The following is a 114450-nucleotide window of genomic DNA, read 5'->3' on the forward strand; positions in this document are numbered from 1 at the left end:
GCAAGCACATCGTGCTGCCGGAGGGTGACGAGGACCGCATCCTGCGGGCTGCGGACCGGTTGGTGCGCCGCGGCGTCGCCGACCTCACGCTGCTCGGCGACCCCGATGCCGTCGGGCGTCGTGCCGCCGAGCTCGGCCTCGACCTGTCCGGCGTCGCCGTGATCGACCCGACCACCTCGGAATGGCTCGACGAGTTCGCCGCGATCTATGCCGACCTGCGCAGGAGCAAGGGCGTGAACCTCGAACTCGCACAGGAGAGAATGCGTGACGTCTCCTACTTCGGGACGATGATGGTGCACACCGGGCGCGCCGACGGCATGGTCTCCGGCGCCACGCACACCACCGCGCACACCATCCGGCCGGCCTTCGAGATCATCAAGACCGAACCCGGTGTCTCGACCGTGTCGAGCGTGTTCTTCATGTGCCTCGCCGACAAAGTGCTCACCTACGGCGACTGCGCGATCGTGCCCGATCCGACCGCCGAGCAGCTCGCCGACATCGCGATCTCCTCGGCGCAGACCGCGCAGGCATTCGGCATCGAACCCCGGGTCGCCATGCTGTCGTACTCGACCGGTACCTCCGGGTCGGGTGCCGACGTCGACAAGGTCAAGACCGCAACCGAACTCGTGCGGCAACGCGCTCCGGAACTGCTCGTCGAGGGACCCATCCAGTACGACGCGGCGGTCGAACCGTCGGTCGCGGCCACCAAGATGCCCGACTCGCCGGTCGCCGGCCGTGCGACGGTGCTGATCTTCCCCGATCTCAATACCGGCAACAACACCTACAAGGCGGTGCAGCGCAGCGCCGGCGCGGTCGCCATCGGTCCGGTCCTGCAGGGCCTCAACAAGCCGATCAACGATCTCAGCCGCGGCGCGCTGGTCTCCGACATCGTCAACACCGTAGCGATCACCGCGATCCAGGCCCAGCAGGACGGCGGAGGGGCGACCGGTGGCGGACAGACAGGGGCACAGGCATGAACCACGACACAGCGGGCGCCGTCCTGGTCTTCAACGCCGGGTCCTCGTCGCTCAAGTACCAGCTGGTGAAACCGGATACCGGTGAGGTCATCGCCGACGGGATCGCCGAGCGGATCGGCGACCACGACTCGTCGATCACGCATGAGCAGGACAACGAGACGATCACCGAGACACTGCCCCTGCCGGACCACAAGGCCGCGGTCGAGCGCGCCGAGAAGTTCTTCGCCGACAACGGCATCGACCTCGCCCGGGCGGGTCTGGCCGCCGTCGGACATCGCGTGGTGCACGGTGGACGTGCGCTGTACGAACCGAAACTCGTCGATTCGTGGGTCCGGTCGGAGATCGAGCGCGTCTCACCGCTGGCGCCGCTGCACAACCCGGCGAACCTGGTGGGTATCGAGGCCGCGCAGGCCCTGCTGCCGGACGTGCCGTCGGTCGCGGTCTTCGACACCGCTTTCTTCCACGACCTGCCCGCGGCGGCCGCGACGTACGCCATCGACCGCAGGTTCGCGACCGAACACGCCATCCGCCGCTACGGATTCCACGGCACCAGCCACGAGTACGTCTCCGGCCAGGTCGCGGAGTTCCTCGGTCGCGACCTCGCCGACCTCCACCAGATCGTGTTGCATCTCGGCAACGGGGCGTCGGCGTCGGCGATCGCCGGCGGTCGCCCCATCGACACGTCCATGGGCATGACCCCGCTCGAGGGCCTGGTCATGGGAACCCGCAGCGGCGATGTCGATCCAGGCCTGGTTCTACACCTCAACCGCGTCGAAGGCCTGAGCTTCGACGAGATCGACGACCTGTTGAACCACAACTCCGGAATGCGAGGCCTGTGCGGGGAGAACGACTTCCGGTCCATCAGCACCCTGGTCGACGAGGGTGACGAGAACGCCCGGCGCGCATACGAGGTGTACATCCATCGCCTCAAGCACTACATCGGCGCGTACACGTTCGAGCTGGGGAAGCTCGACGTCATCACCTTCACCGCAGGGGTGGGCGAGCACTCGGCCCGGGTGCGGGCCGACGCCCTCGCCGGCCTGGAGAACTTCGGGATCGTCGTGGACGCCGAGCGCAACGCCTCGGAAAGCACCGCGGCCCGGCGTATCTCCGCCGACGCCAGCGTCGTCGACGTGCTGGTGGTGCCGACCAACGAGGAGCTGGCGATCGCGCGGCAGGCCGCGGAGTTGGTCGCCGCTCGCTGGCCCACCAAAATCCCAGGGGCGCAACAGAATCGCGAGTACTGACGCGCAGTTCCGGGCTCAACCTGCGATTTTGCGGGGTCTCGGGGGCTGGGTCAGAACAGCGTGTTCGGCCGTACGTAGTTCGCGAGGTCGACGAGCATGAACCGGTGTTCGCGGTTGGTGCGCGTCTGACGCGCCAGCCGCCGCAGGGACTTCTCGGTGCCGACGCGGATCCCGTACTCGGTGAACGGGAAGCCGAGGATCGTCGACGGCTCCTTGTCGGAGGACTCCTCCTCGGGATGGTCGACGATCCAGCCCAGCGCCGTGCCGAGCACGATCAAGAGCATGCGCGGCTTGCGTGGCTCGGAGTCGGGGATCTGCTCGAGACGGCGCGCGGCCTCGACGATCTGCTCGCGGCTGACCTCCGACGTCGGTCGTCCGTGGACGAGGGCCATGATCGCGGTGAGCCGTGCGGTGTTGAAATGCCTGCTGGTGGGCGGCACCTCGTCGAGCGGGCGCACCGCGCCCTCGTAGTCGCCGGCCGCCACCGCCAGACGCGCCAATCCGAACGCCGCGGTCACGATGCTGTGATCGGTCAGCCACAGGTCGTGGTAGTGGTGCTGGGCGACGTCGTAGAGCCGGGCGATCTTCTCCTCGGAGTCCTTCGACTCCTTCTCGTCGGCCAGCCACCGGCCGATCAGCTCGGCGGTGCCGGCGACCGCGAGCTTCGGCGCGACCTCCCCCGGCATCGCCTGCAGGACCTCGTCGAACCGTTCGTAGGCGAGTTCGGGCTCGTCGTTCATCAGCGCGCAGATGCCCATGTACCAGTCGACGCGCCACGAAGGGCCGTGGTGCACACGGACTTCCCGCAGCAACTCCAGCGCGGTGTCGACGTCGTCGAGTTGCAGATGTGCGCGCGCCTCCGCCAGGTCGATCTCCAGCGACGGGTGAGCGTCATCGCTCGGACGTCCGCCGAACAGCGATGCGAAGCCCTCGGCCCGCGCGGTGTTGATCGTGTCGAGAGTCTGCCTCGGGTCGGACAGCGCCGCCGAGGTCAGCAGGCTCGCGGCCGGGTCGAGCGGGTTCACCAGCGGCAGCGGCAGTGCTCTCGCGATGTCGACAGGGTCGTAGAACGCCGCCTGGTCGGGGTCGAAGAAGCCGTCGACGGGCGCGAGCATCAGGTCGGTCCCGAACGTCGACCGCTGCGGCGTGAACACCGTCGACAGCGCGGGACGCGGGACGCCGGTGTGCACCGCGACCGTCTCGCGCAGCACGTTGAGCACCTGGGTGCTCATCTCCTCCGCCGAGGCGAACCGGTCCGCGGGATCGGGCGCCGTCGCGCGCTGCAGCAGCAGGTAGAACGACGGGTTGTCCCGGAACACCGGGGTGTCCTCCGGCGAGGGCAGTCCGTCGACGTAGCGTCCGTTCCGCATCTCCATCGGCACGGTCAGGACAGCGAGAGTCCTTCCGATGCTGTAGATGTCGGTGGCGACCTGTGGTCCGGTCTTGACTATCTCCGGCGCCTGGAAACCCGGGGTGCCGTACAGGTGGCCGTAGCCGTTGATCGGCGACACCGCACCGAGGTCGATGAGCTTGACCTCGTCGCTGCCGACCATGATGTTCTCCGGCTTGACGTCGTTGTAGACGAGGCCGACCGAGTGCAGGTACCCCACGGCCTGGAGCACCTCGAGCATGTAGGCGAGCGCCTGTTCCACCGACAGCAGCGACCTCTCGGGATCACCGGAGGTGATCTGCTTGAGCGTCTGGCCGCCGATGTACTCCATCACGATGTAGCCGAAGCGTTCACCGTTGTCGTCGACGTGCTCGACGAAGTTGTAGATCTTGACGATGCCGGGATGGTTGACCGACGCCAGAAACTGCCGCTCGGCCACCGCGACCCGCTGGGCCTCCGAATCCGAGGAGTTCAGCAGGCCCTTCAGCACCACGGGTCGGTCGCTGACGTTCCGGTCGATGGCCAGATAGATCCACCCGAGTCCGCCGTGAGCGATCGCGCCGGCGATCTCGTACTGGTCGGCGACGAGCGTGCCCGGGGCCAGGCCGGGGACGAACGAGTAATGGGCGCCGCAGTTCTGGCAGTCGCCCGACGGCGGGCCCTGCCCCTCGCCCTCCGACCGGCCGACGGGTTTGCCGCAGCGCCAACAGAATCGCTTGCTCTCGGCGATGACCGGATCATCGATGACCGCGTCCTCGGGCTCGATGTCCTTGATCTTGGGCATCTCGACCAGGCCGCCACCAAGGCGTCGCTCGTGCACCGGGGGACGGCGCCGCGGGACGAGACGGCGTCCGAGCGGCCCGGAGTCGGCGTGCGGCATAGGCGGTCCCGCGCGGACGACGCGATCGGTCCGGTCGTCGGCGTCCGCGCGCGGACCGTGTTCCCGGGGGCCGATGCCGACGGTGAAATCCGGTGCGGCTCGCTGCGTTCCCACCGCGGGGTCGGTGGTGCGCGGCTCGGTGGTCCGCGCGTCCCCGTCCCCGTCGGCGTCGGCGTCCTCGTCGTCGCCCATCAAGGCGGACAGGTCGGCCTTCTGGGTGCCCACCTCGACGGTCTGGTCGGCGTCGCCGTCGTCGGGACGGCCGGCCGACGACCCGTCCTCCCGTGACCCGGCGTCCCCGGGATCGTCGTCCGACCGACCGGCGTCCCGGGTGCCCGGCGGGTGCCGGTCGGTGTCGGTGTCGTCGCCCATGAGATCCGCGAGCGAGACACGCTGTGTGCCGACCTCCTCGGGAGTCGAGAGGTCGTCGTGTCCCGGCCCGTGTGGGTCGGGACTAGAGTGGTCGGCCGGTTCGTGTGCGTGAGCCATCGGCATCAATCCCGATACGACGGCTGCGGGGCGCCGAACCCGTCGTCGAGGATGGCCAGCCAACGGTCGCGGATCTGCTGCCAGCGGCCGGAGGCGCGGATCTCCTCCAGGACGCCGTTGACGAAGCGGACCATGTCGTCCTGGCCCTTCGGGATCCCGACGCCGTAGAACTCCTCGCCGAGGCTCGGGCCCACGACACGCACCCACGGGTCCTGCGCCGCGAGACCTGCGAGTATGGCGTCGTCGCTGGTCACCGCGTCGACCTGGCCCTGCTGCATGAGGACGAGGCAGTCCGCCCACGTGGTCGTGCTGACCATCCGCACCCGCGGCTGGATGGACTGGATACGCCCGATCGAGGTGGTGCCGCGGGCCGCGCACACCCGCTTGTCGGCGAGCTGGGCGGGCCCGGCGATGTTCGAGTTGCGGAACGCCATGATGCGTTGCGACGCCACGTAATACGGCGCGGAGAAGGAGATGTCGCGCAACCGGTCGCAGGTGATGGACATGGTCTTGATGACCACGTCCACGGTGCGGTCGCGCAGGGCGTCGATCCGCTGTGCGGAACTGAGCACCTGGAACTCCACGCGCTGCGGGTCACCGAAGATCGCCGCGGCGATCTCGTGGGCGATGTCGACGTCGAAGCCCTGGATGTCGCCGGAGATCGGGTCGCGGAAGCTGAACAGGTTGGACCCGATGTCGAGCCCGACGATCAGCCGGCCGCGTTCGAATATGCCGGCCATCGTGGAACCCGGCGGCATGCGGGCGGGCTCGGGCATCTGCGCGGGCGGGCGCAGGGTCTGCGTCGCATTGCACGCCTCCGAACTCGGCGGCGGCTCGACCGGGACGTCGGTCTGCACGCCGGGCAGCACCAGCGGCCCCGCGGTCGCGGTGGGGGGCGGAGACTCCTCGGCGGGGAAGCGGACGCACCCGGTCGCCACGACGGCCACGAACGCCAGCACCGCAGCGGCGAGCCAGGGTCTGCGCGACCGGCCGGATCGGGTGGGGTCGGCGGGGGTCGGACGTGAGGCGGTCATCGGTACTCCCGGATGCGGGGGACGAGCCCGACCACGACGGAGATCGCGGCCAGGAGGGAGAGCAGCAGGATGCCGGTTCCGGTGAACCCGAGCACGCGCTGCGCGGTGTTGATGTCGTCGCGGAACGCCGTGCGCGAGGTGGTGATCGCATCGACGAGGGCGGTGTCGACTGCTGCGTACGCCTGAGCGGAGCTGTTGCGGCCCTCGCCGACGGTCAGCTGACGCGCGCGGTCGAAGTCGCCGGTCTGGATGTACCGGCGCACCGCGGCGTCGGTGCGTTTCCAGTCGACCAGCGCCCGGCTCACCGCGTCGAGTTGTTCGGTGGTCACCGAATCCGGGCTCTCCGCGGCGGTGCTGCGGACGTCGGCGATGATGTCGTCGATCTTCGACGTGGTGGCCGAGAACGTCCGCTCGAGTCCGCCCTGGTCTCCGCGTCGGATCAGTGACAGTGTCTCCGCCGACCGGGCCTGTTGGGTGAGGATGCGGGCGGCGGTCAGCTCCCGGAGCGGGTCGGCGCCGTGGTTGCGGGCGTCGCTGGTCGCGGCGACCGACATCAGGCCCGACGCCAACAGCCACACCGTGCCCAGCGACAGCGCGGCGATCGCGCCGAGGATGCCGATGTTGAAACGCCGCCGCGTCTTGCGCGCGAGATAGCGCGATGTCAGCACCAGCGCGGTGAGCAGCAACAGCAGCGGGATGTACACCGTCCACGGCGGCCGGGTCAGCGACTTCTGCGGATCGGCGATCGCCATCGACCGCCGCTCGTAGAGCCGCTGCGCCGCGGGCAGGATCTTGTCCTGCATCAACGCCGACGCCTGGCCGAGGTAAGCGGAGCCGACCGGGTTGCCCAGGCGGTTGTTGGTGCGCGCGGTCTCGACCAGGCCGCTGTAGACCGGGATCGAGGTAGACAGGGTGTCGAGGTCGGCCGACAGCGCCTGTTCGGCGGCGTCCTCCTCGGTCGCCGAACCGGGCTCGCTCGACGTGCCGGTCGCGAGGATCAACGACGACGCCGCGGTCGCGAGCGCATCAGAGTAGCGCTGCCGCAGTTCCGGGCTCTCGAGGCCACCGGAGATGAACGCCGCGTTGGCGGACGCGTCGGCGATCGACAGGGAGGAGTAGAGGACCTGCGCCGCCTCGGCCAGCGGCTCGGTTCGGTCGATGAGTCGCTGCAGGGTGTGGGTGCGGTCGTCGAGGACGGTCGACGCGTACCAGCCGGTGGAGACGCACCCGGCCACGAGGAGCAGGCAGATCAGGATCAACTTGCCCGGCGTGGTGAGCGCGTAGTTGCGGATGGTCTGGAACGGCGACTGCGCGCGTTCGCGGGCGGCGGCGACGAGTTCGCGACGATCGGCGAGGACCTGCCGGATGGGCGGCGACGACTGGGCGGGCCGGATGGTCCGACCGCCACGCGTCAACACCGTCCGCACGGAGGACGCGTCGCCGGTCACCTGCCTGATCCCTTCTCAGAGTGCTGTGGATCGTCTCCGGTGGTCGATGGGTCACCGGAGGTGTCGGTTCCGGCTTCCCGCGACCTCGTCGTGGAGCCCTCGACATGGACCCGTCTCGGTGCTCCAGGCTGTCGGTGTCATCGCTCACCGGGTCGTGCGTGTTTCAGCCTATGCCATCTCGGAGCGTTCCTCCGGTCATCGCCCGGCAGGTCGGCGGACCGATCGACGGCCCCATTTCGTCATGATGGTTCGCGATCACGCTGGCAGGCCGGACGAGTCTCACTTACGGTGGAATGAGTCCGGCCCGATGGCAGGGGCGGGCCGCTAGGAGGCGTGGTGCGCGGAGACGGCGACGGCTGGGTGATCGATCCCGATGGTTCACGGTATTGGGGTGTTCACGGTGCGGCGGGACTGCTGCTGCGCGCCCCGCTGCCCGAGGGGGCCACGGGCGTCCTGTTGCAGCACCGCGCAGCATGGTCACACCAGGGCGGCACCTGGGCACTGCCCGGCGGAGCCCGGGACTCGCACGAGGGCCCGGTCGACACGGCGATCCGCGAGGCCGAGGAGGAGGCCGGCATCAACCGCGACGAACTGCGCGTCATCGCGGCCGTCGTCACCCACGAGGCCCCCAGCGGCTGGACCTACACGACCGTCATCGCCGAGACCGACGAGCCGATCGCGACGGTCGCCAATTTCGAGTCGACGGAACTGCGGTGGGTGGACGAGCGTCACGTCCACCAGCTGCCGCTGCACCCCGCGTTCGGCTCTGCCTGGCCGATGCTGCGGGAGCGCATCGCCGCCCTGGACCCGCAGGGCTGACACAGGCCCGCAGGGCTGACACAGAACCGCAGGCGCACGCCCCACGCGTGTGGCCGGGTTCAGCCCATCAACCGGTTCGCGCCCGCGATCAGTGCCGCGATGTTCGCCTCGTCGCCGGTGGCTCCCTGTCCGTACGCCCAGGCCTGACGCCCTTCGTTCTCGCAGAGCAGGAAGGTCGCGACCGCGCCGTCGTCGAGTCGGCGCTGGTGCAGCCGGTTGATCTGGACGGGTGCACCCAGATCGCAGAGGATCGAGGTCATCGCGCCCATCGGGCCGGCCGCGGTCGCGCTGCACGACATGATCCGGTCGGCGACGGCGATGGTCGCGCGGCACTCGACCAGGTCGCCGCGCGCCGGCGTGACCGACCACGAGCCCAGGCGGATGGCGCCGCTCGCGGCGTACTCGTCGGTGAATCGTTGCCAGCTCATGCCGCGGGCCTCCTCGCGCATTCCGCTCGGGAGCGGGCGGGCGAACCTGGTCATGAACGGGTCGCCGCATGCCGCGCGATCGTCATGCGCGGGACCCCTCGTGAGCTCGCCACGAGGTGAGAATGCCGGTGGAAGTCGAAGGAGATGCATCATGGAGGTCGATTTCGTTCGAAGAACGGATGACCGACGAGAAGAGCGCAAACCGAACCCGCAGCGGGGGGTCGGTCTGGATCAGACCCCGCTGCGGCGGGTTACGAGGAGAGCGCTCTTGATGCACATGGTCCGCCCAGGGTAGACCCACCGGCGGTCGGCCCGCAAACGGTTTTTCTCCGGTTCTTCGCGCGACCGCGGGGAATGCGGGGAGGGCATCGAACGGGACGCCCGAAGCCTCGGGCGTCCGAACGGCCTACAGCAGACCGAGGAGTTCCCGCGCGGCCCCCGCCGGATCGTCGGCGGCGGTGATCGCGCGGACCACGACGATGCGCTGCGCACCCCGCGCGGTCACCTCGGGCACGCGCGCCGCATCGATGCCGCCGATCGCGAACCACGGCTTCGACGGCGCCGCGGCGGCCGTGCTGTCGACGAGGTCGAGTCCGGCGGCCGCGCGCCCGGGTTTGGTGGGCGTGGTCCAACAGGGGCCGGTGCAGAAGTAGTCGACATGCGGGTCGGCGGAGGCAGCGGCGGCCTCGCCCGGGGCGTGGGTCGACGCCCCGATGATCACGTCGGGTCCGACGATCCGGCGGGCCTGTTCCGGCGGCAGGTCTCCTTGGCCGACGTGCAGGACATCGGCCCCGGACAGCGCTGCGATGTCGGCGCGATCGTTCACCGCGAGCAGCGCACCGTGCGCGTCGACGACCCGGCGGAGCTCGGCCAGCAGTGCCAGTTCCTCACGTGCCTCGAGCACACCGAATTGCTTCTCGCCGGGCGATCCCTTGTCCCGGAGTTGCACGATGCCGACACCCCCGGACAGCGCCGCGTCGACGAACTCGAACAGGTCGCCGCGTTCCCGCCGGGCGTCGGTGCACAGGTAGAGCCGGGCCGACCCGAGGCGACGGAGCCGGTCGGTACGGAGCGCTGACGGAGACTGCGACGAAGGGGAACCCACGGCGACCAGGCTAGCGGCGGGCCGTGACCGCGGGCGTATGGTGGTCGGCGAGAACACACGGGAGTCCGGGCGGCCGGGCTGAGAGTGCGGACCGATTCTCCGCTGACCGTCGAACCTGATCCGGGTCATTCCGGCGAAGGAAGGTGAATCCTGGCGTGAGCCACCAGAATCAACACGGCGTGAGCCACCAGAATCAACACGGCGTGAGCCATCAGGATCAGCACGCGAACCGGGTCGATGATCCAGACCGCGGGACGCGTGCACTCACCGTCGTCGGCGGCGGGGTCATCGGCCTGACCTGTGCGCTCGCCGCCGCAGACGCCGGCTGGCGGGTGCGGGTCCTCGATGCCGGGCACGCCGAACGCGCGTCCTGGGTCGCCGGCGGCATGCTCGGGTCGCTCGGGGAGGGGCAGCCCGGTGAGGAGGCCGCACTCGAGCTGTCGGTCGAGTCGGTCCGCCGCTGGCCTGCCCTCGTGAAACGACTCGACGAACCGGCCGTCGTCACCGCCACCGATTCGCTGTTCGTCGCGACCGGTGCAGCGGACGCCGAATACCTGCGCCACCTGGCCGATTTCGTGTGGGCGCACCAGCCGCGCACCGATTCGACGTTGAGCGCGGTGACCGGTCGTGAGATCCGCGCCCTCGAGCCAGCGCTCAGTTCGCGCCTCGTCGGCGGGTATCGCGCGGTCGGGGAGTGGTCGGTCGACAACCGGCTGCTGCTGTTCGCGCTGCGACGCACCGCCGAGGCCGCCGGCGTGCAGGTCGTCGATGCTCGGGTGGAGTCGCTCGCCGACCTCCGCGCGGACCTCGGGCCGGCCGCGCAACTGCTGGTGGCCGCCGGATTGGGCAGTCTCGCACTGGTTTCGGCGACACTGATGCGCGAGCTCCGGCTGCACGCCGCCAAGGGTGAGATCCTGCGTCTGCGCCGCACCCGGCTGTCGGTGCCGCCGCCGACGCACGTCGTCCGCGCCCGTGTCCATGGGCGCGCCGTCTACCTGGTGCCCCGCGCCGACGGGATCGTCGTCGGCGCAACGCAATACGAGACCGGCGACTTCTCCGACCGCACACCGCAGGCCGGCGGGGTCGCCGATCTGCTGGCGGACGCGATCGAGGTCATGCCCGGTCTGCGCACCTACGAACTCGTCGAGGCGGCCGCGGGTCTGCGTCCCTGCACCGCCGACGGCCTGCCGGTCATCGCGCGCGTCGACGCGAACACCGTGGTCGCGACCGGACACGGCCGCAACGGCATCGTCCTCGCCCCGATCACCGCCGAGCGGGTCGTCGACATCCTGGAAGGAGAGCACCAGTGACCATCACCGTCAACGGAGAACCCCTCGACGTCACCGGCGACGTGTCGGTGGCCGACGTCGTGACCCGACTCGGCCTTCCCGACCGCGGCATCGCGGTCGCCGTCGACGGCGCGGTGGTCCCGCGCGGGAGTTGGAACACCGAGACCGTGGCCGCGGGTGCCGTCGTCGAGATCGTCACGGCGGTGCAGGGTGGCTGAGCAGAATCCCGACATCCACGGCGCCGACCCGCTGCGGATCGGCGGTCGTGAGTTCACCTCGCGGCTGATCACCGGCACCGGCGGGGCGACGAACCTCGCGACCCTCGAACGCGCGCTCGTCGCGTCGGGAACCGAACTCACCACGGTCGCGGTCCGGCGCGTCGACGCCGCCTCCGGTACCGGGGTCTTCGATCTGCTGGTCCGCCTGGGTATCTCCGTGCTGCCCAACACCGCCGGATGTCACACCACCGCGGAGGCGGTGCTCACCGCCCAGCTCGCGCGGGAGGCATTCGAGACCGACTGGGTCAAGCTCGAGGTCGTGGCCGACGAGCGCACCCTCATGCCCGACGCCATCGAGCTCGTCGATGCCGCCGCGGCGCTGGTGGCCGACGGGTTCACCGTGTTGGCCTACACCAACGACGACCCGGTGCTCGCCGCCCGGCTGGCCGATCTCGGCGTCGCCGCGGTGATGCCGCTCGGCGCACCGATCGGCACCGGACTGGGGATCCTCAACCCGCACAACATCGAGATGATCGTCGACCACTGCTCGACCGCCTACGACGACCCGCTGCCCGTCATCCTGGACGCCGGTATCGGCACCGCGAGCGACGCGGCCCTGGCGATGGAACTCGGTTGTGACGGAGTGCTGCTCGCCACCGCGGTGACTCGCGCGGACGACCCGGAGCGGATGGCGGCGGCGATGCGTCACGCCGTGGTCGCCGGGCGTCTGGCCGCGACCGCGGGCAGGATTCCCAAGCGGTTCTGGGCGCAGGCGTCGTCACCGGGAGCAGACCGGCATCCGGCGGGCTGAGGCCACCTCGGCAACCGAGGCACTCGTCGCCTGCTCGGCGTGCCTCGGCGGCGGTCGGTTCGACGGTTCCGGATCACCGCTGGAGGCACTCGATCACCTCGTCGTCGTCGACCTGGCCGAAGTCCTCGTAGGACAGTCCGACCGCCTCGAACGGTTCGGGCATCGTCAGGACGATGACCTCGTCGACGCCGCGGTCGAGCAACGGCCCGACCGCATCCGACGGCGCGGTCGGCACCGCCACGATGACCTTCGAGGCGCCGGCCTCGCTCACCGAGTCCACCGCGACCGCCATCGTCGATCCGGTGGCGAGCCCGTCGTCGACGAGGATCACAGGTCGCCCGGCGACGTCGATCCGCGGCCGTCCGCCGCGGTACATGTCCTCCCGCTCGTGCAGGATTCGCCGTTCGCGTGCGACGACCGCGTCGAACTGTGCCCGCGACACCCCGAGCCGGTTGGGGACGTCGTCGTTGACCACCAGGTGATCGGCGGTGATGGCGCCCATGGCGAACTCCTCGTGCCCGGGCGCGCCGATCTTGCGTACCACCAGTGCATCCAGGTCTCCGCCGATCGCGTCGGCGACCTCCCCGGCCACCGGCACGCCGCCGCGTGCCAGCCCGATGACCACCGGCCTGGTGGGCGCGAGATCGGGGCGTTCCCGCAACACCACGCCGACGCGGCCACCGAGGCGGCGTCCCGCGGTCCGCCGGTCGGGGAACACGCGCGACGACATCCGGAGGCCTCAGAGATGAACGGCGGGGCCGACCTTGAGCGAGAAACTCGGCAGGTCGGCCAGGGACACGGTGGCCTCGTAGGTGCGGTCGTACCCGGTCGAGGAGATGCGCCAGCCGTCGGCGGTGCGCCGGTAGGTGTCCTCGTAGAAAGCGGCGCCGATGAGCATGAACGAGAACTCGGTCACGATCACCCGGTCCTGCAGATACCAACGCCCGCGGGCAGTGTCGCCGGCGATCTCGATCTCGGGGTGGGCGACGCGGTGTTCGGTGATCACCGCGGGGCCGACGTTGGCACGCATGTACCCGACCAGTTCCGTCCGGTCGGCGAAGGTCAGGCTCTCCCCGTAGTTCCCGGTCACGTCCTCGGTGAGCGTCGACTCGAACGTCGCCCAGTCCTTGGTGTCGAGAGCCCGGAGGTAGCGGTACTTCAGGGTCTCGATCTCGCGCAGATCTGCGGAGAGGTCGGTGGGAGTGGCTTCCATCGACTGGCTCATCTGTTCCTCGTTCCCGGGAGTACTCCCGCTTCGATGACGGTCTTCACGATCGGTCGGGTTCGCTCGAGGAGTTCCTCCGATCCCGCCCACACCGATTCGCCCGCGGCGTCGGTGGTGGCCTCGATGTCGTCGTACACGGCGGCCCCGCGGGCGGTCAGGCGATGACCGACCGGTCCGTCGTCGACTCGTTCGGCGAGGCCCGCCTCCACCAGTCGGTCGACGCTGTCCTCCCAATCCTGGTCGGAGTGGCCGCGGGTCAGCAGTACGACCCGCTTGCCCATCACCCGGCGGCGCACGGTCGGGTCGGGCAACTGGGCCTCGTGGAAGACCGCCGCGTCGAACCCGTTGAGCCCGTTGAGGACCAGCGCAGCGATGTGGTTGTCGCCGCGCCACTCGCGCAGCACCGCGATCGCCTGCCACAGCCGCAGGCGCGGCGTGTCGGGAGCCGGGACCGACGCCCAGGCGGCCGCGAGGGGACGTCCGGAAAGTGGTAGGCGTGAGGCGAGTTCGGTGTAGCGCGAGGCCAGGTCGTCGAGCAGGGCGTCGTCGAAGGCGTCACCGAGGATCTCGCGGAGCGAGTCGTCGAGCATCGCGTTGCGGCGCTCGTGTACCTTCTCCAGGCCGACGTTGCAGGCAGTCGCCCACGACTTGGCGATCAGTTCCGGCTTGAAGTTGTAGAAGGTCGCGGTGACCACCGAGGGCGAGCAGGGGCCCAGCGGGGCCCCGCGAGCGCCGACGTAGAAGGCGTGCCCGTCGAGACCGGTGTCCTCCTGGGCGCGGCCGAGTCCCGGGTTGAAGTAGGCGAGGACGTGGAACGGTTCGAGCGTCTCGTAGGCGAGGCGGGAGACGGATTCCGTACGGGTTGACTCCGAGGTGGGGGATGTCATCACCCCACCTTCGCCAGAGGTGTGACGTGTGTCAACCACTTGCCGGCGCGCGACTCGGATGTGCCGTTCGCCGCGGGGCCGACGACCGTCAGTTGCGGCGGGTGTCGCGGCTGCCGACCGAGCGGTCCCCGGATTCGGTGCCGCGCTGCGGATCCGGGGACCCGTCGCGGGTTCCGGTGTCGATGTCGGTGCGCGGACGGCCGTGGTGGAACCGGTCGGGGCCGAGCTTGGTGTCGATCTCGCCGGAGGAGCAGCGGGTCTCGAGCTCCTCGAGGCCCTCGGGCTCGGGCGCCTCCTCGGGCTCCTCACGGCCGCGCTTCCAGCCGCCCTTCATCGGCGGGGCCTCACCGAGGTGATCGGGATCGACCGAGCCGTACCAGGCGACGAGGACCGCGCCGACGACGGCGCCGACGAAGCCGAGGGTGGCCAGCCAGCCGAGCCCCGGCTTGGCGGTGTCGCCGAGGAACATGACGCCGACGAGGCTCGGTCCGGCGGTCTCACCGACGACCAGGACCGCGGTGACGCCGTTGACGGCGCCGAGTTGCAGCGCCACGGTGTGCACGTAGAAGCCGACGGCGCCGGCGACCGCGATGGTCCAGGCGGCCGGGTCGGTGAGCAGCTCGACGAGGTTGAACGGCTGCAGGCCGTCGAGGATGCGCACGGCGATCGCGATGATGCCGAAGAGGAGTCCGGCGCACGCGCCGCCGACGATCGCACCCGCCGCCGAGCCGAGGTTGTAGACACCGAAGAGCGCGAATGCGCACAGCGCGACGGTCGCCAGGAACAGCCCCCAGTGGAAGCCGATCTCCTCGCCGCCACCCGTCTGATGCGACGAGGACATCCCCAGGAAGCACAGCGACAGCACGACGAGCCAGATGGCGACCCATTCACGGGTGTGCAGCGCGATGTTGAGGATGATCCCGCCGAGCAGTGCGGTCACCACGAGATTCGCCGAGACGATGGTCTGCGAGAGGAACAGCGGCAGGAACCGGGCGGCGAGGGCGCCGCCGGCGAAGCCGAACACGACCATCGTGGTGCCGAGGATGAACGCGGGGTCGACGAAGGTGGACATCGTCGAGGAGACCGTCGGGGCACCGGCGTCGTTCTTGAAGTCCTTGCCCTCCTCGGCCGCGGCCGCGGCGACCCGGCGTGCACCGAGCGCACGAAGCACCGTCGACATCCCGTAGGCGACGGCGGCAAGGCATGCGGCGATCACACCGACGACGAACAGTTGCATGCCTCCTCCAACTCCGGGCCGTCGTCCCGCCCGCGAGTGACCCCCGGGGACGGAGAACCGGCCCGACGACCAGTCAACCTCCTGCGTCACGACACCGATCAGGGCGTTCTGCCCGATCGTGCGCAAACTAACAGGACGAACCGACATTTCGATAGCGAATATTCCCGCAGTGTCCGGATTCATTCAACACCGGGTCCGTGTCGAGACCGACGATCCGGTGTGGATCGCCCGCACTACACTGCATCGGGTGGACAGCGCCGGCAGAGCCCATGTACTCATCACATTCGCCCGATCGTTCCTTTCCCTGAACCTCGCGCGACTGCTGGCGGCGGGCGGCCACCGGGTCACCGTGGTCGACTCGATACCGGTCGTGATCAGCCGTTTCTCCAACGCCGTCGACGAATTCCACCGTGTTCCGCCGCCCAAGTTCGAGCCGCTCGAGTACTGCCAGGCCGTCGCGAAGATCGTCGCCGAGAACGACGTCGACATGGTGATCCCGGTGCATGAGGAAACGGACATCATCGCGATGCTCGCGGAGCTGTTCCCCCCGAAATGCCGGTTGTTCCTCTCCGATTTCGACCTCGAGAACCGCTTGCATCACAAATACGAGTTCCAGCGACTGCTGGTCGAACTCGGAATCCCGACCCGCAAGTTCGCGCGGGTGACCGGCCCCGAGGACGCCGCGACACTCGACTTCGACAAGCCGTTCGCGCTCAAGCGCAGCTACTCGCGCGGTTCGCAGAAGGTGCACAAGGTCCAGCCCGGCGATCCGCTGACCTGGCTCGAGCACGACGAACTCAACCCCTGGGTGGCCCAGGAGTGGGCGTCGGGCGACAAGTACTGCACCTACTCGGTGTGTCATGAGGGCCGCGTCCACGCGCACGCCACCTACCCGGTCGACTACGCCATCGACGGCAGCTCGTGCCTCAACTTCAAGTCCGTCGACCATCCGCGCATCCAGGCGTGGGTCGCCGACATCGTGAAGCGCGTCAACTTCACCGGACAGATCGGCTTCGACTTCATCGAGGACGGTCCGGACAGGGATCTGTTCTGCATCGAGTGCAATCCGCGGGCGACCAGCGGAATCATGATGTTCTCGCCCGAGGACCGCGTCGACCGCGCATTCCTCGGCACCAACGACCCCGACGTAGAGATCATCACCCCCGCGCCGGACGTGGACCGGATGATCGGCATCGGCATGCTTCTCTACGGCTGGCGCGCACCCTCGCGGCGGGGCCGCTCCATGCGGCAGTTCGCCCGCGACTTCCGTCGGTCGCAGGATGTCATCACCCGCTCCGGCGACCAGACGCCGGCCGTGATGCTGCCGTTCGCCTACGCGGGCATCCTCCGCAGCTGTGCGAAGTACAGGGTCGGTCTCGCCGAGGGCTTCATGCACGATCACGAGTGGGACGGCCTGCGCATCAGTCTCTGAAACCCCTGACGTCAGTCTCTGACACCCCCGACGTCTTGCGAGATCCCCTGGTTCGCCGCGATCGGGTTCTCGACACGGACAGTGGTTCGTCTTCCGGATCGACACGGAACGGCGCCTGCGCCGGGTAGACTCGGCCCTCGTCAGCTGTGGCGACGAGGGGTCGCCGACAGAGCCGGGGGTGGAAACCGTTGCTCCAGGAGAAAGCTGAGACATGAAGAAGATCAACCGTCGTCTGACCATCGGTGCCGTCACGCTCTTCGCGGCGGCCGGACTCGGGTTCGCCGGTGCCTCCGCAGCACAGGCGGCGCCGCTGTTCGTGCAGCCGCACCCGGCGGTCGGCTCCGCGTCGATCTGCATCGACCTGCCGGTCGGTTCGGCCGACGTCGACATCTGCTTCTAGGGGTTCCGCTCCGGTTCCCCTGGCGGCACACGAGCCAAATCCGTGCCGGTGACGTGCGCACTCCTCGCGCAGGTCACCGGCACGCACGTACGATTTCCCGATGACGTCGACGACTACCCGGGTCGAAGAGGGAACCTCGCCGTCACGCGCCCGCGCGGTCATCATCGCGCTCATCCTCGTGGCGGGTGTCGCCAACATCAACCTCGCGGTCGCCAACGTCGCGCTGCCCGACATCGGCAAGGACCTCGACGCCAGTTCGACGCAGCTCAATCTCGTCGCCGTCGGCTATTCGCTGGGGCTCGCGGCGTCCGTCCTGTACTTCGGCGCACTCGGTGACCGGCACGGCCGCAAGCGCCTGCTCGTCACCGGCATGTGCCTGTCGATCCCGGCCTCCGTGTTCGCCGGGTTCGCGCCGAACGTCGAGGTCCTGTTCGGTGCACGTCTCGTCGGCGGCGTCGCGGCCGGTCTCGCCTATCCCACGACGCTCGCGATCATCACCGCGTTGTGGACCGGCGCCAAGCGCACCAGGGCGATCGCGGCGTGGTCGGCGTTCGGCGGGGCGATATCCGCGCTCGGTCCGCTGCTCGCGGGCGCGTTGCTCGAGGTGGCCGAATGGCATGCGGTGTTCCTCGCGACGCTGCCGCTGGCGGTCCTCGCGCTCGCGGCGGCATGGTGGCTGGTACCCACCGACGACGGAGACGCCGCGGCGGTGGTCGACAACGTCGGGGGGATCGTGTCGATCGTCATGGTCGGTTCACTCGTGCTCGCCATCAACTTCGCTCCGGACTCCGACCAGCGATTGCAGGTCTATGTCCTCGCGGCGGTCGCGATCGTCGCCGGGGCGGGATTCGTGGTGCGGCAGTTGCGGGTTCGCGTGCCGCTGTTCGACCTGCGGATCGCCGCGCGACGCACGTTCTGGGTGGCCGCGCTCGGCGGCATCATCGTCTTCGGCACCCTCATGGGCGCGATGTACATCGGCCAGCAGTACATGCAGAACGTGCTCGGCTACTCGACGCTCGTCGCCGGCGCCACGATCCTGCCGTCCGCCGCCGCGATGGTCGTCGTCGCCCCGCATTCGGCCCGCCTGGTGCACAGCATGGGGTCGCGGTTCACGCTGCTGCTCGGCTACGCCTTCATCGTGGCCGGGTTGCTGGGCGCCATGTTCACCTGGGACGACCACGCGAGCTTCTGGGTCGTGGTGATGGTGTACGTCCTCGTCGGCATCGGGGTCGGGCTGGCCGGTACGCCCGCGTCGCAGTCGCTGACGGGGTCGGTGCCGGTGCAGCGCGCGGGCATGGCGTCGAGTATGTCGGATCTGCAGCGTGACCTCGGCGGCGCGATCCTGCAGTCGACGCTGGGTGCGATCCTGACCGCCGGCTACGCCAAGAACCTGCACGAGGCCATCGAGAACTCGCCGCAGGCCGGACAGGTCACGCAGCAGACCGAGAACGCACTGACCAAGTCGTTCTCGAGTGCCGAGGTCCTCGCCGAGCGATACCCGCAGTACGCCGAGGAGATCATCGCCGCCGCCCGCGACGCGTTCGTGCACGGCGACCGGGCCGCCTATGGTGCCGCGGCGGGAATCGTGCTGCTCGGCGCGCTGATCGTGTTCGTCTTCTATCCCAAGCACGACGCCGAGAAGCAGGCCATGGCCGAGTACGCGAGGCAGCGCACGCTCTCGTCGGCAGGGTGATGGTGGCTCTCGTCACACCCGGGCGCCCGGTCTTGACCACGCGCGATGCCACCTGATTTCTTCTCCTATGTGGATCGGCATATGTAGGTCGACATAGGGCGAGGAGAACGAGCATGCGGATGACCGCGAAGAAGCTGCGGTTCGGGATGAACCTCTGGCCTCCGTTCCTCGGCGCGGGAGTGCGCGTGAAGCACATCGCCGACGACTGGTCGTCGGCGACGGTCACCCATCGCGTCACCAAGCTGAACCGGAACGCCTTCGGCACCGCGTTCGGCGGGACACTCTCGTCGATGACCGACCCGTTCTTCGCCTTGCTGCTCATGCACCAGCTGGGCAAGGGCTACGTCGTGTGGGACGCCGCGGGCGAGATCGACTACCTCAGCCCGGGACGCGGACTGCTCACCGCGACGATGCGGGTGGATCCCGCCGATGTCGAGCAGGTCCGCGCCGAGACCGCCGCCGGAGACAAGAGCCTCACCTGGTTCGAGACCGAGATCGTCGACGAGCGGGGCGTGGTCGTCGCGCGGGTGCGTCGCCAGGTGTACGCACGCAAGGTGCGCGAGCGTTCCGCGGTCGCGGCCTGATCCACACCGGACCGATCCTGCGCACGCCCGGGCGGGAGCCGTCGTCAGGACTCGCGAGCGGGAACGTCGAAGGCCGCCAGCAACATCCGCGCCGCCATCGCGATCAGCGAGTCACGATCGGCGTCCGCCGGGCGCAGCAGGGCGATGCGCAGGCACAGGCTCGCGGTCGCGCCCATGGTGAGGAACACCAGGTCGTCGATGGCCCGGTCGTCGAGGTCGGGGCGCAACCGAGACGGCAGGATGCGGGCGAGGGGCAGCAGCGGCCGCTCGACCTCGCCCCATGCCTCCCCGAAGCCGACGTTCTGCAGTTCGAGAGCGGCACGCAGCACCGCCGCGTGGGATTCGAAAGCCGTGACAAGGGTGTCGACCACCGTGATCATCGCGTCGAGCGGCTCTTGATCCATGGCACGACCGATGCCGCCGGCGAGCGTCGCGGTGATGTCATGGACCGCGGCCAGGCGCAACTCCTCGACGATCGCGTCCATGTCGGCGAAGTACCGGTAGACGGTCCCGATGCTCACGTGCGCGGTCCGGGCGAGCTCGGCGGTGGTGGGCCGCCGCTCGGGATGACGCTCCAGCAGCGTGAGGGTGGACGTGAGCAGGCGTTGTCGCATCTCCCGGCTGCGTTCCTGGCGCGGCGACTTCCGTGCTTGTCGAGAAGGTCTTTTCGCCGGGGTCGAGGGGCTCACGAAAAGTGAATGGTAAGTGAGTCCGCCTCGTGTTCTCCTGGTTTCATGAAACGGATCCCCACCGATCTGGTGAACGCCGACCTCGCCGTGTCGCGGTACGGCGAGGCGGGCCGTGTGTGGCTCGACCAGATGTGGCTCGCCGATCCGTTGGCCGACTCGGTCGCCGCCGACACCCACCCGGGCGGTTCGGTGATCTCCCTGCTGCAGACCGCGCTCGCGCACGGGATCGACGCGCTCGACGAACCGACCGCGTCGATGCGCGCCCTGTTCGCCTTCCTCGACGACGAACCCGACTGGGTCGACCACGACCGCATGGCCCGCGCCGCGGATGCGCTGATCGTCAACACCGCGCCGCTCGGGATCGTCCTGGGTGCGGCGTCGCTGGTGCGCGGTGCGGGCAACACCATCGCGGCCAAGCCGCTCGCCGTCACCGGACGCTACGTCTCCCAGCCGGCGGTCCGGTCGGTCGAGGTCGGAGAATGGCTGAGCCAGGTGATCACTCCTGGCGGGATGCGCCGTCACGGTGCGGGATTCGCCTACACCGTCCGCGTGCGGATGATCCATGCGCACGTCCGGCAGATGTTGTGGCGGCGCGGTGACTGGGACGAAAATGCTTGGGGCGTACCGATTCCGCAACCCTACATGGCGTTCACGATGGCAGAGTTCGGGCATATCGCCATCGACGCGATGCACACGCTCGGTGTGCGGTTCACCGACCGGGAACTCGAGGACATCTACCACCTGTGGCGCTATGTCGGCCACGTGATCGGCATGAGCCCCGAACTCAATCCGACGTGCGAGGCCGACCACGTGCGCATCGAGGAGCTGTACCGGCTGACCTCGCCCGGGCCGGAGCAGGACGACCGCGACTTCGTCGTCGCGCTCACCGACGACTATCTCGTGCCCGAGTTGGCGAATGTCCTTCCGGGACCGCAGAGCTGGCGGCGACGGATGGCCACCACCACGATGCATGGCCTGCAGCGGGTGTTCATCGGCGATCATGATGCCGACGCACTGGGTATCCCCGACGTGAAGATGAAGCACGTGCTATCGCGGATCGGGCCGGTCCTGTCACTGGTGAGTCGTGCGCAGCGGCTCGGCGGCGGGCGCCGTGCGCGGGCACGGATCGAGAAGGCCTATCGCGTGCGTGACGAGGAGATGGCGCGGATGCGGAAGTTGTACCGTACCAGCGCAGACCTGGTCGACACGGCCCCCGACGCCGGGAGATCCGGTCAGCCGGCGTCGATGTCGTGATGCCCACCGCTCGGGATCATCCCCCGAACCGGCCCGCGGCGGCGACGTCCTCGGCGAGGCAGTAGCCGATCGCCTCGGGCTCGGTGAAGGTCCATCTGGTCTGGTCCGCAGCGCAGGTGATCGATGCATCGCCGCGCCCGACGGTCTCGGCGACCACGGTGTTCTCCGCGGCCGTGGTTCCGCACTCGACTTCCTTGTAGTCGGCGAGCCTGCCGCCGTTCACCGGGATCTGGTAGCAGGTTCCGGCGGTGAGATTCGGCGTGAGACAGAGTTTCTGGTCGCCATTGGCGAAGGTGAGGCTCGAGGTGTGGTCGGCGGTGCACTCCGCCGACGCGTCGACCTTGGCCGCCGCGTAGAAGGTCAGGCCGTCGACACCCTCACACTTCTCCTTGGTTGCCTCGACCCTGCCCTCGCCGGCCTCCTCGCCGATCTGCAGGCACTCGCCCACGTCGATGTCGCCGGCCTCCTGCACGGTCTGGGTGCCGAGCGAGAGGCCGCATGCCGCGAGGGCTCCGAAGCCCATGCAGGCCACGATGACGCCGGCGCGGCGGCCGATCTGCCACAGCGGACGTCGGGGCCCGGGACCGGGCCCGATCTCGGTCTGGATGTCGATGCGCGGGCGGTTGCCGGGTGCGTCGTGTTCGGGCCGGATGCTCTGCGGGCTGGACATCTGGTCTGTTCCTCTCGGTGGGCGGACCGGCTCCGGGGTTGTGGGGCGCTCGGGCCGAAGGGGCGGTGACGAGAGAAAGGATCGTGACGGGCGCTTGCGGGGCGCTTGGGGTCGGCTTGCCCGGCGAGGCGCCGTGTACGTGCAAGTGGGACGGAGCGACTTGATTCGCCGACGAATGCCGAGGTCAGCGGCGTTCAAGTGAGGCGTCGAGCGCTTGGAGTTGCTCGGGCCGGACGTCGCGGAGCACGGCGAGGGTGGCGGTGATCGCGATGTCGCAGGCCTCGTCGATACCGGCGCCGTCGACGATCAGTGCGCGGTGGGCGACGTGCAGGCTCATGCCGAGCAGCAGCGACGCCAAGGTGTCGGCCCCGGCGGCGATCCGGGCGCCCTGCTCGGCGTAGTTCTCGCGCAGGCGCGCCGCGATCCGGGGTTCGAGTGCGGCGTACAGCCGGCGGTTGCCGTCGCCATTCTCGGTTTGGCCCATCAGCACCCTGAGGCCGGCGGGGTGGCGTCGCGCATAGTCGAACAGGCCCTGCACCGAATGGCGGGCACGAGCCCCGTAGGCCATGTCGTCGCTCTCGTCGTAGATGCGGAACATGAACGATGTGAACGTGTCGAGCTCCCGCGAGATCACCTGGGAGACGAGCGCGTCGCGAGACCCGAAATGCGCGTACAGGGTGACGCGTGTGGTGCCGCCATGCTCGGCGATGGCGGTCATCGTCGCGCGCTCGGCGCCGACCTCGGCGATCACCTCACACGCCGCATCGAGCAGCTCGTCGTCGGAGGGTCGGTTGCGGGTGCTGCGGCCCGCTCGGGACCTCGGGGCCCGGTCGTCCGTGCCCGCTCCTGACGTGCCCGCTCCTGACGTGCCCGCTCCTGACGTGCCCGCCTCGTTCGCGCTCTCGTCGTCCGGTGTGGCCATCGACGGCTCCGTCGCAGGTCCGTTGGTACCGGCCGGGATTCAGGACACCGGGTCGTCGATGGTCCGGCCGAAGTACGCCGCCTCGACCCGGTCGCGGTTGCTGCGCAGCTCGGCGGCACTCGCCGACAACGCGACACGGCCGTGATGCAGCACGACCGCCGAATCGGCGATGCCGAGCGCGAGGTCGATATGCTGCTCCACCAGGACGACGGCCATCTGGTGCTCGTCGGCGATCGACCGCAGGCGGGGCAGCAGGTCCTGCACGGCGACCGGCGACAACCCGAGACTCATCTCGTCGATGAGCAGCACCTTGGGGCCGGCGAGCAATGCCTTGGCGAGGGCGAGCATCTGCTGCTCGCCGCCGGAGAGGTTGCCGCACTGCCGCGACCGCATCGTCTTGAGCCTCGGAAAGTACGAGTAGACCGTGTCGAGGTCGGTACCGTTCCGGCGCTTGGCGAGCCGGAGGTTGTCCGCCACCGAGAGCTTGTGGAACAGGCCGCGCGAGTCGGGGACGAGCGTGATCCCCCGTCGGGCATTGCGTTCGACGCGGCGATCAACCGGCTCACCGAGCGCGGTGACCGTTCCCGACATGAGCGGCAGGGCGCCGACCGTGGCGAGCAGGGTGGTCGTCTTTCCCGCGCCGTTGGGGCCGAGCAGGGCGAGGATCTCTCCCGGACGCACTCGGACGGACAGGCCGCGCACAGCGGGTACACCGCCGTAGCCGACGGTGATGTCGTCGAGTACGAGTACCGCTTCGTCCTTGTCGCTCATCGGTTCTCCTCGGGCTCGGTGGTGGTCCCGGGCTCGTGGTCCCCCGACTCTTCGACCTCGGGACCGGCGATGGGATCGGTCGGCGGGTCCAGCGCGCCGGATGCCTCGAGTTCGGCGACGGCGCCCGGGTCCACCTCGGGCGACCCGAGGTAGGCGGCGATGACGGCCGGGTCGTCGGAGATCTCGGCCGGTGTGCCACTGGCGATGACCTTGCCGAAGTCGAGTACGTACAGACGGTCGCAGACATCGAGGACCAGCGACATGTCGTGGTCGATGAGCAGGATGCCGATCCCGGTGGACGCGATGCGCCGCAACTCGACGCCGAAGTCGCGGCTCTCGTGCGTGTCGAGACCGGCGGCCGGTTCGTCGAGCAGGACGAGTTGTGTGCCGCCGACGAGGGCACGGGCGACACCGACCAGTTTCTGTTGTCCCAGTGTGAGTTCGCGGGGGAACTGGTCGGCGGCATCGCGCAGGCCGACGAGGTCGAGAGCCTTGTCGATCGCGTCTGCCGGTGGCCGCGAACCGGTGAGGACATCGGCGAGCATGGCGCGCAGACCGACGGGTTGCACTGCGACGGCGAGGTTCTGGGCGACGGTGAGGTCGGCGAAGAGCTCACCGGCCTGCCAGGTCCGGGCCAGTCCGGCTCGGCGCCGGCGGTGGGGAGGCGTCTTCTCGAGGTGCTCTCCGCGGAGGGTCACGGTGCCGCTCGCGCGCGTGAACCCGGTGACCGCGTCGACGAAGGTGGTCTTGCCCGCGCCGTTGGGGCCGATGAGACCGACGATCTCGCCCGTCGCGACCGTGAGATCGATGTCGGTGTTGGCGCTGACGCCGCCGTACCGCACCGACAGCCCACGCGTCTCGAGGAGCGGTGCACGGTCGAGCACGGAACCCGCGGTGCGGGAATCGGCCTGGGCTGCCCGAGGGTGTACCGGGGATGGGGACATGTCAGACATGAGCACCTGCCTGGGCGTTCTGGGCGGCACCGGGCGCCTCGGGCCCGGGTTCCGGTCGGTGCATGCCGGCCCTGAGCCTCTCGAAGAGTTCGGAGAACGCGCCCGCCACGCCGACCGGGTTGAGGATGGCCATCAGCAGCAGGCTGCCCGCGGCGATGAGTTCGTAATACTCGCCGAGCGACAGCGTCTGGTTGAGGAACACGTAGCCGATGCCGAGCGGGCCGATGACGCCCGCGATCACCGCGCCCGCGAAGGACGTGATGCCGCCGACATAGGTCATGGCGAGGAGTGTCAGGCCGATCATCACCGTGAACGACCCCGCGGACAACTGGCCGCGGCTGTAGCCGATGAGGCAGCCGCCGATGCCGGCGAGGAATGCCGACAGCGCGAAGCCGAGCAGTTTGGTTGCGGCGACGTTGATCCCGACCGAGGCCGCGGCGCGCTCGTTGGATCGCACCGCGAGGAAGGCGCGTCCGGTGGAACCGCCCATGAAGCGCAGCACCACGAGGGTGGCGATCGCGACGACGACGAGCACCATCAGGGCGAAGCGGAGGGTGACCAGATCGGTGCCGTCCCGCACGCCGAGCGAGATGCCGAAGATCGACGGGTCCTCGATCAGGTTGCCCTCGAACTTCGTGATCGCGGGATTGTTGAACACGAAGTTCTGGATGGCCAACGCCGCGGCCAGGGTGACCACTGCGAGCTGGGCGCCGCGAATGCGGAGGGCGGGGACACCGACCAGGATGCCGAGTCCGGTCGCGATGAGCGCGGAGAACAGCATGTCGAACGGAAACGGCACGCTCCAGTTCGTCGTCAGCTTCGACAACGCGAACCCGGCCGCGCCGGCAAAGGCCATGGACGCCAACGAGATCTGACCCAGGTACCCGGTGAGGAGCACGAGGGACAGCGCGATCAGCGAGAGGATCACAGAGGTGACCACGCCGTAGCGCCACGTCCCCTCGGTGAGGACGATGGCGACGACCACCGCCGCGATGATCGCCGCGGCCGGCAGGATCCGGATTCGCGGGATCCGGACGGCCGGCATGCGCACCTCGCCCAGCGAGCCGCGCGATGGGATGCGCCCGCCGAGCAGGAACAGCGCGACCACCACGATCACGAACGGCAGCGCGTCGCCGAGACCGGCCTGCGCCCACTCCGGCCACCAGCTCTTGGTGGCCAGCCACTGGATGACCGACTGGAACACGCCGAGCACCAGTCCTGCGGCACAGGCGATCCCGAACGAGGTGAGCCGGCCGACCAGTGCGACCGCGAGCGCGGGGATCACGTAGAAGGTGTAACTGGTGACGGTCAGGCCTACGGTGAACGACGCCAGGACGACGATCAGTCCCGTCGCCGCGCCCGTGATGATCCACACGATCGCCGCCAGACGATCGGGGGAGTATCCGGTCAGCCGTGCGGCGAGCTCGTCCTCGGACCCGGCGCGCGTCGCGACACCGAGGGTGGTGAGCCGGAAGTAGGCCCACATCAGCGCCGCGATCGCGATGGCGACGCCGGCGAGGATGAGGTCCGAGACGTTGACGACGGCTCCGCCGACCTCGACGGTGTCCTCCGGCAGGATCGTCAGGGCGAAGAGATTCTCGGTGTCGAACCGCAGCTGGACGAGGGCCTGTAGGAACAGCATGAGACCGATCGATGCCACCACCTGTGCGAGGACGGGCGCGTGGCGCAACGGCCGGAAGACCAGGAAGTGGGCGAGCAGCGCCCAGATGATCGCGCTCACCACGCCGAGGACGATCGCGAGTTCCATCGAGGTGGGGTTGTCGTCACTGCCGAGGCTCAGCGAGCCGATGGGCAGGACGAGGGTGCCGTCCGTGCGCAGGGTCGCGACGAGGTAGACCGAATAGAGACCGATGGCGCCCTGTGCGAAGTTGATGATGCCGGTGGCGGCGTAGATGCCGACCAGGGAGGACGCGAGCACCGAGTAGATGGCGCCCAGGGACAACCCGAGGAAGGCGAAATTGAGGAATTGGGCCATGTGGCGGACTCATTCGTTCGGGCGGACGGGAGACGGCGTTCGTCGCGGCGGACCGGGTGCGGTGGGGTGGACCCTGCGCGGGACCCACCCCACCGCGAGCCTGTGATCGGGCAGAGGCGGATCAGTAGGCGCCCGGGATGCGCTGGAGCGCAGCCGGGTTCGGGGTGATGAAGCCGCCGGTGGCGGGCTCGGTCTTCTTGTCGCCGACCACGTTGAACAGCAGCATCTCGGTGGTGCAGTTCGGGGTCGTCGGCTTGCCGCAGTCGAGCTTCGGGCCGATGAAGGACTGATAGTCCCTGACCGCCTTCAGCGCACCGAGGATGCTCGGCCCGGTGTACTCGGTCAGGTTCGCGTCGGTGAGGATCCTGGTGAAGTCCGCCAGGATCGAGAAGGTGCCGTAGGCGTAGAAGCCCTTGGTGCCGTCCTGCTCGTCGATGAACTTCTGCGCGGTCTCCAGATTGCCCTTCACCTCGGCCGGGGTGGAGTCGAGGGCCGGGGTCTGCCAGAACGGCGAATACGTCTGGGCGCCGACCGCCTGCTCACCGAGGGTGTCGATGAACTCGGTGCAGGCGGCCAGGAATACGGTGCCCTCGTAGTTCACCGAGCGCAGCGACTGGGCCAGCTTGGTGCAGGTGTTGTCGTTGGGTGAGGTCATCAGGCCGGCCGCGGACGGATTGCCCTCTGCGAGCTGGCTGGCCAGCTGCGTGAAGTTCGGGCCGGCCGGCGGGTAGTAGACGCCCTTGACGTCGATGCCGAGCCCTGCGCCGAGAGGCTTCATGAGGCCGTCGAAGACCTGATGTGCCTGCGGTAGATCGGCGTTCGCGAGCGTCAGCGAGTCCTTACCGTCGGCCTTCAGCTGCTGCATGAAGCCGACGAGGAAGGCCGCCGGGGGCGGGCCGAAGTACACGCGGTTCTCCGCCGAGGCGCCGGTGATGGTGCTGTACGGGATCTCGCCGACCAGCGGGATCTTGGCCGCGCCCAGGATCGGTACGGCCGCGGCGGATTCGGAGTTGAAGGCATCGATCGCGGCGACGACGCCGGCCTCGACGAACTGGTTGGCGCACGACACCGTCGACTCCGGTGCGGTCTGGTCGATGCCGCAGTCGATGATCTCGATCGGCCGGCCGTTGATGCCGCCGATCTGATTGTTGATGTAGTCGAGCGCGGCCTGCTTGCCGGTCGTGACACCTGGCTGGATGCCCGGTCCCTTCGACGGGTTGAACAGACCGATCTTGATCGGCTCGCCGGTGGCCTTGGTGCCGCCGGCATCCGCGGCGGAGCCGTCCGATCCGCCGTCGTCGCTGCTGCACGAGACGACCGAGAAGACACACGCAGCGGCGACGGCGGCCGCCGCCAGCCGTCGGGCTCTTCGAGTGTTGGACCAACGCATGTTTCGACTGCCTTTCCCGATGTGGTCCGGGGCGCTGGTGCCGGTGCCCCGGAGCAGGGCACGACGACATGGCCCCGGCGGGGCCTGAAAGTGATTGAGTTCGTTAACCCAGTCGTCTGTCTGGGTGCGAGAGTCGGCACCGTCCGCCCTGGTCACGGCGGTGAGCCCACCTCGGATGTGATGTGGACCACCCGCAAACTAACGTCGTCCTTACGGCGGTGTCAAGCTGTTCCGGCAAATTGGACACGAGGACGGGCCCGCGTGGCAGGGTGTGCGGGTGCCCGGCCAGTGGGACAAACGATTCACTGGCGCAACGAGATTCGAGACGCGAAAGAACCTGTCGGTTCAGCGCACGACGACGCGGCCGTCGTCGCTCACGCCGACCTTCGCGTTGTACGCCCGTACGAGATCGAGGCGCTGCCACGATTTGCGCCCCGGACGCTGGTCGTCGAGCGGGTGCCCCGCGGGCAGCGCGGTCGCGACCAGTACCTGGCGGCGCTGCTCGTCGGTCAGCGACGGGAAGGCCGGTGCGATCAGGTCGACGGCCAGCTGTGGCACCACCATCTCATGGTCCGGGTTGCCGATGCGGGGGAGGCCGTAGGTCAGCCGTTCGGCGTAGACGCGCTCGGCCGTCGCGTCGTCGAGATACGGGGTGTCGTTGGCGATGCACACGGAAAGCTCTGCACCGCAGCGCCATTCGAGTTCACGCCGGATCTCGCTCGCGGACTGGCGCAGGAGGCGGCGGAACCCGGGGTCGTTCCACCGGTCGGCGGCCGCGGCCTGGCCGACCATCGCGCCGCCGATGACGTCGAGCGGATAGTGCACGCCGAGGACGACGCGGTGGTAGCCGCCCTCGGCGGCACGGGCCAGGAACTGCGGCGCGAGATCCGGGAACATCGACGCGAACAGCGTTCCGCGCCAGAAGAAGAGTGCGGCGTGGCCCGACGGGTACGAGGGGTTGCTGCCCAGCGCGTCGTACTCGCTCGCCCCGGCGCGCATGTACTTGCGGATCCTCGTCGGCGCGACGATGAACGGGCGCGGGTTGTCGAACATGTACTTCTCGACGAGGGTCGCGCTCGCGACCCCGCCGGCACGCGCGAGGTAGTCGCTGAAGAGTGCGGTGGTCTTGGGGAGCCTGCCCGCGGCGAGCGCGTCGCGGAAGTGGCGTCCCAGCTCGTCTCCGAAGGCGTCCGACATCGTCCAGAGCGGGTCGTCGTGCGCGTCGGCGAGGGCACGGCGCTGCAGTGCCGGGTCGTCGGCGGCGCCGTTGTTGACGGCGATGACCTTCGCGAGGTTGGCCCGCATGATCTCGGGGTGATCCCGGCGCACCTCGGTGAACGAGTCCACGACGCGCATGTAGCTGCCGCCCGGATACGACGAGACATCCGACGGATAGAGCCGCGCGAGGTCGGTGATCGGGAACGGGGCGGGCGTCGGCTCGGCCGGTGCGGCCTGCGCGGGTGCGACCAGGGTGAGGGTTGCGGTGACCGCTGCCGCGGCGGCGACGGCCGGTGCCACCAGCCGGGACAGGATGCGGGGCCGGGAGCAACGGGGGCGAGAGCAACGGGGGTGGGCCGGGCGGGGCTGGTCGTCGACGCGGTCCGAGATCACCCCTCGATCCTAGGTGGTGCGCTGCGCGACGATCGCGAGGTGCGCCGGCGCCCGCCGACCGGGGATGAGGTGGGCGGGCGCCGACGCGGTCAGCCGACCGGGGCGTGGACGGGGATGTCGGGATGCTCCGGTCGGCCGTCGGTGAGCCAGGCGTCGAGTTCGGCGATCGCAGCGGCCTGCGGTTCGTCGATCGCGCCGGCACGCAGTCGGGCCGAGTAGCTCTTCATCAGCCGCAGGGCGCCGTGCTCGCTCGCGGCGAGCCCGTCGCACAGGCGCTGCGCCTCGTCGTCGAGGACGGCCTCGGGCACGACGCGGCTGACCAGGCCGATCCGCAACGCCTCGTCCGCCGGCAGCAGGCGTCCGGTGTAGATGAGGTCGGCCGTCGCGCGGTGGCCGACCAGGCCGGGCAGGTACTCGGCGACGACGAGCGGTGCGAGACCGTGGCGGATCTCGTCGAAGCCGAGCGTGGCGGTGTCGGCGGCGATGCTCAGGTCCGACTGCACCGCGACGCCGCTGCCGAATCCGAGCGCACGGCCGCGGATGACGCTCACGCTGATGCCGGGGAAGCCGCGGAGCAGTTCGTTGGCCTCCAGGATCAGCCCGAGCGACCGTGCCCGCGTGACGCCCGGGACCCTCTCCTTCTGGTCCCGGCCGACGCAGAAGTCCTCGCCCTCGGCGCGGATGACGAGAAGCAGCGATTTCTGCTGATGGGCTGCTCGCAGGCCTGCGATGAACTGTTGCATCGCCGCGAAGGTCAGCGCGTTGGCGCGATCCGGAGCGGCGAAGGTGACGGTCGTCACGGGGCCCTCGTGCCCGACGCGGACCAGTGCGGAGGTGGTGGTCATCGGGCGGCCACCGTCTCCTGCGGCGCGGCGACCACCGGATCGGGGACGCGGAGACCGCGCTGCTCGAGGATGGGGATGACCGCCTCGGCGAAGAACTCGAGTTCCGGCCCGTAGTCGTAGAATCCGAGCTGCACGCCGTCGATTCCGGCCTCGTGGAGTCCCTCGAGCTGATCCGCCACATCGGTGGGGTTGCCGATGATCTGGATGTGCCCGCCCAGGACGCGGTCGGACGCCACGTGCTTGGGCCAGCCCTGTGCATCGCCGGCACGATGCCGCGCGTCGTAGTTGACGATCGACTCCTTGTCGGCGTGGGCGGTGATGGCGTCGCGGTAGGCGTAGGCCTCCTCGCGGGTCTCCTTGCAGACGACCATCGGGAAGATGATCGTCTTGTGCTGTCGCCCGGTCCGCTCGTACGCCTCGTCGATCTCCTTGGTGATCGTCGGGATCGACTGCATCGCATCCTGGTACGGGGCGCCCGAGCGGCTCGAGGTGAACACGATGTCGGAGTGGTCGGCCGCGTAGGCGAACCCGGCCGCAGAGGCGCTGGCCGACACCATGATCGGCCGTCCGTGCGTCGGGCGCGGAGACACGTACGCCTCCTCGAGGTCGTACCACCTGCCGTGGTAGGTCAGATTCTCCTCGCCGGCCCACAGGTCCTCCATGATGGCGGCGAATTCGTCCGCGCGGGCGTACCGTTCGTCATGCTCGGGGCGGTCCATACCGAACATCCGCGGCTCGCGGGCGTCGTATCCGGTCACGATGTTGAGGCCGAACCGTCCCTGCGCCACGTGATCGGCGGTCGCCGCGAACCGCGCCAGGTAGAGCGGATGCAGCGATCCGTACAGCACGTGGACGGTCGAGATCGTGACCAGCCGCGACATCAGCGGGGCGAGTGCGACGGAGGTGATGAACGGGTCCAGGAAGTTCTCCCGGTAGTGGGTCTCACCGCCGAAGCCGCCCTTGCGGATCCACTGCTGCAGGCTGAACGCGAAGTCCAGCCCGTGGGCCTCGGCCCGCAGGGCGAGTTCGCGGTTGTACTCGAAGTCCCAGCGCGTGTCGCGCGGGTACGTCGACTGGGAGAATGCTCCGGTCTGCGTGGGCAGGAACAACCCCAGCATGAGCGGCTGCCGGGCGATCCGGGACAACGGGCTCGACGGGTCCTCCAGCGGTGACGGCGGGCGATGCAGCGCCGCACGATCCGACGTGATCTCAGCGGAGGTCATCGGGTCCTTCCTTCCGTGAGTTCGGTGATGGCGACCGGTGCGGGCAGGGCGGTGCCGCGGGTCTCCGGCCCGAGGAACCAGGCGACGAGGACGCCGAGACCGTATCCCGCGCAACCGATCACGATGGCGGCATCGGGGATGGAACCGAAGGCGGTGATCAGCGAGGCGCTGACGAAGGCGCAGATGGCCGCAGGGAAGCGCGCCAGGTTGAAGACCAGGGTCATGCCGGTGGCGCGTACGTTCGTCGGAAACAGCTCGCTGGGGTACAGCGCCAGCCAGGTCATCTGGCCGAGGGTGAAGAAACCGTTCAGCGCGGCCCAGAAGACCAGGGAGCCCTTGCTGTCCGGGATCAGGAACATGCACGGGGTCAGGGCGACGGACGCGACGAAGAAGGCGAAGATCACCGGCTTGCGTCCGACGATGTCGGCGAGCCAGCCGTTGACGAGGTAACCGACCACGCCGGCGGCGTTGTAGCTGAACACGACCAGGGTGACGGCGCTGGGCACGTCGTCGGCGGTACCGACCAGGACGGTGCGGGCGTAGGCCGGGATCCAGGTGGAGACCGCCCACCACCCGATCATGGACGCGAGCGCACCGATGGTGAGCATGAGGACGCGGCGGCGGTAGACCGGGTGCGAGAAGACCTGGCTGATGGACGGCTTCAGCAGCTCGGCGGCCTTCGCGTCACGCAGACCCTCCGACACCGCCGCCGTCAGCGCACGACGCTGCGCGTCGACCTTCTCCCACAACGGCGAATCGCTGGCGAGACGGCGGATGTAGAGCACCAGGAGCGCGGGGACGACGCCGATCGCATACATCCAGCGCCAGTCACCCGGGTTGCCGTTGTTGACCACCTGCCAGACACCGGTGGCGACGAGGAAGCCGATGCCGAAGCCGCTCTGCAGGAACGCGAGCCGCAGGCCGCGCCGGTTGGGCGGTGCGGTCTCGGCGACCAGCGAACTGCCACCGCCCCATTCGGCGCCCATGCCGAGGCCGGTGAGGAAGCGCAGTACCAGCAGGAAGGCGTAGTTGGGTGACAGCGCGGTGAGCCCGGCACAGACCGCGTACCAGAGGATGGAGACGATCATGACGCGACGACGGCCGAACCGGTCGGCGAGCACGCCGGACGCGAGACCGCCGATCGCCCAGGACAGCAGGGTGATGGCGAGGATGGCGCCGACGTAGTACGGCGAGGCGTCCTTGCCGACGAGGTCGGTGACGACGAACGACGCCACGAGCACCGTCGCGAACGTCTCGTAGCCGTCGAACATCCAGCCCAGGTACGCACCGGCGAAGGCGTGGCGTCTGCCGTTGCGCTGTTCGGTGGTCTCGATGACCGGGGGAGTGAGTGTCTGGGTCATGCGGATTGGCCTTTCGCGGTGGCCCCGGTGGTGGCCGGAACCGGGAGAAGTGAGGGGAGGTCGAAGGATTCGAGTTGTCCGGCGAGGAGTTCGGTGTCGGCGTCCGGCATCGGTCCGAACGGCGCGGCGGGACCACCCAGGTCGTAGCCGAGGATCGCCATGGCGGCCTTCATCGTGGTGGTCAGTCCGTAGCGGGTCCAGCGGCTCGGGAACAGTCGGAAGTGGCGTTGCCACCGGGCGGCCCGGTCGTGGTCGCCGTCGCGCAGAGCGGCGACGACCTGCGCGCCGATGAGGGTTCCGGGCGGCGGCATCATCGCGCCCGAACCACCCAACTGAAGCGTGGTGAGCAACGGCTGCATCGTCGTGTAATAGCGGGCGTGACCGGCCGAGTCGATCTCGGCGCACAACCGGCCGATCTTGGTGAGGTCTCGCGAGCTCTCCTTGAAGCCGACCACGCCGTCGATACCGGCGAGCTCGACCATGGTGGCCGCGTCGGTGTCGGTGCCCTGAGAAGGGTTGTGGTAGGCGATGACCGGCAGCGGGGACGATGCCGCGATCTTCTCGAAGTAGGCGACCAGGTCGCTCACCCGCGCGGGATTGCCGCCGGGATGGCGGGGCATCAGGACCTGGATGAAGTCCGCGCCCGCGGTCGCGGCCGAGTCGGCGAGCCGCAGGACCTCGGCGACGTCGGGTGACGACGCACCGGCGAGCACCGGCACGCGGCCGCCGACGGTGTCGATCGCCGTGCGGAGGGTCTCGACGCGGTCGGAGTCACCGAGGACCTGGTATTCGGAGACCTCGGCGCCCAACAGTGACACCGCATCGCAGTGGTCGACCATGAAGTCGAGCTGCGGCTCGAGTCGCGCGAGATCCACACGGTTGTCGTCGGTGAACGGGGTCAACGCGGCGCCGATGACGCCGGCCGGGGGAGTCCCGTGCGCCATCAGTGTGCCCCTGCCGCGGCGGGCAGCTCGACGGGCTCGCTGATCGCGGCACGGTTGACGGCGTGGGCGGCCACGTCGTCGTCCTGGGCCGAGTTGCCGCCGCTGATGCCGATGCCACCGATCACGACGCCGTCCACGATGATCGGGATGCCGCCGGGGATCACGTTGAAGTGGCCGTCGTTGGTCTGGTTGATACCCCAGGCGGGAGCGCCCGGGGTGGAGACCTTGGCGTAGAACGAGGTGTGGTTGCGCGCGCCGGCCGCGGTGAAGGCCTTGTCGATGGCGATGGAGACGCTCGTGATCTTGGCGGTGTCCATGCGCTCGAAGGCGACGAGGTGGCCGCTCTCGTCGACCACCGCGATACACATCGGCACACCGATCTCCAGCGACCGTTCGGTCGCGGCGGAGATCAGGGCTCTCGCCTCGGCGAGGTCGATCCGGGAAATCTGCAGCATGGGTTCTCCTTTTGGGGGTGTAGCGAGAAGTCGTCGGAAGCTGTGATGTCGGTGCTGTTGAGTCGGTGCTGTGTTCGGCAGGGGACGTCAGGCGGTGCGTTGCAGGGCGGCGGCGAGTCCCAGGTCCTCGCGGAAGGTGCCGCCGCGGTACTCGGTGCGGAAGACCCCGCGGTCCTGCAGGCGGGGGACCACCTCGTCGACGAAGTCCTCGAGGCCCTCGGGAAGGACGTCGATCATGAGGTTGAACCCGTCGACGGCCCCGGCCCGGTACCAGTCCTCGATGAGCTCGGCGACGTCGTCGGGTGTGCCGATGACCTGAACGTGTCCGCCGCCGTTGCGGTAAAGGATCTCCCGCACGGTGAGGTCCTCCTCGACGGCGAGGCGGATCACCGCGTCGCGGAAACCGTGCGACGCGTTGAACGAGGGATCGGCACGGATGAGGTCCACGGGCAGCGGCCGGTCGAGCTCGAGTGCGTCCACCGGAACCCCCACGCGCAACGCGAGCTTGCGGAGCTCGGCGTCGGCGCTGAGGTCGTCGAGCATGAGTTTGCGTTCGCGGGCCTCGTCGCGCGTGGCGCCGAGAACGGGGACGAGTCCGGGCAGGACCTTGACGGAGTCCGGGTCGCGGCCGAAACCAGCGGCGCGATTGCGTATGTCGGCACGGAACTCTATCGCCGCCGACCGGGTGTTCTGCACGGTGAAGACGGCGTCCGCGGTGCGGGCGGCGAGCCGGCGGCCCGCCTCGGAGGCGCCGGCCTGGAACACCACCGGACGTCCCTGGCGCGTACGCGGCAGGGTGAGTGGTCCGCGGACCGAGAAGTGTTCTCCCACATGGTCGATGGGTCGCACCTTGTCGCGGTCGACAAAGACGCCGGTCGCCTTGTCTCCGACGAGCGCATCGTCGTCCCAGCTGTTCCAGAGGGCGGTGATGACGTCCATCGCCTCTTCCGCCCGGGCATATCGATTGTCGTGCCGGGGGAGATCGTCGGCGCCGAAATTCGCGGCGACGTCGGGCACGAAGGTCGTCACGACGTTGAAACCTGCGCGTCCGCCGCTGAGATGGTCGAGTGCGGAGAACCGGCGGGCGAGATTGAACGGCTCGTTGAACGTCGTCGAGCTCGTCGCGACGAGTCCGAGCCGGTCGGTCACCGACGCCAGCGCGGAGAGGACGACGATCGGGTCGAGGGCCCCGAGGTTGGGGCGTTCGAGGTTCTCCTCCGACAGGGCGAGCGTGTCTGCGAGGAACAACCCGTGCAGGACGCCTCGCTCCGCCGTCTTCGCGATCCGCTCGTAGAACTCGAGGTCGAGGTAGTCGAAGGCGTCGCCCACGCGGTAGCGCCACGCGCCGAGGTGCATCCCGACGCCCATCGCGGTGGTGATGAGGATCAGGGAGTCGCGCGATGTGCGATCCTCACGCGGTGTGGTCACGGGTCCGTCTCCTCTGACTGTCCTCGATCGGGTGGGGGTTCAGCGGAAAACCGCTGGTGGAGCTTGTTGTCAACATGTGTCTACACATGTCGACAGACGTATTCATACGGCGGTAGCATCGGGCCCGACAAGACTTCTGCGCAGCGTGAACATTTGTCGGGGCGCGGTTTCGTGATACGGATGTCGATCGGGTAGAAGCAGTGATCGGCGTGGTCGTACGCACCGCACCGGCGGTGCCGCGTTCGCCGGCGTGAGACCACGCCACGACGTCGCCAGAGGAGGGCATGTGCCGCGAGAAGGCCTCGAGCCGGCAGAGATCGAACCGGCGAACGACTCGACCGGCGGTCGTGGCGCGCTGTATCAGGTGATCCGGCAGGAGATCCTGTCCGGGAACCCGCCGCCCGGCGGCGCGCTCCAGGAGGTCGCGCTGAGCAACCGGCACGGGGTGTCCCGGGCCCCGGTGCGGGATGCGCTGCTCCGACTCGAGGCGGAGGGGCTCGTCGAACGCGGACCGCGGGGCGCGGTCGTCCGGGTGCGGACCCCGGAGGAGATCTTCAACATCTATCAGGTGCGCATCGCGCTCGAGGCCGAGGCGGTGGAGTCGGCGATCCGCCACGCCACCGAACTCGACTTCGCCCGATTGACGCTCGTGCACGAGAACGCCGTGGCCGAAAGCGATCCGCAACGTGCACGCGAACTTCACCGGCGGTGGCACCGGGTGCTCGCCGCCGCGTCGCGCAACGACACCATCTGTGAGGTCCTCGACCGCTTGACCTCTCAGCTCGCGACGTACGAAACCCGTTCGCTGGCAGAGGCGGACAACCTCTCACACAGCCACGACGAGCATCTGCACATCATCGAGGCGATGCGTGAGCGGGCCGTGGACCGGGCACGGGAGCTCATCACCGGCCACCTGCAGCGGACCAGGGACGTGCGCGTGCGCGCGTTGCTCCGCGAGGAGGACACCGCCGAGGGCGGCCTCGCGTCTGCCGAATAACCCTCAGCAGGAGGGGCTTCCGGGGAAGGCCGGGACGCCCAGCCGGCACCCGACCGCGGTGACCGCCCGGACCCGGGCCTCCGGGTTACGGCGCTCGAGCGCGGGCAGCAGGCCGTTGGCGACGACGGCGGCCTTCGCGGCGGGGGTGGTGGCTTCCGGGTTCAGCACGCCGCGGACGCGGGCGAACTCGACCAGCTCGTCGTAGACCATCGACAACGCGGCCTCGGTGGTCCGGTCGTGCGGATCGAGGCTGTGGAAGTCGACGCCGGTCTCGTACTCATGGCGAACGGCGTGCGGGCCCTGGTCGCAATCGGGTTGCAGCAGATCGATGTCGAAGCTGCGGCGCCCCTGGGCGGGTGGGGCGATCGTGCCCTCGTCGGTGCACTCGTGGTGCGAGATCCGGTCCCCGAGCGCGTGGACGTAGATGCCGATCCGCGCGTTGGCCGACTGCGGACCGACGTGGGCGTCGAAGCGCTCGGAGGTCACCCCGTCGGTGATGACCTGGCGGCCGGTGACGTTCTGGAAGGGGATGGGGATCGGGTCGACGAGGCTGTACTCGCCGTTGATCGGGACTGGGTTCGGTCCGCCGTAACACGTTGTGCCGGTGGCATAGTCGCCGCGGGCGGTGCGGTCGGTGAAGCCGCCGGTGCACAGCGGCGCGTTGCTTCCGGGGCCTTCCATGGCCCAGCGTCGGATGTGGGTGAGCATCACCTCGTGCCGCGGATCGTCGACGTCGGGGCGCAGGCCGTTCGGCAGTGGCGAGCGGGGTCCGCGCATCGTAGGCAGGAAGTGGAAGAGGAAACCGCCGGTCTCGAAGTGGGTGCGGACGAGACCGCTGATGTCCTTGGTGGTCAACGCCGCCGCGTTCGGGACCGGGTTGCCGCGCATGTCGCGGGGTCGGAAGGTGCCGAGATCGGTGGCCTCGCTGTACGCCGCGATCCAGTAGGCGTCCTGCAGTGAGAACCCGATCTTGCGCGCCATGATGTAGGTCGAATCGGTGTGCACGAGGCTGCGCCCGCCGAGCGGCTGGCGCAGCGTGTAGCCGTAGCGGAAGAACGCCCGCGCGCCGCAGATCGGGTCGTGGGCGTCGCTCGGCGGACAGGCGAACGGCAGTGGTGCGCAACTGTGCGGCGGTGCGCCGGGGGTATAGCAGACGTCCTCGGCGAACGCCCGCGCCTTCGGCGGCGATGCCACGAGCAGGCCGGTGGCGGTCAGGGCCGTGGTCAGGACGAGGGTCAGCAGAGCGATGGAGAGGGTTCGGGCGGTTGGCCGGACACCGATCGGGCGGATGCGCATTCTGGGACCTCCTGCACGCGGATCAGCCGATGGTAGGCGTCGGGAGGGTGTCGCGATGGCGGAATCGCCGACCCGCGTCTCAGGTTTGTCTCAGGAAAGTCCGGCGGTCGTTCAGTCGAGCGGGAGACCGCGCTCGAGCAGGTCGATGGCGCGCAGGGTCGTCTCGATCGAGGGTTCGGCGTCGACGCTCTGCGCCTCGGCGGCGAGATGGAAGGTCACCCCGGCGACCGCGTCGAGAAAGACCTTGAGCGCGAAGTCGTCCGCGTCTCGTCCGAGATAGTCGGCGATGAGCGCGGTGATGCCCGCCATCATCCGCTCGGACTCCGCCTGAAAGGTTTTCTGCAGCAACGGCTCGGACCGAATCAACTGCATTCGCAGCGGGTTTCCGGTCCAGGGATCGTCGGCGGAGAGGCGGTGGAGTTCGACGAACAACTGCCGGATGAGGTCGAAGTGACTCAGCCCCGGCGGCATCGAGGCCATGATCTCCCGGGCCTCGTCCTCGAATTGCTCACCGCCGATGACCACCTGTTCCTTGGTGGGGAAGTAGCGAAAGAACGTGGTGTGGGAGACGCCGGCGGCCTCGGCGATCTGTTCCACGGTCGTCTTCGTGTACCCCTGTTCGGCGAACAGTCGTACGGCCGCCTCGCGGATCGCCTTGCGGGTGCGTTGCTTGTGCTGCTCACGCAGGCCGATGCGACGCCCCGGGCGTGTGCCCGGGGCGTCGGAACCGATACGTGCCGTCGCCACTGCTCAGCTCGCCGGGACCGGCGTCTTCTCATCGGCGCCGGGGTCGCCGGCATCGGGCTCGGGGAGACCGCGGTGGCGGACCGACTCGCCCTCGATGTCGAAGTTGATCACCAGCTTGTCGAGCCAGCGCGGGAGGCCCCAGGCGCGGTCGCCGAGCAGCGCGATGACGGCCGGCACGACGAGCATGCGGATCACGAAGGCGTCGAACAGTACTGCCGTGGCGAGCGCGAAGCCCATCATCTTGGCGGTCGTCTCCGGAGACAGCATGAACGCGGCGAAGACGCTGATCATGATGATCGCCGCGGAACTGACCACGCGGGCGCCGTGGCGGTATCCGGCCACGATGGCGTCCTTGGCGGTCATGCCGTGGATGTACTCCTCGCGCATGCGGGTCACCAGGAATACCTGGTAGTCCATGGCCAGGCCGAAGACCACGCCGATCAGGAAGATCGGCAGGAAGGAGATGATCGGCTGCGTGTTGCTGATCAGGTTCAGCCAGCCCTCCTGGAAGATCGCGACGGTGATGCCGAAGGTCGCGAGCACCGAGAAGATGAAGCCGAGCGTGCCGATCAGCGGCACCCACAGCGATCGAAAGACGCCGATCATGATCAGGAAGGCGAGGCCGACCACCACGATCAGGTAGGGGATCAGCGCGTCGTCGAGCTTCTGCGAGAGGTCCGACATGATCGCGGTCTGGCCGCCGACATGCAGCTCGGCGCCCTGCCTCTCGACGGTGGGCGTGTAGGCCCGGATGTTCTCCATCAGTCGGTGGGTCGCCTCCGACGACGGGGCCGACTCGGGTGTCACGGTGATCAGCGCGGTGTCGCCCTGCCGACCGCCGGCGTTGCCCATCCAGGTCAGCGCCTGGGGGTTGGCCACGTCCTTGAGGGACGCGATGTGCTTGACCGCCTCGTTCGCGATGGGTGCGATCTCGGCGTCGTCGTCGTGCAGGACGACCAGCAGCGGGCCGTTGATGCCCTCGCCGAAGCCCTTGGCCAGCAACGCCTGCGCGGCGGCCTCGTCCTCGGTGGACAGCGACAGGCCCAGTTCCATCTTGGTCGTGGGGATGGCCGCGACGGCGAGCATGACCAGACCGACCAGGATGAACGGCAGCGGACGCCTGACGACCGTGCGGCCCAGTCGGGTGCCGAGCGTGTCCCCGCCGTCCGACTGCTCGGCGTGCCTGATCCACGGGATGCGCGGGCGGAACGCGAAGCGGCCGAACGCGCCGAGCAGGGCGGGGATCAGCGTGAGCGCGGCGAGGACCGCGATGAGGACGGCGACGGCGGCGCCCGCGCCCATCTGGGTGATGATCGGGATGCCGATGACCACCAGCGCGACGACCGCGATGATCACGGTCAGGCCGGCGAAGACGACTGCGGAACCCGCGGTGCCCACGGCCCGGCCGGCGGCATCGGCCGCCTCACCGCCCCGGGCCAGCTCCGCGCGGTAGCGGGAGACGATGAACAGCGCATAGTCGATCGAGACGGCGATGCCGAGCATCGTGACGATGGCGGTGGCCGACTGGTTGATCGACAGCACCTCTGCCGACAGCGTGAGCAGCATGATGGTGATGGCCACGCCCACGATGGCGGTGACCAGCGGGATGAACGCGGCGATCAGTGCACCGAAGGCGACGATCATGACCACGAACGCGATGGCGAAACCGATCATCTCGGCGGCGCCGCCCTCGTCCATCACCTGCATCAGCGAGCCGGTGGCCTCGATCTGCAGGCCGTTTCTGCGGTTCTCGTCGATGATCTTGACGAGCTGATCCTTGTTCTCGGTGGTCAGGTCCATGACGTTGATGTCCTGACGAACCTGGATCAGGCCGACCCGCCCCTCGTCGCCGAGCACCGACTTCGCGAGCGCGGGGTCGACGGCCGCCGCGACCAGCGGATTGACCACGGTCTCCGGTTCGATGACGTCGGGCAGGGTGCGCAGGTCCTCGGCGAGCTTGTCGATCTGCTCGGTGTGGTCGGCCAGGCCGTCGTCGGCGGCCACGAGGACGCTCGTGGAGGCGCGCTTCTGCTGCTCCATCACCTGTGGGAAGTATTTCTCGACCTGTTCGGTCGCGGTACCCGAGTCGGTGCCGGGCAGGCTGAAGTCCTGGGCGAACTTCGGCTGCAGGGCTCCGACCAGCGAGATGACCGCGATCATGGCGGCCAGCCAGGCCGCGATCACGACCCATTTGTGACGGAAGGAGAACCTTCCGAGGTTGAACAGAAGTGACGCCATGGCGTGGTGAACCCTTTCGGTGTCTCGGACCCGCGCCGGTGGAGCCTGCCGGCACGTGGGGCAACGACTGCACTTGGCGCCCTGCGCCAATGTGTTAGTCACTAACAGTAGGCACCGGGTTCCACTTTTCCCAGCCTCGGCATCGGCACCGTGTCCGGGATCACTTCAGGGGTTTGGGTGCGGCGGCTCCCACCAGGGCGACGATGTGCAGGCCCCCCGGGTCGGTCTGGACCGGGAGCTCCTTCCAGTTGTTGGTCACCCAGACGTTGCCGGAGGTGTCCACGATGAGGCCGGTGGTGCGGGCCAGGCCGTCGAAATGGTAACCGGTCACGTCGGGCGAGATCGCATCCCCGGTGCGCTTGCCGGGAGGGCAGGTGGCGGCGTTCGCGCCGCAGAACTTGGAGACGCGCTTGCCCGCGAAGTTGCCGACCCAGACGTTGCCGTCGCCGTCTGTGGTGATGCCCCACGGGATGGTGATGCCGCCGCCGCGCAACGGCCCGACGAGTCGCTTGCCGGTCGGATCGAGGGCGGCCACCGAGCCGTACGATCCGGTGCCCGTCGGCCGGTCCGGGCACGGCATCGTGATGACGCCCGAGTTGGCGATCCACACGTTGCCGCGGTCGTCGGTGGCAAGGCCGAGCGGGTTGTCGACGTGCGGCCGGTGATCGGTGCGCGTAGCGGGCGACCGGTGAGGTCGAGCATCGCGATGGAACTGGATTCGACTCCGCTGACGAAGAGTGCGCGACCGTTGTCGACGAGGTGGAACGGCTGCTTCACCCCGACCTTGATGTTGCGCGCCCGGCCCGGATCGCCGTCGGGGTAGACGGTCAGTGAGTCCGATGCGCAGTTGGCCGCCCAGATCGAACCGGTGCGGTCGGTGGTCATCCCTTGCGGCCAGTCCAACGCACCCTGGGTGAATCCCTGTGCGGGCGACCGGGGTTCACCCTGCGGCCCGAACCTCGACAGCGAGTTGTGCGGTGGCTGCCGGTTCGCGGGACAACCGGGCTCGGGGGCGGCGAAGCCGAAGTTGGCGACCCAGATCTTGCCGTCGTGGTCGCGGGTGATGCCGTAGCCGGCGCCGGACAATCCGCCGCCGGTGAGTGGCCGTCCGCCACGGAGTCTGCCGTCGGGTGCGAACCGGAACAGGTACTTGCTGCCACAGACCGGGACTCGGGGATCGGCGCCGTACTCGTAGTTCGAGTTGACCCAGATGTCGCCGTCGGCGCCGATCACGAAATTGCCCGGCCCGTCGAGAAGCCCGCCGCCGCCGTCGAATCGGAGGGCGAGGGTCCAGGCGATCGGTGGCAGCGGGAGGCCGCCCGGGCGGACGGGACGGCGCAGGGCGACGCCGAAGAGGCCCGCCGGATCGTGTTCGGGGGACTTGGCCGTGTTCGCCATCGACTCGATCAGGTTCGACGGACGTCCGCTCAGCGGGGTGGTGGTGGCCGCACGGAGCGCGGCGCACCCGTCGGATCCGGTGGTGCAGGCGGCGAGTGCGTCGGTGAGGGAGATGAACGCGGCGAGCGTGGAGGTCTGCGAACCGTTCGGCGGTGAGGTGAGTGTGGCGCCGAGACGGCCGCTGATGGGATCGGCCAGGTTTCCCGCCATCATCGACGCGTCGCGGACGCCCGGGGCCCGGCCCCGGATGGCCGTGCCGTCGAGGAACTGTGCCATCGCGTAACCGGTTGCGACGGTGGTCTTCTCGTTGACTGTGAGGTGTCGGGGAACGATCGGGGTCACCGCGGCGAGGGTGACGAACGAGTTCTGTTGCCCGGCCGGGGATGCCGTCACGTAGAACGCCTCGTCGGGGCCCGGTTGTGCGGTGGGGTGCAGGCGGAAGCGACCGGACCGATCGGTGCGGACCCCTCCGGCCCTGCGAGCCCCGGTTGCGTCGGTGCCGGTGATCCAGGCCTGCACATCCCAGGCGCGGGGCGCCCCCGCGGTGGTGACGGCGCCGACGATGCCGTCCTGCGGCGCGGCGTCGGACTCGGGGGTGACGGCGACGCACAGTGCGATGACCGCGCTTGCGATTCCCAACAGGGTGACCGGAATCCGACGAAGTCGCAAGAGAACTCCTTGAGGCGTGCCCGGCGCGACGGCGTATGGATGCACGTCGGCAAGTTTGGAGGGAGCGTAGCCGCTCGGCGGAGCTCGTGCGCGTGATCGAGGCATCAGGTTGTGCCGCACAATCATTCGTGTTGGTAACGAATCTCGGCACACTGTGCCACGTGGGGCTGCTGTGGCGTTTTGTCGTTTTTGTTACCGACCTCGGCCGAGAAGTCTGTGCGAGATCGAGCGGGCGTCGCGGGATCGTGCTTCCCTATGTCGTGGGGCGGCCAGTGCACGGTCGTTGGGTGTCGCCGGTGCGGTGTGCGCGCCGGCTCGACGTCGCCGAACGTGTCCTCGCCGGGGGTCGACATGTGAACTCCAGGGAGGTGTCGCCATGTTCGCTGCGATCGCGCGGACCGTGTTGGGCAAGCCGTGGTACGTGCTGGCCGCGTGGATTGTCGCGATGGGTGTGATCATCGTGGCGACACCGGATCTCGACGACCACTCCACCGGCAATCAGGCGGCGTTCCTGCCCGACGACTTCGAGTCGGTGACCGCGCAGTCGATCGGCAGCGATGCCTTCCCGCAGAGCAGCGGGGCGTCAGGGAGCCTGGTGGTCTCCCGGGTCGACGGCGGGCCGCTGACGACGGCGGATCAGCAGCAGGCGCAGCAACTCGCCGAACGGCTCGGCGACGGCTCGGTCGCCGGAGTCGCGTCGGCGACCATGGGACCGCAGTCGTTGTCGAAGGACGGCAGACTCGCGGTGATCGCCGTCGCGTTCACCGGGCAGCCCGGAGACGAGGACGTCGACACGGCGGTGGGGCAGGTGCGCAACACGGCCGATTACCAGCTGCGCGGCGGCGACCTGACGTCCGGCCTCACCGGCAATGCGGCGATTCTCGTCGACACGGCCTCGGCCTACGACTCCGCGGAGAACATCATCACGATCGCGACGGTCCTGGTGATCATCGTGCTGCTCGGGATCGCCTTCCGCAGCCTGCTCATCGCGGTGCTGCCCCTGTTGCTGATCGGCATCGTCTACACCGCGGCGCGCGGTCTGACCGCCGCGGCCGCCGCACTGTTCGACTTCCAGGTGAGTTCGTCGCTCGACGCGATCCTCGTCGTCGTGTTGTTCGGCGTGGGCACCGATTACATCGTGTTCCTGCTGTTCCGCTATCGCGAGGAGATGCGCGCGGGTCGAAAGGGCCACGAGGCGATCGAGCGATCGGTGTCGATCGTCGGGGAGGTCGTGGCGTCGTCGGCGCTGACCGTGGTCGGGGCGTTCGCGGTGCTGTCTGTCGCGAAACTCGGCTCCCTGTGGACGATGGCGCCCGGGCTGGTGATCTCGGTCCTGCTCATGCTGGTCACGGCGCTGACCGCGGTCCCGGCGCTCTTCGCGATCCTCGGCCGACAGCTGTTCTGGCCGTGGGGTCTTCGAGAGCCGGGACCGGACCGGGTGTCCGAAGGCGTGGCGCACACGGTGTCGACGAGACCGCTGGTGATCGTGGTCGTGATCATCGCGATCCTGGCGGTGTTCACCGCATTCGCGCCGGGTTACAAGCCGACCTACGACACGCTCGGCGAACTGCCGTCGGACACGCCGTCGCAGCAGGCGTACGATCTGATGGCCGAATCGTTCCCGCAGGGTGCACTCAGTCCGACGCAGGTGTACTTCGTGGCCGGCGCACCGATGAACCAGCAGCAGATGCAGACCGCGCACGACGAGCTCGCCGCCGTGCCCGACGTCGCGTCGGTGTCCGCGCCCACCGTCACACCCGACGGGACCAGGGCGCTCTTCACCGTGATCCTCGACGAGAACCCCTATGGCTCAGCGGCTCTGGATCTCATCGACGGACCCCTGCGCGACGCGGTGCATTCGGCGCTGCCCGGCGTCGACGGGTACGTGGGAGGGCAGACGGCGTCGTTGGCGGAGGTGCGGGATCAGCTGCGCTCCGACACGCGGCACGTGTTCCCGGCCGCGCTCGCCGTCGTGCTGGTGATTCTCGGGGTGCTGTTGCTCGCGATCCTCGCGCCGTTGTCGCTGCTCGCGTGCGTGGCGTTGACCTTCAGCGCCACGATGGGGCTGGTGGTGCTGATCTTCCAGGACGCGCTGTCGTTGCCGGGTGTCGACGCGTCGACGCCGATCGTGCTGTACCTGTTCGTCGTCGCGATCGGCACCGACTACAACATCCTGATCGCATCCCGGTTGCGGGAGGAGTTCAAACACGGACGATCCCCGCGCGACGCCGCGTTCCGGGCCGTGCGGCACGACGTCGCGACGGTGGCGGTGGCCGGCACGATCCTGGCGCTCACCTTCGCTTCGCTGATGCTGACCGGCCTGGACAACCTGGTCGAGCTCGGCGCCGGCGTCGCGGTGGGTGTATTGCTGGCGTCGCTCGCCGTGGCCCCGTTGGTGGTGCCGTCGCTGTCGATCTTCTCCGGCCGCTGGTTCTGGTGGCCGACGCGGGCAGGGACGCCGGCCGACGCCGCGGACGACGATCTCGTGGACCGGTCCGGGGGACAGTCGGATTCGGCGTCGACGCGCGAGTGATCCCTGGTGTTCGGTGCGCACTGCGGGATCCGGGGTCCTTGCACGCGGTGATGGGTTGTGCGACGGTCGAGGGACGAGCCACGACCAGCGACCGAAAGATGCTCATGCACTTCATCGTCCGCACGTCCGTGACAGTCCTCGCAACGCTGGCGCTCGCCCTCGGCGGCATTGCGGCCGCCGGGGCCGAGCCGGGTTCCAGACCGGCGGCCTTGCCGTCGCTGGGCTTCGACATCCCGGCGCTCAACGGACTGGAGATCCCGCCCGACGTCGCGGGCGGGACGTTCTCGCCGGTGCGGGTCGTCGCGAGGCCGGCGATCCGGACGCTGCAGTATCCGCCGCCGCCCGGGGCGGTCGAGTTCGTCGTCCCGGCGCCTGCCGCATACAAGTATCAGTACGAGTCCCGGTTCCTGGAGGTCGCGTGGCGCAACGTCGTCACGGGCAAGTCGGGTGTGGTGCGCCTCCGGCACTGGCGGAAGACGACCAACTCCGACGGGTACCCGTCGACGCTGCCGACGTCGGCGGTGGCCGAGACCGGTTCGGGTGCGGTCGCGGCGACGGTGCGGATCATGCGGGACAACCTCGACCGGCCGCCCATGGCGATCGACGCGATCCCGGGACTGAACGTGCTCACCGTCCCGTGACCGCCGGGACGCCGAGATGACCGCGGTCAGTCGTCGGAGTTCTCGGCCTCTTCGCGCTCGCGCCGCTTGTCCTCACGCAGTGACTTGATGCGACGCTGCTCGCGGCGCACCTCGACCTGCTTGGCCTGTTCGGCGGACAGCCACTCCGGCATCTCGGCCAGCAGCTCGTTGATCTGCGTGGTCGTCAACGCCTCGGTGATCCCGTTGCGGACCAGCGCGGAGTTGGAGACACCAAGCTTGGCGGCGACCAGGTTCTTGGGATGCGGGCCCTCGGCGCGCAGTGTGCGCAGCCACTCCGGTGGATCGGCCTGGAGGGCGGCGAGCTCCTCGCGGGTGATGGTGCCCTCCCGGAACTCGGCAGGGGTCGCCGGCAGGTACACGTCCAGCTTCTTGGCGGCGGTGGCCGGCTTCATCGACTGCGAGCTCATTCCCCCAGGGTATCGGGCGGTAGCCTTTGGGCGTGATCACACCCGACGCCCCGACGTTCCGCCTGGCGTACGTCCCCGGCGTGACCCCGGGCAAATGGGTCCGTATCTGGGAGGAGCGGTTACCCGACGTACCGCTCGAGTTGGTCGCACTCGACGTCGCCGAATGCGCCGACGCGGTCGGGCAGGGCCGGGTGCAGATGGCGATCACGCGCCTCCCCGACGCGCTGGGTCACGGCGATGCCGGGCCGCATCACACTATCGAGCTGTACGAGGAGACCACCGTCGTCGTGGTTCCGAGGGACCACGTGCTGACCGCGGGCGATGAGCTGACCCTCGACGACCTCGCCGACGAGCAGTTCCTGTGGCCGCTCGACGAGCCGCTCGCGGTCACCGAACGCCCCGGGACCCCGATCGAACACCGTCCCGAAACCGTCGGCGACGCAATCGAACTCGTCGCCGCTGGGATCGGTCTCCTGGTGGTGCCGATGTCGCTCGCGCGGCTGCATCACCGCAAGGACCTCGTGTACCGGCCGGTGACCGACGCGCCGACGGGCCGGGTCGGGTTGCTGTGGCCGCAGCCGACGAGTGAACTCGCCGACGAGTTCATCGGGATAGTGCGGGGCCGAAAGGCGACCTCGTCACGGGGGCGGGCCGAACCGGCGCCCAAGCGTTCGGCGAAGGAGAAGGCCGCCGCGAAGCGGGCCGCGCGCGAGGCGGCCGGGAAGATCCCGGGCAAGGGCGCGCGCAGGAGGACGGGGGGCCGTCCCAAGCGCCGGTGATCGACGTTTGGTCGATGGACGTGCTACGCCGCCACGGGGCTCGCTGCCTGGTCCGGGTGGTTCGGGTGGTCCGGCGGATGGGGCTGCCCTGCGGCCGAGGCCACACCGGTTGTCTAGCGGCTGTGGCCGTCCGAGCGACCCGGGCGGTCGCGGAGGGCACGCGACAGCGATCGCGTCATCTCGCTCGCGACCACCGCGTGGCCGGCTTTCGTCAGGTGGATGCGGTCTGCGCTGAGCCAATTGTCCCGTAGGCGGGCGGGGTGGGCCCAGAACTCGGTGAGGATCGCGCCGTGGTGGGCGGCGACCCGTCGGACGATGTCGGCATAGGCTGCGAACGTGGGACGGAACCGCACCAGACGGTCGGTGAAGGCGTCGGCGAGGGTGAACATCGACAGTTGGGCCCCACTCGCGGCGAGGACGGCGCACAGCGTGTCGAGATCGTGCTCGACGTCGTCGAGGTCTGCGCCGGAGAGCAGGTCGTTCGCGCCCGCGGAGAGGTGGATCAGATCGGGTTCGAAGTCCAGGACCGTCGAAAGTTGTTCGCGCCGAACCTGATCGATCGTCGCGCCGAATGCGCCGGTGTTGAGGTAGGCGAGGTCGGGTCGTACCTCGCTCATCGTCGCGGCGAGCCGGTCGGCCCAGGGGACATCCTCGTATCCGGGCCAGGGGTCGCCGGTGCCGGCGGCGACCGAGTCGCCCATGACGACGAACCGTCGCCACGGTAGGCCGGTCAGGTGGGCGCGAGCCTCGTCGGAGGTCAGCAGCATCGGGTCGTCGGCCTCGGTCAGGGGTGCGGTGGCGCGGGTCTGTTCGATGGTCATCGTCGGCTCCTCGATAGAAGTACGTACGGTCGTGCGTATTGTTCAACGTACGACCGTTCGTTCGACTTCGCAAGGCCTTGGTGTCATCATGGAGACGTGGTTGACCCAACGCAGACCTCGGATCAGCGCCTGATCAAGGGGGCGAAGGCCCGCGCGACGATCGCGCGGCACGCCGTCGACGTGGCCTCGGTGGAGGGGCTGACGAACCTGAGTCTCGGCAAGCTCGCCGCCGATCTGGGGGTGAGCAAGAGCGGCGTCGCCACGCTGTTCGGGAGCAAGGAGAACCTGCAACTGGCGGCGGTGCAGACCGCGCGCGAGGTGTTCGTCGAGCATGTGGTGAAGCCGACGTCGGGGGAACCGGCAGGCATCCGGCGCCTACGCGCGCTGGTCGACCGGTGGTTGGACTACATCGCCGAACCGGTGATGCCGGGTGGGTGTTTCCGTGTGGCGACGACGGTCGAGTTCGACAGCCGGGAGGGTGCGGTGCGCGACGCCATCGCCGCGGATCGACGGGACTGGCTCACGTTGCTGGAGAAGGAGATCCGACGCGCCCAGGATGAGGGCCATCTGGGCGGCCACGACCCGCATGCACTGGCGTTCCAACTCGACGCGCTGGTCGCGGCCGCGAACACGGGTGCGCGGATCGGTGACGAGACGGCGGTGCCGACCGCGCGGGCGATCGTGGACGGGTTACTGGGGGATGGCGCGTGACATCCGTTGGCTGTCGTGCCCGGAAGCCGGACCGACAGCAAACGGACCGGGGCCGGGACGGATGAGCCGGTGACTCAGACCGCCCGCCACTCCGCCGTGCGTTCCGGCGAGGCGTCGGCGAGTGCGGCGATCGTGTCGGCGACGCCGAAGTCCTTGCCGTACACCGGTGTTCCCGGCTGCTGACGCCACGACTCGACGAGCGGACCGGCATCGACGGGGTCGAAACCGAGTTCGTCGACGATCGCGAACACGATCTTCTTGTGCTCGGGATCGTCACCGGCGACCGGCAGTGCGATGCGTCCCTCGGCGCCGGCCGGGAGACCCTTCTTCAGCAAGTGCTTCCAGTAGATCCCGTTGAACACCTTGAAGACCGGCGCGCCGATCTCCTCCGACACCCAGACGCTCTCGGGCATCCCGCTCTCGATCGCCTCGATGAGTCCGTCGCGTTGCTGCGGGTAGTAGTTGTTCGTCTCGATCACGGGCGCACCCGCCTTGCGGGCGTCGAGGATGCCCGGCGCCAGGTCGGGCACGTTCTTCTGCGGGATGGAGACGATGACGAGGTCGGCGTCCTCGGCCGCCTCGGCCGCCCAGACGGGGGTCGCCCCGGTTTCTGCCGCGAGGTCGGCGAGTGTCTCGGGGGCGCGGGAATTGGCGACCCGCACCTCGTGTCCCAGCTCGGTGAGACGACGGGTCAGTGCGCCGCCGATGAATCCTGCTCCGATGATCCCGATCTTCACTGTTGCACCCTCTGTTCGGCGATGGATTGACCTCCGGCGCAACGACGCGGTGGGACGGTCCATTCCGTGTGGAGAGGTGGGTGTGACGCGAGAGACCCGATCAGGCCGAGGCCCTCAGGCGTCGGCGCAGGGCGTCGACCAGCCGCCGCCACCAGGGCGGACGTCCGAATTCCTCGAGAAGTCCGGTCGCGATCTCCGGCGTCAGCAACTCGTCCGGGATGAGCAGCACGTCGGTCGAGGTCCGCGAGGTCACCCGAAGGGAGGTACCGAGCCGTCCGACCCGACGGATCGAGGCACGATCGAGCGTGCGGTCGTACGTGCCGAGTCGCAACCGGATTCGATCGGGCCCGTACTCGGCGCTCACCGGGGTGCCGGGCGGCGCGGTCCGCCGGAGCCACCAGCGGCCGAAGAACGGCGTGAAGAACAACAGGGACATCGCCACGATCGCCGCTCCGGGGAGCGCGGCCATCGCATACGCCTCGACGGTGAGCAGTGCGACGAGGGGAACGAGACACGCGAGGTAGAACAATCCGATCGTGAAGGGCCTGAGCATGGAGCGTCGCAGCCGGTCGGCCAGCCCTTCGTCGGCGATGTACTCGACGCGGATGGCGTCGTCGACGTGATCGACCCTCCGGGACATCCGGGGCGGGGGCCCGGCGGATTCGGCGGACACCGTCGTGCCGAGGGAGCGGCAGGAGAACGGACGGCGCCCCTCGCATCTCTTCAGCAGGTCGTCGCGGATCTCGGGCGGCATCAACTCGTCGGGGATGATCAGCCGCGTCCCGAAGCCGGCGATGGTGAATGTCGCAATCCTATCGCGATACCGGACCCATCGGATGCCGTCGACCGGGACCGTCGAGACGTTGCCGGCCCAGCCCGTCGAGATCTCGTCGGGCCGGAACTCGGCTGTCATCGACGTGCCCTCGGGGACCTTCTGGGCCCACTCGCGCGCGGCGGCCCGGTAGAGGAATCCCCAGGTGAACAGGCCCGCAAGCGCGAGACCGCCCAAGGCGCCTAGGGCGAGCGTGAGGAGCACCTTCGAGAGGGGTTCCCCGATCGCGTCGAACACGAGTGAGGCGGTCGGGACGATGACGATGGCCGGGATGAGCACCAGCCACACCAGTGGCTGATCGAGGTAATACGTCCGGCCCATCCGGTTCGTGATGTCCCGTGTGGCGACCGCAGTTGTCCGAGTCCCCGGTCTGCCCGCGCCAGAGCCGGTGGGCGGGGGCGACTCGCTCATTCCGGCCTCACCGGGCGCAGGTTCCGCGCCGGCGCTCCCGATCTCGTCGCATCGTTCCCCCTGGTTCTTCGCATCGGCTCGACGTCGCAGGCGTCGAGCCGAGGATACGACGGGTCGCCCCACTCGCTCGTCACCATCACCGTCGACGACGGGGGAGGTCACCGATTCCGGTCGGACCGAGCCTGCGCGCAGCGATCAGGTTCCGATGCCGCGAGACCCGGCCGAGGTCGTCGCCGAACTGCACGAATTGTCGGACGCTGCCGGTAAGGCGGGGCCGTACCTGCTGGTCGGGCATTCGATGGGCGGCCCGTTGCAGGCGCTCTGCGCCGCCACCTACCCGGACGAGACGGCCGGGCTCGTCCTCGTCGACGCGCCCATGCGGAGCTCCGTGACAGCGTGACCCCGGACCAGTGGGAAATCATCGCCCACCCGAAGCTCGCGCCGGGCACCTATCCGGAGGAGTACATCGCCGAAAGCTACTCGATGGACACGCTTCTCGACGAGGTGGACCGCTGCCGTCGGTGCCGGTCGCCGTCCTCGTCCGCGGCCGGGAGGCGCCGATGCTCGACCCGCCGCCGGAGTACGCGGACGACTACCGGGCGCTGGCCGACGCCTGGCCTAGGGCCAAGGCGGCCTTTGCCGCGAGCCTGCCCGACGCGGAGCTGACCACGGTGCCGGGGACCACCCACCGCATCCAGAACCAGCGCCCCGATGCGGTGGTCGACGCGGTCGACAAGGTGCGCGGTCGTGTGAAGGGGTGAAGTGCGCGTGCAGCATCGGCGGCGACGGCCGACCGGCATCGATGGTGTGCGTCAGAAACCCTGTCTCAGAGCGGGTTTCGAGTGGAGCCGATGACGGGAATCGAACCCGCGTTCTCAGCTTGGGAAGCTGATGTTCTACCATTGAACTACATCGGCGTGCGAGGTCTTCACCTCGCGAGCGAAAGCCTAGCAAACCCTTCCCCGTCCTTCACGGAGGGTGTCGCGATTCCGCCTCTTTCGGTTGCGCACCAGGTAAAACGCCGGTAGAATCGAACGTACATTCGAGTTGGCCATGATGATGGGGGACAGATCATGGCTTTCGTCGAGCCGTCTGCAACACCTACACCACTTCTTCTCGACCAGTACGAGCGTCTCCATGCGCTCCTGGACGAGATCACCCGCACGCGGTCCGGAGAATGCTCCGAGACGCAGCTGCTCGAGGCCGCGATCCAGCACGAGCGTGCCGAACGGCGCATGCTTGCGATCTTCACCGACACCATGGTGGAGATCGAGGAACGTTCGGCGTATCGGCACGCCGGTTGTCAGAACGTCACCAAGTTCCTCATCCATCAGCTCGGCCGGCACGGCGAGGCGAATCGGCTCGCGAACCGGGTGTGGGCGCTCGGCAGGTTCCACGACCTCCAAGGCGAGCTGAACGGGGCCCGTTACCCGGAGACCGCCAAAGGTGTTGCGGAAGGTGCGATATCGGGTCGACACGTCGACGTGATCATCGAGACGATGCAGAAGATCCCGTCCTCTGCCGACACCGTCGACAAGGAGGCCGCCGAGGCGACCCTCGCGCACTACGCGTGCGACTACGATCCGTCGTCGTTGCGCCGGTTGGGTGCGCAGATCCTCGCGCATCTCGATCCCGACGGGACGCTGACCGATGACCGCGACCGTGCTCGCATGCGCGGTATGCGGCTCGGACCCCAGGACAGCCGGCTGATGTCCAGGCTGACCGCCACCCTCGACCCCAAGACCCGGGCCATGCTCGACGTCGTGCTGGCCGTGTGGGCGGCGAAGGGCATGAACAATCCCGACGACCCGGAATCGCCCGCCGGTGACCCCGCGGCCGCGGACCCGGAGGTGCTCGCGGCCGCCGCCGATCGCGACGACCGCTCCCAGGCCAAGCGCAACCACGACGCCTTCACCGCGCTGCTCCGGTACGCACTGGACGGCGGCGCACTCGGCAGGTCGCATCACGGCCTGCCGCCACACCTGATCATCACCATCAGCGAATCCGCGCTGCGTGAACAGGCCGGGGCGCCGGCCCGGACCGCGACGGGCACCCTCGTCCCGATCAAGGACGCGGTCGAGATGGCCGCCGAGGCGCAGGAGTACCTCGAGGTCTTCCGCGACCACACGAGCGAGGTCCTCTACCTCGGGCGCGCCAAGCGGTTCGCGTCGCGTGCCCAGCGGATCGCCGCGGTGGGTCGTGACGGCGGATGCACCGGCCCCGCCTGCACCCGGTCGGCCTTCGAGTCGGAGATGCACCATGTCGTCGAGTGGAAAGCCGACAACGGACCCACCGACATCGACCTGCTCACGATGGCGTGCGGGCCCCACAACCGGTCGGTCGGACACGGCGACGACCAGTGGTCCACGACGATCGAGGCCGAGGGCATCGACGCAGGTCGCGCGGTGTGGCACCCGCCGCGATCGCATCCCGATCGGGCGCCGCGGATCAACCACGCGCACCGCACGGACGCCATCCTCGACCGGATGCGGGCCGAGGCCCGTCGACGGCTGCGGCGCCGGCTCGGACGTCCCGACACCACCGAACGCGACGACACCGGCGCAGATCCGCCCTGATCATTCGATAACCTCGACACGTGCTGCTCTCCGACCGCGACATCCGCTCCGAGATCGCTGGCGGGCGCCTCGCGATTGACCCGTTCGATCCCGGCCTCGTCCAGCCCTCGAGCGTCGACGTCCGGCTCGACAGCCTGTTCCGGGTGTTCAACAACACCCGGTACACCCACATCGACCCGGCGCAGCGTCAGGACGAACTGACCACCCTCGTCGAACCCGCCGAGGGCGAGCCGTTCGTGCTGCACCCGGGTGAGTTCGTGCTGGGTTCCACCCTCGAGGTGTGCACCCTGCCCGACGATCTCGCCGGCCGCCTGGAAGGCAAGTCGTCGCTGGGGCGCCTCGGGCTGCTCACGCACTCCACCGCGGGCTTCATCGACCCCGGTTTCTCCGGGCACATCACCCTCGAGCTGTCGAACGTGGCCAACCTGCCGATCACCCTGTGGCCCGGCATGAAGATCGGGCAGCTGTGCCTGTTCCGCCTGACCAGCCCGGCCGAGAACCCCTACGGCAGCGAGAAGGTCGGGTCCAAGTACCAGGGCCAGCGCGGCCCGACGCCGTCGAAGGCGTACCTGAACTTCATCCGGGACTGAGACCTCATCCGGGACCGGGACCTCATCCGGGACCGACGGAGCCCTCGATACGCGGTGCCGCTCGCTGCGTTCGGTCGACGCCACCCGACCACGCGGTGAGTTCGGCCGCCAGTGCGTCGAGTGGGGTGGGACGGGGGCGACCGGGCATCCCTTCGAGGCCGCGCCGGGGGCCGCAGCCGCCTCGGCGGCCTCGGCAATGCGGGCCTCGCGGGTGGGGCGGGAACGCCGAGCGTTCACCGACTCGATCGCCGGTCGCAACCCACGGTGGGTTCACCCGACAACTCCATGGGTAACCGTGGCGACCATGAAGCTCACGGTCATCGGCTGCGGCTACCTCGGCGCGACACATGCGGCCTGCATGGCCGAACTCGGACACGACGTGCTGGGTGTGGACGTAGACGCCGCCAAGGTCGAGCGGTTGCAATCCGGTGAGGTGCCCTTCTTCGAGCCCGGGCTCTCCGACATCCTCCGCCGCAACCTCGAGGCCGGGCGACTCCGCTTCACCACCGACCACCACGCCGCCGCCGAGCACGCCACCATCCACTTCATCGGCGTCGGCACACCGCAGGAGCCACGCGGGCACGGTGCCGACCTGTCCCACGTGCACTCCGCCATCGACGCCCTGGTCCCGGACCTCCGCGGCCGGCACCTCCTCATCGGCAAGTCCACCGTTCCGGTCGGGACGTGCGCGGCACTGGCGCAGCGCATCTCGTCGCTGAGTGCTCCGGGCGCCGACGTCGAACTGTCGTGGAGTCCGGAGTTCCTGCGCGAGGGCTTCGCCGTCGAGGACACACTCCGACCCGATCGGCTCGTCGTCGGAACGGATGTTCGGTCGGCCACCGCAGGCCGGGGGCCCGATGCTGCGACGGCAGGCACGGTCCTGCGCGAGATCTATCGCGAGATCCTCGACACCGGGGTTCCGTTCATCGAAACCGACTGGGCCACGGCAGAACTCGTCAAAGTGTCGGCCAACGCGTTCCTCGCGACCAAGATCTCGTTCATCAACGCGATGAGCGAATTGTGTGAGATCGCCGGCGCCGACGTCGGGACGCTCGCCGACGCCATCGGCCACGATCCCCGTATCGGTCGGCGATTCCTCGACGCGGGCTTGGGATTCGGCGGAGGCTGCCTGCCCAAGGACATCCGGGCTCTGGCGGCACGGGGCGAGGACATGGGCGCGGCGCGCGCGGTTGGTTTCCTCCGCGAGGTCGACGCCATCAACATGCGACGGCGCGCCGCGGCCGTGGACCTCGTGACCGAGGCGCTCGGCGGTGAGGTGCTCGGACGCAACGTCGCGGTCCTCGGCACGGCGTTCAAACCCGAGAGCGACGACGTCCGTGACTCCCCGGCTCTTGCCGTCGCAGGTCGTCTCGCTCTCGACGGCGCGCTGGTCACCGTCTTCGACCCACAGGCGATGGAGAACTCGCGTCGACTCCAGCCGTCGCTCGGGTACGCCGCCACCGCCCGAGAGGCGTGTGATCGTGCGGATGTGGTCGTGGTCGCCACCGAATGGGCCGAGTTCGTGCACATGTCGCCCGACGAGCTCACGCCCGTCGTCCGGCAGCGGCGGATCGTGGACGCGAGGCGTTGTCTCGACCCGCAGATGTGGCGGGCGGCCGGCTGGGACCATCGCGCGCTCGGCGGCGCCGTGACCAGCCCGAAAGGCGTCCCGCTCGAATCGTTCACGCAGGTTGACGGATTCGTGAAGCGGGCGACCATAGGTGCGGACATGCTAGGTTGATTCCCGATTGACGGGGGCACCTTCTCGCCGTGGGGGCGTGCTGGGCGAGGTGCACGACAAGTGCAGGAACCATCTGATGACCGATACGGTGGCCGATTCGGCCTCGGGGGCCGCCTCTGTTGCGGCGGAGGTCGTGCTCGACGCGGCTGTTGTCGACGACGTGCGGACCAAAATGCGGCACCGCGCGCTGGCCGACGACGGGCAGGTCGTGCTGCTCGGACTCGGTCCCGATTCGCGGGTGTCGGTCGGGCGTCTCGAACTGTCGCGTGGGGTGGTCGCGGACATCTACGCCGATCCGGCGCTCGCGCTCGATGCGCTCGACCGGGTCGTCGCCGACCACTTGATTCGCATCGGCCGCGTCGCAGCGCCCGAGACCCCGGAGTGGCAGGCCGAACTCCTCGACCTCATCGCCCGCGGGCGTGCACGTCTGCAGGACGCCGAGGGCACGTTTCTGATGGGCAGCCGCCACATCCGTCTCATCCGCGTGACCCGACGCGACGTCATGGAGGCGGGGTCGGCACTCATCGCACGCGCCGAGGAGCTCGCCCGTGCCGCGGTCGCCGGAACCGCGGCGCCCGCGGTCGTCATAACTCACTCGGTCGGTGTCTGGCCAGGGCTCCGCGACCACATCGCACGCACAGTCCGGGTACCGGTCATCGACGTGGAATGGGATGGCCGAGGGCGTCCCGGCGGGGCGGCGCCGGTTGTGGCCGCGGAGAACACCTCGGGCGCAAACACCCCGACGGAGGTCGCCCCTACGGTGGCCGCCCCGGATGCGGGCGCCGATGCGGAGAACGCGGGCCGGGTCGAGGTGGCGGACCGCGCCGAATCCGTGGCCGACGCGGCGCACGCGCCGGCCGAACCGGCGGTACGTGCGGTTGCCGCGCCCACCGATGCCGTGCGGACCGACGATGTTGCGGCCGAACCGGACTCGCACGCACCGAGTCCTGCGGTACCCGATTCTCCCGGCGCAGCGGTCGATGCCGGGCGATCTCCGGTCGACGGTTCGCGTACCGGGGAGTCGGCTCAGGGCGCCCCGGCAGACGCGGCGCTGGGTGGCACCGCACCGGAGCCGGCCCCGGGGGAGTCGGACGTGGAGGCGACCGGTGCCGTGCAGGTCGGTGTCGTAACGGCCGGTGCGGGGTCGGGTGACAGCGTGCCGACCGATGCCGTGCCGACCGATGCCGTGCCGACCGGTGCCGTGCCGACCGATGCTGTGCAGACCGGTGCCGCCGGTTCGGGTGCTGCGCCGACTGCTGGGGGGTCGGCGGATGCTGCGCCGGGTGTGGTCGAGGCGGATGTGGTGACGCCGGTGGAACCGGACGCAGCCGACGGGGAACCGGCCGATCGGGATAGGGCCGAGTCGGTGCCGACCGACGCCCGCCCGACCGTTCCCGCACCGTCGCCCGCCGACACCCCCGACTCTTCCGACTCTCCTGTCTCCTCCGAGACCTCTGCCGCCCACGCCGCCCACGCCGTCGCCGCTGAACCGGCGCAGGCCGAACCGGTACCGGCCGACTCCCGGCCGACCGCCCCTGAGTCGATGATCCCTGAGTCGATGATCCCTGGGTCGATGACCTGCGATCCGCTGGTTCCGGAGCCGATCGCTCGGGCGCGCACGCCGAACCCCGACCTCACCGACACCGTCGAGTTCGCGACCCCACTGGTCGGGCCCGGTCTCGGCAGCGTTCCCGTCGGTTCGGCGGACTTCCCGGCCGTCGACGTCGTCGAGCGATCCGTGCAGCCAGAACCCGTGCAGCCAGAACCCGTGCAGCCAGAACCAGCCCAGCCGGAACCAGCCCGGCCGGAACCAGTCCAGTCGGAACTCGTGCAGTCGGATCCGGCCCGGTCAGAGCTCGCGCACCCAGAAACCGCGCACCCAGAAACCGCGCACCCAGAAACCGCGCACCCAGAGCCCGCGCACCCAGAAACCGCGCACCCAGAAACCGCGCACCCAGAAACCGCTGCGGCACAGCCCGTCACCGCATTCGGCGCGCTCACCGCGTACACCTCCGAGGTCGGAACCGACAGGGCGCTCCGACCCGGGCCTCCCGTGGTGGCGGCGACTGCCTCGTTCGACGAGCGGTCCGAACCGCCACCGGCACAGGACTTTCCGCTCGTCGACAGCCGGGTCGCCGAGCGTCCGGGCGAACGGGTGTCGGTGTCGCCGGTGGACTTCGGTCCCGGTGTCCACGAGGAGATTCCCGAGGGAACGCGGGACCCGGCGTCACGACCGGCAGCTCGCGAGGGTCGCAAGCTCAAGCGTGCGCTCGTCGCCCTGGCGCTGGCGTGCGCACTCGCGGTCATCGGTGTCGCCGTGGTGCTGGCGGTGTCCGACGACGCAACGGAGCCCGTCGCCTCGCCGGCACCGCGGACGACCGCGACATCCACCGGCCCCGAGTATGCGGATCCGGCCATCTACGCCGAGGCCCGGCAACCCGCCCGGCGATACACGCCGCCGCCTCCGCCGCCCGAGACCGCCGACGCGCCGGCGCCCGCACCTCGACCGCGGCCACGCCAGCAACGCCCGCAGCGCGGTGTCACCATCCCGAATCCGATCCCGGGTCTCCCGCCGATCGTCCTGCCCTGACCTCAAGGTGCACAACGACTTTCGCGGGTCTGGCGGTCACGGCCGCAGCGCCCGTGCCACGAAGTCCAGCACGTTTTCGTAGTTCTGCTCCGGATCGACCGCAGGGTGCAGCGCCCCGGTGAGTTCCAGGCTCACCGCCCCGTGCACCGCGGCCCACGTCTGCATGGCGAGTGCGACCGGATCGCCCTCGAGGACCACTCCGGCGACCTGGCCGTAACGGATGACGTCGACGAGCACGTCGAACGCGTGCGCCGCGACCTCGATGTCGGGCTTGCATTGTGCGGAGAACATCAATCCGTAGATCACCGGGCTGCCGAGAGCGAACCGGCGGTATCCGCGACCGGAGTTCCGCAGGCGTGTGGCCGCGTCGGCGTCGGTGTTCGCGACGGCGCGCGCGAGCTCGGCATATCCGTCGGTGACCAGTGCGTCCAGTAGCCCGTCCCGGCCGTCGAAGTGGTTGTAGACCCCCATCGGCGCGACCTTCGCCTCCGCGGCGACCGCCCGCACGGTCAGCCCGGCCTCGCCGTCGCGCTCGAGGATGGTGCGTCCGGCGCGGAGGAGGGCGGAACGGACTTCGGCGGCGGACGTGCGGGTGCGCGGTTTCGCAGGGGACATATTGACAACGTACTAGAACAGTGTTCTTCTTGGGTAGAACGTTGTTCTATAACTGTGGCACGGCGTTCTAAACATCCGAAGAATCTCCACTTCACAGACAGGAGGATGCCGATGCGTACTGCAAACACAGCGGCACGCTGGTGGGCGCTCGGCGCGCTCAGCTTCGCCGAACTTCTCGTGATGATCGACAACACGATCGTCAACGTCGCGCTCCCGACGCTCGCCCGTGATCTCGATGCCGGGATCTCTGGCCTGCAGTGGATCGTCGACGCGTACACGCTGGTCTTCGCGGGCCTGCTGCTGACCGGCGGCTATCTCGGAGACCGGTTCGGGCACCGGCGCATGCTCATCACCGGTGTCGTGGGGTTCATGGCCGTGTCGGCGCTGGCCGCGTCGGCGCAGAACCTCGAGCAACTGATCGCCGCACGCGGTGGTCTGGGTCTGTTCGCCGCGCTCGTCTTCCCGGCGACGCTGGCGATCATCACCTCGATCTTCACCGACGCCAAGGAACGTTCGGCAGCGGTCGGGATCTGGGCGGCGACCTCGGGTGTCGCGGTCGCCATCGGACCCGTGCTGGGCGGCTGGCTCCTCGAGCACTTCTCGTGGACATCGGTGTTCTGGGTGAACATCCCGTTCGGGCTGGCGACGCTCGCCGCGATCCTGGCGGTGGTTCCCGGAACGCGGCCACTCGCGGTGCCGCGCTTCGACATCGCGGGCGTGGCTTTGTCGGTGGCCGGGCTCGGCCTGCTCACCTACACCCTGATCGAGGCCCCGCATGTCGGTTGGGGGGAGGCGCGCACGGTCGTCGGAATCCTCGCGGCGCTGGCGATCATGACGGTCTTCGTGATCACCCAGTTGCGGATCGCCCATCCGATCCTCGACGTCCGACTGTTCGCGAACCGGCGGTTCGCGACGGCCGCCGGGATGATCAGCATCGCGTTCTTCGCGCTGTTCGGTTTCATCTTCCTGATCACCCAGTTCTTCCAGGCGGTCAAGGGCTACGGGCCGCTGGCGGCGGGCGTGCGGACGTTGCCGTTCGCGATCGTCATGGCGGCGCTGTCCCCGGTCGCGATGATCTTGTCCCATCGATTCGGGCCGCGGTATGTCGCGGTCGTCGGTGCGTTCCTGATGTCGGGAGGGTTCGCGCTGGTCGAACTCTCCGCGCGGGACTCGGGATACTGGCAGCTGATCATCTGGGCGATGTCGCTGATGGCCGCCGGGCTGGCGTTCATCTCCGGTCCGTGCACGCAGCTCATCATGGATGCCCTGCGTCCGGAGCAGGCGGGCGCGGGCAGCGCGGTCAACGACACCACCCGTGAGATCGGCGGCACCCTCGGCGTCGCGGTGCTCGGTTCGATCCTCACCTCGACCTATGTCGCGGGCATCGCAGACCGACTGTCCGGCAGCGGGATGCCCCGTGAGGCGGTCGAGATCGCCGAGCAGTCGGTGATGGCCGGTGTCGAGGTGGCCCGAGTTCTGCCCGGCGCACTCGGGGACGCTGTGCGGGTCGCGGTCCAGGAGGTCTTCATGGAGGGACTGCACGACGCGGTGTGGGCGGCCGTGGCGATCACCGCGGCGGCCGGCGTGTCGGCGCTGTTCCTGCTCCGGGGGGCCGGTGCCGGACGCCACGCGGATCAGGTCGATTCGGGTTCGGGCGCATCCGAGAAGGACGGTGCAACCGTCGTCGACGAGATGGTCGTCCTCGCTCCCGCCGCCTCGGAGATCGGCCTCAGAGATCGAGGGTGAGGTTCCCGCCCGCACTCCGTGACACGCAGGTCAGCATGATGCCGGCCTCGCGTTCGGGCTCGGTGAGGATGTTGTCCCGGTGATCGATGTCGCCGGACAACGTCCTGACCTTGCACGTTCCGCAGAACCCCTGCCGACAGGAGTAGGGCACCGACGGCCGGATCCGACGGATCGCGGCCAACGCCGACTCGTCGGCGGCCACCTCCACCCGCTCGCCTGTCGAGGCCAGGGTGACGGTGAACGGCGATCCGTCCTCCACCGGCGGCGGACTGAACCGCTCGTAGTGCAGCTCGATGTCGTTGCGGTCGGCCAGATGCCGACGCAGGCTCTCCAGCATCGGCACCGGGCCGCAGCAGTACACGGCGAGGTCGGCGTCGCGGTCCGGGACCGGCCCGACCAGTTCGGTCATCGTCGGCAGTCCGTGCACGTCGTCGGTGCGGATGGTGATCCGATCACCGAACCGCGCCACCTCGTCGAGGAACGGGATCGACTCCGTGCTGCGGCCGGTGTAGATCATCGACCAGTCGAGGCCCAAACGCTCGGCCACGGTCACCATCGGCAGGATCGGGGTGATGCCGATCCCCGCCGCGACAAACCGGATTCGGCGCGCCGGAGACCCGTGTCCCGGGACTGCGAGCGGAAAGGCGTTGCGCGGCCCCTTGATCGAGAGTATGTCCCCGACCCGCAGGGCGTCGTGGACCTCGATCGACCCGCCACCGCCATCGGGGATACGCCGCACCGCGATCCGATACCGGTCGCGGTCGGCGGGATCACCGCACAGCGAGTACTCCCGCATCCGGCCCGACGGCAGGAGGAGGTCGATGTGCGCACCGGCGCGCCACGGCGGCAGCGTGTCCCCCTCGGCGGCGGCCAGGGTCAGCGCGATGACGTTCTCGTCCTGGGCGACGACCTCGCGGCCGACGATCCGCACCCTTGTGATGCCGTCGTCGACCGGTGTCGGCCGCAACGGTGCCAGCGGACGCCACGCCGGGAACCACGCCCGCATGACCGCGGTGCCCACCGTCAGGAGTGGATCGCGCTTCCACCGCCCGTACAGATGGGGCGGGGGAGCGGTGAGGGGTGTCGAATGGGGATGTGCGCGTTGGTTCATCGCGATCCTCATGCGGCGTTGCGGGCCGCAGGCGACTTCGCCAGGTAGGCGACGGCCTGCGCGGTGTTGCCGATCTCCTCCGGCCGGAAGCCGGGACGGAAGTAGCTGAAGGTGGAGAGGACGACGGTGCTGATCCGCGGTAGGAGCTTCGCCCTCACCCCGCGGTGGTACTGCCACTTCTTCTGGAAGTAGTTGTAGGACACCGACGTGTCCTGTTTCATGATGAAGCGGTAGCCGCGCTGCACCAGGAACAGCAGGATCGGCAGCACCAGCAGCATCGCGCGTCCGCGGCGCAGATAGCTGTCGCCGAAGTAGGCGGCGACGTCGTGCGCCACCGCACGGTGCTCGACCTCTTCGGCACCGTGCCACATGAACAGGTCGGCCATCATCGGATGGGCGCCGGCCTCGAGCCACCTGTTGTTCAACGCGAAGTCACCCAGGACGGCGGTGTAGTGCTCGAGCGCGGCGATGAGCCACAACCGTTCGATGAGGTGCTTGCGTCGCGCCGCCGGGCTGCCCTTCGTCGCCGGTCCGAGGACCTTGCGGAAGATCCATTCCATCTGCAGCTGGTACGGGCGCGGGTCGATGCCGTGATGGTCGAGGAACTCCCACAGCACGTGATCGTGCGCCTCGGCGTGCATGGCCTCCTGTCCGATGAAACCGCGCATCCGGGCGGCGAGTTCTGCGTCGGCGACCAGCGGGAGGGCTTCGTTGTAGGTCTGGACGAACCAGCGTTCTCCCTCGGGGAGGAGCAGATTCAGCACGCTGATGAAGTTCGACGCCACCGGGTGCCCCGGAATCCAGTGCAGCGGGACGCCGGTCCAGTCGAAGGCCACGTTGCGTGCGTGCAGCTCGACCGGACCCGGGTCGGACTCGTCGAGGACCGCGGGGATCGTTGTGTCGATGTGGGATTCGGCGATATTCATCCGGCCACCTTCCGTCGGGCGCCGATGCGTGACAGCCACGGCGCGAACCGATAGACGCGATAACCGACCTTGGCCTCGGGGGTCACCGGGACGACGGCCTTGTTGTGCTCGATGGCCGAGACGATCTCGGCGGCGACCCGGTCGGGGCCGAAGCCACGGCGCTTGTAGAAGTTGTCCAACCGATCCCGTTGGCTCCGTTCGGTTTCCGGGTCGAGTCCAGCGATCGGCGTCGACGACACGATGTTCGTGTCCACGATGCCCGGACAGATCGCGGTGACGCCGATGCGGTGCTCGGCGAGTTCGGCCCGCAGCGACTCTGAGAACAGCAGTACGCCCGCCTTCGACGCGGAGTACAGGCCGAGGCTGCGCGACGGCGTGAACGCCGCGGCCGAGGAGATGTTGACGATGTGTCCGCCGACACCGCGTTCGACCATCTGTCGTCCGAATTCGCGGCTTCCGGTGACGACGCCGCGCAGGTTGACGTCGAAGAGCCGGTCGACCTGCTCGTCGGTGGCGTCGAGCGCGGCACCGGCGACAGCGATCCCCGCGTTGTTGACCACGATGTCGGGGACGCCGTGCCGCTCGCGCACGGTGGCGGCGAATGCGACGAACGCCTCGGTGTCGGCCACGTCGAGCTCGTAGGCGTGCGCGGATGCCCCGGCCGACTTGCAGGCCTGCGCGGTCTGTTCGGCGGTCTCCGGTCTGAGGTCGGCGAGCACCAGCTCGCATCCGCGTTCGGCCAGGGCCAGCGCGGTCTCCCGGCCGATCCCGCTGCCGGCACCGGTGATCACGACCAGCTTGCCGGCGAGGCGACGCGGCGCGGCGAACACCCGGGCCCGCTCGACCGACGCCGGTGTCTCGGCGGTCTCGGACTGCGCCGCAAGGAAGTCCGAGACGACCTCGGTCAGGTACGCCGGATGCGTGTACGGCAACCAGTGGCCGGTCGGGGTGTCGCGGCGCCACAGCTTGGACGCGTAGGTCGGGGTGTTCTCGTAGATCGCGGGCCGCAGTGCGATGTCACGCTCGTTGACCACCTGCAGCACCGGGACGGTCGTGATCCGGGGGTTCGGGTGGCTCAGTTTCTGCCGGATGTTGGCCCGGTACAGGGCGAGTCCGGAGATCATGTCGCGCCGCAGCGTGTCGGCGACGACGACGTTCTCCGGCGGCGTGCCCTCGACCGTCCGCAGGAACCGCTTCCACGCCGCGGGGGCGCCCATCGCGGTCAGCAGGATGTTCGGCAGCACCGGAAGCTGGAAGAGTCCGGTGTACGACGACGAGAGTGATTGTGTCGCAATGGTTCGCAGATCATGCGGCGTCGGTCGGGCGACACCGTCGTGGAGCATTCGGCCCAGATGGTCGAGGTTGGGCCCGGACACCGAGACGAACGATGCGATCCGCGTGTGCGCCCGCGGGCGGCTCACCGCCTCCCACGCCTGCACCGATCCCCAGTCGTGGCCGACCACGTGCACCGGGGCGTCGGGGCTGACCGCCTCGGCGACGGCGAACAGGTCGTCGGCGAGTTCGCTCAGCCGATAGGGCTTCACCCCGCGCGGGCGGTCGCTCTCCCCGAACCCGCGACAGTCGTACGCGACGACGTGGTACTCCTCCGCCAGCCGTGGGGCGACGTGGGTCCACAGGTGATGGGTGTCGGGCCAGCCGTGCACGAGCAGGACCGTCGGATTCGACGAGTCGCCGAGTTCGAAGGTCGCCAGCCGCACGCCGTCACTGGTCACCGATCCCCGACGCCAGTCCGGACGAACCTGTTGTGCCTGTTCAGCCATCAGTGTCACCTCGTTGTATCCCCCGATGGAGATACACGTTACCAACGGTTACACGAAAGTCCAGACCCTGCGGGGAGGCGATTTCCGGGCCGGATGCGCGAAGGACCCGTCTCCGATGGAGCCCGGGTCCTTCGCGGTGGTGTGGCAGGCCTTCGTGGAATCCGCGCGCAACGGCTGTTTCGGCGGCCGCGCGGCAATTGCGGCCGGTGCGCGGGACCTACTGTCGGTACGACGACAGGAAATTGCCGATCCGCTCGATTGCATCGGAGAGGTCGCGCGACCATGGCAGCGTGACGATGCGGAAGTGATTGGTGTCGTCGAGGTTGAAGCCCGAACCCTGCACCACGAGGATCTTCTCCTGCAGCAACAGGTCCTGGACGAACAGTTCGTCGTTGTGGATCTCGTGGACCTCGGGGTCGAGGCGCGGGAACGCGTAGAGTGCGCCCATCGGCTTCACGCAACTGACGCCGGGGATCTCGTTGAGCTTCTCCCAGGTGACGTTGCGCTGTTCGTAGAGCCGCCCGCCCGGCGACACCAACGCCTCGATCGATTGGTAGCCGCCGAGGGCCACCTGGATCGCGTGCTGGCCCGGCACGTTCGCGCACAGACGGGTGGAGGCGAGGATGTTCATACCCTCGAGGAATCCCTTGGCGTGGTCCTTCGGGCCGGTGAACACCACCCAGCCGGCGCGGTAACCGCACACGCGGTACGCCTTGGACAGGCCGTTGAACGTCAGCACCAGCAGATCGGGTGCCAGCGACGCGATGTTGATGTGCTTCGCGTCGTCGTAGAGGATCTTGTCGTAGATCTCGTCGGCAAGGATCAGCAGCGAATGCCGCCGCGCCAACTCGACGATCTGCTCGAGGACCTCGCGTGAGTAGACCGCACCCGTCGGGTTGTTCGGGTTGATGACCACTATCGCCTTGGTGCGATCGGTGATCTTCGACTCGATGTCGGCGATGTCGGGGTTCCAGTCATTGGCCTCGTCGCAGCGGTAGTGGACGGGGGTTCCGCCGGCGAGTGAGGTCATCGCCGTCCACAGCGGATAGTCCGGAGCCGGAATCAGCACCTCGTCGCCGTCGTTCAGCAGTGCCTGCATCGTCATCGTGATGAGCTCGGAGACGCCGTTGCCCAGGATGACGTCGTCGACGTCGAAGTACGGGAAGTCGGGGATGAGCTCGTAGCGCGTCACCACCGCGCGCCGCGCCGACAGCACACCCGCGGACTCCGAGTATCCCTGTGAGTAGGGGAGCGCGTGGATCATGTCGCGCATGATCACGTCGGGGGCCTCGAAGCCGAAGAGGGCGGGATTGCCGATGTTCAGCTTGAGGATCCGGTGGCCCTCCGCCTCGAGCCGCTGCGCGTGCTCGTGCACCGGACCGCGGATCTCGTAACAGACGTTCTGCAGCTTGAGCGACTGGTCCAGCGGCTTGAGATTGAGGTTTATATGCGAAACATGGGGCCTACTCACGAGTCGATTGTCGCAGCCCGGCGCAAATGCGTTTTCGGCGGTGCTGGTGCAGCGACGCTGGTCACACCCGATTCGGACACGAAAACGGGCCCCGACCGTGTGGTCGGGGCCCGTTTTCGTGTCACGGTAGGCGACTACTTGTGGCCGGGCCGCTTCTTGCCCGCGGCGATGCCGAAGCCCTTGGCCCTCGACGCACCGGTCTCGGTGATGGTGCGCGAGTCACCCGAGCCGTTGTTCGACGGCGCGGCCGGGGCCGGGGCCTCGGTGGCGGGAGCCTCCGCGGCCGGGGCCTCGGGTTCCGGAGTCTCTGCCTGGGCGGGGGCCTCTGCCTGGGCGGCCTCGGCCGGTGCCGCCGGAGCAGCGGTCTCGGCGGCCGGCCTCGGAGCGGCCTTGCCGATGCCGCCCGGGCGCTTCTTGCCCGCGGCCATGCCGAAGCCCTTCGCCTTGGCCGGCTTCGCCTCGGTCACCGCGGTGGCCGAACCGGCGTCCGATGGGGTCTCCGCGGGAGCCGGAGCCTCTGCCCGGGCGGGGGCCTCTGCCTGGGCGGCCTCGGCCGGTGCCGCCGGAGCAGCGGTCTCGGCGGCCGGCCTCGGAGTGGCCTTGCCGATGCCGCCCGGGCGCTTCTTGCCCGCGGCCATGCCGAAGCCCTTCGCCTTGGCCGGCTTCGCCTCGGTGGCGGCGGACGCGGCGGTGGCAGCCGACGCGGTGTCGGCTGTCGGCGCGGCCTCCGGAGCCGAAGTGGCCTCGGCGACCTTGGACTCGGCCGGTGCGGTCACCCCGGCGTCGGCGGCGGCCGCGTTCGGCGTCGACTTGGCGCCCGGGCGCTTCTTGCCCGCGGCCATGCCGAAGCCCTTCGCCTTGGCCGGCTTCGCCTCGGTGGCCGGTGCGGAGGTCGCCGCCTCGGCCTGGACGGCCTGCGACGACTCGGCCTCGGCCGGGGCCGGCGCGGCGGTCTTGGCCGCGGCACCCGGCTTCTTGCCGCCCTTCATGCCGAAGCCCTTCGCGGCGGGCTTCTTCTCGACGGTCTCGGCGGGGGCCGATCCCTCGGCCGGTGCTGCGGTCTTGGCCGCGGCGCCCGGCTTCTTGCCGCCCTTCATGCCCAGGCCGACCTTCGGCTTCGGAGCCGCCTCGGTCGTCGTGGCGGCCGCCGCAGCGGGGGCCTTGACGGGCTCGGGCTCGGGTTCCGGCTCCGGCTCGGGAGCGGCCGGACGCGGGCCGAGGTAGCGGCCACCGAGCTTGACCTCGGCGTTCGAGCCGCGCTTGACCGACTCGAGCAGCAGCTGGGCGACGTCGACGACCTCGACCTTGCCCTCGGACTCGGTGCCGGAGGTCCGTGCGGTGACGCCGTCGGTGAGCATGACGCGGCAGAACGGGCAGCCGGTGGCGACCTTCTTGACCTGCTCGCCGCTCGTATCCCCGCGCCCATTGGGCCCGCTCGCTGCGCTCCCGGCGCCCAGGGTGCCGAGCGCCTCGTCGACCCGGTCGATGTTGATGCGCTTGCCGATCTGCTCTTCCATCCACATGCGTGCACCACCGGCACCACAGCACATGGACCGTTCGCCGTGACGCGGCATCTCGGTGAGGGTCGAGCCCGACGCGCCCATCAGCTCACGCGGGGCGTCGTAGACCTTGTTGTGACGGCCCAGGTAGCACGGGTCGTGGTAGGTCACGCTCTCGCCGCCGATCGGGGCGACCGGGACCAGGCGCTTCTCGCGGACGAGACGGTTCAGCAGCTGGGTGTGGTGGACGACCTCGTACTTGGCGCCCAGCTGCGGGTACTCGTTGCCGAGAGCGTTGAAGCAGTGCGCACAGGTGACGACGATCTTCTTGCGCTGTTCGGGCGCGGTGGAGAAGACCTCGCCCAGCATCTCGATGTTCTGCTGTGCCAGCATCTGGAACAGGAACTCGTTGCCCGCGCGGCGAGCCGAGTCGCCGGTGCAGGTCTCGCCCTCGCCGAGGACCAGGAAATTCACCGCGGCCATGTCGAGGAGCTCGGCGACGGCCTTGGTGGTCTTCTTCGCGCGGTCCTCGTAGGCGCCGGCACAACCGACCCAGAACAGGTACTCGAAGCCCTCGAACGACTCGACGTCCTTGCCGAACACCGGGATGTCGATGTCCATCTCGTCGATCCAGGCGGTACGCGCGGAGGCGTTCTGGCCCCACGGGTTGCCCTTGTTCTCGAGGTTCTTGAACATACCGGCCAGCTCGGTCGGGAAGTCCGACTCGATCAGGACCTGGTAGCGACGCATGTCGAGGATGTGGTCGACGTGCTCGATGTCGACGGGGCACTGCTCGACGCAGGCACCACAGGTGGTGCAGCTCCACAGGGTCTCGGTGTCGATGACCGCACCGAGATCCTCGGGATCGAACTCGCCCTCGGTGGCCGAGACGCCCTCGCCGCCCCCGATCCTGCCCTTCGACTCACCGACGAGCTTGCGGGCGGCCTCGGCACGGGCGGCCGCGGGGATCGCGTTGAGCTTGTCTTCCAGGACGTTGCCGTCGGCGTCGACCAGGCCGACCTCGTCGCCGCCCATGTCCTTGCGGCCACCCGCCAGCAGGTAGGGGGCCTTGGCGTTGCCGTGGTCGCGCAGCGACATGATGAGCAGCTTCGGGCTCAGCGGCTTGCCGGTGTTCCACGCCGGGCACTGCGACTGGCAGCGGCCACACTCGGTACACGTGGTGAAGTCCAGCCAGGCCTTCCAGGAGAAGTCCTCGATCTTGCCCGCGCCGAAGGCGTCGACGTCGGGATCGGCGGTCTCCATGTCGAGGACCTTGCCGTTGGACATCATCGGCTTGGCCGCGCCGAGGGCGACGCCGCCGTCGGGCTCACGCTTGAAGTAGATGTTGAAGAACGCCGAGAAGCGGTGCCATGCCACGCCCCAGTCGGTGTTGAGGCCGACCACGGCCAGCCACACCATGCCGCTCATCAGCTTGATCACCGCGAAGATCGACACCAGGGTCGGGGACGCGGGCAGGATCTTGGCGACCTGCTCGGTGAAGAAGTCCGATGCGGTGTTCGAGTGCCCATATGTCGCGATCTTCGACGACTTCACGAGGATCATGCCCAGGCCCTCGAGGAGGACGACGGCCTCGACGAAGTAGGCCGCGCCGAAGCGCGAACCCGAGAAGCGCGACAGGCGCTCGGGGACGCGCGGGTGGTTCAGCTGGCGGATCGCGATCAGCGCCAGGATGCCGACCACGGTGCCGATGCCCAGTAGCTCGTCCCACAGATGCCACGCGAACGTGTCACCGAACAGCGGCCAGTGGAACTCCGGGTCGATCGACTGTCCGTAGGCCTCGAACCACAGTAGGGCGCCGCCCATGAAGCCGATCATGACGAGCCAGTGGGCCCAGCCGACCGAGCGGAACTTCACCATGCGGGTGTGGGCGATGAACTCCTTGATCATCGTCCACAGGCGCGGGAAGAACGGCCAGATCCGGGAGCTGGGGACCTTCTGGCCCAGGCGGATGGTGCGGAACATCTTCACCACGCCGCGGAGGAAGAGGTACCAGCAGAAGAGGCTGATCACCGCAGCGGTGGTGCCGATGGCAATCGTCGTGGCTGTCACGGGCGCGTACCGGCCTTTCGTCTAGGTCGTCCGCCTCTGCGGGGGCACACAGGGTGCGCAGGGCTGTCCCGCAGGGCGGTGTACTACAGGTAACCGTAATTCCTCACGTTCATGCAGCGCTCGCAAGGTTGGCCTAATACCTGCTGGTCTGTTCCACCCAGGATGATACTCACGAGTAACTTACTGTCGAGTCAGGGTGTGGGGGATCGCATTCCGGTCCCGCTGGTGGGTATCCGTCACCGGGTGTGGGCGACCTTCTCGAGCTCTTCGAGAGCGGTGTCGAGGTGCGTGAGCAGGCGCTGGAGGCGCGGGAGCTGGGCGCGGGCGCCGATCAGCCCGAAGTTCACGTGGTCGGCGGTGCTGGTGACGGTGATGTTCAGCGCCAGCCCCTCCATCGCGATCGACACCGGGTAGACGCCGTCGAGCCGGGCGCCGTTCCAGTACAGCTGCTCCGACGGCCCGGGCACGTTGCTGATGATGATGTTGAACTGCGGCGGGACGTACTGCACGACGCCCGGGATCGTCGCGAACGCGAGCGGCGCGAAATTCGCGGCGCCGAGCGCGAGGGCCTGCAGCGGCCGCAGCCCGCGGACGACGTGCTTGGAGCTGCGCGCCGACGCGACGATCCGCCGGGGCCGCCGCTCCGGATCGGACTCGTCCGTCGCGAGATCGACGAGGATGGCAGTGACGGCGTTGCCCTCGGTGTCGTCGTCGGTGTGCATCGAGACCGGGACGGCCGCGATGAGCGGGCTGTCGGGCAGGGCGTCCTGGTCGATCAGGTACGACCTCAGCGCGCCCGAGCACATGGCCACGACGACGTCGTTGAGCGTGATCTCCAGGGCCTGCGACACCGCGCGGAGCCGGGCGATCTCCCACTGCTGTGCCGCGAAGCGCCGGGCGCTGCCGATCGCGACGTCGAGGATCGTGCGCGGTGCGCGGGGGACCGGCGGGACGAAATCGGGTTTCCGCAGCGCGGCGACGGCGACCTTCGCGGCCGCGGGCGCCAGGCCGGCGACCTGGAGTCCCGCGTCGGCGAGCGACGAGACCCTCGACCGCAGCGACGGCGCGGGCTTCGGCTGCCGCTTCGCCACGAGCGCCGGGTCCCAGGGCGCGGAGCCGGACCGGTCGTCGGGATCGGGCGAGAGCATCCGCTGCAACAGCCGCAGCGCGGAGACGCCGTCGACGATCGAATGGTGGATCTTGCTGTAGATCGCGACCCGGCCGTCCTCGAGGCCCTCGATCACGTGGATCTCCCACATCGGCCGGAACCGGTCGAGCAGGGTGCCGTGGTTGAGCGAGACGTAGCGCAGCAGCTCGCGGACCCGGCCCGGACGCGGTAGCACGGTGCGCCGGACGTGATAGTCGAAGTCGATCTCGTCGTCGTGGGTCCAGGCGAAGTTGCCCAGCATCGTCACCGGCGGCGCGGGCCGCTTGCGGAAGAGCGGATGGACCTCGGCGCACGAGGTGAACGCCTCGATCACCTCCTCGGCCAGGTCCGCCGACGTCTGCCCCGCGCGCGGGACGAACAATTGCAGTCCCCCGACGTGCATCGGCTGTTCGCGCGTCTCCGCCAACAGGAAGATCGACGAGGTCACCGGCATGTACTGCATGCACACCCACTTTCACGGGTTCGTGTTCACTCACGCGTCGGGGCTGAGCGCGGCGGTGTCTCCAGTATCGCCGTGCCCGGGTGGAAGCGGCGTGGATTGGTCTCATTCCTGCGGTGAGACGGCCCGTGCCCGCCTAAGGCGGCCCGGACCGGCGGTCGCGTTGGGCGAAACGCGAAGGGCCACCTAGGTTGTACGGGTGAGGTCCGCTGCCCGTCTCGTCGCGCCGGTCGCGCTGATCGTCATCGAACTGTGGATCACGATCGCCGCGACGTGGCTGTGCGTCGCGTCGTCGGGCCGCATCGTCGACGACGAGCAGATGCCCGACGGCTCGACGCTGATGGTGCTCGGGTCCCTGGTGTACGCGGACGGGACCGCAGGTGACTACGTGCGCGGGCGACTCGACACCGCAGTGGAGCTGTATCGCACCGGCAAGATCGGCCGGATCATCAACTCCGGCAACGGTTCCGACGAGGCCGGGGATGAACCGGCGGTGATGCGCGCCTACCTCGAGGCGAAGGGGGTGCCGTCGGGGGTGATCGTCGACGACCCCGAGGGTCTCGACACCGCGGCCAGCTGCCGCCGGGCGCGCGAGGTGTTCGACGTCGGGTCGCTGGTCATCGTGACGCAGGACTTCCACCTGCCCCGGGCCATCGCGCTGTGCCGGGACGCGGGGATCGATGCGCGCGGCGTCGTCGCCGGCTGTGACTGCCCGTCATGGACGTTGGTGCGCAACCACATTCGCGAGGCGGTGTTCGCGGGACCGCGGGCGGTCCTGAGCGCGGTCGGTTGAGCGCGGTCGCTGGAATGGCGGCCGCACACGGCTCGTCAAAGGATCCCGCCGCTCACCGGCAGATCGGCGCCGTCGGCGGGGGAGGTCACCACCAGCCGGTGATCTTCCGCAGGTCCGTCTCGATCGCGGGGATGAGGCTGCGCACGAATGTCGCCGACAGGTGATGGTAGTCGTGCCACACCAGGATGTTGCCGACCACGGCCGGGCAATACTCGTCGTCGCAGAAGGCGTCGGAATAGTCGAGGAACGACATGTTCGGGAACTGGTCCGCCATCGCCTGCGCGGGGTCGGTGGGTGCGAGGGCCTGGGCCCGCGAGACGCCGCACACCTCCGGCTTGCGGCCGCTGGCGAGGCACTCCGGCGGCTTCAGCTTGCCGGTCGACCACGGGTTGTCGCGGATGGCGATGACCTTCTGGCCGCGGTCGCGGAACTGCGAGAAGATCTCGACGTAGTCCTTGGGGACGCGGTCGCCCTTCTGGGCGCCCTCGGGTGGACGCGTCGAAGTCGTGAACACGTAGTCCGGCTTGTCCTCGGCGAGTCGCTCCATGACCCGGCGAGACCAGTCGTTGCACTGGTAGTACTTCTGTCCGAACCAGGTGAAGACGTGCTCGGTGGTGAGTGCGCAGCCCACCTTGAGGTAGGTGGTCACCCGGAAGTGGTTGCGCTTGCCGATGTCGTCGAGTGCGGTGATCCACTGCTCGGCATGCGAGCCGCCGACCAGCGCGATGGTTCGCGTGGCGTTGACGTCGCCGTAGTATCCGACCTTGATCGACGGGTCCTTCCACCCGCTGATGATCGAGTCGTACGACGTGATCGGCCAGTCCATGTCGACGACCTGGGGGCTCGGCTGCGCCGGGACCTTCGGGACCGGGGCGCCGTCTAGGAAGGCGCGGGCGCCGGGGTAGAGCCGTGGGTCGAGGTTCGCGGTGTCGAGCGTCGCGTTGGCCTCGTCGCGCTGCCAGATCACCGCGGCGCTCCCCGCGGCGATGGTGGTGACCAGCAGGACCGCGACCAGCGTGATCCTCCAGGCGCGGGAGTTCTGGAAACCGGACTTCTCCGCAGCCCCGGCCTTCGACATCCGGGTCCTCGACGCGCCGCTCGTGGAGGTCTCCGCCGCCCCGGACGCCCCGGACGCCCCGGACGCCCCGGACGCCTCAGACGTCGGCGGCGAGTCCGCGTTCCCGGCCTCGACGGCTCCGGCCGCGGCCTTCTTCCGCTTCACCGACCCGGCACGCAACGGCGCCTCGACGTACTTGGTCGTCAGCCACGCGATGAGCACGGACACGGCGAGGATGCCGGTGCCCTCGAGCCACGAGACCTCGTCCTGGTACCGCCAGGCCAGGTAGAAGATCAGCAGCGGCCAGTGCCACAGGTACAGCGCGTATGCGATGGAGCCGAGCCACACTAGCTGCGGATAGGCCAGACCGCGCGACACGGCCGCCTGGCCCGCGCCGGTGGACGCGGTCGCCGGGGAGCCGGACCAGATGAGCAACAGCGTCGCGCCGACCGGGACGAGCGCCCACGCGGCCGGGTACTCCTGGACGCCTGCGATCCACCAGCCGCAGGTCACGATGAGGCCGAGGGCGACGAGGCCCATCAGGTTGCGCAGCCGTGCCGACAGCGCGATCCTCGGCATCCAAACGGCCAGCAGACCGCCGGCCAGCGGCTCCCACAGGCGCGCAACGGTGTCGTAGTAGGTGAACGGTTGGTTGATCTCGTGCCGGTAGTTGGCCCATGCGAAGGAGACCAGCGCGACGGCCAGCAGCGAGAACCCGACGATCCCGCGCACGACCTTCGGCCGGGCGAGCACGGTGAACACCCGTGACAGCGCCCGCAGGATGCCGCCGAGTGCCAGGGCGCAGAGCAGTGTCAGCAGGAAGAACTGGCCCTGCATCGACATCGACCACAGGTGCTGCATCGGGCTGTTCGCGGAGTCGGCGGCCGCATAGTCCTGCGACTCGAACGCGAGATACCAGTTCTGGTAGTACAGCGCGCTGGCCTGCAGCTCGGCGCCCAGCGGACCCCAGCGCGTCGTCGGCATGACGAGCGCGACCATCAGCGCGACGAAGGCCAGCACCAACAGCAGCGCCGGCAGGAGACGGCGGACCAGGCGCCAGAAACGCGGCCACGGGTTGAGCGCCTTGCCCCACGGCACCGACGCCGGCTGGGTCGCCAGCACGTGCTTGAGCAGCGAGGCGACGAAGAAATAGCCCGAGAGGGTCAGGAATACGTCGACGCCGCCGGAGACCCGGCCGAACCAGACGTGGAAGATCGCTACCAGGGCGATCGCGATGCCGCGCAGACCATCGAGGTCGAGCCGATAGCCCGAGGTGTTACCCGTCGCGGCGTCCTCGTTGGGCGTCGCGACGACCGGGGGCACATCGGGATGGGTCGTACGCACAGACGGCGATGGTACTTGTCCCGGGTCGCCCGACGCCCTCGCCGCGGAGGGTGTCGGCACATGCACATGAACCCCTCGGCTCCGCGGATTCGCGCGCCCACCTCGGAAAAGGCCGTACGCTCGAGGAACGGCCGTCGCGCCCGGGTGTGAGGAGTTGCATCATGCTGATCTGGTCGATGGGTGTCTCGGCCGACGGTTACATAGCCGACCGGGACGGCGCATTCGACTGGTCCGTGCCGAGCGACGAGCTGTTCGCGCTGCACACCGAACGCATCGGAGAGCTCGGCGTCGAGATCCTCGGACGACGGCTCTACGAGACGATGCTGGTCTGGGAGACCGACCCCGCGATGCGCAACGACGCGGCGAGCATCGCCTTCGCCGATCTCTGGACGGCGCTGCCGAAGGTCGTGTTCAGCCGCACCCTGCACTCCGTGCAGGGCAACGCCCGCCTGGCGACCCGGCCGCTCGCCGAGGAGATCTACGACGTCCTCGCGTCGACGGACGCCGACGTCGAGATCGGAGGCGCCGACCTCGCCGGCCAGGCCCTCGCACTCGGGCTCGTCGACGAACTGCGCATCTTCCGCCATCCGGTCGTCGTGGGCGGCGGCACCCCGTTCTTCCCGCCGGTCACCCGGACGATCGATCTCGATCTCGTCGAGACCCGGGTGTTCGACGACCCGGTGCTCTACGAGCGGTACCGGGTGCGTCGTTCCTGAGCGGTCACACCGCCCTCATCGGGCTCGCCGTGTCCGTGCCCACCCGCTCGCGCAGTGGCCCCTTCGTTCGATCGGGCCACCAATACGTTCTCGGTGCGTCTAACCCTTCAGCCGCACCGATCGCCCCGGCACCCTGTCTCCCAGCCGCCAGACGCATCACCGATGCCCACGATCACCAGGGGAGACATACATGACGACACGACGATCCGTTGCGATCATCGGAGCCGGCCTGGCCGGGACCACCGCGGGACTCGGCCTCGTCGACGCCGGTTTCGACGTCACCATCTACAGCGATCGCGATCGCGATTCGCTGCGCAACAAGGTTCCGCCGACGGGCGTCGGCGTCCTCTTCGGCAAGTCCCAGGAGTGGGATGCCGAGATCATCGAGGACCTCTACACGGTCGGCAAGACCACCGGCATGAGCGCCCGGCTCTACTCGGGTTCGGGTGAGGACCGCACCCGCGTGCTCGAGTACGACCCCGAGTACGGCTACGTCGCCGCGGCCGTCGACCTGCGCCTGCGCGCCGACGACCGTCTGGGCCGCTTCCTCGACCGCGGCGGCCGCTTCGAGGTCACCACCGTCGACCTCGACCGTCTCGACGAGATCGCGGGCGCCGCGGACCTGACGCTCGTCGCGACCGGCAAGGGCGGCCTGTCGTCGCTGTTCCCGGTCGACGAGTCACGCACCAAGTACCGCGAGCCGCAGCGCCGCCTGCTGCAGGTCACCCTGACCGGCGTCGAGCCGGGACCCGACGTCTTCTCCTACCGCAGCTCCGCGGGCGCGGGTCACTCCCTGTTCAACCTCGACAGCGAGAACGGCGAGATCTACGTCGGCCCGTTCCTGCACAAGGACGTCGGCCCGACGTTCTCGTTCATCGTCTTCGCCAAGCCGTCGGGCGCCTGGGCGTCACGTATCGACGACGTTCACGACGCGATCGGCGCACGCCGCGCGATCGCCGGCATCTTCGCCGAGTTCTTCCCGGAGGACGCGCCGGTCATCGAGCAGCTGCAGGTCGTCGAGTCCGACCCGGTGTCGTGGCTCAAGGGCGCGGTCACCCCGACCGTGCGCAAGGCGGTGGCCACCACCAAGAGCGGACATCCCGTCGCCGCCATCGGCGACACCGCCATCTCCTTCGACCCGGTGGCCGGCCAGGGCGCGCAGAACGCGATCATCCAGGTGGCCGAACTGGTCAAGGCCGCCCGGGCGCACTCCGGTGAGTTCACCGCGGAGTGGCTGGCCGAGGAGTTCGAGAAGCACTGGGAGCGTCGCGGTCACGCCGCCACCGAGGTCACCCGCCTGTTCCTCGGCGATCCCGACTACGCGACCCACCTGGAGTTGTCGTTTCCGGCCGCCGCGGTCAACCCCGACGTCGCACAGGCGCTGTTCGGCCTGCTGTCGGACCCCAATCCGCTCCTCGGTCTGCGGACCCGTGAGGATGTCGAGAACTTCATCACCGCCGTGGCCGGAGAACCGCACGATCAGGTCATCGCCAGGTTCTCGCCGGCCGGTGAGTTCTCTGCCGCGCCGTCGGCCGTGACCGTCTGATCGCACGGCCTCCCGGCAGGGGTCTGCCATCGTCGAGCCGCACCCCGGCCGTGTCCTCTCGGACGCGGTCGGGGTGCGTCTGCTGTGACACCCGACCCCGGTTCTGTCACGTGAGGTGTGATACGAACTACACCGTCGAAGATGTCCCGGGTTCTCAGAGGGGGAGTACGTGAAGACGGGTTGGACCTTGGCCGACGCACCTCCGCAGACCTCGCGGACGGCCGTGGTCACCGGAGCGAATTCGGGTATCGGCAAGGAGGCGGCGCGCGGCCTCGCCACCCTCGGGGCCACCGTGGTGCTCGCCTGCCGCAATCCCGAGACGTCGGCCGCGGCCCGCGACGACATCGTCGCCGGCGTGCCGGGCGCCGAGGTGGAGGTCGTCGAACTAGACCTCGCCAGCCTGGACTCCGTGCGCTCCGCCGCCGAGGAGATCGGCCGGCGCTTCGGACAGATCGACATCCTGGTGAACAACGCCGGCGTGATGCGCGCACAGCGGGACCTGACGCCGGACGGGTTCGAGATGGACTTCGGCACCAACTTCCTCGGCCACTTCGCGCTGACCGGCCTGCTGATGGACCGGCTCCTCGCCGCCGACGCCGCGCGGATCGTGACGGTCGGCAGTCACGCCCACCGTGCCGGCAGCATCGACTTCTCCGATCTCCGGATGGACCGCACCTTCAGCAGTGCCGGGGCGTACTCGCGCGCCAAGCTCGCCCAGATGCTGTTCGCTTTCGAACTCGACCGGCGGCTGAAAGTCGCTGGGGCGTCGGCGATCTCGCTCGCCGCACATCCGGGTGGCACGCGGACCGGCGTCATGCGCGAACAGAACAAGTTCCTCCAGTGGGCCTATCATGCGCCGTCGCTGCGCTGGCTCACCGACCGGTTCATCATGGACCCGCCCGAGGGGGCGCTGCCCATCCTGCGTGCGGCGACCGATCCCAAGGCTAGCGGCGGCCAGTACTACGGCCCGGTGGGCAGTCTCGGACTCGCCGGGCCGCCCATGCTGGTCGAGCCGGCGCCGAAGGCCAAGGACGAGGTCGTCGCCGAGAAACTCTGGGGCATCGCCGAAGAACTCACCGGGGTGGGTTTCGACCTCGAGGCGTGACCGCCGCCCGGACGTTCAGGCCTTGAATCGCCCGGCAAAGCTGCGCAGCGGGAGATCGGCACTCGTGACGATTCCAGGCGGGGCCGCGACCACCGATCGGATGGAATTCAGTGCGGGCAGGCCGGTGACGGTCATACCGATCGACGCGAAGTTCTCCGGGTTCGACAGGTCGAATCCCTTGCGCGGGAAGATCATGTGCTTGGAATAGATGTTCGGGTCGCCGGTCACCTGGGTGATGTAGCAGCCCTGGATGTTCCATGACGGATCGGTGTGCGGGGTCATCTGCCACTCCAGGTGGGTCTCGACGCGGGGCACACCGTCGACCATTCCCTGGTACTTGATGTAGCTACCGCCGAGTGACCCGGCCGGCAACTGGTACCAGCCGAGATCGACATCCTTTGTGCAGGCCCCCAATTCGTAGGAGAACCTCACCTCGTCGAGTTGGAGGTCGAAGGCGTCGGCCATCAGGTAGACGGAGTCGGCGAACACCGCGGTGAACTTGTACAGCGAATCGGGGATGCCCGGGTCGTCGGCCGGCAGGCCGTAGCCGACCGCCTTCCAGGTGTCGACGGAGTGATGGCACGACACGTCGACCGATTCCTTGACCATCACGTTCTCGATCTCGGCGACGTCGGCGGTGTGCACGATGCCGAGGATCTGGGTCAGGCCGGGATTCATGCCGGTGCCGTAGAAGGTCGCGCCGCCCTTCGCGCATGCCTCCGCGATCAGTTCGCTGACCTTCCGGCCGGACGGATGAGGGTGATTGGTGTCGCGGTGGTAGCCGGTGATCCAGTCCGCGGTCGTGACGATGTCGATCCCCGCCTCGAGCACCCGGATGTACAGGTCCTCGTCGGGAAAAACGCCGTGGAAGGTCAGCACATCCGGTTTCGCGGCGATGATCTCCTCGACGGTGCCGGTCGCGGTCACCCCGATCGGGCCGATGCCGACGATCTCGCCGGCGTCCCGGCCGATCTTGTCGGGCGAGTAGCAGTGCAGGCCGACCAGTTCGAGGTCGGGGTGGTTGCGGATACGCCCGATCATCTCGGTGCCGAGATTGCCGGTCGCGACCTGGAAGACCCGGATCTTCTCGGGTGCGGTCATCGTGGGTTCCTTTCGGGGGCAGAGGGTTCGGGGGCAGAGGGTTCGGGGGCAGAGGGTTCGGGAAGGCAGGGTTCAGGGCCGGGCCGCGCTCGGTTCGTTTCGCGCTGCCGCGCTCGGTTCGTTTCGCGCTGCCGCGCTCGGTTCGTTTCGCGCTGCCGCGCGGCGGAGCTCCTCGAGTTCCGACCGGTGGATACGGACGTACTCGTCGGCCGCGGCACCGCCGTCGGGATAGAACTGGCGGGCCCACTCACGCAGCGCGGTGAATCCGGCATATTCTTTCCGGGACAGCGCCGGTGGGTCGGAATACCGCTGGTGCGCCCAGATCTCGATGTCGGCGGCGAACTGCTCGATCACGAAGCCCGCCATGGTCTTCCCGTACTCGGTGATCTCGCCGGTCTCCTCACCGGGCTTGCGCCCGATCCACACGGTGAACCGGACGTCGGAGGTGTGCTCGTCCACCGGGGTGACCGCGGGCATGGTCCGATTGTCGACCATGCCCCAGCTCTTGGTGACCGAGCAGCCGAGCCCCGCGTTGATGGATTCGACCCCGCTGGAGGCGGATTCGAGGGTCGCGCCCTCGTCGAAGGCGATGGTGAAGTCCACAAACGAGACCGGCCCGGAGAAGTCGTGGCGGGTGAATTCCGGCATGAACGGGGTCTTGTGCACGAACTTGAAATGCGCGAAGTCGACGCCGTTCTCCATGATGTACTGCGGGTGGATCTCCAGACCCGGCCGGTACAGCGTCGCAGCGGGCACCGGCGGGTAGTAGTCGGCGGCGGTGGCGTCGTCGCCGAAGTCGGCGAAGATGTCCGGGACGTCGAAATAGGGCGGCCGGCCTTCGACGTCGTGCCAGATCCACACGGCCTCATTGCGTTCCACCACCGGATAGCTGCGAATGCGCCGTCCGCGGTTGGGATGCTTCTCATACGGGATGCACACGTTGCGGCCCTCGGCGTTCCATTCCCAGCCGTGGAACGGGCACACCAGGTTCTCGCCCTCGACGTGACCACCGTGACCGAGGTGGGCGCCGAGATGTTCGCAGTAGGCGTCGAAGACCGAGATCCGGCCCGATCTCGACCGCCAGGCCACCATCTCGCGCCCGAAGTACTTCATCGTGTGGACCACGCCGACCGGGATCTCCGCCGACCATGCGACCTGGAACCACCCGGTGGGGGTCATCGACAACGGCGTTCGCGCCATGACAGTCACGGTAGGGCCACCGCGGAGAAGAATACAAGAGGGTTCTGTGAAACAGGTGGGCTGCATGGTTTGAGATGTCGTCCACCGGGCTACTCGAAGGTCGAGGATGTGTGGCGCGGACTTTTCGCAAAACATAGGAACGCTTATTCGCGGTTTGTATCATCAAGCCAACCGGTGTGACGTGAGTTACAGCGGCGACCGGTATGGCATCAAGGCAATGGCGCCAGGAGGACGGACGGATGACAGTGGCTACGAGCAGTGTTTCCCCGACGACCGCGACGAGGTCGAGGTCGAGGCTGCCGGGCTTCGTCCGACCGGCCGAGGCGCGTCGCCGGCTGCGTAACCGTCGGTGGGAGAACGAGCTGTATAACGTCCGGCAGCCGGAACGCGAGACCTGGGCCGTCACCGAGGACGGCGCACGACTCCGCGTCCATCACCACGGCCCCGAGGGCGCGCCGGTGCTCGTGCTCATCCACGGGTGGTCGTGCTGCATCGAGTACTGGAACCCGCAGATCAACGCCTTCGCCGAGAACTACCACGTCATCGCCTACGACCAGCGCGGTCACGGTGACAGCTCCTGGGGTACCCGCAGGTTCGACGCCGACGTGCTCGCCGACGACCTGCAGACCGTAGTCGAGCAGGCCGTCCCGGCCGGATCGAAGGCCGTCTTCGTGGGGCACAGCATGGGCGGCATCACCGTCCAGGCATGGGCCCACCGCCACCGTGACCGGGTGGAGGAGCGGGCCGCGGCACTCGTCCTGGCCAACACCACCTGGGGCGGCATCGCCGAGGAGACCCGCGTCCTGCCGCTGCTCAACGACCCGATCAAGGCTCCGCTCTGGCTCGGGCAGATGGTCCTGTCGGTGCCGTTCCCGCTCCCGGGCGGCTGGGTCGCGGAGAATCTGGTCCGTACGCGCATCCTCAACCGCCGCACCGCGACCGCCGACCACGCCGCATTCGTGCTTGCGATGAGCCGCTCCTGCAACCCGACAGCACGCGCGAAGACCGCGGTGGCCCTCACCGAACTCGCGCTCGGACCGGTCGGCGTCGAGTCCATCACCGTGCCGACCACGGTCATCGGCGGCCGCCACGACCTGTTGCTTCCGCATGCGATGACACAGCGGATCGCGCACGCGCTGTCGGTGCGTGGATACCTCGACGAACTCGTCGTCCTCGACACCGGCCACGCGTCGAACGTCGAGGCGACCGAGGAGTTCAACGCCGAGATCCACCGCGTCATGTACACGGCGTCGCTTCAGGAGCACGGCGTCGCGCCGATGACCGGTACCGCGAGCTGATCCGGTCGTCGGACGATCCGGCGAACCCCGCTCATCGGGTGTGTCGATGGGGTAGACATCAGGCCATGGAGCCGTGGATGTGCGTGTTCTGTGCCAACGAGTTCCCGCCCGCCGACTCTCCGCCGGAGATCTGTCCGATCTGCGACGACGACCGGCAGTGGATCCCGCCGAGCGGTCCCGCCTGGTTCCGGCTCGACGACCGGGCCGACAACTCGCTCGACGCCACCGAGGTCGAACCGGGGCTGATCCGGCTGACGCCGGACCCGCGGGTCGGTATCGGGCAGCAGGGCTTTCTCGTCACGACCGATGTCGGCAACATCCTCTGGGAGCCACCGGGATTCATCGGACCTACGCTCGTCGAGGAGATCGAACGGCGTGGTGGTCTGGTTGCCGTCGCCGCGAGTCACCCGCACCTGCTCGGCGCCGGGGTGTCGTTGAGCCATCGTTTCGGCCGGGTGCCGGTGTACTACAACGAGCTCGACCGGCGGTGGCTGACCAGGCCCGACCCCGTCGTCGAGTTCTGGTCGGATGAGATCGAGATCGCCGAGGGTATCCGGATCCTCCGCTGCGGCGGGCACTTCCCCGGTAGCTCGGTGCTGCACCTGCCGCATGCCGCCGACGGGCGTGGCGCGATCCTCTCCGGCGACACCGTCAAGTGCGTCATGCAGCCGGGCATGGTCACCTTCATGCGCAGCTACCCGAACATGCTGCCGCTGTCGCCGCGACTGGTGCGCCGGATCGTCGCGCGGGTGTCCGGTCTCGGGTTCGACCGGTTGTACGACGCGTTCGGCGGGGTCGTCGAGAGCGCCGCACCGGAGGTCATCGAGACCTCCGCGCGTCGCTACATCGGTTGGGCGACCGACGAGATCGTCGACCCCGACGACCCAGACGTCCCGTGAGATACGCGGATCCGAGCCGTTGCCGCGTTACTCGTCGGGGTAGCCGTTCGGGTTGAGCGACTGCCAGCGCCATGTGTCGGCGCACATGTCGTCGATGGTCTTGGTTGCGCGCCAGCCCAGTTCGGCGTTCGCGCGGCTCGGGTCGGCATACGACGCCGCGATGTCGCCGGGGCGGCGCGGGGCGATCTCGTAGGGAATCCTTCTCCCGCTGGCCCTTTCGAAGGCATGCACGACCTCGAGCACCGAGACACCCTTGCCGGTGCCGAGATTCCACGTCGACATGCCGGTGTCCCCGGTGCTGATGCGGTCGAGCGCGGCGACATGGCCGGCGGCGAGATCGTCGACGTGGATGTAGTCACGCACGCCGGTGCCGTCCGGGGTGTCGTAGTCGTCGCCGAAGATCGACAGCTTCTCCCGGCGCCCCACCGCGACCTGGGCGACGAACGGCATCAAATTGTTGGGGATCCCGGACGGGTCCTCGCCGATCTGGCCGCTCGGGTGGGCGCCGACCGGGTTGAAGTACCGCAGCGCGGCGATCCGCCAGCGGTCCGAACTCGCCGCGACGTCGCGCAGGATCTGCTCGATCATGACCTTGGTCCAGCCGTACGGATTGGTCGCCGACGTCGGCAGGTCCTCGGTCATCGGCAGCTTGGGGTCCGCGCCGTAGACGGTCGCCGACGAGGAGAAGACCAGCGTGTACACCCCGTGGCGCTCCATCGCCCGCAGCAACGAGAAGGTGGTGCCCAGGTTGTTCTGGTAGTAGTCCAGCGGCTTGGCGACCGACTCGCCGACCGCCTTGAAGCCGGCGAAGTGGATCACCGCGTCGACCTGTTCGTTCGCGAAGAAATGCTCGGTCTTGTCGAGGTCTGCGAGGTCGAAGGCATGCACCGGGATGGATCTGCCGGTCAGGGACTCCAGCCGCCCGACGACGGTCGGTTTGGCGTTGCTGAAGTCGTCGACGATGACGACGTCATGCCCGGCCGAGACCAGTTGGACCACGGTGTGCGAGCCGATGTAGCCCGCGCCGCCGCTCACGAGTACGCGCATGGAACCACCGTAAGCGTCCCGGCTCGGAGAACGCCAAACGCGCGGGCGGGGGGACGGGGCTAGCCCGTCACCTGTTCGGTGGCGGCGTATTTCTGTTCCACGGCGTCCTTGGCGGGTTGCCACCAGGCGGTGTGGTCGCGGTACCAGTCGATGGTCGCGGCCAGGCCGGCGCGGAAGTCGACGTATTTCGGCTGCCAGCCGAGTTCGGTGCGCAGCCGGGTGGAGTCGATGGCGTAGCGGCGGTCGTGGCCGGGGCGGTCGGTGACGAAGTCGAACGCGTCCTTCGGCCGGCCGAGCAGTTCGAGGATGGTCTCGACCACGGTGCGGTTGTCGACCTCGCCGTCGGCGCCGATCAGGTAGGTTTCGCCGATCCGGCCCTTGTCGATGATGGTCCACACCGCGTCGTTGTGGTCGTCTACGTGGATCCAGTCGCGCACGTTGCGGCCGTCTCCGTAGAGCTTGGGTCGGATACCGGAGAGCACGTTGGTGATCTGGCGGGGGATGAACTTCTCGATGTGCTGGTACGGGCCGTAGTTGTTCGAGCAGTTCGAGATCGTCGCGGCGATGTCGAAGGAACGCACCCAGGCGCGCACGAGCAGGTCGCTGCCGGCCTTGGTGGAGCTGTAGGGGCTCGACGGGTTGTAGGCGGTGGTCTCGGTGAACCGGGCCGGGTCGTCGAGGTCGAGGTCGCCGTACACCTCGTCGGTGCTGATGTGGTGGTAGCGCACCCGGTGCGCACGCACGGCCTCGAGCAGGGTGTAGGTGCCGACGAGGTTGGTGTGCACGAATGCCGACGGGTCGGCCAGGGAGTTGTCGTTGTGGGATTCCGCGGCGAAATGCACCACCAGGTCGGTGTCGCCGACCAGCTTGTTCACCAGCGGTGCGTCGGCGATGTCGCCCTGAATCAACTCGACCCGGTCGGCGACCGGGGCCAGGGTCTCCGGGTTGGCGGCGTAGGTGAGTTTGTCCAGCACCCGGATCGACACGTCGGGTCGGGTGGCCAGCGTGCGCAGCACGAAGTTGACGCCGATGAACCCGGCACCACCGGTCACGAGAACACGCACGACGTTCCTTCCGCCTCGGGGATCGGTGGTGGTCACTCTACCGAGATCGCGGCGTCGAACCCCCGCCGGCGAGGTCGCCGTCGCCGGCACATGCCCGTGACCGGTGGGAGCGGCACTAGGCTGAGCGGCATGCGAGGGATCATTCTGGCCGGCGGGACGGGCACCCGCCTGCACCCGATCACCCAGGGTGTGAGCAAACAGCTCGTGCCGGTCTACGACAAGCCGATGATCTACTACCCGCTGTCGACGCTGATGCTCGCCGGCATCCGCGACATCCTGGTCATCACCACCCCGCACGACTCCGCGGCGTTCCAGGGGCTGCTCGGCACCGGTGACCAGTTCGGCATCAACCTCACCTACAAGACCCAGCCGTCGCCCGACGGGCTCGCGCAGGCGTTCACCCTCGGCGCCGACCACATCGGCGACGACTCGGTCGCACTCGTCCTCGGCGACAACATCTTCTACGGCCCCGGCCTCGGCAGCCGACTGCAGGGGTTCGAGAACGTCGACGGCGGTGCGGTGTTCGCCTACTGGGTGTCGAACCCGGAGGCCTACGGCGTCGTCGAGTTCGACGGGCACGGCACCGCGATCTCGCTGGAGGAGAAGCCGGCACATCCGAAGTCGAACTTCGCGGTGCCCGGCCTGTACTTCTACGACAACGAGGTCGTCGAGATCGCGCGCGGGCTGAGGCCCAGCGCGCGCGGCGAATACGAGATCACCGACATCAACGCCCACTACCTGCGGCGCGGCAAACTGTCGGTGACCGTGCTGCCCCGCGGTACCGCGTGGCTCGACACCGGCACCTTCGACTCCCTGCTCGACGCCGGCAACTTCGTGCGCACCGTCGAACAGCGCCAGGGGCTCAAGATCGCGTGCCCGGAGGAGATCGCGTGGCGTCGCGGCTTCCTCACCGACGACGAACTGCGTTCCCGTGCAGAGAAACTCACCAAGTCGGGATACGGTGACTACCTGTTGCAGTTGCTCGAACGCGGGAAGCAGTTCTGATCCCGAGAGACCGACCACGGTGTTCCCGGCACGGCGAAAGGCTCATCCATGAAGGTGCGACCGCTCTCCATCGACGGCGCGTGGGAGTTCACCCCCGTCCAGCACGGGGACGCGCGCGGACTGTTCGCCGAGGTGTTCAAGGGCGATCTGCTGTCGGAGGTGATCGGGCACCGCCTCGACCTCGCGCAGGTGAACCTGTCGGTGTCGGCGGCCGGGGTGCTGCGCGGGGTGCACTTCGCCGACGTCCCGCCCGGTCAGGCGAAGTACGTGACCTGCCCGTCGGGTGCGGTCCTCGACGTGATCGTCGACATCCGGGTCGGCTCCCCGACCTTCGGGCGGTACGACACCGTCCTGCTCGACGACACCGACCGTCGTGCGGTGTACATCTCCGAGGGGCTCGGGCACGCGTTCTGCTCCCTCGCCGACAACTCGACCGTCACCTACCTGTGCTCGACCGGCTACAACCCGACCGGCGAACACGGCATCAACCCGTTCGATCCCGAACTCGGCATCGAATGGCCCACGGAGGGTCGCGACGGGCGGCCGCTGGAATACGAACTGTCGCAGAAGGACACCACCGCTCCCGGCCTCGTCGAGGCGCGCGAGTCCGGTCTGCTGCCGCGACACGACGACGTGGTGGCGTTCCTGCGGGGCCTGGCGGAGGAGTAACCGGGGCGCGTCGGGCCGGGGAGCCTGCGACGAGGCGTATCAGGGCGAGTCCTGCTAGTTCGGGCGCTCCGGCTTCTCGGCGTTCTGCAGCGCGATGGCGCGGGCGAGGCGGGCGTACTTGACCTCGAGGTCGCGGAACCGCAGGTACGTCGAGACGGTGGTGAACGCGAACGCGATCACCAGCAGGAACAGCACGAGGTCGAGCCCACGCTGGATGCCCAGTTTGTTGGCGACCCAGGTCACGTCGTCCTGCCGGAACATCGCGTACACCCCGAAACCGATGAACGCGACGAACAGGATCTTCACACCCGCCGACGAGCGGGCGGTGCCGCGGTTGACGACGAAGAAGGCGACGAGCGCGAGAAGTCCGATGATCGCGAGGATCTGGAACCAGATCATCGTGTCCTCACTTCCTCATCCGGGTGTGGAACAGGCCGTCGGCGACGATGTTGACCCCGTTGATCAGCGACTGCCCCTTGGCCCGTGAGTAGTCGGTGTAGAGGATCGTGACCGGCTGCTCGGCGACCCGCCATCGGTTGTGGTCGATGAGTGCGATGAACTCCGACGCGTGGCTCATGCCACTCATCAGCAGGTCGAGTTCGTCGGCGACCCTCTTGTTGAACGCCCGAAGCCCGTTGTGCGCGTCGGACAGGCCGAGCCGTCGGGTGCGAGGACTCAGGAAGACGATGGTGCGCAGCGCCATTCGGCGCAGCAGCGGCACCGATTCGCTGCGGCCTTCGGCGAAGCGGGTCCCGACGATGATGTCGATCGGCTCGGTGCGCAGCCGGGCGATCATCGCCGACACGTCGTCGACCTGGTGCTGGCCGTCGGCGTCGAAGGTCACGAAGTACTGTGCGCCGGGCTGCTTGCGGGCGTACTCGACGCCGGTCTGGATCGCCGCGCCCTGCCCGAGGTTCACCGGGTGACGGACCAGGTGGACGCCGGCGGCCCGGATCTCCTCGACCGAGTTGTCCGACGAACCGTCGTCGATGCAGACGATGTTGGGGAAGGTCTCGCGGGCGGAGGTCACGACCTCGCGGATCACCTGTCCCTCGTTGTAGACGGGTACCACCAGCCACACGTCGGCATTGGTGCTGGGGTCGGCCATGGTGAACAACCCTAACCCGGCCGGTCCCGCTGCTCCCATTCGCCGCTCGGCCATGTCCTAGGCTGGTCGGGTGCCGATCGACGTGATGATGCCCTTCTACGGCGACGTCGCGCAGTTCCGGCAGGCGGTGACCAGCGTCCTCGACCAGACCGATCCCGACCTGCGGCTCGTCGTGGTCGATGACTGCTACCCGGACCCGGAGCCCCGCGAATGGTTGATGTCGCTCGGCGACGCCCGCGTGCACTACCTGCGCAACCAGACCAACCTGGGCGTCAACGGCAATTTCCGACGCTGTGTCGAGCTCGTCACCGCCGACTGGTTCGTGGTGATGGGCTGCGACGACGTGATGCACCCCGACTACCTGCGCACCGTCGGGATGCTGGCCCGCCATCACCCGACGGCGTCGGTGATCCAGCCCGGCGTCGACGTGATCGACGAGCACGGCCGGCCGGTGCGTCCGCTGGGCGACCGGATCAAGGGCGTCCTCGCACCGTCGTTCGCGACGGTGCTCTCCGGCGAACGGCTCGCGACCAGTCTTCTGCACGGCAACTGGACCTACTTCCCATCGCTGCTGTGGCGCACCGCGGCGGTGCGGGAGGTCGGGTTCCGGCCCGGGCTGGAGATCGTTCTCGACCTCGCGCTGCTCCTCGATCTCGCCGCCGGCGACGGCTCCCTGGTGTACGACCCAGAGGTCGTGTTCTCCTACCGCAGGCACTCGGCGTCGGTGAGTTCGGTCCAGGCCGTCGACGGCCGCCGGTTCGACGAGGAGAACCGCTTCTTCGCGCAGGAGGCGAAACGTTTCGCCGGTCTCGGCTGGTCCCGCGCCGCGCGGGCGGCGCGGATGCATGCGACGTCGAGGCTGAACCACCTGCAGGCGCGGGTGGGGGCGGGGCTCGGCCGGTTGCGGCGCTAGCGCTTCCCAGGATCGCGGGTTCACCCTCGAAGTCGCGGGTCACAGCTCGCGATTCTGGTCCCAACCTGCGATTTTGCGGGGGCTCGGGTGCCGCAGGACGCCGAGCACATGCACTGCGAGGCCGACGACGGGGCCGACGATCAGGGCGACGCAGGTGCGGAGATCCACGTCAACGGGGAGCAGGAGCATCCCGACGGCCACCAGCGTCGCCACCCACCAGCCCGCGGCGTACCACCGGTGCGCGCCGGCGGCGACGGCAGCGGCGCCGGTGACGGTGAGCAGGGCCAGACCGGTCGCGCCGCCGGTGAGCAGGGCGACGACGAGGCCGTCGAGATCGAAATCGGCGCCGAACACCGTGCGCAGCAGCCACGGACCGACCAGCCAGGCGGCAACCATCCCGACCGCGCCGGCCACGCCGACGATCCCGAGCGGCGCGGCCAGCGCGGCGATCGGCTGGTGGCGACGCTCGACGAACCGGGAGATCAGCACGCCCTGGAAGCTGTTGAGCGGGACGAGCAGCGGGGCGCGGGTGAGGGTGACCGCGAGGACGAGCGCGCCGATGACCCGGGCCTCGGCGGCGTCGGGGGTGCCGCGAAGGTTCGCGGTCAGGTTGATCAGCACCGGGAAACCCATGACCAGGACGGAGCTCGCCGCGGCGGCCGCCATCGCGGTCAGCGTGTTCGCGGTGAGCCGACGCGCCGGGACGTCGCCGCCGATCCCGAGCGCACGGCGCGCCGTCGACGACGAGAGCAACAGCACGCACCACGAGACCGAGCCGATGACCGTGATGATCAGGAATGCGGTGGTGCCCCAGCCCGCCGCGACCGCGATGATCGCGCCGGCCAGCCGGAGCAGCGCGTCGACCGACACCAGCACCGCGAACGACGACCAGCTCAGCGTCCCGGACAGCGCGCCACACAGGTGCGCGTACACCGCGAAGCTCGCGACGCCGGCCGCCAGCAGCAACACCGACAGCCCCCGCTCGGCGCCGAAGACCGCGTCGCTCCACAGCGGTGAGGTGGCCGCGACGAGCACCGCCAGTCCGAGCCCGATCCCGACGTTGACGAGCACCGGTCGCGATCGGGCCCCGGCGTCGGCGGCCGCGCGCACCGCACGCGTCGTCTCCTGCAGCTGGCCGTTCTGGGCGCCGGTGACCAGACCGTAGGCCGCCCAGAAGACCGCGAACACACCGTAGCCGACCGCGCCGAGGTGCCGTGCGGCGAGCAGCAACACGAGATAACCGGATGCCGCGGCGATCAACGTCGCGATCGTGACCCGGCCCAGGGAGGCGGCGCCGATGTCGTTCGCGGCGTCGTCGTCGCGAGGCGCGTCCGGCGTGGATGCCATCCGATCCGTCGTCATCGTCGGTTGCAGCCCTCCGGCTCCTTCGGGAACGCCGTCCTGCGGGCTCGGGCGCAGTTCACGCGGCCTCTCCCGTCTCGGGGAACCTGGGGAGTGCGGGGGTCAGCAGCCATGCCTCCCACAGGTTCTTGAGCGGCTTCGACGAGAAGTTCGACGCGAGCGCCATGAAGTCCTCGGTGGTCACCGAGCCGTACCGGTACTTCTCGGTCCAGCGTCGCAGGAGCGCGAAGAAGTCGTCGTCGCCGATCGTCAGCCGCAACGCGTGCAGCGTGAGCGCGCCGCGCTTGTACACCCAGTCGTCGAACATCTTCCGCGGCGTCGGATCGGCGAGCGGCACCCGCACCGGGTTGTCCGCGAGCTTCTCGTAATAGTGCCGCCCCCACTCGTCGGCGCGGCGCCCGCCGGATCGTTCGCTCCACAGCCATTCCGCGTAGCAGGCGAATCCCTCGTGCAACCAGATGTCGCGCCAGCGCGACGCCGTCACCGAGTTGCCGAACCACTGGTGCGCGAGCTCGTGCGCGATGAGTCGCTCCGCGTCCCGGCTCCCGTCACAGTGATTGGCGCCGAAGGTCGAGAAACCCTGTGCCTCGATGGGGATCTCGAGATCGTCATCTGTCACCACGACGGTGTACTGCGGGAAGGGATACGGTCCGAACATGTCGACGAACGCGGCGATCATCTCGGTCTGCCGGCCGAAGTCGACGGCGAAGTCGTCCTCGAGCCGGGGCGGGATCAACCCGGTGACCGGAACGGGCTCGGACGCGAGCGTGATCGGTTGGTACTGCCCGATCTGGATCGACGCCAGGTAGGTCGGCATGGGTTCGACCTGTTGGTACACCCACGTGGTCCGGGCCGCGCGCACCCGCCGCGACTCCAGGACGCCGTTCGCCAGGGCATGGTACGGGCTGTCGGTGGTGATCGAGATCCGGTACGGCGCTTTGGCTCTCGGGTGGTCGTCGCACGGGAACCACGACGCCGCGCCATTCGGCTGATTGGCGCACAGCGATCCGTCGGTCAGCTCCTCCCAGCCGACCTCACCCCACGGGCCGCGGATCGGTCGCGGACTGCCGTGGTAGCGGACGGTGATGGTCATCGCGCCGCCCGGCGGCACCGGTGTGTCGGGCGTGACGGTCAGCTTGTTGCGGCGATGGCTGTGGCGGGCGCGTCTGCCGTTGACCGACACCCGTTGCACAGACAGCGAGCTCGCGAGGTCCAGTCCGAAGCGCGTGAGTTCGCGCAACGACGTCGCGGTGAGTACCGCGGTGCCCTCGAGGCGGTTGCTCGACACCTTGTATTCGAGATCGAGGTCGTAGCGGCAGATCCGGTAGCCGAGATTGCCGTTGTCGGGGAGGTAGGGGTCCAGGACATCGGACGGCTCTCCCAGCAGCGGTTGCCGGGCGTTGCCTTTCGACCCCAGGCCAGATTTTCCCGGCACTCTCGACTCCACTCCGTTCTGCCGACGGTCCCGCTCCGCCCGACGGCACCGCATCATGCTGTGCTGCGCGCCTGTTCCGCCGGGGTGCGTCGCGGTCGGTCACGACGCGGTTGCGGTTGGGCGGCGATGTCCCGATTTCGGCATATCACCCGCGGCGAGACGGTGTCGTCGCAGACACTGAGAGAGTACCCGGCGGCGGGGCCCCGGGCCCGCCCGACGATTGCGAGGAGCAGGGCATGAGCGGAATCGGAAGTCTGGCGCAGTTTCTCGCGCGACTGATACTCGGCATCATCTTCATCGCGCACGGCTGGCAGAAGCTGGTCACCAACGGCATGGACGCCACCAAGGCGGCCTTCGGGCCGGAGGGGATGGACGTCCCGTACCCGGATCTCGCCGCGTATTACGCCACCTGGGTGGAGTTGGTCGGCGGCATCATGCTGATCCTGGGCCTGCTCCTGCCGATCGTCGCGACGCTGCTCATCGCGGACATGATCGGAGCGATCGTGTTCGTCCATGCCGATGCCGGATTCTGGAACACCGACGGCGGCTACGAGTGGCCGCTCGCGCTGATCGCGGGCCTGCTGGCGGTGGGTTACATCTCGAACGGCCGTGCGGCGGCGGACAGCTATCTGGTCCGCCGACGCCGCCGCGACGTGGTCTGACGGGCGGCAGTCGCACGGACGGACGCGCCCGGCGGGCGGATTCGACCGGGCAGATCCGACCGGGCAGATCCGACCGGGCGGGGTTCAGACGAGCGCGAGACCGTCGATCGTGGCGGCGGCGCTCATCTCGTCGGCGTCGCCGAGTTCGTCGACGAGACGGGTGACGAGCTCACGTTCCTCGTCGGCGTGCCGGAGTCCGACACCGTCGATGAGTCCGGGCGAGATGATCTCCACCGGATCGAGACCGTGTCGATGCGCCACGGCCGCCCCGATGAGTCGCTGCGCCTGGGCCGGGTCGTCGTCCCACACGGCGTCGGCGGTCAGCAGGTACAGCCGGACCGCGGGCGGGTAGTCGCGCAGGTGCACCAGTGCCCATGCCCAATGCTTGGCGACGTCGACCGTGGCGGCCTCGCCGCGTCCGTGGGTGCGGACGTACTTGCTGTGCAGTTCGCTGCACAGGTAGTTGATGTCGGTCCACAACCGCAGGTGTGACATGCAGCGGACGCAGTCGTGCAGGTTGGCCAGATACCTGATCGAGTAGGGGCCCTCGCGTCGCGCCCGGATCTCCCGGAGGACGGAGAACTCCGCCAGCGCGTGGTCGTACTGGCCCGCCGCGTAGAGGGCTTCTGCTTCGGCCTGCAGTTCCTCGATCATCTTTCGCATTGTCGTCCACCGCGGCGGTCGCCGCGTGCGATTTGACCGAACTGGGACAACCGGCGTCACCCCGTCGCGATCTCGCACCGAATCGAGTCGTCGGTCCTATGGCATGCGCCCGTCGGGGCTGGCATCGTGACATTCATGAAGGACGACATCGGCAGCACCCCCGAAGGCTCCGACGGCGAGTACAGCCTCGACGAGGACGACCAGCTGCAGCCCGAGGACACGCTCATCGACCGTGGCCTCGACGACGTGCTCGACGAGGGGTACTCGCCGCCGGACCACCCGCCCAAGGGCGCGACCCGCGGGCTGACCGCACGTGAACAGCGTGAGGGCGAGACGCTCGACGAGCGTCTCTCCGAGGAGGAGCCCGACGTCGGCGCGGCCGATCCGCTGGACGAGATCACCGCCGAGGAGCGCCCGAACGGATTGGCGCGCACACGATTCGGATCATGACGAGGAGTTCGCCACCGACGACGAGGTCGGCGCCCGGCGTGCCGGCCGGCTGATCGCGCCCGATCTCGGCTCGGGCATCGACACCGAACCCGACGCGATCGCCGACGACGCGGGCATCGCCGGCGCCGGCGCCTCCGCGGAGGAGGCCGCCGTGCACTACATCGACGACGAGGAGTAGCGCGCCTACCCGGCCGGCGGGGCGTCCTCGGTGAATTGCGCCATCACGGCGACCAGCCGGTCACCGACGGCGTCCCGGCTCAGGCCGAGTCCGCCCAGCGCGCCGGCGATCCGCTCACCGGCGAACAGGCCGAGTAGCAGATGCCTCGGTGCCGACGTGGGTCGTGGCCGAGGTCGACGGCGGCCTGCACGGTCGCCTCCAGCATCGACTTCGCGGCGTCCTCGTAGGGAACGAGGCCCGTCGCCTCGTCGTCCGGGATGTCGCGGGGAGCCGGGGCAACGGGGCCATCGCCGGCGACCACGCCCCGGCCTGCACCGCGTCGGACAGCTAATCGAGCGGATCGTCGTGCACCTCGCGGATCACGGCGATGAGGTCGTCGAGTCGGAGGGGTACGGGGTTCGGGGCCATGCGTCAACCGTAGGTTGACGCACTCGCGTCGTCAGCCAGTGGTTGGACTACGTGCGGCCGTCTGGGGGACGCCGACGGTCGGTTGCGCGGGGGACCATCATTGACAGGACGGGATGCCCCCGTGACGATGGAAGCGGAGTCACGCCGTCGCACCCTCCGCACCTTGCCACGGGAGGCAATCCAGTGAGCATCACCGAGTCCGCCGTCCGCCCCGACAAACAGTCCGGCGCCGATCCCGTCCGGCGGTACCTCGAGGTGCGGGCGCTGACCGACCAACTCGCCGAACGCCTCTCACCCGAGGACCAGACCCCGCAGTCGATGACCGAGGCGAGTCCGACGAAATGGCATCGGGCGCACGTGACCTGGTTCTTCGAGGAGTTCATCCTCCGCGCCGACCCCGACTACGTCGTCTACGACGAGACCTTCCGCTACCTGTTCAACAGTTATTACGAGGCGGTGGGAGAACGGCATCCGCGTCCCGATCGTGGACTGGTCACCCGGCCCGGCGTCCGGGACATCGCGCGCTATCGCGAACACGTCGACGCGGCGATGGTCGAGGCACTCGAGGCCGGCCGACTCGACGACGCCGCCCTCGACCTCGTCGAACTCGGGTGCAATCACGAACAGCAGCACCAGGAATTGCTGCTCATGGACATCAAGCACCTGTTCTCGATCCACGCCTTCGGTCCGGTCTACGTCGACCGCGAGCCCGATGTCCCCGGCCGGCCGCGGCCGATGGGGTGGCGCGGCTTCTCCGGCGGCGTCCACGAGATCGGTGCGGTCGGCAGCGGTTTCTCCTACGACAACGAGGGTCCACGACACCGGGTGTTCCTGGAGGACTTCGAGATCTCCGACCGGCTGGTCACGAATGCCGACTGGTTGGAGTTCATGGCCGACGGCGGCTACCGCCGCCACGAGTTCTGGCTGTCCGACGGTTGGGCGAAGATCAAGGAAACCGGTTGGGAGGCGCCGGGTTACTGGCGCAAGGAAGACGACGGCACCTGGACCACGTTCACCCTGTCCGGCCGTCGTCCCGTCGTCCCAGACGAACCGGTGATGCACGTGTCCTTCTACGAGGCGGACGCGTATGCGAAGTGGGCAGGAGCCCGCCTGCCCACCGAGTTCGAGTGGGAGGTCGCGGCCGGCACCCTCGGTGACGCGCGCGGCCAGTTGCTCGACCCCGACCGATGTCACCCCGGCCGCGTGACCTCCGCGATGGTGGGGGACGTGTGGGAATGGACCGCGAGCGCCTACCTGCCGTATCCGGGATTCGTCCCCGCCAACGGCGCGGTCGGCGAGTACAACGGGAAGTTCATGAGCGACCAGCACGTCCTGCGTGGTGCGAGCGCGATCACCCCGGCCGGGCACGAACGCATCACCTACCGGAACTTCTTCCCCGCCGCGTCGCGATGGGTCTTCGCCGGACTGCGGCTCGCCCGATGACCACGACCGGCCAGGGGCGCACGGACACGGGCGAGGTGAACGGCCTTGCCGCAGACGCCCTCTCGGGGTTGTGGCAGGACCCTCCCCGCCTCCCGACCAAGTGGCTCTACGACGAACGGGGAAGCAGGCTCTTCGACGAGATCACCCGGCTTCCCGAGTACTATCCGACCCGGCGCGAGACCTCGATCCTGCGCGTGCGGTCGGCCGAGATCGCCCGGGTCACCGGGGCCCGGGCGATGGTGGAGCTGGGGTCGGGCACCTCCACCAAGACCCGCCTGTTGCTCGACGCGTTCACCGACGCGGCCGCACCGGGACAACGGTTCGCCTACGTCCCCGTCGACGTCAGCTCCGAGATCCTCACGGCCACCGCGGAAACGCTGTCCGCCGACTATCCCGGCATCGACGTGGTCCCGGTGGTCGCCGACTTCACCGAATCCGGCCTGAGCCTGCCCGACGCCGACGGCATCCGTCTGGCGGTGTTCCTCGGCGGCACCATCGGCAACTTCGATGCCCCCGCCCGCGACGAGTTCTACCGCCGGCTGGCCACATCCCTGGCGCCGGGGGACTTCTTCCTGCTGGGCACCGATCTCATCAAGGACACCGGACGGCTGGTCGCCGCGTACGACGATGCCGCCGGGGTCACCGCCGATTTCAACCGCAATCTCATCGAGGTGCTACGTGCCGGCCTCGATGCGCGCGGTCTCTACGCCGACGACTTCGAGCACATCGCGCGGTGGAACCCGCGTGAGCACCGCATCGAGATGTGGCTGCGCGCACGCCGTGACGTCGACGCGTACTTCGCCGTCCTCGGGCGCGCGTGGCGGCTACCCGCCGGGGCCGAGATCCACACCGAGATCAGCACCAAGTTCGATCCCGACTCCCTCCGGAAAGAACTGGAGGAGGCCGGATTCGGGGTGGTCTCGACGTGGACCGACGACTTCGGGGACTTCGCGCTCACGCTCGCCCGGCGCTGACGGGTCGACGCCGCGGGAACCGTCAGCTCCCGGCGAGCAACTCCCGCACCCGGGGTATGACCCGCGTGCCGTACAGCTCGACGCTGCGCATCAGCTCGGGGTGGCCGAGCGTTCCGTGTGAGTACTTCATGTCGAAACGGCTGAGCCCCAGTGCCTTCGACGTCGAGGCGATCTTGGCCGCGACCGTCTCCGGGGAACCGACGAACAGCGCACCACCCGGTCCGGTCGACCGCTCGAAGTCGAACTTCGACGGTGGCGGCCAGCCGCGTTCGCGGCCGATGCGCCCGACGTAGTCGCGATAGTGCGGCCACAGCTCCTCACGCGCCTGCGCGTCGGTCTCGGCGACGTGGCCCGGGCAGTGCACACCCACCGGCAGCGGGTCCTTGCCCAACTGGGCGGTGGCGCGGTGGAACAGGTCGACATAGGGCCGGAACCGCAACGGGTCGCCGCCGATGATGGCCAGCATCAACGGAAGTCCGTACGACGCGGCGCGCACCACCGATCCCGGGCTGCCGCCCACTGCGATCCAGGTCGGCAGCGGTGGGTTCTCCAGCTCGGGATACACCCGCTGGTCGCGTAGCGGACCCCTGGTCGATCCCGACCACGTGACGGGCTCACCGGTGCGCAGCTGCGCGAACAGGGAGAGTTTGTCCTCGAACAGCTCCTCGTAGTCGGCGAGGTCGAATCCGAACAGCGGGAAGGATTCGGTGAACGAGCCGCGTCCGAGGATCACCTCCGCGCGTCCCGACGAGAGCGCGTCGACCGTCGAGAAGCGTTGGAACACCCGGATCGGGTCGTCGGAGCTGAGGACCGTGACCGCCGAGCCGAGCCGCATCCTGCCGGTGCGGGCCGCGATCGCGCCGAGCACGACCTCCGGAGCCGACACCGAGTAGTCGGGGCGGTGATGTTCGCCCACACCGAGGAAGTCGACCCCCACCTCGTCGGCGAGAACCGCCTGTTCGAGGAGATTGCGCAGGGTCTGCGCCCCGGACAGCAACGTGCCGTCGGCATCGGCGGTGACGTCACCGAACGTGTCCAGGCCCAGTTCGAGTTCGGGTGTGGCGGTCTGCGATTCCATGCCGGAATCGTGTCACGATCGGCCGATTTGTGTCATCGTGGGTGACTCTTCCGCCTGATCCGGCAGAACGTGGTGCCCGAAGTGTTATGTGTTCTCCTCGGCGTTTGCATGTGAACGCCCGGTCGGCGCGCGTGCGCTGTGCCATGCTCTAAATCGTCAGGGGACCATTTCGGTGGTCCCTTTCTTCTAGCAAAGGAGACTCCAGATGTGGGATTCGTTCTGGGATTTCATCTGGTACACGATCGTCATCTTCGCCTTCGTCGCCTACCTGATCGTCCTCTGGCACATCATCACCGACCTCTTCCGTGACAAGGGCGCGTCCGGACTGCAGAAGGCGGTCTGGGTGATCTTCCTGATCATCTTCCCGTACCTCACGGCCATCGTGTACCTGCTCGCGAAGGGCAAGGGCATGGCCGAACGCCAGCGTCAGGCGGTCGAGCAGGCCAAGGCCGCCTCCGACGAGTACATCCGCTCGGTCGCGGGAACCACGCCCACCCAGCAGATCACCGAGGCGAAGGCGCTTCTCGACTCCGGGGCCATCAGCCCGGAGGAATTCGAACATCTCAAGGCCCAGGCCCTCGGCAAATCCGCGTGAGTCGCGATACGGTCTGTCCCGAGTGTGGCCCGACATGACCGGACCGAACGACTGATCTGGAGCCGCGGTGATCGGATACCTGTGCAAGCGCATCGCTGCCTGGGCCGTCCTCGTCTTCATCGCGACGAATCTGACCTATTTCCTGGCCGGTTGGTTCCTCGACCCCCGATCCAACTACGCGCTCCGACGACCGCCGTTGCCGGAGAACGTGGTCGACGCGACCCTGAGCAGATACAACCTCAACGACAAGACCCCGCTGGTCGAGCGTTGGTGGGAGTGGCTCACCGGGGTCGTGCTCCACTGGGATTGGGGGTCGACGCCGGTCGGGGAGAGCGTCAACGCCGAGATCGGGTTCCGCCTGGTCTCCTCGGTGCAGCTGCTCGCCGCCGCCACCGTGATCTCCACCCTCCTGGGCATCGCGCTCGGTGTGTACACCGCGTTGCGCCAGTACCGGCTCGCCGACCGCGCCTGGCAGTTCATCTCGATCGCGATGATCAACCTGCCGGTGCCGGTCGTCGGCCTGGGAATCGTGTTGGCCGCCATCTCGCTCAACCAGGTCCTCGGCCACACCGTGGTCTACGTGTCCGGCGCGTCGAGCGTCGGCGTGGAGGGCTTCTTCCCCGTTGTCGCAGACCGCATCCGGCATCTCATCCTGCCGACCATCACCCTCGTGGTGATCCAGTACGCCGGCCTGCACCTCCTGCAGCGGTCGCTGGTGCTCGACACCATCAACGCCGACTACGTCCGCACCGCCCGCGCCAAGGGTCTCACCCGCGGCGTCGCGGTGCGCCGGCATGCCCTGCGCACGGCCATCATCCCGGTCGCCGTCGGCATCGCCTTCGCCATCCCGGCGGTGTTCACCGGCGCGGTGCTCACCGAGACCATCTTCGGATGGGAGGGCATGGGACGGTACTTCGTCACATCGATCAACACCAACGACATCCACGGTGTCGTGGCGGTCGCCGCCTTCGGCGCACTCGCGACCGCGGTGGGCGCGATCCTCGCCGACCTCGCCGTGGTCTGGCTCGACCCGAGAGTGCGGGTGCGCTGAGATGACCATGCTCCCACCGGAACCGCGGGGACCGAACTCCGGTCGCCGCGACGCAACCGCCCCGATCATGGGCGAGACCGGCGGTCTTCTCGGCGAGACCGACGCCACCGCCGCGCCCATCGCCCGCCGCCGTCGTGGCCGCGCCGTCATCCTCGCCAAGCGCTATGCGCGCAGCCGGTCCGCGCTCCTCGGACTCGGGATCTTCGTCCTGCTGGTGGTCTTCGCCGTGTGCGGCGGTCTCTTCACCGGCTACTCCTACACCGACGCCGACTTCCTCGCGATCGGGTTCCCGCCCGGATCCGAGGGGGTCGACGGCATCCACTGGTTCGGCACCAACGACGCCGGCAACGACCTGTACGCCCAGGTGGTGCACGGCCTCCAGCGATCGCTGACGATCGCGGTCCTGGTGTCGGTGGGCACCACCGTGATCGCCGCGCTCCTCGGCGGATTCGCCGCCTACTTCGGCGGCTGGGTACAGCGCATCGTGCTCGGCGTGGTCTACCTGTTGCTCGTCGTGCCGACCTTCCTCATCCTCGCCCTGGTCTCCAACAGCACCGGGGGAGACTGGCGCTGGCTGATCGTCGTGCTCGTCGCGTTCGGCTGGATGATGCTGGCGCGCGTCATCCATTCGCTGGCGCTGTCGGTCCGGGAACGCGCCTATGTGGCCGCCGCCCGCTACATGGGCGTCGCGCCGCTGACGATCATCGTCCGCCACATCCTCCCGAACATCGCCTCGTTGCTGGTGATCAACTTCGCGCTCGGGATCGTGACGACCGTGCTCACCGAAACCGGGCTCTCCTTCCTGGGATTCGGAGTCAAGATCCCCGACGTCACCCTGGGCTCGCTCCTGCAGGCGGGTGCCGGGACCCTCGCTGCGTCGCCGTGGCTGTTCTGGTTCCCGGCGGCGGTGCTGTCGTTGCTCACGGTGTCGATGGCGCTCGTCGCCGACGGACTGCGCGACGCCTTCGATCCGACGTCGGGCGGAGGAGGTGTCCGCCGGTGACCGTCGTCCACGAACCCGTCCCCGAGACGACCGGTACCGTGCTGCAGGTCCGGGATCTGCGCGTCGACCTCCGCAGCGAGGCGGGAACGGTGCACGCCGTCCGCGGGCTCGACCTCGATCTCGCGCCCGGACGCACCACCGCGATCGTCGGCGAATCCGGATCGGGGAAATCGGTCTCGGCCCTTGCCATCCTGGGCCTCCTTCCGGACACCGCGCACGTCGGCGGATCGGTGACGCTGCGCGGCCGGGAGCTGACCGGGTTGAACGACAAGGAGATGTCTGCGGTCCGCGGGTCGCAGATCTCGATGATCTTCCAGGACCCGTTGTCGTCGCTGACCCCGGTGTTCACCGTCGGCGCACAGATCTCCGAGGCGTTGCGCGCACACCGGTCGATCAGCGCAAGGCAGGCCTGGGCGCGGTCGGTGGAGCTGCTCGACCTCGTCGGGATCGGCGATCCGCAGCGGCGCGCCAAGGCCTTTCCGCACGAGCTGTCCGGCGGGATGCGACAGCGCGTGATGATCGCGATGGCCATCGCCAACGATCCCGCGGTGATCATCGCCGACGAGCCGACGACCGCCCTCGACGTGACGATCCAGGCGCAGATCCTCGACCTCCTCGGCACCGCGCGGCGCGAGACCGGCGCCGCGATGCTGCTGATCACCCACGACCTCGGCGTCGTCGCCGGCCACGCCGACGACGTCGTCGTGATGTATGCGGGGCGTGCGGTCGAAACCGCCGACGTGGACACCCTGTTCGCGCGACCGAGGATGCCGTACACGATCGGGCTGCTGGGCGCCGTGCCGCGGGTCGACCGCCGCACCCATGCGCTGGTGCCGATCCCCGGCTCGCCGCCCGCGTCGATCGACCTGCGGGACGAATGCCAGTTCGCGCCGAGGTGTCCCGTCGCAGTCGACGGGTGCCGCCGGGGCGAACCCGCACTCGCCGATGTCGCGACGCCGACAGGGGAGGCCGTCGCTCACCGGGCAGCATGCATCCGGGCGTCGGAGATCGACGCCGACGGACGACTCGGCGGCGCGCCGGTCTTCGAGGTCCCGGACGCCGCCGAGCCGGCCCCCACCGTCGAACGCGCGCTCAGGCCGACGGTGCTCGAGGTGACGGGCCTGACCAAGACCTTCCCGCTGACCAGCGGGCTCCTGCGACGCCGTGTCGGCACCGTCCGCGCGGTCAACGGCATCGGCTTCGACCTCCGGCACGGCGAAACCCTCGCGCTCGTCGGCGAATCCGGTAGCGGCAAGACGACGACGCTGCTCGAGATCATGGACTTCGCCCAACCCGCCGGTGCCGTCCGCATCGGCGGCGTCGATCCCGCAGACGTTCCGCGACGCGCGGCGAAGGCGCTCCGGCGCAAGGTCTCCATGGTCTTCCAGGATCCGTCCGAGGCGCTCGACCCGCGGTTCACCGCCTTCGATCTCATCGCCGAACCACTTCGTGCGCTGGGGGAGTCGAAGTCGATCACCGAGACGAAGGTGACCGAACTGATGCTGCGCGTCGGACTCGATCCGGTCCACGCCGACCGGTTCCCGTCCGCCTTCTCCGGTGGGCAACGGCAGCGACTCGCGATCGCACGTGCGCTGGCCACCGAACCCGACCTGGTCATCCTCGACGAACCGCTGTCGGCGCTCGACGTCTCGGTGCAGGCCGAGATCGTCAACCTGATCCGCCGCCTGCAGTCCGACGGCGACGTCGCCTATCTCGTGGTGGCGCACGATCTCTCGGTGGTACGGCACATGGCCGACCGGGTCGCGGTGATGTACCTGGGGTCGATCGTGGAGACCGGCCCCACCGAGCAGGTGTTCACCGATCCGAGGCATCCCTACACCCGGGCGCTGCTGTCGGCGGTCCCCGTCCCCGATCCGCAGGCCGAGCGCGCACGGCGACCGATCATCCTGCTCGGCGAACAGCCCGGCGCCACCGAGGAGATCGTCGGATGCGGCTTCGCCGGCCGCTGTCCGTTGCACGCGCTGCTCGACGACGATCGCCGGGAACGCTGCCGGACCACGGCGCCCCCGTTGGGGCCGGCCGGGAGGGAACCGGGTCATCGAGCCGCATGCCACTTCACGGAGGTGGAGTGGTGAGGCGCCGCCGGGGTCTGGTCGTCACCGTGCTCGGTGCGGTGATCCTGGTGACGGCGGCGGTGACCGGATGCGGGGCGGCGGTCGACACCGGCGCCGTGACGACGGAGGGGGCCTCGCTCAATCCGCAACCGCGTGAGAACATCCGGGACGGCGGTACCCTCACCACCGCGACCCCGGAGGTGAGCGCGCAGTGGAACACCTTCCACGCCGATGCCTCCGCCTACACTCTCGGCCTGTGGCGCTGGTACAACCCGCAACTCGCCTACTTCTCACCGGAGGGCGAGTACTCCCCGAACCCCGACTACGTCACCGACGTGCGCAAGGAGATCGTCGAAGGCGACACCGTCGTCACCTACCGACTCAGTCCGAGGGCGTACTTCAACGACGGCACGCCCATCGACCACCGGGCGTTCGTCACCACGTGGCAGACCAACCGGGGAGTCGACGAGCGGTTCATCGCCAGTTCCACCGACGGGTACCGGCAGATCGAGTCGGTGACCCGGGGCGTGGACGACCGCGAGGTGGTCGTCCGGTTCGACGGCACCTACGCCTGGCCGGACGGGCTGTTCAACAGCGTCCTGCACCCGCGGGTCGCCGACCCGGAGGTGTACAACGAGGGCTACATCCGCACCCCGCATCCGGAGTGGGGCGCCGGTCCGTACACGATCGCGTCATATGACGCCGACCAGGGCGTCGTCGTGTTCGAACGGAATCCGAAGTGGTGGGGCGACCGTGGCAAACTCGACCGGCGGGTGTTCCGCCAGATGGAGTCGCAGGCGGCCCTGAACGCCTTCCAGAACGGCGAGCTCGACGCCACCGGCGTCGCCGCCAAGGACGCCCGGGCCCGGGTCCTCACCATGAACGGCATCGACATCCGCACCGCGGCGTCCCCGCAGCAGGCGCTGTTGGTGCTCAACCTCGACGCGCCTATCCTCTCCGACCGGTCCGTGCGGGAGGCCGTGCTGTCCGCCATCGACCGGGACACGCTGGCCCGCATCCGATTCACTGGTCTCAACTACGCGGAAGAGCTACCGGGGTCGTTGTCGCTGTACCCGTTCCAGCCCGGCTACTCCGACAACCTCGCCGCGGTCCTGTCCTACGACCCGGCCAAGGCGGAGCGGCTCCTCGAGCGGGCCGGGTGGGTCACGGGTGACGACGGCATCCGCCGCAAGAACGGCAGGCGACTGTCCCTCGAGATGCCGAACACCGGCGACGACACCACCGGCCTCAATCTCTCGCGGGCGTTGCAGGCGATCCTGAAGAAGGTCGGCGTCGACCTCGTCGTGCGGCAACGCCCGTCGTCGGACTTCTCGCAGATCGTCATCAACAAGGAGTTCGACGTCTTCATGATGGGGTTCTCGTCGAGCGACCCCTACGGCATGGCCTACTTCTGCCAGGTCTGGTGCAGCGGTTCGCAACTCAACCCCGCCGGGGCGGGGTATCCCGAACTCGACGCGAAGATCGCGGAGATGGCGCGGATCGGCGATCCGGACGAGCAGATCCGGGTCGGCAACGAACTCGAGCGTGAGGCCTTCGCCCAGTTCTCGAACCTGCCGCTGTTCAACGGCCCGTCGATGGTCGCGGTGAAGGAAGGTCTCGCGAACTACGGTGCGGGACAGTTCTACGTCGGGCCCATCGAGGACATCGGATGGGAGAAGTGACCTCCGCTGCGCGAAGAGCCGAAGAGCGTGCGGCGAAGCATGATCAGAGGACCTGATCCCCGACGCGCCACAATGGGTTCACCGGTCCGTGGCCGCCGCCGAGCGGATACGCCGCGGCGAGTCCCCGGGTGACCCACTTCTTGGCGAACCCCACCGCGTCCGGCACCGGATACCCGTGCGCCAGAGCACAGGCGATCGCAGCGGCGAGGGTGTCCCCGGCACCGTGGTCGTGCGGGGTGACGATGCGCTCGTGGGTGAGTTCGATGAACTCCGAACCGTCGTAGAGCAGGTCGGGCGACCGGTCGCTCGACCGCAGGTGACCGCCCTTCACCAGTGCCCACGCGGGACCGAGGTCCTTCAGGGCCTTCGCCGCCTCGCGCTGGGTGTCGGCGTCCACGACGTCGATACCGGTGATCAGACGCACCTCGTCCAGGTTGGGGGTCACCACGGTCGCGAGAGGGAACAGGTTGTCGCGCAACGTGTCCAGGGCCGAATCGGCGAGCAGCTGGTTGCCGTGCATGGACGCGCACACGGGATCGACGACCAGCGGGGTGCCGGTGTCCCCGCCGATCCCGCTCTCCCGACACTGCGCGACCACCGCATCGATGATCGGCGCCGAGGCCAGCATGCCGGTCTTCGCCGCGGAGATCCCGATGTCCTCGGTGACGCAGCGGATCTGCGCGGCGACGGTGGCCGGTTCGATCTCCTGGAACCCGCTGACCCCCAGCGAGTTCTGTACCGTCACCGCGGTGACGGCGACACATCCGTGCAGGCCGAGCAAGGCGAAGGTGCGCAGATCGGCCTGGATGCCCGCGCCGCCACCGGAATCCGATCCGGCGATGGTCATCACCCGCACCGGCGTCGATCCCGGTGCGGCGACCGGCAGCAACTGGAATCCGTCGGTCACGCACGTCCTCCCGAGGTGGACTCGGCCGACACGGCCTCGAGCGGCACGTACACCCGCTTGCCGGCACGTGCGAATTCCGCGGACTTCTCTGCCATCCCCTCGGCCATCCTCCGTTCGATGTCCTCGGCGGTGGCGAGCCCGTTCTCCTCGGCGTACGCGCGGACGTCGGCGGAGATCCGCATCGAGCAGAACCTGGGGCCGCACATCGAGCAGAAGTGCGCCGTCTTCGCCGGTTCGGCGGGTAGCGTCTCGTCGTGGTACTCACGCGCGGTGTCCGGATCGAGGGCGAGGTTGAACTGGTCGATCCAGCGGAATTCGAAGCGTGCCTTGCTCAATGCGTCGTCGCGAGCCCGGGCTCGCGGATGACCCTTGGCGAGGTCGGCGGAGTGGGCGGCGATCTTGTAGGTGATCACACCGACCTTCACGTCGTCGCGGTTCGGCAGTCCGAGGTGCTCCTTCGGGGTGACGTAGCAGAGCATCGCGGTGCCGGCCTGCGCGATCATCGCCGCGCCGATGGCGGAGGTGATGTGGTCGTAGGCCGGCGCGATGTCGGTGGCGAGCGGGCCGAGCGTGTAGAACGGCGCCTCCTCGCACAGCTCCTCCTCGAGGCGCACGTTCTCCGCGATCTTGTGCATCGGCACGTGTCCCGGCCCCTCGATCATCACCTGCACGTCATGGGATTTGGCGATCCTCGTCAGTTCGCCCAGGGTGCGCAGCTCGGCGAACTGCGCCTCGTCGTTGGCGTCGGCGATCGACCCGGGACGAAGGCCGTCGCCGAGCGAGAAGGTGATGTCGTAGCGCCGGAAGATCTCGCAGAGCTCCTCGAAGTGCGTGTACAGGAACGACTCCTGATGATGCGCGAGGCACCAGGCGGCCATGATCGAGCCGCCGCGCGACACGATGCCGGTGACCCGGCGTGCGGTCAGCGGCACGTAGCGCAACAGGACGCCGGCGTGCACGGTCATGTAATCGACACCCTGCTCGGCCTGTTCGATGACGGTGTCGCGGTAGATCTCCCAGGTCAGGGCGGTCGGGTCGCCGTCGACCTTCTCGAGCGCCTGATAGATCGGCACCGTGCCGACGGGCACCGGCGAGTTCCGGAGAATCCACTCGCGGGTGGTGTGGATGTCGGCGCCGGTGGACAGGTCCATGACGGTGTCGGCGCCCCATCGGGTCGCCCACACCATCTTCTCGACCTCGTCGGCGATCGAGCTGCGGACCGCCGAATTCCCGATGTTCGCATTGACTTTCACCGCGAACCGCCTGCCGATGATCATCGGCTCGGACTCGGGGTGCCGATGGTTGGCCGGGATCACCGCACGGCCGGCGGCCACCTCGGACCGCACGAGCTCTTCGTCGACGCCCTCGCGGGCGGCGACGAACCGCATCTCGTCGGTGATGATGCCCGCACGGGCCCACGCGAGCTGGGTGCTCGCGCCGTTCACCGGTTCGGGCCGGTTCCAGCCGTCGCGGACCGGCGCCAGCCCGCGCTCGACGTCGATGTCGGCGTCGGGATCGGTGTATGGGCCCGACGTGTCGTAGACGTCGAGATGTTCGCCGTTGGTGAGATGGATGCGACGCACCGGGACGCGCAGATGGTCGACCGTGAGGTACTGCTTGGTGCTGCCCTCGATCGGACCGGTGGTCAGCTCCGAGGTGGTGGGTGTGGTGGATACACGTGTGCCCATGATGATCTCCCTACGCCGGCATTACCCGGACAGGTTCGAGCGGTCGGCGACCGCCTGTCGCCATCTCAGCCCTCGGTGATCGTGAGAGCCCCCGCGGTATGTGGTTGTGCTGTTGCGCACGCCACCTTACATCCGGGCCGGGACCCTCGTCAGCCCCCGTCCGGGCAGAAAGGCCCTCGGCAGTTACGGAACCGTAAGGTAGTGTGTGACCGGAGTCACACGGGTCGTGCGTCGAGCAGCGGCGGAATTCCCGGCCCGCGGGGGATGTGACCCGCGTGAGTGACCAGAAGGGAGCGCAGGTGCGACGCAAGTTCCGGCATCGTCCGCCGCAGTCTGCGAGATCGATCCTGCAGCAGATAGCGCAGGTCGTGCACAATCCGGCCCGTGAACGCTTCGAGTTGTGGGTCGCCGGTGACCTGGTGGGCGTGATCGGGTACTCGATCGACATGGTCGACGGGAAGAAGACCATCACCGTGCTGCACACGGTGCTCTACGACGAGTACAGCGGCCACGGCCTCGGCACGCGGCTGACGCGGACGATCATCCACTTCGCCCGCGAACAGAACGCCCGGCTGCGGCCGGTGTGCTCGTTCACCAAGCACTACCTCGACCGTCACCCGGGTGTCGTCGAACTCGCGCCGGTGTGATCAGTCCGCGAGCAACCGCTCCCGCAGCACATTCTTGTCGATCTTGCCCACGGCGGTGACCGGCAGGTTCGGCACCACCCGCACGTCGTCGGGCAGCTTGAACGCCGCGAGGCCTCGGTCGCGCAGGAAGGTGCGGAGCTCGGCCGTCTCGAGGGGGGCGGCCGGCGGGTGCTCGTGGGAGAGGACGACCGCGGCGCAGATCTTCTCGCCGAGCGCCTCGTCGGGGAGCCCGACGACGGCGACCTGGCGGACCGAGGGGTGTGCGAGGAGGTTCTCCTCGACGTCGTCGGCGGCCACGTTCTCGCCGGCGCGGACGATGGTGTCCTTGATGCGCCCGGTCACCTCGAGGTGCCCCGACGGCAGTCGCGTGACCTTGTCGCCGGACCGGTAGAAGCCGTCGGGGGTGAAGGACTTCTCGTTGTGGGCGTCGGCCCGGTAATAGCCGCGGATCGTGTACGGCCCGCGGACGAGCAGTTCGCCCTCCGTGCCGTCGGGCACGTCGTTCCCGTCCTCGTCGACGACGCGCACCTCGTCGAACTCCGACATCGGCGAGCCCTGCACCTCGTGGACCAGTTCGCGCGGCTCGTCGGGTCGGGTGTAGCAGACGAGTCCCTCGGCCATGCCGAACACCTGCTGGACGATGTCGCCGAGCGCCTCGTCGAGGGCCTCGGCGTCGGGTCGGGCGAGCTTGGCGCCGCCCACCTGCAGCAGGCGCAGCGACCCCACGTCCGCGGGTTCCCACTCGGTCGCCGCGCACCACAACTGGGCGAGCGCGGGTACCAGTGCGGTCGCCGTGACGCCGTGACGCTCGATGAGGCCGAAGGTGTTGTCGGGGCTCGGGTTGTCGGTGAACACGACGTGCCCGCCGACGGCGAAGGTGCCCAGGATGCCGGGGCAGCACAGCGGGAAGTTGTGTGCCGCGGGCAGCGACACCAGGTAGGTGTCGTCGGCGGTCAACCTCGCCGCCTGCGCCGACAGCCGGGCGTTGAGGTCGTAGTCGTTGTGGGTGCGCGCGATCAGCTTCGGCAGGCCGGTGGTGCCGCCGGAGATCAGGAACAGCGCGGGCAGTTCGGGATCCGGGGCCGCCGGCAGCCTCACGGAGGCCGGGTCGGCGTCCGGGACGGGCAGGAACGGGCCCGGGTCGCCGGAGACGAAGACCCGCTCGACACCCGGCACGCGCGTGCGCAGTTCGGTCGCCAGGTCGCGGTGGTCGAAGCCGCGGCGCCCGTCCTCGGTGATGTAGGCGACCGCGCCGGAACCCCCGGCGAGATGGGCGATCTCGGTGATCCGGTGGGCGGGGAGGGTCATCACGGGCACGACGCCCGCGCGCAGCAGGCCGACGAGGTTCAGGGCGAACTCGAGGGAGTTGTTCTGCTGCAGGACGACGCGCTGACCCGGGCGCAGTCCGGCGTCGACGAAGCCGGCCGCGCGGCGCAGGGTCGCATCGCGGAACGCGGCATAGGTCAGCGTGCGCGGCCCGTCGATCGAGGCGTCGGTGACGGCCGGGGCGTCGGGGGTGCGTGCGGTGGTCTGGTCGAGGCCCGCGTACAGCGGCAGGTCCCGGAACAGCCCGGCCTCGCGGTAGCGCCGCGCCTGGGCGTCCGCATACGGGGTGAAGCCGTCGAGCAGGTCGGTCACGTCGTCGAGATGCGTCGGCATGCGTCCCATTCAAACACAGGCAGGATAGGGTAACCTTACTGGCCGATCGAGTTCATGCGAGCCCCGCCGTCGACTAGGCCTCGGGTGTTTGTTTAGGCTGCCCTAATACTGCGCGAGTAGCGCTTCGATCACGGGTGCCCCGCACCACGACCCGGAGGATGAGGACATGTCGCTGACAACCGACTCGCGCGTCGCCGACCTTCGCGTCGAGGACGGCACCGGTGTTGCGGGCGTGGACGCCCGGTCGGTGCCGGCGGCCCCGCTCGCGGACGCCGACGCCGCGCGGATCGCGGCTGCCTGGGCGGCGTCCGGTGAGTTCGGCGAATACGTCGTCTACGAACGGGGCCGGCGCTGGATTCTGGCCGCCGGGGTTCGCTCGCGGATCGTGGTCACGCGTGACGAGATCGTCGTCGACGATCGGGGCCACCGCACGGCGATGGCCTGGCAGGGCGACCCGGCCGACGCGCTCGCCGCTGCGACCGCCTCGCTGTCGGTGGACGAGTGGAACCTCTACGGCTGGGTGGGTTTCGACTTCTGCGCCCCCTACCACGGCATCTTCGACCGCGTCCCGGAGAACACGGTGCTGGCCCATCTCGTCGTCCCCGAGTTCGAGGCGTTCGTCGACGCGGACGGTGTCGACACCGGCGCCGCGGACGCCGAGCTGTCGCGCCGTCTCGTCGAGATCGCCTCCACCGCGCGGCTTCCGGTCGAGTCACGCCCGGTCCACGTGCGCACTGACGCCGACGACTACCGCGGTCGCGTGGCCGCCGCGGTCGCCGAGATCGCCGAAGGTCGCTATCAGAAGGTCATCCTGTCGCGCGCCGTCGACATCCCGTTTGCGGTCGACATCCCCGCGACCTACGCCCGGGGCCGCGCCGACAACACCCCCGCGCGCTCGTTCCTGTTCTCCCTCGGCGACCTCGCCGCCGCCGGTTTCAGCCCCGAGCTGGTCGTCGCGGTGCAGGCCGACCGTACCGTGGTGGCCGAACCGCTGGCGGGCACAAGGGCTTTCGGGATATCGGCGGAGGAGGACGCGGCCGCCCGCGCCGAACTGCTCGGCGATGCCAAGGAGGTCGCCGAGCACGCCATGTCGGTGCGCGCCTGCTACGGCGAGATCGCCGCCATCGCCGTCCCCGGCACCGCTGCGGTCGGCCCCTTCATGGAGGTCCGCGAGCGGGGCAGCGTCCAGCATCTCGCCTCGACCGTCAAGGGCACCCTCGCCGACCACGAGAACCCCTGGCGCGCACTCGAGGTCGTGTTCCCCTCGATCACCGCGTCGGGCATCCCGAAGACGCCCGCGGTGGAGGCCATCGACCGCCTCGAATCCCGACGCCGCGGCCCCTACTCCGGCGCGGTCCTCGTCGCGTCGTCGACCGGTGAACTCGAGGCGACCCTCGCGCTGCGCACCGTCTTCTCGTCCGGCGGCCGGGCCTGGCTGCGGGCCGGCGCCGGCATCGTCGCCCAATCCACCCCCGAGCGCGAGTTCGAGGAGACCTGCGAGAAGCTCGGCAGCGTGGCGCCCTACGTGATCCCGCGCTGACACCGCGCTCGGCCGAGCCTCGCACGAGAACCCCCAACCGAGAAGAAGATTCAGGAGACACACCATATGTCCGACCACATCACCGAAGCCCTGCGCGGCATCCTCGAGGAGGATCTGGATCTCGCGCTGGGCGACGTCACCCGCGAGTCGAGGCTGATCGACGACCTCGGACTGGACTCGGTGGCGTTCGCCATCGGTGTGGTGGCCATCGAGGAACGCCTCGGGGTCAAGCTCTCCGAAAAGGAGCTCTTCGAGTCGAAGACCGTCGGCGACCTCGAGGACCTGATCCGCGCGAAGGCCGGCACGACCGCCTGACCGGTACACCATCCAGCGCGAAAGGGACTGCGAGAGAGAATGAGTGCGGACAACGGGGTTCAGACCTACGCCGAACTGCTCGACGCGGCTTTCGACGAGAAGGTCACCGAGTGGACCGAACAGGCCGAGGAGACCGGGCGATTCCCGCGACCGTTGCTGGAACATCTGGGCGCGGCGGGGGTTTTCGCGCGCAAGTGGGAAGGGCGCAAGCAGACCGACCTGCATGACCACTTCGCCCTCGGCCGGCACCTCGGCTGCCTGGGTTCGGCGGCCATCGGAGTCGGTGTGAGCCTGCACGACTCGGGGATCGCGATCCTGCGCCGCTTCGGTCGCAACGACTACCTCAGCGACCTCGCCGAGCGGGCCATCGCCACCGACGCCGTGCTCTGCATCGCCGCGTCGGAGGAGCAGGGTGGTTCCGACCTGCAGAACTCCGAGACCCGCATCCATCCCGAGAACGGTGGTTACCGTGTCGTCGGAGCCAAGAAGTTCGTCTCGCTCTCGCCGATCGCCGACCACGTCTTCGTCGTCTGCCGTGGTGTCGAGGACGGGCCGGACGCCGGCGGCAACGTCGCGTTGGCGGTGGTCCCGATGGACCGGGTCGAGGTCGGCGAACCGTACGAGAAGCTCGGCGCCGGGCCGCTCGACACCGCGCCGATCGCCATCGACACCTGGATCCCGGCGGAGGCGCTCGTAGCCCGCCCCGGCACCGGGCTGGCCGTGATCAGCTGGGGACTCGCGCACGAACGCCTGTCGGTCCCGGCGCAGATCGTCGCGGCCTGTGACGTGATGCTCGGGGTCACCCTGGCCCGCATGATGGACCGCACCCAGTTCGGCAAGAAGCTGTACGACCACCAGGCGCTGCGGCTGCGCATCGCCGACCTGCAGGCGCGTGTCGACGTCCTGCGCTACGCCCTCGACGGGGTCGCCGCCGAGGGCAGGATCAACCTCCGCACCGCCGCCGCGCTCAAGGCATCCGCGGCGAATCTCGGGGAAGAGGTTGCCTCGGAGTGCCTGCACATCTTCGGTGGCGTCGGCTACCTGGAGACCCACACCCCGATCGGGCGCTGGTGGCGCGACATGAAGCTCGCGCGCGTCGGCGGCGGCACCGACGAGGTGCTGTGGGAGCTCGTCGCCGCCGCGATGAAACCCGACAACGAGCGCTACCAAACGCTCTTCACCGTTACCGGCAACCCGACGTCCTGAGCGTCCCGAGAATCCAGGCGGTCCCACACTGATGAACAGCCCTGTCGCCACCCCGGCGGACCCGCGCGTGACCGAGCTCGCGCCGCCGGATCACACCTACCTGCACATGGACACCGACAGCGCGCCCATGCACTGGTCGATGATCTTGGAGCTCGACGTCGCCGACGGACTGCTCGACCTCGACGACGTGCGGAGCCGGGTACGCGACCGCGGCCGGCTGTTCGACATCTTCCGCATGGGGGTCCGTAACGGCCGGTGGCGCAGGCCGGAGGTCGTGCTCGCCGACGAGTCGTGGGATCCGGGCGAGCACGTCTCCGAGATCGTCGTCGCCGACCGCTCGGATCTGCGCCGGCGCGTGTCCGCGCTGCTCGAAACCCCGCTGCCGCGTCCGCGCCCGTTCTGGGCCATCACCGTCCTCACGCCGGCGCCCGGCGCCGAGGCGGTCGGCCAGTGGGTGTTGCTCCGGGTGCACCACAGCATCTCCGACGGCATTGCCGGGGCCGCGTTCGCGGCGCTGCTCGCCGACGGCGAGCCCGACGAGCTCGCGGAGTTCGAGCGGTTCGCCACCAGCCCGCGGTTCCGTATCAGCGGCATCGACCCGGAGAAGCTGAAGGAGGCCAAGGCCGCGTTCAACGACCAGCACGCGGCCGGCGGCGGGAAGAAGCGCGCCTGGCCGAGTCTGACGAAGTCGGGGCGCCGGGACCACGCGCTGTTCAGCACGTCGACGCGCACGCTGCGCAAGGCGGCGAAGGCCAACGGCGCGAGCGTCCACGAGTTCGTGCTCGGCGCGATCGGTCGTGCCCTCAGCATCGACCCGCCGGCGACGCCGCAGGCCGACGTCCTGCGCGTCACCCTCCCGGTCACGCTCGACGAAGAGTTCCGGCACACCGGCAACGCGGTGTCGGTCGCGTTGCTCAACCTGCCGGGCAACGAGGCCGACCTCGCCAAGCAGATCGACCGTGCGCGTGGGGAATTGAAGACGATCGCCGAACGACGCCCCGAGTTGTACCTGGCCGCGGCCGACGACCTGCCGCGCGCACCTCTGTGGGGGCTGCAGCGCGCCATCGTCAACGCCTCGATGGCACACATGCACCCCGACATCCACATCGGGGTCAACCCGGGCTTCTCCCGGGTGCGCTCGGTGCTGGGCAAGCCGATGGCGTCGCTGACGCCGCTGTCCCCGCTGGCCGGGTACTCGTTCTCGGTGACCGTGCTGATCCTCGGCACCACGACGACTTTCGGCATCGTCACCGACGCGCAGGCGCTGCCCGGGTATGCGGAGAGGTTCGTGGCGAGGTTCGGTGAGGTGCTCAACGAGGCCCTGCCCTCGTTCTGAAACCGAGGCGAGGTTAGGCTTCCCTAGTAACGCTGGTGAGTATCGCGAGCGACCGACCGCTCGGGCATTCGCGCCGCTGCTCGAACAACGGGCGACCGTCATCACCGGCAGGGACGACACGCGACACAAGAGAACACACGGAGAAACACATGCAGAACGATGTCGACTACCAGGCCCCGGAGGGGTACGTGGCCGAGTCCCACGAACCCGACGCCGCCTCGGAGAAGCGCTCGGGTGGGATCAGCATCCCGACCGTGCTGGCATCGGCAGGTGTGGCGGCGGTGATCTCCGCGATCATCGTCACCATCGGCGTCGTCGGCCTGGTGGCCCTGGACGACGACAACTCGTCGTCGGCGCAGCCGACCGTCGTCAACCTCGGTTCTGCGCAGACCCCGCAGCAGCAGGCCCTCGTGGGTGCTGCCGGCCAGCAGCCCGCCCCGGCCGCGGGCGCCCCGGCGGCGGCTGCTCCCGCCCCGGCCGGTGAGGTCGTCCCGGAGAGCGGTGGCGCGGCCGGCGGTGCCCCGGGTGTCGCAGCGGCTCCCGCCCCGGCCGCCCCGGCCGCTCCGGTGGCGCCGGCGACCAATGCGGCCCCGCAGCAACAGCAGGCCGCGGCCGCGCCGACCGCGCTCACCCCCGGCCAGCTCAACACCAAGGTCAAGACGGTGATGAACGCGCGCAACAGCCGTGCCGCACGTGCCGCCGAACTCGAGGGCGGCGAGCGTGCGCTGCGCCAGCTCGATGCGGTCTCGCAGGCGCTGACCCAGTACGGCAACGTCGGGTTCAGCTACCAGATGGTCGGTCCGGTCCAGGTCAGCGGTAACACCATGAACGCGCCGCTGCAGATCAGCGTCGTCGGTCGCGGTACACAGAACCGCACCCTGACCTGGGTGTGGTCCGGCGACAAGTGGAAGCTGTCGAACAAGAGCGTGTGTCTCATCGCCAGTTTCGTCCTGCTGCCCTGCTCGCTCTGACGCCCATCGACCTCCTGGAGATCTGACGTGACCTCACGACTTCGTCTCGGTGCGCTCCTCGCGGGTGTGCTCATGTTCGCCGGTCTGCTGGCCGGATGCTCGGGTTCGGACGACTCGTCGGGCGGTTCGGTGCAGTTGAACCTGCCCGACGGCCGTTCGGTGACCATCCCGGAGACCCCCAAGCGCATCGTCACGCTGGGCGACCAGTGGACCGACGTGGCGCTGTCATTCGGCGTCACCCCGGTCGGCTACTACGACTACTCCAAGTCGGCCACCGGTGAGCTGCAGCCGTGGTACGGCCAGAAGCTGAAGGACTCGACCTTCGTCGACCCGACCAAGGGTGACGACGCGACCACCATCGCAAAGCTCGACCCGGATCTGATCTTCGCGCCCGGATTCGCTTCGAACAGCCCGGAATTCGAGAAGATCGCCAAGCTCGCGCCGACGATCAACTCGATCAGCGGCCAGGAGATCGACCCCTGGCAGGACATGGTCACGGTGATGGGCACGGTCCTGCACCAGCCGGAGAAGGCAGAGGAGATCATCGAGACCACCAACGGCAAGATCACGGCGATCTCCGAGGAGTTCCCG

Annotated in this window: 101 protein-coding genes, 1 tRNA gene, 1 pseudogene and 1 riboswitch (2 of these 104 running past the window's edge); of the genes and pseudogenes, 48 read left to right on the forward strand and 55 right to left on the reverse strand. The window is 69.0% G+C overall.

What is annotated here, in order from left to right; all coding sequences use genetic code 11:
* Positions 1 to 977 carry the 3' end of a phosphate acetyltransferase gene (gene pta, locus ABFT43_RS00510; RefSeq protein WP_347958453.1) on the forward strand. The gene continues 1198 nt to the left of window position 1, outside the view, so 977 of the gene's 2175 nt are visible here — the last part of the coding sequence; the start codon falls outside the window, past its left edge; it ends in the stop codon at positions 975 to 977.
* Entirely contained in the window at positions 974 to 2224 is a 1251-nt protein-coding gene (locus tag ABFT43_RS00515) for an acetate kinase (RefSeq protein ID WP_347958454.1), read from the forward strand. The genes pta and ABFT43_RS00515 overlap by 4 nt, the downstream gene beginning before the upstream one ends.
* Before the next feature lie 50 nt (positions 2225 to 2274).
* Here ABFT43_RS00515 and ABFT43_RS00520 read toward each other — a convergent pair whose 3' ends face one another.
* Genes ABFT43_RS00520 through ABFT43_RS00530 form a run of 3 tightly spaced genes read right to left on the reverse strand, consistent with a single transcriptional unit; the run spans position 2275 to position 7465 of the window.
* On the reverse strand, positions 2275 to 4989 hold the full coding sequence (locus ABFT43_RS00520; protein ID WP_347958455.1) for a serine/threonine-protein kinase: 2715 nt from the start codon (positions 4987 to 4989) through the stop codon (positions 2275 to 2277).
* The gene (locus ABFT43_RS00525; RefSeq protein WP_347958456.1) at positions 4989 to 6017 is read right to left on the reverse strand and encodes a glutamate ABC transporter substrate-binding protein; all 1029 of its coding nucleotides are present in this window, start codon (positions 6015 to 6017) and stop codon (positions 4989 to 4991) included. Before ABFT43_RS00525 ends, ABFT43_RS00520 begins: the two co-directional genes overlap by 1 nt.
* The gene (locus tag ABFT43_RS00530) at positions 6014 to 7465 is read right to left on the reverse strand and encodes a hypothetical protein (RefSeq protein ID WP_347958457.1); all 1452 of its coding nucleotides are present in this window, start codon (positions 7463 to 7465) and stop codon (positions 6014 to 6016) included. The genes ABFT43_RS00525 and ABFT43_RS00530 overlap by 4 nt, the downstream gene beginning before the upstream one ends.
* Positions 7466 to 7801: 336 nt before the next feature.
* Here ABFT43_RS00530 and ABFT43_RS00535 point away from each other — a divergent pair, with 336 nt between their 5' ends.
* Positions 7802 to 8284, forward strand: a complete 483-nt coding sequence (locus ABFT43_RS00535; protein WP_347958458.1) for an NUDIX hydrolase — start codon at positions 7802 to 7804, stop codon at positions 8282 to 8284.
* Between the two features lie 59 nt (positions 8285 to 8343).
* Here ABFT43_RS00535 and ABFT43_RS00540 read toward each other — a convergent pair whose 3' ends face one another.
* Both ABFT43_RS00540 and thiE read right to left on the reverse strand, forming a co-directional pair.
* Positions 8344 to 8712, reverse strand: a complete 369-nt coding sequence (locus ABFT43_RS00540; protein WP_347958459.1) for a hypothetical protein — start codon at positions 8710 to 8712, stop codon at positions 8344 to 8346.
* Positions 8713 to 9118: 406 nt separating this feature from the next.
* A complete protein-coding gene (gene thiE, locus ABFT43_RS00545; RefSeq protein WP_347958460.1) occupies positions 9119 to 9817 on the reverse strand; it encodes a thiamine phosphate synthase in 699 nt (232 codons plus the stop codon).
* Positions 9818 to 10020: 203 nt separating this feature from the next.
* Between thiE and thiO the strand changes: the two genes are divergently transcribed.
* The 3 genes from thiO to thiG are packed head-to-tail and all read left to right on the forward strand — an operon-like array spanning position 10021 to position 12135.
* Entirely contained in the window at positions 10021 to 11127 is a 1107-nt protein-coding gene (gene thiO, locus ABFT43_RS00550) for a glycine oxidase ThiO (protein ID WP_347958461.1), read from the forward strand.
* Entirely contained in the window at positions 11124 to 11324 is a 201-nt protein-coding gene (thiS, locus tag ABFT43_RS00555; protein ID WP_347958462.1) for a sulfur carrier protein ThiS, read from the forward strand. The genes thiO and thiS overlap by 4 nt, the downstream gene beginning before the upstream one ends.
* Complete coding sequence (gene thiG, locus ABFT43_RS00560) at positions 11317 to 12135, forward strand: thiazole synthase (protein ID WP_347958463.1); 819 nt, start codon at positions 11317 to 11319, stop codon at positions 12133 to 12135. Before thiS ends, thiG begins: the two co-directional genes overlap by 8 nt.
* Positions 12136 to 12208: 73 nt before the next feature.
* Here the strand turns inward: thiG and ABFT43_RS00565 are convergent, their stop codons facing one another.
* From ABFT43_RS00565 to ABFT43_RS00580, 4 genes are all read right to left on the reverse strand, one after another.
* Complete coding sequence (locus ABFT43_RS00565) at positions 12209 to 12865, reverse strand: phosphoribosyltransferase (protein WP_347958464.1); 657 nt, start codon at positions 12863 to 12865, stop codon at positions 12209 to 12211.
* A gap of 9 nt (positions 12866 to 12874) precedes the next feature.
* Positions 12875 to 13348: a nuclear transport factor 2 family protein gene (locus ABFT43_RS00570; protein ID WP_347958465.1), complete on the reverse strand. Its 474-nt coding sequence runs from the start codon at positions 13346 to 13348 to the stop codon at positions 12875 to 12877.
* An 8-nt stretch (positions 13349 to 13356) separates the two neighbouring features.
* A complete protein-coding gene (locus ABFT43_RS00575; protein WP_347958466.1) occupies positions 13357 to 14247 on the reverse strand; it encodes an SCO6745 family protein in 891 nt (296 codons plus the stop codon).
* Between the two features lie 88 nt (positions 14248 to 14335).
* Complete coding sequence (locus ABFT43_RS00580; protein ID WP_347958467.1) at positions 14336 to 15484, reverse strand: DMT family transporter; 1149 nt, start codon at positions 15482 to 15484, stop codon at positions 14336 to 14338.
* Positions 15485 to 15731: 247 nt separating this feature from the next.
* On the opposite strand from ABFT43_RS00580, the gene ABFT43_RS00585 reads away from it, so the two are divergent.
* The 4 genes from ABFT43_RS00585 to ABFT43_RS00600 all read left to right on the forward strand — a co-directional run bounded on the left by ABFT43_RS00585 (position 15732) and on the right by ABFT43_RS00600 (position 19593).
* On the forward strand, positions 15732 to 16916 hold the full coding sequence (locus ABFT43_RS00585) for an ATP-grasp domain-containing protein (RefSeq protein WP_347958468.1): 1185 nt from the start codon (positions 15732 to 15734) through the stop codon (positions 16914 to 16916).
* A 211-nt stretch (positions 16917 to 17127) separates the two neighbouring features.
* Positions 17128 to 17316: a hypothetical protein gene (locus tag ABFT43_RS00590; protein ID WP_347958469.1), complete on the forward strand. Its 189-nt coding sequence runs from the start codon at positions 17128 to 17130 to the stop codon at positions 17314 to 17316.
* A 100-nt stretch (positions 17317 to 17416) separates the two neighbouring features.
* Positions 17417 to 19009, forward strand: coding sequence for an MFS transporter (locus ABFT43_RS00595; protein WP_347958470.1), 1593 nt, complete (start codon positions 17417 to 17419; stop codon positions 19007 to 19009).
* A gap of 119 nt (positions 19010 to 19128) precedes the next feature.
* A complete protein-coding gene (locus ABFT43_RS00600) occupies positions 19129 to 19593 on the forward strand; it encodes a DUF4442 domain-containing protein (RefSeq protein WP_347958471.1) in 465 nt (154 codons plus the stop codon).
* A 44-nt stretch (positions 19594 to 19637) separates the two neighbouring features.
* On the opposite strand, the gene ABFT43_RS00605 is transcribed toward ABFT43_RS00600, so the two are convergent.
* The gene (locus ABFT43_RS00605) at positions 19638 to 20207 is read right to left on the reverse strand and encodes a TetR/AcrR family transcriptional regulator (protein WP_347958472.1); all 570 of its coding nucleotides are present in this window, start codon (positions 20205 to 20207) and stop codon (positions 19638 to 19640) included.
* Between the two features lie 120 nt (positions 20208 to 20327).
* Here ABFT43_RS00605 and ABFT43_RS00610 point away from each other — a divergent pair, with 120 nt between their 5' ends.
* The gene (locus ABFT43_RS00610) at positions 20328 to 21536 is read left to right on the forward strand and encodes an oxygenase MpaB family protein (RefSeq protein WP_347958473.1); all 1209 of its coding nucleotides are present in this window, start codon (positions 20328 to 20330) and stop codon (positions 21534 to 21536) included.
* Positions 21537 to 21552: 16 nt separating this feature from the next.
* On the opposite strand, the gene ABFT43_RS00615 is transcribed toward ABFT43_RS00610, so the two are convergent.
* From ABFT43_RS00615 to ABFT43_RS00675, 13 genes are all read right to left on the reverse strand, one after another.
* A complete protein-coding gene (locus ABFT43_RS00615) occupies positions 21553 to 22206 on the reverse strand; it encodes a pyridine nucleotide-disulfide oxidoreductase (RefSeq protein WP_347958474.1) in 654 nt (217 codons plus the stop codon).
* Between the two features lie 184 nt (positions 22207 to 22390).
* Positions 22391 to 23128, reverse strand: coding sequence for a TetR/AcrR family transcriptional regulator (locus ABFT43_RS00620; protein ID WP_347958475.1), 738 nt, complete (start codon positions 23126 to 23128; stop codon positions 22391 to 22393).
* A gap of 39 nt (positions 23129 to 23167) precedes the next feature.
* Positions 23168 to 23899 (reverse strand): ABC transporter ATP-binding protein, encoded by a 732-nt coding sequence (locus ABFT43_RS00625; RefSeq protein ID WP_347958476.1) that lies wholly within the window; start codon positions 23897 to 23899, stop codon positions 23168 to 23170.
* Positions 23896 to 24843: an ABC transporter ATP-binding protein gene (locus ABFT43_RS00630; RefSeq protein ID WP_347959233.1), complete on the reverse strand. Its 948-nt coding sequence runs from the start codon at positions 24841 to 24843 to the stop codon at positions 23896 to 23898. Before ABFT43_RS00630 ends, ABFT43_RS00625 begins: the two co-directional genes overlap by 4 nt.
* A 1-nt stretch (position 24844) precedes the next feature.
* On the reverse strand, positions 24845 to 26848 hold the full coding sequence (locus ABFT43_RS00635; RefSeq protein ID WP_347958477.1) for an ABC transporter permease: 2004 nt from the start codon (positions 26846 to 26848) through the stop codon (positions 24845 to 24847).
* Positions 26849 to 26969: 121 nt separating this feature from the next.
* Positions 26970 to 28238 (reverse strand): ABC transporter substrate-binding protein, encoded by a 1269-nt coding sequence (locus ABFT43_RS00640; RefSeq protein WP_347958478.1) that lies wholly within the window; start codon positions 28236 to 28238, stop codon positions 26970 to 26972.
* Positions 28239 to 28583: 345 nt separating this feature from the next.
* A complete protein-coding gene (locus ABFT43_RS00645) occupies positions 28584 to 29759 on the reverse strand; it encodes a phosphatase PAP2 family protein (protein ID WP_347959234.1) in 1176 nt (391 codons plus the stop codon).
* A 179-nt stretch (positions 29760 to 29938) separates the two neighbouring features.
* Positions 29939 to 30694, reverse strand: a complete 756-nt coding sequence (locus tag ABFT43_RS00650) for an enoyl-CoA hydratase/isomerase family protein (protein ID WP_347958479.1) — start codon at positions 30692 to 30694, stop codon at positions 29939 to 29941.
* Positions 30691 to 31917: an LLM class flavin-dependent oxidoreductase gene (locus ABFT43_RS00655; protein ID WP_347958480.1), complete on the reverse strand. Its 1227-nt coding sequence runs from the start codon at positions 31915 to 31917 to the stop codon at positions 30691 to 30693. The genes ABFT43_RS00650 and ABFT43_RS00655 overlap by 4 nt, the downstream gene beginning before the upstream one ends.
* Entirely contained in the window at positions 31914 to 33278 is a 1365-nt protein-coding gene (locus ABFT43_RS00660) for an MFS transporter (RefSeq protein WP_347958481.1), read from the reverse strand. The genes ABFT43_RS00655 and ABFT43_RS00660 overlap by 4 nt, the downstream gene beginning before the upstream one ends.
* Positions 33275 to 34222, reverse strand: coding sequence for a dihydrodipicolinate synthase family protein (locus ABFT43_RS00665; RefSeq protein WP_347958482.1), 948 nt, complete (start codon positions 34220 to 34222; stop codon positions 33275 to 33277). Before ABFT43_RS00665 ends, ABFT43_RS00660 begins: the two co-directional genes overlap by 4 nt.
* Positions 34222 to 34677 (reverse strand): GlcG/HbpS family heme-binding protein, encoded by a 456-nt coding sequence (locus ABFT43_RS00670; protein WP_347958483.1) that lies wholly within the window; start codon positions 34675 to 34677, stop codon positions 34222 to 34224. The genes ABFT43_RS00665 and ABFT43_RS00670 overlap by 1 nt, the downstream gene beginning before the upstream one ends.
* Positions 34678 to 34764: 87 nt before the next feature.
* On the reverse strand, positions 34765 to 36105 hold the full coding sequence (locus ABFT43_RS00675) for an LLM class flavin-dependent oxidoreductase (RefSeq protein ID WP_347958484.1): 1341 nt from the start codon (positions 36103 to 36105) through the stop codon (positions 34765 to 34767).
* A gap of 286 nt (positions 36106 to 36391) precedes the next feature.
* On the opposite strand from ABFT43_RS00675, the gene ABFT43_RS00680 reads away from it, so the two are divergent.
* Positions 36392 to 37102, forward strand: coding sequence for a GntR family transcriptional regulator (locus ABFT43_RS00680; RefSeq protein WP_347958485.1), 711 nt, complete (start codon positions 36392 to 36394; stop codon positions 37100 to 37102).
* 3 nt (positions 37103 to 37105) lie between these two features.
* Here the strand turns inward: ABFT43_RS00680 and ABFT43_RS00685 are convergent, their stop codons facing one another.
* From ABFT43_RS00685 to ABFT43_RS00705, 5 genes are all read right to left on the reverse strand, one after another.
* Complete coding sequence (locus ABFT43_RS00685) at positions 37106 to 38398, reverse strand: hypothetical protein (RefSeq protein WP_347958486.1); 1293 nt, start codon at positions 38396 to 38398, stop codon at positions 37106 to 37108.
* A 111-nt stretch (positions 38399 to 38509) separates the two neighbouring features.
* Positions 38510 to 39145, reverse strand: coding sequence for a TetR family transcriptional regulator (locus ABFT43_RS00690; RefSeq protein WP_347958487.1), 636 nt, complete (start codon positions 39143 to 39145; stop codon positions 38510 to 38512).
* A gap of 3 nt (positions 39146 to 39148) precedes the next feature.
* Positions 39149 to 41383 (reverse strand): MMPL family transporter, encoded by a 2235-nt coding sequence (locus ABFT43_RS00695; RefSeq protein WP_347958488.1) that lies wholly within the window; start codon positions 41381 to 41383, stop codon positions 39149 to 39151.
* A 160-nt stretch (positions 41384 to 41543) separates the two neighbouring features.
* On the reverse strand, positions 41544 to 41714 hold the full coding sequence (locus ABFT43_RS00700; protein WP_347958489.1) for a hypothetical protein: 171 nt from the start codon (positions 41712 to 41714) through the stop codon (positions 41544 to 41546).
* Positions 41711 to 43420, reverse strand: a complete 1710-nt coding sequence (locus ABFT43_RS00705; RefSeq protein WP_347958490.1) for an NHL repeat-containing protein — start codon at positions 43418 to 43420, stop codon at positions 41711 to 41713. The genes ABFT43_RS00700 and ABFT43_RS00705 overlap by 4 nt, the downstream gene beginning before the upstream one ends.
* Positions 43421 to 43826: 406 nt before the next feature.
* Between ABFT43_RS00705 and ABFT43_RS00710 the strand changes: the two genes are divergently transcribed.
* Both ABFT43_RS00710 and ABFT43_RS00715 read left to right on the forward strand, forming a co-directional pair.
* Entirely contained in the window at positions 43827 to 45983 is a 2157-nt protein-coding gene (locus tag ABFT43_RS00710; protein WP_347958491.1) for an MMPL family transporter, read from the forward strand.
* A 128-nt stretch (positions 45984 to 46111) separates the two neighbouring features.
* Positions 46112 to 46624, forward strand: a complete 513-nt coding sequence (locus tag ABFT43_RS00715) for a hypothetical protein (RefSeq protein ID WP_347958492.1) — start codon at positions 46112 to 46114, stop codon at positions 46622 to 46624.
* A 26-nt stretch (positions 46625 to 46650) separates the two neighbouring features.
* Here the strand turns inward: ABFT43_RS00715 and ABFT43_RS00720 are convergent, their stop codons facing one another.
* Complete coding sequence (locus ABFT43_RS00720) at positions 46651 to 47037, reverse strand: DUF5997 family protein (protein WP_347959235.1); 387 nt, start codon at positions 47035 to 47037, stop codon at positions 46651 to 46653.
* Between the two features lie 41 nt (positions 47038 to 47078).
* On the opposite strand from ABFT43_RS00720, the gene ABFT43_RS00725 reads away from it, so the two are divergent.
* Positions 47079 to 47831, forward strand: coding sequence for a LysR family substrate-binding domain-containing protein (locus ABFT43_RS00725; protein ID WP_347958493.1), 753 nt, complete (start codon positions 47079 to 47081; stop codon positions 47829 to 47831).
* A gap of 113 nt (positions 47832 to 47944) precedes the next feature.
* Here ABFT43_RS00725 and ABFT43_RS00730 read toward each other — a convergent pair whose 3' ends face one another.
* The gene (locus tag ABFT43_RS00730) at positions 47945 to 48652 is read right to left on the reverse strand and encodes an SGNH/GDSL hydrolase family protein (protein ID WP_347958494.1); all 708 of its coding nucleotides are present in this window, start codon (positions 48650 to 48652) and stop codon (positions 47945 to 47947) included.
* 96 nt (positions 48653 to 48748) lie between these two features.
* Here ABFT43_RS00730 and ABFT43_RS00735 point away from each other — a divergent pair, with 96 nt between their 5' ends.
* Entirely contained in the window at positions 48749 to 49363 is a 615-nt protein-coding gene (locus ABFT43_RS00735; protein ID WP_347958495.1) for a TetR/AcrR family transcriptional regulator, read from the forward strand.
* A 74-nt stretch (positions 49364 to 49437) separates the two neighbouring features.
* Here the strand turns inward: ABFT43_RS00735 and ABFT43_RS00740 are convergent, their stop codons facing one another.
* Together ABFT43_RS00740 and ABFT43_RS00745 are read right to left on the reverse strand one after the other, a co-directional pair.
* Positions 49438 to 50163, reverse strand: coding sequence for an NADPH-dependent F420 reductase (locus ABFT43_RS00740; protein ID WP_347958496.1), 726 nt, complete (start codon positions 50161 to 50163; stop codon positions 49438 to 49440).
* Positions 50164 to 50200: 37 nt separating this feature from the next.
* Positions 50201 to 51253 carry a hypothetical protein gene (locus ABFT43_RS00745; RefSeq protein ID WP_347958497.1) on the reverse strand — a complete coding sequence of 351 codons (1053 nt, stop codon included), beginning with the start codon at positions 51251 to 51253 and terminating at the stop codon, positions 50201 to 50203.
* Between the two features lie 295 nt (positions 51254 to 51548).
* Between ABFT43_RS00745 and ABFT43_RS00750 the strand changes: the two genes are divergently transcribed.
* Together ABFT43_RS00750 and ABFT43_RS00755 are read left to right on the forward strand one after the other, a co-directional pair.
* Positions 51549 to 51743 (forward strand): alpha/beta fold hydrolase, encoded by a 195-nt coding sequence (locus tag ABFT43_RS00750; RefSeq protein WP_347958498.1) that lies wholly within the window; start codon positions 51549 to 51551, stop codon positions 51741 to 51743.
* 121 nt (positions 51744 to 51864) lie between these two features.
* A complete protein-coding gene (locus ABFT43_RS00755) occupies positions 51865 to 52104 on the forward strand; it encodes a hypothetical protein (RefSeq protein ID WP_347958499.1) in 240 nt (79 codons plus the stop codon).
* Between the two features lie 82 nt (positions 52105 to 52186).
* On the opposite strand, the gene ABFT43_RS00760 is transcribed toward ABFT43_RS00755, so the two are convergent.
* A tRNA-Gly gene (locus ABFT43_RS00760) sits at positions 52187 to 52260 on the reverse strand.
* A gap of 156 nt (positions 52261 to 52416) precedes the next feature.
* On the opposite strand from ABFT43_RS00760, the gene ABFT43_RS00765 reads away from it, so the two are divergent.
* The 4 genes from ABFT43_RS00765 (at position 52417) to ABFT43_RS00780 (ending at position 58840) form a co-directional block, all read left to right on the forward strand.
* Positions 52417 to 53919 carry an HNH endonuclease signature motif containing protein gene (locus tag ABFT43_RS00765; RefSeq protein WP_347958500.1) on the forward strand — a complete coding sequence of 501 codons (1503 nt, stop codon included), beginning with the start codon at positions 52417 to 52419 and terminating at the stop codon, positions 53917 to 53919.
* Positions 53920 to 53939: 20 nt separating this feature from the next.
* Positions 53940 to 54509 carry a dCTP deaminase gene (gene dcd / locus ABFT43_RS00770; protein ID WP_347958501.1) on the forward strand — a complete coding sequence of 190 codons (570 nt, stop codon included), beginning with the start codon at positions 53940 to 53942 and terminating at the stop codon, positions 54507 to 54509.
* Between the two features lie 304 nt (positions 54510 to 54813).
* Positions 54814 to 56250: a UDP-glucose dehydrogenase family protein gene (locus ABFT43_RS00775; protein ID WP_347958502.1), complete on the forward strand. Its 1437-nt coding sequence runs from the start codon at positions 54814 to 54816 to the stop codon at positions 56248 to 56250.
* 76 nt (positions 56251 to 56326) lie between these two features.
* Entirely contained in the window at positions 56327 to 58840 is a 2514-nt protein-coding gene (locus tag ABFT43_RS00780) for a hypothetical protein (RefSeq protein ID WP_347958503.1), read from the forward strand.
* Positions 58841 to 58876: 36 nt separating this feature from the next.
* Here the strand turns inward: ABFT43_RS00780 and ABFT43_RS00785 are convergent, their stop codons facing one another.
* Positions 58877 to 59455: a TetR/AcrR family transcriptional regulator gene (locus ABFT43_RS00785; protein WP_347958504.1), complete on the reverse strand. Its 579-nt coding sequence runs from the start codon at positions 59453 to 59455 to the stop codon at positions 58877 to 58879.
* A gap of 111 nt (positions 59456 to 59566) precedes the next feature.
* On the opposite strand from ABFT43_RS00785, the gene ABFT43_RS00790 reads away from it, so the two are divergent.
* Positions 59567 to 61201, forward strand: coding sequence for a DHA2 family efflux MFS transporter permease subunit (locus tag ABFT43_RS00790; protein ID WP_347958505.1), 1635 nt, complete (start codon positions 59567 to 59569; stop codon positions 61199 to 61201).
* On the opposite strand, the gene ABFT43_RS00795 is transcribed toward ABFT43_RS00790, so the two are convergent.
* The 6 genes from ABFT43_RS00795 to ABFT43_RS00820 all read right to left on the reverse strand — a co-directional run bounded on the left by ABFT43_RS00795 (position 61185) and on the right by ABFT43_RS00820 (position 71669).
* Positions 61185 to 62312, reverse strand: a complete 1128-nt coding sequence (locus ABFT43_RS00795) for a PDR/VanB family oxidoreductase (RefSeq protein WP_347958506.1) — start codon at positions 62310 to 62312, stop codon at positions 61185 to 61187. The two genes, ABFT43_RS00790 and ABFT43_RS00795, sit on opposite strands and share 17 nt — an antisense overlap.
* An 8-nt stretch (positions 62313 to 62320) precedes the next feature.
* Entirely contained in the window at positions 62321 to 63238 is a 918-nt protein-coding gene (locus ABFT43_RS00800; RefSeq protein ID WP_347958507.1) for a metal-dependent hydrolase, read from the reverse strand.
* Positions 63235 to 65019 carry an SDR family oxidoreductase gene (locus tag ABFT43_RS00805; RefSeq protein ID WP_347958508.1) on the reverse strand — a complete coding sequence of 595 codons (1785 nt, stop codon included), beginning with the start codon at positions 65017 to 65019 and terminating at the stop codon, positions 63235 to 63237. The genes ABFT43_RS00800 and ABFT43_RS00805 overlap by 4 nt, the downstream gene beginning before the upstream one ends.
* A gap of 217 nt (positions 65020 to 65236) precedes the next feature.
* Positions 65237 to 66490, reverse strand: coding sequence for a pyridoxal phosphate-dependent aminotransferase (locus tag ABFT43_RS00810; protein ID WP_347958509.1), 1254 nt, complete (start codon positions 66488 to 66490; stop codon positions 65237 to 65239).
* A 134-nt stretch (positions 66491 to 66624) separates the two neighbouring features.
* A complete protein-coding gene (locus tag ABFT43_RS00815; protein WP_347958510.1) occupies positions 66625 to 70059 on the reverse strand; it encodes a (Fe-S)-binding protein in 3435 nt (1144 codons plus the stop codon).
* A gap of 236 nt (positions 70060 to 70295) precedes the next feature.
* Positions 70296 to 71669 carry a WS/DGAT/MGAT family O-acyltransferase gene (locus ABFT43_RS00820; RefSeq protein ID WP_347958511.1) on the reverse strand — a complete coding sequence of 458 codons (1374 nt, stop codon included), beginning with the start codon at positions 71667 to 71669 and terminating at the stop codon, positions 70296 to 70298.
* A gap of 196 nt (positions 71670 to 71865) precedes the next feature.
* Here ABFT43_RS00820 and ABFT43_RS00825 point away from each other — a divergent pair, with 196 nt between their 5' ends.
* Positions 71866 to 72459 carry a SanA/YdcF family protein gene (locus ABFT43_RS00825; protein ID WP_347958512.1) on the forward strand — a complete coding sequence of 198 codons (594 nt, stop codon included), beginning with the start codon at positions 71866 to 71868 and terminating at the stop codon, positions 72457 to 72459.
* Positions 72460 to 72544: 85 nt separating this feature from the next.
* Here the strand turns inward: ABFT43_RS00825 and ABFT43_RS00830 are convergent, their stop codons facing one another.
* Entirely contained in the window at positions 72545 to 74860 is a 2316-nt protein-coding gene (locus tag ABFT43_RS00830) for an acyltransferase family protein (RefSeq protein ID WP_347958513.1), read from the reverse strand.
* A gap of 161 nt (positions 74861 to 75021) precedes the next feature.
* On the opposite strand from ABFT43_RS00830, the gene ABFT43_RS00835 reads away from it, so the two are divergent.
* The 3 genes from ABFT43_RS00835 to ABFT43_RS00845 all read left to right on the forward strand — a co-directional run bounded on the left by ABFT43_RS00835 (position 75022) and on the right by ABFT43_RS00845 (position 78227).
* Positions 75022 to 75576 carry a dihydrofolate reductase family protein gene (locus ABFT43_RS00835; RefSeq protein WP_347958514.1) on the forward strand — a complete coding sequence of 185 codons (555 nt, stop codon included), beginning with the start codon at positions 75022 to 75024 and terminating at the stop codon, positions 75574 to 75576.
* Between the two features lie 190 nt (positions 75577 to 75766).
* Positions 75767 to 77122 (forward strand): styrene monooxygenase/indole monooxygenase family protein, encoded by a 1356-nt coding sequence (locus ABFT43_RS00840; protein ID WP_347958515.1) that lies wholly within the window; start codon positions 75767 to 75769, stop codon positions 77120 to 77122.
* 169 nt (positions 77123 to 77291) lie between these two features.
* Positions 77292 to 78227 carry an oxidoreductase gene (locus ABFT43_RS00845; protein ID WP_347958516.1) on the forward strand — a complete coding sequence of 312 codons (936 nt, stop codon included), beginning with the start codon at positions 77292 to 77294 and terminating at the stop codon, positions 78225 to 78227.
* A 15-nt stretch (positions 78228 to 78242) separates the two neighbouring features.
* Here ABFT43_RS00845 and ABFT43_RS00850 read toward each other — a convergent pair whose 3' ends face one another.
* Both ABFT43_RS00850 and ABFT43_RS00855 read right to left on the reverse strand, forming a co-directional pair.
* Entirely contained in the window at positions 78243 to 79328 is a 1086-nt protein-coding gene (locus ABFT43_RS00850) for an NAD(P)H-dependent amine dehydrogenase family protein (protein WP_347958517.1), read from the reverse strand.
* Positions 79329 to 79400: 72 nt separating this feature from the next.
* Complete coding sequence (locus ABFT43_RS00855) at positions 79401 to 80528, reverse strand: Rieske 2Fe-2S domain-containing protein (RefSeq protein WP_347958518.1); 1128 nt, start codon at positions 80526 to 80528, stop codon at positions 79401 to 79403.
* Between the two features lie 239 nt (positions 80529 to 80767).
* On the opposite strand from ABFT43_RS00855, the gene ABFT43_RS00860 reads away from it, so the two are divergent.
* Complete coding sequence (locus tag ABFT43_RS00860; RefSeq protein WP_347958519.1) at positions 80768 to 81826, forward strand: alpha/beta fold hydrolase; 1059 nt, start codon at positions 80768 to 80770, stop codon at positions 81824 to 81826.
* A 65-nt stretch (positions 81827 to 81891) separates the two neighbouring features.
* Entirely contained in the window at positions 81892 to 82725 is an 834-nt protein-coding gene (locus ABFT43_RS00865; protein ID WP_347958520.1) for an MBL fold metallo-hydrolase, read from the forward strand.
* 27 nt (positions 82726 to 82752) lie between these two features.
* Here ABFT43_RS00865 and galE read toward each other — a convergent pair whose 3' ends face one another.
* Together galE and rfbB are read right to left on the reverse strand one after the other, a co-directional pair.
* On the reverse strand, positions 82753 to 83772 hold the full coding sequence (galE, locus tag ABFT43_RS00870; RefSeq protein ID WP_347958521.1) for a UDP-glucose 4-epimerase GalE: 1020 nt from the start codon (positions 83770 to 83772) through the stop codon (positions 82753 to 82755).
* Positions 83773 to 83831: 59 nt separating this feature from the next.
* Positions 83832 to 84836, reverse strand: coding sequence for a dTDP-glucose 4,6-dehydratase (rfbB, locus tag ABFT43_RS00875; RefSeq protein ID WP_347958522.1), 1005 nt, complete (start codon positions 84834 to 84836; stop codon positions 83832 to 83834).
* 129 nt (positions 84837 to 84965) lie between these two features.
* Here rfbB and rfbA point away from each other — a divergent pair, with 129 nt between their 5' ends.
* Positions 84966 to 85841, forward strand: coding sequence for a glucose-1-phosphate thymidylyltransferase RfbA (gene rfbA / locus ABFT43_RS00880; protein ID WP_347958523.1), 876 nt, complete (start codon positions 84966 to 84968; stop codon positions 85839 to 85841).
* Positions 85842 to 85889: 48 nt separating this feature from the next.
* The gene (locus tag ABFT43_RS00885) at positions 85890 to 86510 is read left to right on the forward strand and encodes a dTDP-4-dehydrorhamnose 3,5-epimerase family protein (RefSeq protein WP_347958524.1); all 621 of its coding nucleotides are present in this window, start codon (positions 85890 to 85892) and stop codon (positions 86508 to 86510) included.
* Between the two features lie 54 nt (positions 86511 to 86564).
* Here the strand turns inward: ABFT43_RS00885 and ABFT43_RS00890 are convergent, their stop codons facing one another.
* Positions 86565 to 86909, reverse strand: coding sequence for a DUF2304 domain-containing protein (locus ABFT43_RS00890; protein ID WP_347958525.1), 345 nt, complete (start codon positions 86907 to 86909; stop codon positions 86565 to 86567).
* A gap of 7 nt (positions 86910 to 86916) precedes the next feature.
* Positions 86917 to 87618: a glycosyltransferase family 2 protein gene (locus tag ABFT43_RS00895; protein WP_347958526.1), complete on the reverse strand. Its 702-nt coding sequence runs from the start codon at positions 87616 to 87618 to the stop codon at positions 86917 to 86919.
* 70 nt (positions 87619 to 87688) lie between these two features.
* Between ABFT43_RS00895 and ABFT43_RS00900 the strand changes: the two genes are divergently transcribed.
* Positions 87689 to 88531 (forward strand): glycosyltransferase family 2 protein, encoded by an 843-nt coding sequence (locus ABFT43_RS00900; protein ID WP_347958527.1) that lies wholly within the window; start codon positions 87689 to 87691, stop codon positions 88529 to 88531.
* 39 nt (positions 88532 to 88570) lie between these two features.
* Here ABFT43_RS00900 and ABFT43_RS00905 read toward each other — a convergent pair whose 3' ends face one another.
* Positions 88571 to 89893, reverse strand: a complete 1323-nt coding sequence (locus tag ABFT43_RS00905; RefSeq protein ID WP_457590082.1) for a polysaccharide biosynthesis protein — start codon at positions 89891 to 89893, stop codon at positions 88571 to 88573.
* 58 nt (positions 89894 to 89951) lie between these two features.
* A complete protein-coding gene (locus ABFT43_RS00910; protein ID WP_347958529.1) occupies positions 89952 to 91328 on the reverse strand; it encodes a M1 family metallopeptidase in 1377 nt (458 codons plus the stop codon).
* A 236-nt stretch (positions 91329 to 91564) separates the two neighbouring features.
* Here ABFT43_RS00910 and ABFT43_RS00915 point away from each other — a divergent pair, with 236 nt between their 5' ends.
* Entirely contained in the window at positions 91565 to 91990 is a 426-nt protein-coding gene (locus ABFT43_RS00915; RefSeq protein WP_347958530.1) for a DoxX family protein, read from the forward strand.
* A gap of 84 nt (positions 91991 to 92074) precedes the next feature.
* Here ABFT43_RS00915 and ABFT43_RS00920 read toward each other — a convergent pair whose 3' ends face one another.
* Entirely contained in the window at positions 92075 to 92644 is a 570-nt protein-coding gene (locus ABFT43_RS00920) for a hypothetical protein (protein ID WP_347958531.1), read from the reverse strand.
* Positions 92645 to 92788: 144 nt separating this feature from the next.
* Here ABFT43_RS00920 and ABFT43_RS00925 point away from each other — a divergent pair.
* Positions 92789 to 93281, forward strand: a pseudogene (locus tag ABFT43_RS00925) (DUF5709 domain-containing protein).
* 79 nt (positions 93282 to 93360) lie between these two features.
* Here the strand turns inward: ABFT43_RS00925 and ABFT43_RS00930 are convergent.
* Entirely contained in the window at positions 93361 to 93582 is a 222-nt protein-coding gene (locus ABFT43_RS00930; protein WP_347958532.1) for a hypothetical protein, read from the reverse strand.
* Positions 93583 to 93872: 290 nt separating this feature from the next.
* Here ABFT43_RS00930 and egtB point away from each other — a divergent pair, with 290 nt between their 5' ends.
* Both egtB and egtD read left to right on the forward strand, forming a co-directional pair.
* Positions 93873 to 95132, forward strand: coding sequence for an ergothioneine biosynthesis protein EgtB (gene egtB, locus ABFT43_RS00935; protein ID WP_347958533.1), 1260 nt, complete (start codon positions 93873 to 93875; stop codon positions 95130 to 95132).
* The gene (egtD, locus tag ABFT43_RS00940; RefSeq protein ID WP_347958534.1) at positions 95129 to 96106 is read left to right on the forward strand and encodes an L-histidine N(alpha)-methyltransferase; all 978 of its coding nucleotides are present in this window, start codon (positions 95129 to 95131) and stop codon (positions 96104 to 96106) included. The genes egtB and egtD overlap by 4 nt, the downstream gene beginning before the upstream one ends.
* A gap of 22 nt (positions 96107 to 96128) precedes the next feature.
* Here egtD and ABFT43_RS00945 read toward each other — a convergent pair whose 3' ends face one another.
* Entirely contained in the window at positions 96129 to 97184 is a 1056-nt protein-coding gene (locus ABFT43_RS00945) for an LLM class flavin-dependent oxidoreductase (protein WP_347958535.1), read from the reverse strand.
* Between the two features lie 205 nt (positions 97185 to 97389).
* Here ABFT43_RS00945 and ABFT43_RS00950 point away from each other — a divergent pair, with 205 nt between their 5' ends.
* The 5 genes from ABFT43_RS00950 to ABFT43_RS00970 all read left to right on the forward strand — a co-directional run bounded on the left by ABFT43_RS00950 (position 97390) and on the right by ABFT43_RS00970 (position 103590).
* A complete protein-coding gene (locus tag ABFT43_RS00950) occupies positions 97390 to 97779 on the forward strand; it encodes an SHOCT domain-containing protein (RefSeq protein ID WP_347958536.1) in 390 nt (129 codons plus the stop codon).
* 67 nt (positions 97780 to 97846) lie between these two features.
* Positions 97847 to 98830, forward strand: coding sequence for an ABC transporter permease (locus ABFT43_RS00955; protein ID WP_347958537.1), 984 nt, complete (start codon positions 97847 to 97849; stop codon positions 98828 to 98830).
* 1 nt (position 98831) lies between these two features.
* Positions 98832 to 99833, forward strand: coding sequence for an ABC transporter permease (locus ABFT43_RS00960; RefSeq protein WP_347958538.1), 1002 nt, complete (start codon positions 98832 to 98834; stop codon positions 99831 to 99833).
* Positions 99830 to 101929 carry an ABC transporter ATP-binding protein gene (locus ABFT43_RS00965; RefSeq protein WP_347958539.1) on the forward strand — a complete coding sequence of 700 codons (2100 nt, stop codon included), beginning with the start codon at positions 99830 to 99832 and terminating at the stop codon, positions 101927 to 101929. Before ABFT43_RS00960 ends, ABFT43_RS00965 begins: the two co-directional genes overlap by 4 nt.
* Positions 101902 to 103590: an ABC transporter family substrate-binding protein gene (locus ABFT43_RS00970; protein WP_347958540.1), complete on the forward strand. Its 1689-nt coding sequence runs from the start codon at positions 101902 to 101904 to the stop codon at positions 103588 to 103590. The genes ABFT43_RS00965 and ABFT43_RS00970 overlap by 28 nt, the downstream gene beginning before the upstream one ends.
* A 43-nt stretch (positions 103591 to 103633) precedes the next feature.
* Here ABFT43_RS00970 and thiD read toward each other — a convergent pair whose 3' ends face one another.
* A complete protein-coding gene (gene thiD, locus ABFT43_RS00975; RefSeq protein WP_347958541.1) occupies positions 103634 to 104497 on the reverse strand; it encodes a bifunctional hydroxymethylpyrimidine kinase/phosphomethylpyrimidine kinase in 864 nt (287 codons plus the stop codon).
* Entirely contained in the window at positions 104494 to 106185 is a 1692-nt protein-coding gene (thiC, locus tag ABFT43_RS00980) for a phosphomethylpyrimidine synthase ThiC (protein WP_347958542.1), read from the reverse strand. Before thiC ends, thiD begins: the two co-directional genes overlap by 4 nt.
* A riboswitch (TPP riboswitch) is annotated at positions 106176 to 106290 on the reverse strand. It overlaps the preceding gene by 10 nt.
* Before the next feature lie 194 nt (positions 106291 to 106484).
* On the opposite strand from thiC, the gene ABFT43_RS00985 reads away from it, so the two are divergent.
* A complete protein-coding gene (locus ABFT43_RS00985; RefSeq protein ID WP_347959236.1) occupies positions 106485 to 106832 on the forward strand; it encodes a GNAT family N-acetyltransferase in 348 nt (115 codons plus the stop codon).
* On the opposite strand, the gene ABFT43_RS00990 is transcribed toward ABFT43_RS00985, so the two are convergent.
* Complete coding sequence (locus ABFT43_RS00990; RefSeq protein ID WP_347958543.1) at positions 106833 to 108491, reverse strand: (2,3-dihydroxybenzoyl)adenylate synthase; 1659 nt, start codon at positions 108489 to 108491, stop codon at positions 106833 to 106835.
* A 166-nt stretch (positions 108492 to 108657) separates the two neighbouring features.
* On the opposite strand from ABFT43_RS00990, the gene ABFT43_RS00995 reads away from it, so the two are divergent.
* The 6 genes from ABFT43_RS00995 to ABFT43_RS01020 all read left to right on the forward strand — a co-directional run.
* Positions 108658 to 110031, forward strand: coding sequence for a salicylate synthase (locus ABFT43_RS00995; protein WP_347958544.1), 1374 nt, complete (start codon positions 108658 to 108660; stop codon positions 110029 to 110031).
* 66 nt (positions 110032 to 110097) lie between these two features.
* A complete protein-coding gene (locus ABFT43_RS01000; RefSeq protein WP_347958545.1) occupies positions 110098 to 110346 on the forward strand; it encodes an acyl carrier protein in 249 nt (82 codons plus the stop codon).
* 39 nt (positions 110347 to 110385) lie between these two features.
* Positions 110386 to 111552: an acyl-CoA dehydrogenase family protein gene (locus tag ABFT43_RS01005; protein WP_347958546.1), complete on the forward strand. Its 1167-nt coding sequence runs from the start codon at positions 110386 to 110388 to the stop codon at positions 111550 to 111552.
* A gap of 31 nt (positions 111553 to 111583) precedes the next feature.
* Positions 111584 to 112888, forward strand: a complete 1305-nt coding sequence (locus ABFT43_RS01010; RefSeq protein ID WP_347958547.1) for a wax ester/triacylglycerol synthase domain-containing protein — start codon at positions 111584 to 111586, stop codon at positions 112886 to 112888.
* A gap of 149 nt (positions 112889 to 113037) precedes the next feature.
* Positions 113038 to 113859, forward strand: coding sequence for a hypothetical protein (locus ABFT43_RS01015; RefSeq protein WP_347958548.1), 822 nt, complete (start codon positions 113038 to 113040; stop codon positions 113857 to 113859).
* A gap of 27 nt (positions 113860 to 113886) precedes the next feature.
* Positions 113887 to 114450, forward strand: the 5' portion of a protein-coding gene (locus ABFT43_RS01020) for an ABC transporter substrate-binding protein (protein ID WP_347958549.1). 408 nt of this gene lie beyond the right edge of the window; 564 of the gene's 972 nt are visible here — the first part of the coding sequence; the start codon lies at positions 113887 to 113889; the stop codon falls past the right edge of the window.

The organism is Gordonia aurantiaca (assembly GCF_039939235.1).
Classification (GTDB): Bacteria; Actinomycetota; Actinomycetes; order Mycobacteriales; family Mycobacteriaceae; genus Gordonia.

Bases quoted from the DNA above. Each gene is read 5' to 3' on its own strand.
- ABFT43_RS00640 (WP_347958478.1), bottom strand. From the start codon at position 28,238: ATGCGTTGGTCCAACACTCGAAGAGCCCGACGGCTGGCGGCGGCCGCC.
- ABFT43_RS00540 (WP_347958459.1), bottom strand. From the start codon at position 8,712: ATGAGCTGGCAACGATTCACCGACGAGTACGCCGCGAGCGGCGCCATC.
- ABFT43_RS00890 (WP_347958525.1), bottom strand. From the start codon at position 86,909: ATGATCTGGTTCCAGATCCTCGCGATCATCGGACTTCTCGCGCTCGTC.
- ABFT43_RS00905 (WP_457590082.1), bottom strand. From the start codon at position 89,893: ATGACGACGGATCGGATGGCATCCACGCCGGACGCGCCTCGCGACGAC.
- ABFT43_RS00750 (WP_347958498.1), top strand. From the start codon at position 51,549: ATGCCGCGAGACCCGGCCGAGGTCGTCGCCGAACTGCACGAATTGTCG.
- ABFT43_RS00695 (WP_347958488.1), bottom strand. From the start codon at position 41,383: ATGGCGTCACTTCTGTTCAACCTCGGAAGGTTCTCCTTCCGTCACAAA.
- ABFT43_RS00520 (WP_347958455.1), bottom strand. From the start codon at position 4,989: ATGCCGATGGCTCACGCACACGAACCGGCCGACCACTCTAGTCCCGAC.
- ABFT43_RS00820 (WP_347958511.1), bottom strand. From the start codon at position 71,669: ATGCAGTACATGCCGGTGACCTCGTCGATCTTCCTGTTGGCGGAGACG.
- ABFT43_RS00625 (WP_347958476.1), bottom strand. From the start codon at position 23,899: ATGAGCGACAAGGACGAAGCGGTACTCGTACTCGACGACATCACCGTC.
- ABFT43_RS00665 (WP_347958482.1), bottom strand. From the start codon at position 34,222: ATGGCGCACGGGACTCCCCCGGCCGGCGTCATCGGCGCCGCGTTGACC.
- ABFT43_RS00515 (WP_347958454.1), top strand. From the start codon at position 974: ATGAACCACGACACAGCGGGCGCCGTCCTGGTCTTCAACGCCGGGTCC.
- ABFT43_RS00990 (WP_347958543.1), bottom strand. From the start codon at position 108,491: ATGCCGACGCATCTCGACGACGTGACCGACCTGCTCGACGGCTTCACC.
- ABFT43_RS00710 (WP_347958491.1), top strand. From the start codon at position 43,827: ATGTTCGCTGCGATCGCGCGGACCGTGTTGGGCAAGCCGTGGTACGTG.
- ABFT43_RS00595 (WP_347958470.1), top strand. From the start codon at position 17,417: ATGACGTCGACGACTACCCGGGTCGAAGAGGGAACCTCGCCGTCACGC.
- ABFT43_RS00865 (WP_347958520.1), top strand. From the start codon at position 81,892: ATGGAGCCGTGGATGTGCGTGTTCTGTGCCAACGAGTTCCCGCCCGCC.
- ABFT43_RS00950 (WP_347958536.1), top strand. From the start codon at position 97,390: ATGTGGGATTCGTTCTGGGATTTCATCTGGTACACGATCGTCATCTTC.
- ABFT43_RS00525 (WP_347958456.1), bottom strand. From the start codon at position 6,017: ATGACCGCCTCACGTCCGACCCCCGCCGACCCCACCCGATCCGGCCGG.
- ABFT43_RS00945 (WP_347958535.1), bottom strand. From the start codon at position 97,184: ATGGAATCGCAGACCGCCACACCCGAACTCGAACTGGGCCTGGACACG.
- ABFT43_RS00765 (WP_347958500.1), top strand. From the start codon at position 52,417: ATGGCTTTCGTCGAGCCGTCTGCAACACCTACACCACTTCTTCTCGAC.
- ABFT43_RS00745 (WP_347958497.1), bottom strand. From the start codon at position 51,253: ATGGGCCGGACGTATTACCTCGATCAGCCACTGGTGTGGCTGGTGCTC.
- ABFT43_RS01010 (WP_347958547.1), top strand. From the start codon at position 111,584: ATGAACAGCCCTGTCGCCACCCCGGCGGACCCGCGCGTGACCGAGCTC.
- ABFT43_RS00805 (WP_347958508.1), bottom strand. From the start codon at position 65,019: ATGGCTGAACAGGCACAACAGGTTCGTCCGGACTGGCGTCGGGGATCG.
- thiC (WP_347958542.1), bottom strand. From the start codon at position 106,185: ATGGGCACACGTGTATCCACCACACCCACCACCTCGGAGCTGACCACC.
- ABFT43_RS01005 (WP_347958546.1), top strand. From the start codon at position 110,386: ATGAGTGCGGACAACGGGGTTCAGACCTACGCCGAACTGCTCGACGCG.
- ABFT43_RS00915 (WP_347958530.1), top strand. From the start codon at position 91,565: ATGAGCGGAATCGGAAGTCTGGCGCAGTTTCTCGCGCGACTGATACTC.
- ABFT43_RS00565 (WP_347958464.1), bottom strand. From the start codon at position 12,865: ATGTCGTCGCGCGTGTTCCCCGACCGGCGGACCGCGGGACGCCGCCTC.
- ABFT43_RS01000 (WP_347958545.1), top strand. From the start codon at position 110,098: ATGTCCGACCACATCACCGAAGCCCTGCGCGGCATCCTCGAGGAGGAT.
- ABFT43_RS00860 (WP_347958519.1), top strand. From the start codon at position 80,768: ATGACAGTGGCTACGAGCAGTGTTTCCCCGACGACCGCGACGAGGTCG.
- ABFT43_RS00570 (WP_347958465.1), bottom strand. From the start codon at position 13,348: ATGGAAGCCACTCCCACCGACCTCTCCGCAGATCTGCGCGAGATCGAG.
- ABFT43_RS00660 (WP_347958481.1), bottom strand. From the start codon at position 33,278: ATGACCCAGACACTCACTCCCCCGGTCATCGAGACCACCGAACAGCGC.
- egtD (WP_347958534.1), top strand. From the start codon at position 95,129: ATGACCACGACCGGCCAGGGGCGCACGGACACGGGCGAGGTGAACGGC.
- ABFT43_RS00605 (WP_347958472.1), bottom strand. From the start codon at position 20,207: ATGCGACAACGCCTGCTCACGTCCACCCTCACGCTGCTGGAGCGTCAT.
- ABFT43_RS00885 (WP_347958524.1), top strand. From the start codon at position 85,890: ATGAAGGTGCGACCGCTCTCCATCGACGGCGCGTGGGAGTTCACCCCC.
- ABFT43_RS00995 (WP_347958544.1), top strand. From the start codon at position 108,658: ATGTCGCTGACAACCGACTCGCGCGTCGCCGACCTTCGCGTCGAGGAC.
- ABFT43_RS00655 (WP_347958480.1), bottom strand. From the start codon at position 31,917: ATGACCTCCGCTGAGATCACGTCGGATCGTGCGGCGCTGCATCGCCCG.
- ABFT43_RS00855 (WP_347958518.1), bottom strand. From the start codon at position 80,528: ATGGCGCGAACGCCGTTGTCGATGACCCCCACCGGGTGGTTCCAGGTC.
- ABFT43_RS00580 (WP_347958467.1), bottom strand. From the start codon at position 15,484: ATGCAACTGTTCGTCGTCGGTGTGATCGCCGCATGCCTTGCCGCCGTC.
- ABFT43_RS01015 (WP_347958548.1), top strand. From the start codon at position 113,038: ATGCAGAACGATGTCGACTACCAGGCCCCGGAGGGGTACGTGGCCGAG.
- ABFT43_RS00610 (WP_347958473.1), top strand. From the start codon at position 20,328: ATGAAACGGATCCCCACCGATCTGGTGAACGCCGACCTCGCCGTGTCG.
- ABFT43_RS00840 (WP_347958515.1), top strand. From the start codon at position 75,767: ATGACGACACGACGATCCGTTGCGATCATCGGAGCCGGCCTGGCCGGG.
- ABFT43_RS00730 (WP_347958494.1), bottom strand. From the start codon at position 48,652: ATGACCATCGAACAGACCCGCGCCACCGCACCCCTGACCGAGGCCGAC.
- ABFT43_RS00685 (WP_347958486.1), bottom strand. From the start codon at position 38,398: ATGCGCATCCGCCCGATCGGTGTCCGGCCAACCGCCCGAACCCTCTCC.
- rfbA (WP_347958523.1), top strand. From the start codon at position 84,966: ATGCGAGGGATCATTCTGGCCGGCGGGACGGGCACCCGCCTGCACCCG.
- ABFT43_RS00780 (WP_347958503.1), top strand. From the start codon at position 56,327: ATGACCGATACGGTGGCCGATTCGGCCTCGGGGGCCGCCTCTGTTGCG.
- ABFT43_RS00620 (WP_347958475.1), bottom strand. From the start codon at position 23,128: ATGGCCACACCGGACGACGAGAGCGCGAACGAGGCGGGCACGTCAGGA.
- ABFT43_RS00835 (WP_347958514.1), top strand. From the start codon at position 75,022: ATGCTGATCTGGTCGATGGGTGTCTCGGCCGACGGTTACATAGCCGAC.
- ABFT43_RS00740 (WP_347958496.1), bottom strand. From the start codon at position 50,163: ATGGACCGTCCCACCGCGTCGTTGCGCCGGAGGTCAATCCATCGCCGA.
- ABFT43_RS00895 (WP_347958526.1), bottom strand. From the start codon at position 87,618: ATGGCCGACCCCAGCACCAATGCCGACGTGTGGCTGGTGGTACCCGTC.
- ABFT43_RS00615 (WP_347958474.1), bottom strand. From the start codon at position 22,206: ATGTCCAGCCCGCAGAGCATCCGGCCCGAACACGACGCACCCGGCAAC.
- ABFT43_RS00590 (WP_347958469.1), top strand. From the start codon at position 17,128: ATGAAGAAGATCAACCGTCGTCTGACCATCGGTGCCGTCACGCTCTTC.
- ABFT43_RS00775 (WP_347958502.1), top strand. From the start codon at position 54,814: ATGAAGCTCACGGTCATCGGCTGCGGCTACCTCGGCGCGACACATGCG.
- ABFT43_RS00670 (WP_347958483.1), bottom strand. From the start codon at position 34,677: ATGCTGCAGATTTCCCGGATCGACCTCGCCGAGGCGAGAGCCCTGATC.
- ABFT43_RS00630 (WP_347959233.1), bottom strand. From the start codon at position 24,843: ATGTCCCCATCCCCGGTACACCCTCGGGCAGCCCAGGCCGATTCCCGC.
- ABFT43_RS00800 (WP_347958507.1), bottom strand. From the start codon at position 63,238: ATGAATATCGCCGAATCCCACATCGACACAACGATCCCCGCGGTCCTC.
- ABFT43_RS00575 (WP_347958466.1), bottom strand. From the start codon at position 14,247: ATGACATCCCCCACCTCGGAGTCAACCCGTACGGAATCCGTCTCCCGC.
- ABFT43_RS00720 (WP_347959235.1), bottom strand. From the start codon at position 47,037: ATGAAGCCGGCCACCGCCGCCAAGAAGCTGGACGTGTACCTGCCGGCG.
- ABFT43_RS00850 (WP_347958517.1), bottom strand. From the start codon at position 79,328: ATGACCGCACCCGAGAAGATCCGGGTCTTCCAGGTCGCGACCGGCAAT.
- ABFT43_RS00920 (WP_347958531.1), bottom strand. From the start codon at position 92,644: ATGATCGAGGAACTGCAGGCCGAAGCAGAAGCCCTCTACGCGGCGGGC.
- ABFT43_RS00795 (WP_347958506.1), bottom strand. From the start codon at position 62,312: ATGAACCAACGCGCACATCCCCATTCGACACCCCTCACCGCTCCCCCG.
- ABFT43_RS00650 (WP_347958479.1), bottom strand. From the start codon at position 30,694: ATGACCACCACCTCCGCACTGGTCCGCGTCGGGCACGAGGGCCCCGTG.
- ABFT43_RS00785 (WP_347958504.1), bottom strand. From the start codon at position 59,455: ATGTCCCCTGCGAAACCGCGCACCCGCACGTCCGCCGCCGAAGTCCGT.
- ABFT43_RS00790 (WP_347958505.1), top strand. From the start codon at position 59,567: ATGCGTACTGCAAACACAGCGGCACGCTGGTGGGCGCTCGGCGCGCTC.
- ABFT43_RS00960 (WP_347958538.1), top strand. From the start codon at position 98,832: ATGACCATGCTCCCACCGGAACCGCGGGGACCGAACTCCGGTCGCCGC.
- galE (WP_347958521.1), bottom strand. From the start codon at position 83,772: ATGCGCGTACTCGTGAGCGGCGGCGCGGGCTACATCGGCTCGCACACC.
- ABFT43_RS00635 (WP_347958477.1), bottom strand. From the start codon at position 26,848: ATGGCCCAATTCCTCAATTTCGCCTTCCTCGGGTTGTCCCTGGGCGCC.
- ABFT43_RS00600 (WP_347958471.1), top strand. From the start codon at position 19,129: ATGACCGCGAAGAAGCTGCGGTTCGGGATGAACCTCTGGCCTCCGTTC.
- ABFT43_RS00970 (WP_347958540.1), top strand. From the start codon at position 101,902: ATGCCACTTCACGGAGGTGGAGTGGTGAGGCGCCGCCGGGGTCTGGTC.